Source organism: Paenibacillus plantiphilus, assembly GCF_927798095.1.
Classification (GTDB): domain Bacteria; phylum Bacillota; class Bacilli; order Paenibacillales; family Paenibacillaceae; genus Paenibacillus_Z; species Paenibacillus_Z plantiphilus.
In genome coordinates this window covers 173,014-262,499 of the sequence record NZ_CAKMMF010000007.1, presented here as the reverse complement: position 1 = coordinate 262,499, position 89,486 = coordinate 173,014, and the positions used below count along the sequence as shown (strand labels likewise).

At 49.9% G+C, this 89,486-nt stretch carries 75 protein-coding genes (1 of these 75 running past the window's edge); 26 read left to right on the top strand and 49 right to left on the bottom strand.

What is annotated here, in order from left to right; translation table 11 throughout:
* Positions 1–493 precede the first annotated feature (493 nt).
* The 6 genes from L6H65_RS08800 to L6H65_RS08775 form a co-directional block, all read right to left on the bottom strand.
* Positions 494–1,099, bottom strand: coding sequence for a class I SAM-dependent methyltransferase (locus L6H65_RS08800; protein WP_236340128.1), 606 nt, complete (start codon positions 1,097–1,099; stop codon positions 494–496).
* Between the two features lie 38 nt (positions 1,100–1,137).
* A complete protein-coding gene (locus L6H65_RS08795) occupies positions 1,138–2,916 on the bottom strand; it encodes an ABC transporter ATP-binding protein (RefSeq protein ID WP_236340127.1) in 1,779 nt (592 codons plus the stop codon).
* 116 nt (positions 2,917–3,032) lie between these two features.
* A complete protein-coding gene (locus L6H65_RS08790) occupies positions 3,033–4,775 on the bottom strand; it encodes an ABC transporter ATP-binding protein (RefSeq protein ID WP_236340126.1) in 1,743 nt (580 codons plus the stop codon).
* 176 nt (positions 4,776–4,951) lie between these two features.
* Positions 4,952–5,803, bottom strand: a complete 852-nt coding sequence (locus tag L6H65_RS08785) for a MetQ/NlpA family ABC transporter substrate-binding protein (protein WP_236340125.1) — start codon at positions 5,801–5,803, stop codon at positions 4,952–4,954.
* A gap of 33 nt (positions 5,804–5,836) precedes the next feature.
* Entirely contained in the window at positions 5,837–6,502 is a 666-nt protein-coding gene (locus tag L6H65_RS08780) for a methionine ABC transporter permease (RefSeq protein ID WP_236340124.1), read from the bottom strand.
* Positions 6,492–7,511, bottom strand: coding sequence for a methionine ABC transporter ATP-binding protein (locus tag L6H65_RS08775; protein WP_236340123.1), 1,020 nt, complete (start codon positions 7,509–7,511; stop codon positions 6,492–6,494). The genes L6H65_RS08780 and L6H65_RS08775 overlap by 11 nt, the downstream gene beginning before the upstream one ends.
* A 981-nt stretch (positions 7,512–8,492) precedes the next feature.
* Here L6H65_RS08775 and L6H65_RS08770 point away from each other — a divergent pair.
* Positions 8,493–8,633: a hypothetical protein gene (locus L6H65_RS08770; RefSeq protein WP_236340122.1), complete on the top strand. Its 141-nt coding sequence runs from the start codon at positions 8,493–8,495 to the stop codon at positions 8,631–8,633.
* Between the two features lies 1 nt (position 8,634).
* On the opposite strand, the gene sfnG is transcribed toward L6H65_RS08770, so the two are convergent.
* From sfnG to L6H65_RS08755, 3 genes are all read right to left on the bottom strand, one after another.
* Positions 8,635–9,711, bottom strand: coding sequence for a dimethylsulfone monooxygenase SfnG (gene sfnG, locus L6H65_RS08765; protein ID WP_236340121.1), 1,077 nt, complete (start codon positions 9,709–9,711; stop codon positions 8,635–8,637).
* 175 nt (positions 9,712–9,886) lie between these two features.
* Positions 9,887–11,122: an FMNH2-dependent alkanesulfonate monooxygenase gene (ssuD, locus tag L6H65_RS08760; protein WP_236340120.1), complete on the bottom strand. Its 1,236-nt coding sequence runs from the start codon at positions 11,120–11,122 to the stop codon at positions 9,887–9,889.
* A 34-nt stretch (positions 11,123–11,156) separates the two neighbouring features.
* Entirely contained in the window at positions 11,157–12,611 is a 1,455-nt protein-coding gene (locus L6H65_RS08755) for a 4-hydroxyphenylacetate 3-hydroxylase family protein (RefSeq protein ID WP_236340119.1), read from the bottom strand.
* Positions 12,612–12,935: 324 nt separating this feature from the next.
* Here L6H65_RS08755 and L6H65_RS08750 point away from each other — a divergent pair, with 324 nt between their 5' ends.
* Positions 12,936–13,541 (top strand): TetR/AcrR family transcriptional regulator, encoded by a 606-nt coding sequence (locus L6H65_RS08750; protein ID WP_236340118.1) that lies wholly within the window; start codon positions 12,936–12,938, stop codon positions 13,539–13,541.
* A gap of 611 nt (positions 13,542–14,152) precedes the next feature.
* Here L6H65_RS08750 and L6H65_RS08745 read toward each other — a convergent pair.
* The 3 genes from L6H65_RS08745 to L6H65_RS08735 all read right to left on the bottom strand — a co-directional run bounded on the left by L6H65_RS08745 (position 14,153) and on the right by L6H65_RS08735 (position 16,959).
* The gene (locus tag L6H65_RS08745; protein WP_236340117.1) at positions 14,153–15,280 is read right to left on the bottom strand and encodes a glycerate kinase; all 1,128 of its coding nucleotides are present in this window, start codon (positions 15,278–15,280) and stop codon (positions 14,153–14,155) included.
* 280 nt (positions 15,281–15,560) lie between these two features.
* Entirely contained in the window at positions 15,561–16,331 is a 771-nt protein-coding gene (locus L6H65_RS08740; protein ID WP_236340116.1) for a dioxygenase family protein, read from the bottom strand.
* Between the two features lie 232 nt (positions 16,332–16,563).
* Positions 16,564–16,959 (bottom strand): DoxX family protein, encoded by a 396-nt coding sequence (locus L6H65_RS08735; protein WP_236340115.1) that lies wholly within the window; start codon positions 16,957–16,959, stop codon positions 16,564–16,566.
* Between the two features lie 305 nt (positions 16,960–17,264).
* Between L6H65_RS08735 and L6H65_RS08730 the strand changes: the two genes are divergently transcribed.
* The gene (locus L6H65_RS08730; protein WP_236340114.1) at positions 17,265–17,810 is read left to right on the top strand and encodes a helix-turn-helix domain-containing protein; all 546 of its coding nucleotides are present in this window, start codon (positions 17,265–17,267) and stop codon (positions 17,808–17,810) included.
* A 91-nt stretch (positions 17,811–17,901) separates the two neighbouring features.
* On the opposite strand, the gene L6H65_RS08725 is transcribed toward L6H65_RS08730, so the two are convergent.
* On the bottom strand, positions 17,902–18,879 hold the full coding sequence (locus L6H65_RS08725; RefSeq protein WP_236340113.1) for an aldo/keto reductase: 978 nt from the start codon (positions 18,877–18,879) through the stop codon (positions 17,902–17,904).
* 563 nt (positions 18,880–19,442) lie between these two features.
* Between L6H65_RS08725 and L6H65_RS08720 the strand changes: the two genes are divergently transcribed.
* The 5 genes from L6H65_RS08720 (at position 19,443) to L6H65_RS08705 (ending at position 24,086) form a co-directional block, all read left to right on the top strand.
* Complete coding sequence (locus L6H65_RS08720) at positions 19,443–21,692, top strand: GDYXXLXY domain-containing protein (protein WP_236340112.1); 2,250 nt, start codon at positions 19,443–19,445, stop codon at positions 21,690–21,692.
* Between the two features lie 155 nt (positions 21,693–21,847).
* Complete coding sequence (locus L6H65_RS08715; RefSeq protein ID WP_236340111.1) at positions 21,848–22,441, top strand: thioredoxin family protein; 594 nt, start codon at positions 21,848–21,850, stop codon at positions 22,439–22,441.
* Positions 22,438–23,094 (top strand): cysteine hydrolase family protein, encoded by a 657-nt coding sequence (locus tag L6H65_RS08710; protein WP_236340110.1) that lies wholly within the window; start codon positions 22,438–22,440, stop codon positions 23,092–23,094. Before L6H65_RS08715 ends, L6H65_RS08710 begins: the two co-directional genes overlap by 4 nt.
* Before the next feature lie 35 nt (positions 23,095–23,129).
* Positions 23,130–23,264 carry a hypothetical protein gene (locus L6H65_RS26560; protein WP_290370339.1) on the top strand — a complete coding sequence of 45 codons (135 nt, stop codon included), beginning with the start codon at positions 23,130–23,132 and terminating at the stop codon, positions 23,262–23,264.
* 69 nt (positions 23,265–23,333) lie between these two features.
* Complete coding sequence (locus L6H65_RS08705) at positions 23,334–24,086, top strand: SDR family NAD(P)-dependent oxidoreductase (protein ID WP_236340109.1); 753 nt, start codon at positions 23,334–23,336, stop codon at positions 24,084–24,086.
* A 143-nt stretch (positions 24,087–24,229) separates the two neighbouring features.
* On the opposite strand, the gene L6H65_RS08700 is transcribed toward L6H65_RS08705, so the two are convergent.
* The 5 genes from L6H65_RS08700 to L6H65_RS08680 all read right to left on the bottom strand — a co-directional run bounded on the left by L6H65_RS08700 (position 24,230) and on the right by L6H65_RS08680 (position 29,204).
* Complete coding sequence (locus tag L6H65_RS08700; protein WP_236340108.1) at positions 24,230–24,853, bottom strand: response regulator transcription factor; 624 nt, start codon at positions 24,851–24,853, stop codon at positions 24,230–24,232.
* Entirely contained in the window at positions 24,831–25,931 is a 1,101-nt protein-coding gene (locus L6H65_RS08695; protein ID WP_236340107.1) for a sensor histidine kinase, read from the bottom strand. Before L6H65_RS08695 ends, L6H65_RS08700 begins: the two co-directional genes overlap by 23 nt.
* 93 nt (positions 25,932–26,024) lie before the next feature.
* Positions 26,025–27,119: an ABC transporter permease gene (locus L6H65_RS08690; protein ID WP_236340106.1), complete on the bottom strand. Its 1,095-nt coding sequence runs from the start codon at positions 27,117–27,119 to the stop codon at positions 26,025–26,027.
* Positions 27,116–28,246 carry an ABC transporter permease gene (locus L6H65_RS08685; RefSeq protein ID WP_236340105.1) on the bottom strand — a complete coding sequence of 377 codons (1,131 nt, stop codon included), beginning with the start codon at positions 28,244–28,246 and terminating at the stop codon, positions 27,116–27,118. Before L6H65_RS08685 ends, L6H65_RS08690 begins: the two co-directional genes overlap by 4 nt.
* Before the next feature lie 25 nt (positions 28,247–28,271).
* Entirely contained in the window at positions 28,272–29,204 is a 933-nt protein-coding gene (locus tag L6H65_RS08680) for an ABC transporter ATP-binding protein (RefSeq protein ID WP_236340104.1), read from the bottom strand.
* Between the two features lie 522 nt (positions 29,205–29,726).
* On the opposite strand from L6H65_RS08680, the gene L6H65_RS08675 reads away from it, so the two are divergent.
* Positions 29,727–30,500, top strand: coding sequence for an SDR family oxidoreductase (locus L6H65_RS08675; protein ID WP_236340103.1), 774 nt, complete (start codon positions 29,727–29,729; stop codon positions 30,498–30,500).
* A gap of 125 nt (positions 30,501–30,625) precedes the next feature.
* Positions 30,626–31,087 carry an NUDIX hydrolase gene (locus L6H65_RS08670; RefSeq protein WP_236340102.1) on the top strand — a complete coding sequence of 154 codons (462 nt, stop codon included), beginning with the start codon at positions 30,626–30,628 and terminating at the stop codon, positions 31,085–31,087.
* Between the two features lie 600 nt (positions 31,088–31,687).
* Here the strand turns inward: L6H65_RS08670 and L6H65_RS08665 are convergent.
* On the bottom strand, positions 31,688–32,764 hold the full coding sequence (locus L6H65_RS08665; protein WP_236340101.1) for a branched-chain amino acid aminotransferase: 1,077 nt from the start codon (positions 32,762–32,764) through the stop codon (positions 31,688–31,690).
* A gap of 124 nt (positions 32,765–32,888) precedes the next feature.
* Here L6H65_RS08665 and L6H65_RS08660 point away from each other — a divergent pair, with 124 nt between their 5' ends.
* Positions 32,889–33,773, top strand: coding sequence for a LysR family transcriptional regulator (locus L6H65_RS08660; protein ID WP_236340100.1), 885 nt, complete (start codon positions 32,889–32,891; stop codon positions 33,771–33,773).
* 15 nt (positions 33,774–33,788) lie between these two features.
* Here the strand turns inward: L6H65_RS08660 and L6H65_RS08655 are convergent, their stop codons facing one another.
* Entirely contained in the window at positions 33,789–34,409 is a 621-nt protein-coding gene (locus L6H65_RS08655; protein ID WP_236340099.1) for a CDP-alcohol phosphatidyltransferase family protein, read from the bottom strand.
* A gap of 114 nt (positions 34,410–34,523) precedes the next feature.
* On the opposite strand from L6H65_RS08655, the gene L6H65_RS08650 reads away from it, so the two are divergent.
* The 3 genes from L6H65_RS08650 to L6H65_RS08640 all read left to right on the top strand — a co-directional run bounded on the left by L6H65_RS08650 (position 34,524) and on the right by L6H65_RS08640 (position 38,611).
* Entirely contained in the window at positions 34,524–37,121 is a 2,598-nt protein-coding gene (locus L6H65_RS08650; protein ID WP_236340098.1) for a PEP/pyruvate-binding domain-containing protein, read from the top strand.
* Complete coding sequence (locus L6H65_RS08645) at positions 37,118–37,954, top strand: hypothetical protein (RefSeq protein WP_236340097.1); 837 nt, start codon at positions 37,118–37,120, stop codon at positions 37,952–37,954. Before L6H65_RS08650 ends, L6H65_RS08645 begins: the two co-directional genes overlap by 4 nt.
* Before the next feature lie 66 nt (positions 37,955–38,020).
* Positions 38,021–38,611, top strand: coding sequence for a CDP-archaeol synthase (locus tag L6H65_RS08640; protein WP_236340096.1), 591 nt, complete (start codon positions 38,021–38,023; stop codon positions 38,609–38,611).
* Positions 38,612–39,796: 1,185 nt separating this feature from the next.
* Here L6H65_RS08640 and L6H65_RS08635 read toward each other — a convergent pair.
* The 3 genes from L6H65_RS08635 to L6H65_RS08625 form a co-directional block, all read right to left on the bottom strand.
* A complete protein-coding gene (locus tag L6H65_RS08635) occupies positions 39,797–42,658 on the bottom strand; it encodes a hydroxymethylglutaryl-coenzyme A reductase family protein (protein ID WP_236340095.1) in 2,862 nt (953 codons plus the stop codon).
* A gap of 197 nt (positions 42,659–42,855) precedes the next feature.
* Entirely contained in the window at positions 42,856–44,127 is a 1,272-nt protein-coding gene (locus tag L6H65_RS08630) for a polysaccharide deacetylase family protein (protein ID WP_236340094.1), read from the bottom strand.
* A gap of 44 nt (positions 44,128–44,171) precedes the next feature.
* Positions 44,172–44,885 (bottom strand): hypothetical protein, encoded by a 714-nt coding sequence (locus L6H65_RS08625; RefSeq protein ID WP_236340093.1) that lies wholly within the window; start codon positions 44,883–44,885, stop codon positions 44,172–44,174.
* A 727-nt stretch (positions 44,886–45,612) separates the two neighbouring features.
* Here L6H65_RS08625 and L6H65_RS08620 point away from each other — a divergent pair.
* The 4 genes from L6H65_RS08620 to L6H65_RS08605 all read left to right on the top strand — a co-directional run bounded on the left by L6H65_RS08620 (position 45,613) and on the right by L6H65_RS08605 (position 53,195).
* Positions 45,613–48,087 (top strand): carbohydrate binding domain-containing protein, encoded by a 2,475-nt coding sequence (locus L6H65_RS08620; protein ID WP_236340092.1) that lies wholly within the window; start codon positions 45,613–45,615, stop codon positions 48,085–48,087.
* 239 nt (positions 48,088–48,326) lie between these two features.
* Positions 48,327–50,801 (top strand): RCC1 domain-containing protein, encoded by a 2,475-nt coding sequence (locus tag L6H65_RS08615; protein WP_236340091.1) that lies wholly within the window; start codon positions 48,327–48,329, stop codon positions 50,799–50,801.
* 449 nt (positions 50,802–51,250) lie between these two features.
* Complete coding sequence (locus L6H65_RS08610) at positions 51,251–51,844, top strand: response regulator transcription factor (protein WP_236340090.1); 594 nt, start codon at positions 51,251–51,253, stop codon at positions 51,842–51,844.
* A 16-nt stretch (positions 51,845–51,860) separates the two neighbouring features.
* Positions 51,861–53,195 carry a HAMP domain-containing sensor histidine kinase gene (locus L6H65_RS08605; RefSeq protein ID WP_236340089.1) on the top strand — a complete coding sequence of 445 codons (1,335 nt, stop codon included), beginning with the start codon at positions 51,861–51,863 and terminating at the stop codon, positions 53,193–53,195.
* Positions 53,196–53,316: 121 nt separating this feature from the next.
* Here L6H65_RS08605 and pgmB read toward each other — a convergent pair whose 3' ends face one another.
* The 4 genes from pgmB to L6H65_RS08585 form a co-directional block, all read right to left on the bottom strand.
* A complete protein-coding gene (gene pgmB / locus L6H65_RS08600) occupies positions 53,317–53,988 on the bottom strand; it encodes a beta-phosphoglucomutase (RefSeq protein ID WP_236340088.1) in 672 nt (223 codons plus the stop codon).
* On the bottom strand, positions 53,985–56,297 hold the full coding sequence (gene mdxK, locus L6H65_RS08595; protein ID WP_290370337.1) for a maltose phosphorylase MdxK: 2,313 nt from the start codon (positions 56,295–56,297) through the stop codon (positions 53,985–53,987). The genes pgmB and mdxK overlap by 4 nt, the downstream gene beginning before the upstream one ends.
* 216 nt (positions 56,298–56,513) lie before the next feature.
* On the bottom strand, positions 56,514–58,031 hold the full coding sequence (locus tag L6H65_RS08590) for a methyl-accepting chemotaxis protein (protein ID WP_236340086.1): 1,518 nt from the start codon (positions 58,029–58,031) through the stop codon (positions 56,514–56,516).
* Positions 58,032–58,124: 93 nt separating this feature from the next.
* The gene (locus L6H65_RS08585) at positions 58,125–59,045 is read right to left on the bottom strand and encodes a LysR family transcriptional regulator (RefSeq protein ID WP_236340138.1); all 921 of its coding nucleotides are present in this window, start codon (positions 59,043–59,045) and stop codon (positions 58,125–58,127) included.
* Between the two features lie 137 nt (positions 59,046–59,182).
* Between L6H65_RS08585 and L6H65_RS08580 the strand changes: the two genes are divergently transcribed.
* Together L6H65_RS08580 and L6H65_RS08575 are read left to right on the top strand one after the other, a co-directional pair.
* Positions 59,183–59,656: a GNAT family N-acetyltransferase gene (locus L6H65_RS08580; protein ID WP_307728317.1), complete on the top strand. Its 474-nt coding sequence runs from the start codon at positions 59,183–59,185 to the stop codon at positions 59,654–59,656.
* Positions 59,625–60,614: a metallophosphoesterase family protein gene (locus L6H65_RS08575; RefSeq protein WP_236340084.1), complete on the top strand. Its 990-nt coding sequence runs from the start codon at positions 59,625–59,627 to the stop codon at positions 60,612–60,614. The genes L6H65_RS08580 and L6H65_RS08575 overlap by 32 nt, the downstream gene beginning before the upstream one ends.
* On the opposite strand, the gene rlmN is transcribed toward L6H65_RS08575, so the two are convergent.
* The 12 genes from rlmN to L6H65_RS08515 form a co-directional block, all read right to left on the bottom strand.
* The gene (rlmN, locus tag L6H65_RS08570; RefSeq protein ID WP_236340083.1) at positions 60,611–61,669 is read right to left on the bottom strand and encodes a dual-specificity RNA methyltransferase RlmN; all 1,059 of its coding nucleotides are present in this window, start codon (positions 61,667–61,669) and stop codon (positions 60,611–60,613) included. The genes L6H65_RS08575 and rlmN overlap by 4 nt on opposite strands.
* 189 nt (positions 61,670–61,858) lie before the next feature.
* On the bottom strand, positions 61,859–62,215 hold the full coding sequence (locus tag L6H65_RS08565; RefSeq protein ID WP_236340082.1) for a nucleotide excision repair endonuclease: 357 nt from the start codon (positions 62,213–62,215) through the stop codon (positions 61,859–61,861).
* Positions 62,216–62,367: 152 nt separating this feature from the next.
* On the bottom strand, positions 62,368–63,543 hold the full coding sequence (locus L6H65_RS08560; RefSeq protein WP_290370345.1) for an MFS transporter: 1,176 nt from the start codon (positions 63,541–63,543) through the stop codon (positions 62,368–62,370).
* A gap of 107 nt (positions 63,544–63,650) precedes the next feature.
* Positions 63,651–64,667 carry an ABC transporter substrate-binding protein gene (locus L6H65_RS08555; protein WP_236340080.1) on the bottom strand — a complete coding sequence of 339 codons (1,017 nt, stop codon included), beginning with the start codon at positions 64,665–64,667 and terminating at the stop codon, positions 63,651–63,653.
* A gap of 41 nt (positions 64,668–64,708) precedes the next feature.
* Entirely contained in the window at positions 64,709–65,038 is a 330-nt protein-coding gene (locus tag L6H65_RS08550) for a 4Fe-4S dicluster domain-containing protein (protein WP_236340079.1), read from the bottom strand.
* A complete protein-coding gene (locus tag L6H65_RS08545; protein ID WP_236340078.1) occupies positions 65,035–66,633 on the bottom strand; it encodes an FAD-dependent oxidoreductase in 1,599 nt (532 codons plus the stop codon). Before L6H65_RS08545 ends, L6H65_RS08550 begins: the two co-directional genes overlap by 4 nt.
* A gap of 18 nt (positions 66,634–66,651) precedes the next feature.
* Positions 66,652–67,497: an ABC transporter permease gene (locus L6H65_RS08540; protein ID WP_371877677.1), complete on the bottom strand. Its 846-nt coding sequence runs from the start codon at positions 67,495–67,497 to the stop codon at positions 66,652–66,654.
* A 15-nt stretch (positions 67,498–67,512) separates the two neighbouring features.
* On the bottom strand, positions 67,513–68,313 hold the full coding sequence (locus L6H65_RS08535) for an ABC transporter permease (protein WP_236340077.1): 801 nt from the start codon (positions 68,311–68,313) through the stop codon (positions 67,513–67,515).
* A gap of 33 nt (positions 68,314–68,346) precedes the next feature.
* A complete protein-coding gene (locus L6H65_RS08530; RefSeq protein WP_236340076.1) occupies positions 68,347–69,126 on the bottom strand; it encodes an ABC transporter ATP-binding protein in 780 nt (259 codons plus the stop codon).
* Between the two features lie 253 nt (positions 69,127–69,379).
* Positions 69,380–70,195, bottom strand: a complete 816-nt coding sequence (locus L6H65_RS08525; protein ID WP_236340075.1) for a BclA C-terminal domain-containing protein — start codon at positions 70,193–70,195, stop codon at positions 69,380–69,382.
* 348 nt (positions 70,196–70,543) lie between these two features.
* On the bottom strand, positions 70,544–70,885 hold the full coding sequence (locus tag L6H65_RS08520) for a zinc ribbon domain-containing protein YjdM (RefSeq protein WP_236340074.1): 342 nt from the start codon (positions 70,883–70,885) through the stop codon (positions 70,544–70,546).
* Between the two features lie 17 nt (positions 70,886–70,902).
* Complete coding sequence (locus L6H65_RS08515) at positions 70,903–71,919, bottom strand: SDR family oxidoreductase (protein WP_236340073.1); 1,017 nt, start codon at positions 71,917–71,919, stop codon at positions 70,903–70,905.
* A 211-nt stretch (positions 71,920–72,130) separates the two neighbouring features.
* Here L6H65_RS08515 and L6H65_RS08510 point away from each other — a divergent pair, with 211 nt between their 5' ends.
* On the top strand, positions 72,131–72,817 hold the full coding sequence (locus L6H65_RS08510; protein ID WP_236340072.1) for a VOC family protein: 687 nt from the start codon (positions 72,131–72,133) through the stop codon (positions 72,815–72,817).
* A 183-nt stretch (positions 72,818–73,000) separates the two neighbouring features.
* On the opposite strand, the gene L6H65_RS08505 is transcribed toward L6H65_RS08510, so the two are convergent.
* Both L6H65_RS08505 and L6H65_RS08500 read right to left on the bottom strand, forming a co-directional pair.
* Positions 73,001–73,624 carry an FMN-dependent NADH-azoreductase gene (locus tag L6H65_RS08505; RefSeq protein ID WP_236340071.1) on the bottom strand — a complete coding sequence of 208 codons (624 nt, stop codon included), beginning with the start codon at positions 73,622–73,624 and terminating at the stop codon, positions 73,001–73,003.
* A gap of 441 nt (positions 73,625–74,065) precedes the next feature.
* The gene (locus L6H65_RS08500; protein ID WP_236340070.1) at positions 74,066–74,500 is read right to left on the bottom strand and encodes an RrF2 family transcriptional regulator; all 435 of its coding nucleotides are present in this window, start codon (positions 74,498–74,500) and stop codon (positions 74,066–74,068) included.
* 455 nt (positions 74,501–74,955) lie between these two features.
* Between L6H65_RS08500 and L6H65_RS08495 the strand changes: the two genes are divergently transcribed.
* A complete protein-coding gene (locus L6H65_RS08495) occupies positions 74,956–75,813 on the top strand; it encodes a class II fructose-bisphosphate aldolase (protein ID WP_236340069.1) in 858 nt (285 codons plus the stop codon).
* A gap of 86 nt (positions 75,814–75,899) precedes the next feature.
* Here the strand turns inward: L6H65_RS08495 and L6H65_RS08490 are convergent, their stop codons facing one another.
* The 3 genes from L6H65_RS08490 to L6H65_RS08480 all read right to left on the bottom strand — a co-directional run bounded on the left by L6H65_RS08490 (position 75,900) and on the right by L6H65_RS08480 (position 80,446).
* Positions 75,900–77,018, bottom strand: coding sequence for a hypothetical protein (locus tag L6H65_RS08490; protein ID WP_236340068.1), 1,119 nt, complete (start codon positions 77,016–77,018; stop codon positions 75,900–75,902).
* Positions 77,019–77,384: 366 nt separating this feature from the next.
* Complete coding sequence (locus tag L6H65_RS08485) at positions 77,385–79,403, bottom strand: iron ABC transporter permease (RefSeq protein WP_236340067.1); 2,019 nt, start codon at positions 79,401–79,403, stop codon at positions 77,385–77,387.
* A gap of 14 nt (positions 79,404–79,417) precedes the next feature.
* Positions 79,418–80,446 (bottom strand): ABC transporter substrate-binding protein, encoded by a 1,029-nt coding sequence (locus tag L6H65_RS08480; RefSeq protein WP_236340066.1) that lies wholly within the window; start codon positions 80,444–80,446, stop codon positions 79,418–79,420.
* Positions 80,447–80,870: 424 nt separating this feature from the next.
* Between L6H65_RS08480 and L6H65_RS08475 the strand changes: the two genes are divergently transcribed.
* A complete protein-coding gene (locus L6H65_RS08475) occupies positions 80,871–81,209 on the top strand; it encodes a DUF4234 domain-containing protein (protein ID WP_236340065.1) in 339 nt (112 codons plus the stop codon).
* Positions 81,190–81,600 (top strand): DUF2752 domain-containing protein, encoded by a 411-nt coding sequence (locus tag L6H65_RS08470; protein ID WP_236340064.1) that lies wholly within the window; start codon positions 81,190–81,192, stop codon positions 81,598–81,600. The genes L6H65_RS08475 and L6H65_RS08470 overlap by 20 nt, the downstream gene beginning before the upstream one ends.
* A gap of 49 nt (positions 81,601–81,649) precedes the next feature.
* Here the strand turns inward: L6H65_RS08470 and def are convergent, their stop codons facing one another.
* From def to L6H65_RS08455, 3 genes are all read right to left on the bottom strand, one after another.
* Positions 81,650–82,177, bottom strand: coding sequence for a peptide deformylase (def, locus tag L6H65_RS08465; RefSeq protein WP_236340063.1), 528 nt, complete (start codon positions 82,175–82,177; stop codon positions 81,650–81,652).
* Between the two features lie 2 nt (positions 82,178–82,179).
* Positions 82,180–82,422, bottom strand: coding sequence for a helix-turn-helix domain-containing protein (locus tag L6H65_RS08460; protein WP_236340062.1), 243 nt, complete (start codon positions 82,420–82,422; stop codon positions 82,180–82,182).
* Between the two features lie 252 nt (positions 82,423–82,674).
* On the bottom strand, positions 82,675–84,150 hold the full coding sequence (locus L6H65_RS08455; protein ID WP_236340061.1) for a protein adenylyltransferase SelO: 1,476 nt from the start codon (positions 84,148–84,150) through the stop codon (positions 82,675–82,677).
* A 1,001-nt stretch (positions 84,151–85,151) separates the two neighbouring features.
* Between L6H65_RS08455 and L6H65_RS08450 the strand changes: the two genes are divergently transcribed.
* Together L6H65_RS08450 and L6H65_RS08445 are read left to right on the top strand one after the other, a co-directional pair.
* Complete coding sequence (locus L6H65_RS08450; RefSeq protein WP_236340060.1) at positions 85,152–85,433, top strand: ArsR/SmtB family transcription factor; 282 nt, start codon at positions 85,152–85,154, stop codon at positions 85,431–85,433.
* 73 nt (positions 85,434–85,506) lie between these two features.
* The gene (locus L6H65_RS08445) at positions 85,507–86,712 is read left to right on the top strand and encodes an MFS transporter (RefSeq protein WP_236340059.1); all 1,206 of its coding nucleotides are present in this window, start codon (positions 85,507–85,509) and stop codon (positions 86,710–86,712) included.
* 98 nt (positions 86,713–86,810) lie between these two features.
* Here L6H65_RS08445 and L6H65_RS08440 read toward each other — a convergent pair whose 3' ends face one another.
* Together L6H65_RS08440 and L6H65_RS08435 are read right to left on the bottom strand one after the other, a co-directional pair.
* Positions 86,811–87,869, bottom strand: coding sequence for an NAD(P)-dependent alcohol dehydrogenase (locus L6H65_RS08440; protein ID WP_307728316.1), 1,059 nt, complete (start codon positions 87,867–87,869; stop codon positions 86,811–86,813).
* Between the two features lie 19 nt (positions 87,870–87,888).
* On the bottom strand, positions 87,889–89,486 hold the 3' portion of the coding sequence (locus L6H65_RS08435) for an FAD-dependent oxidoreductase (protein ID WP_236340058.1). Its footprint extends 643 nt past the window's final position; 1,598 of the gene's 2,241 nt are visible here — the last part of the coding sequence; the start codon falls outside the window, past its right edge — the gene reads right to left on this strand; the stop codon is at positions 87,889–87,891.

Here is an 89,486-nt window from a genome sequence, read left to right as displayed (position 1 = left end):
CCCCTAAACCAGGGGTTCTTCGACATGCTAAGCAACTCACGAAGCCAGCCACATAAGGTAAAAAAGCAGCAGTCAGCTCTCGAAAACACATCACCATGTGCTCCACCTCGCCAAATTACCCATATTTACCCATTTCTCAACGCCTCTTTCACAAAGGAAGTAGAATCTCCCTCATTTGTAAACAGTTAATCGACAGTCTCAAATCCCGCGTTACAGCAAGGAAAAGTGGAGCGAGGAGCGCTGTAAAGCTGAAAAACCTTCTTACAGATGACAAAACGTCGTAAAAACACTTCGACTATCGCTGTAAGGTGGAAAAATCGCGTTACAGCAAGGAAAAATAAAGCGAGTTGCGCTGTAAGGCTGAAAAACCTTCTTACAGATGACAAGTCGTCGTAGAATACCCTTTTGGCTGTCGCGACAAAGTGGGAATACCGTGTTGCTGCAAGAAATGCCCTTAGACTTTCTCAACAATCTGAAGCCTCCAAAAGGAGGCTCATCCGCATTCATTAACCGTTGTTTTCGTTGCCTGCATCCTTGTATAAACATATATCTTCGTCCGGTATAGATCATTGCAAGTAACGACACGCTCCGGCCGCCAGCCCGGCAGCGCGAAGCATACACTAACAATACTGGCTCCAGTCGCCAGCCTCGCGCTTAGAATGGGACTCAACCGTTCCATTGCGCCAGGGTACAGATAACCAACGACAAGGTCCGCTCTTTCGAACGGGTAGCTGTATAAATCCCCTCGCCTAAACGAAATCCTCTTCCTCAAAGGGGACTTCCGCGACAACAGTAGCCGTACACTGAGCCGGGAAATCCACAGTGGTATCGGTGAATTCTCGATCCCGACCAGCTCCTTGCAGGAACATTGCCGCAGCACATGCAGCGCTAGAGTTCCCCACCCTGAGCCAGCCTCCACAATGATGCGCCGCTCTGGCATCCGGTTGATCTCACTTGCCACCACACGACGGACGAGAGCCGAGGAGGGCATGGGGGAGATGCCGTTCCTCCAGCTCACATACACGATGGAGAGCACAGCGAGAAGTACGGCAATGACCAGTGAAAGAGACAGCATATCATAGAGAGTAATTGCCATCATTGAATTGCCGCCCTCTCTTCTCAATCGGTTATCAACAACTACCTGGTAGATGGGTTGACAGTCGAAGCAGCCATCGAGGAAGGAGCTCCTCCTTTTTGCAGCTGGTACATCTTATAATACCTGCCTTCCAGCGCCATAAGCGCATCATGATTGCCTCGCTCCACAATCTCGCCACGATGCAGCACAAGAATTTGATCGGCATCACGTATCGTAGACAGCCTGTGTGCAATCACTAATGTTGTCCGGCCTTCACTAACAACCTTTAGCGCCTCTTGAATCAGACCTTCCGTCTCACTGTCAATGCTCGCGGTCGCTTCGTCCAGAATCAGAATCGAAGGATCGAAGGCAAGCGCCCTGGCAAAAGAAATCAACTGCCGCTGCCCCGCAGACAGCGTGCTTCCCCGCTCCACCACCTGCTCATCATAGCCACCTGGCAGTTGCTCAATAAACGATGCCGCCCCTACATCCCGAAGCGCGCTTCGCACACGCTCTATGGAGATGTTCTCATTGTGCAGGCTGACATTGAATTTAATATCTCCAGCGAACAAATACGGGTCCTGCAGCACAATACCCATATGCTTGCGCAGCGCTTGCTTGGACATAGATGCGGTATCTATGCCGTCAATGGTGATCTTGCCCTGGTCAGGCTCGTAGAAACCGAGAAGCAGGTTCACGATCGAGCTTTTGCCAGAGCCTGTATGACCGACCAAAGCCACCGTTTCGCCCTTGCGGACCTCGAAGGAAATCCCGTTCAGCACATTCTCCCCTGCCTTATAGGCGAAGCTTACATTGTCGAATTTCACAATACCCTCTGGACGAGCTGTATCATTGGCCTTCTCGACCTCCACACCCTCCATATCCATAACTGCAAATACCTTGTCCGCAGAGACAAAAGCTCTCTGTGCATTCGTCAGCTGATCGAATATCCCGATAATGGGCTGAAACATTCGTCCCAAATAATCGATGAAGGCATAGAAAACACCAAAGGAAATAGCGGATTCCAGCGCCCCCCGACCAAAATACCATATGACCAGAGCCGTCACCAAGCTGCCGATTGTACCCACAATATTCCTTGAGGACAGAGCGAAAACTCTGAACTGCTTGATCTGATTGACATACCGCTCGTCATTCAGCACTTCAAACTCCTGCAGCGTCACTTTCTCCCGCCGGAAAGCTTGAATGATTGGCATCACGACAATGGATTCATTGATCATGGCGTTCATATCGCTGAGCCGCGCACGCATGATGCTGATGAATCCCTTCGAATATTTCAGATGAATGATCATGATGACGGCAAACAATGGCGGAAGCAGCAAACAATACAGAGCTAGCTTCACATCCAGAATAAACAATGCTGTAAAAATACCTAATAGCTGTACGAAGCTCACGACAAAAGTAGCCATGAAGCTCATGAACAAGTCGCGGATAGCCTCTGTATCATTGGCAATTCTTGAGACAACTCCACCAATCGGCGTATTGTCAAAGTATCGGAGTGGAATCCGCTGAATGTGCTGCATCAAGTCCATACGCATGTTTTTGATAATTCTGAGCGCGGTTGATTGCAGCAAGTAAGATTGCAGAAAATTGCTGATGCTGGCGAGCAGAAGCAGACCCATATAAAAGGCCAGCAGAACCAGCACGGATGACAGCTCGCCGGCTTCCTTGGACAGATGCTGATCGATGATCGTTTTGGTGATATATGGACCGCCAAGCTCAGCACCAACCGCGCAGCACAGAATAAGCAGCGCGCCGATAATTCTGAATTTATAAACGAGAGCATACGCAAGTAGTCTTCTCGCCGTGGATTGCTTGGGCATATTGGGGCCTCCTAAAAGTTTTACTGAGCGTTACTGCTTGACTATTCTTCACAGTAAAACTTGCTTCGTAAGCATATGCTTAGTTTTACGGAGCGTTACTGCTTGATTGTACTTCGTCACTCTTCCAGACTGGCTTCCATCTGCTGGCGCTCCCACTGCTGCTTGTACCAGCCGCCAAGCAGCATAAGCTGCTCGTGAGTGCCTTCTTCAACAACTCGACCTTCGTCCAGCACGAGTATCCAGTTCGCATGTGCTACCGCTGATAGGCGGTGGGTCGAAATAATCGTTGTCCGGCCTGCACGCTCCTTGCGAATATGTTGGAGTATCCGGCTTTCCGTCCGAGCATCGACTGCTGACAGCGCATCATCGAGCAGCAGAATCTCTGAATTGACGAGCAGAGCCCGGGCGATTGCTAGACGCTGCTTTTGCCCGCCCGACAGCATAACGCCGTTCTCTCCGACAATCGTCCCCAGACCTTCAGACATCCCGGCAATATCCGAGGTGAAGGAGGCCATCTTTATTGCATGCTCGATCTCCTCGCGCGATGCATCCGGTTTGCCGAGGGCGATATTGTCTCTAATGGATTTGGACAGAAGCTGATGCTCCTGCGGCACATAACCAATCCACCTCTTTACCTGATCCAAAGCCAGCTGCTCGACAGGAATATCAGCGATGAACAGCCGCTCCCGATCAACCGTGTACTGGCGCAGCAGCTGCTTCAGCAGGGTAGACTTTCCGCTGCCTGTTCTACCTACAACGCCCAGCGTCTCTCCCCTCTCCAGTCGGAACGAAACCTGCTGGAGGCTTGGATGATTGGCTGTGGGGTATGTGAAGGTGAGTCCTTTCATCTCAATGGAAGAAGGAACAGCGATTTGGACAGGCGCCTCGGGGTCCTGCAGATCCGGCTCCTGAGCCATAGTCGTTTCCAGACGATCAGCCGAAGCGCTTCCGCGCTGCAGCACATTAATAAACTCACCGAAGGAGATCATCGGCCAAATCAGCATGCCCAAATAAATATTAAAGGAAATCAATTGACCAAGCGTAATCTGATCGTCGAATACGAGATATGCGCCATAACCGATTCCGATGGAATAGCTTACACCGACAATTAGAGAAATGGTAGGCTGGAAAAGTGCGTTTAGAATGGATACACGCCTATTCTTGTTCATGACCTGCGAGGTCACTTTGTCGAATGCGGCAAGATCATGCTCCTCCTGCACATAGGATCGCATAACACGAATGCCGGATATGGACTCCAGGGCATGATCGTTCATTTGACCAAAGGAAGCTTGCGCTTCAAGAAAACGGATCCTGACCCCTTTGCCCAGCTTGTTAATGACTATAGCCAGGAAAGGCAGCGGTATGAGCGCCGCAAGCATTAATTTGAAGCTGATCAGCGAGATCATCGTAATGATAACAACCGATGCGCCCACAAGCGTATTCACCAGCGTCATAACGCCATACCCCGCCGTCTGCCCGATCGCCAGAATGTCATTGGTAGCCAGCGCCATCAACTGCCCTGTGCTGTTGCGCTGATAGAACGCCGGGGTCATTTTCGTCAAATTCGCAAGCAGACGTCCTCTAAGCAGCTTCTCAATGAGCGCCGAGTTGCCAAATAAGGTCGTAATCCAGAGATATACCATTACATATATAAGCAAGGAAAGACCTACAAGCAGAAGCACAGATTGATTCAAGCTGGCAGAGGTCAAATCATTATTGCGAATATGATCGACTATATTGCCAATCAATTTGGGAGGGATGATTGTAAGCAAGCTAACCCCGGCCATCATACTAATTGCCAGCGCATAGCTGCCCCATCTCTGCCGAAAAAACCATTGCAGCCGAGTTACAAAAGACAAGACCTTCACCTCTTCCTCACGAAATAAGACAACAATGTTATCTTACAGTTCCTTCCGATTGAAGTCTACGCGAACAAATTGTTAAGATTCAGCCTCCAATACGACCGCGCATGAAAAAACCTCCAGCACCGCGACATAGAGCGGTTTGGAGGTTCTTATTTCTTATCTGTGCCAAATTATTGCTTCGCGGCCATCCACTCCGGCTTGGAGAAGCCTTGGAAATACTCGTCGATTGCTCTTTCGAATTCATCGGATTCGACTGTTTCCTTTAGGTCCTTGACGAACTGACCGTCGCTATCCTTCGTATTAATTGCGATGACATTGCGGTAGTTCTCCGCCATATTTTCCAGCTTGATGGCACTGTTCAGATCCATCTTCGCTGCCAGGGCAAAATTGCCTGCCACTACTGCGAGGTCCGTGCCTTCGACTGTCCGCGGCAATTGCGCTGCCTCAAGCAGGCTGATTTTCAAGTTTTTCGGATTCTCTGCAATGTCCTTCTCGCTGATCTTGGTAGGATCGGCATCCGCTTTAACCTTGATTAATCCAAGGTCTTGAAGCAGCAGCAGTGAACGCGCAAGGTTCGCAGGATCATTGGCAATCGCCAGCTCCGCTCCGTCTGTTATCTCTTCGACGGTTTTGAACTTCTTGGAGTACAGACCCATCGGTGCTGTCGGCACGCTAATAACATCAACCAGATCCAGCTTATTGTCCTCCGCAAATTTCTTCAGATAAATAATATGCTGAAACAAGTTCGCATCCAGCGAGCCGCCTGCCAGCGCTTTGTTTGGCTGCACGTAATCGTTGAATTCTATTACTTCCAACGCGTAGCCCTTCGCTTCCATAATCGGCTTGATCGCTTTCGTAACCATATCACTATAAGGGCCTGCGGTTGCTCCGAATGTAATCTTCTTCTTTTCCTTCGATGTTTCATTCCCAGTTGTGTCGTTGCTTGTGTTGTTGGCGCCGCAGCCTGCTGCCAAAAGCAATACGATGGATAGCAATGCTGCAATGACTCCGTTCTTTCTCATGATGTCTGTCTCCTTCTTGATGCTAATTTTATATCAACGTTTATCCACCCTGCGCGCCGCCCAATCCCCGATAAGCTGAATGATCTGAACGAGCGCAATAAGCAGAATAACCGTTGTAAACAGAACCCCGTTGTCGTAGCGATAATAGCCGAAACGAATCGCCAAATCGCCAATCCCGCCACCGCCTACTGTACCCGCCATCGCGGAAAATCCGAGCAGACTGATCGCTGTAATTGTAAGTCCGGATATAATACCCGACTTGGCTTCGGGCAGCAGCACATCTTTAATAATGAGCCATGGCTTGGCGCCGACGGCAACAGCCGCCTCAATAACGCCCTTGTTCACTTCGCGCAGCGAGGACTCCACGAGCCGGGCATAGAATGGAATGGCCGCCACCGATAAAGGCACCGCAGCTGCCGCAGGACCAATGGTCGTGCCAAGAATCCAGTCCGTCACAGGCAAGAGCAGCACTAATAGAATCAGGAACGGGATCGAGCGGATCATATTCGCTACAAAGCCCAGCACCGTATTCAAGAGGCGGTTCTCGGAGAACAGCCCCTTGTCGCTGACGAAGAGGAGAATACCTATCGGAATCCCCACTGCAATAGCGATAAGCAATGATATCCCAACCATGAACAATGTTTCCTTGAAAGCCTTGATCATATCCGGCAGCAGCTCTACGAGCGTATCAATTGACATGGGTTACCACCTCCACGCCGCAGGATTGGCTCTCCAAATATTTCAGCGCCTTGTCGATCCCGGCAGCATCTCCCGTAACCTCCATAATGAACGTGCCCAGGGGCTTCTCTCCGATATACTCAATTTTTCCATGCAAAATATTCGCATGAATTCCGCTGGCTTTCAGCATATCCGCAATAATCGCCTTCTCTGCCGCTTCATCGCGGAACAGCACCTTAACGACCTTGCCAGCGGGATCAAGCTTATCCAGCAGCTTCTGAGGCAGCTTGAATTCAAGCGTGGTTTGAATAAACTCCTTCGTCAGAGGCTGAATCGGATTGGCAAAAATATCATAGACCGCGCCCTCTTCAATAATCCGGCCATCCTGCATAATAGCAACCCCGTGACACAGGTCCTTCACGACCTCCATCTCATGGGTGATGAGAACAATCGTCAAACCGAGCGACTGATTAATCTGACCAAGCAGAGCCAGAATCGACTGGGTCGTCTTAGGGTCCAGCGCAGATGTCGGCTCATCGCACAGCAGAACATGCGGATCATTGGCGAGCGCTCTCGCGATTCCAACCCGCTGCTTCTGGCCTCCGCTCAGCTGCGCAGGATATTGGTCAGCCTTGTCAGCCAGCCCTACCAGCTGCAATAGCTCCGTCACCCGCTCGGTAATGACCGAGCTGGATTTGCCCGCTGCTTTCAATGCAAACGCGATATTCTCTGACACGGTTTTACTGCTAATGAGATAAAAATGCTGAAAGATCATTCCAATATTTTGCCTCGCAAGGCGAAGCTCATTCTTGGACAAACTTATTAAATCCACACCATCGACCAGCACTTGGCCCGAGGTTGGCTTCTCAAGCAGGTTGATGCAGCGCAGCACCGAGCTTTTCCCCGCGCCGCTGTAACCGACAATGCCAAAAATTTGACCCTTGGGAATCGTTAGATTGACGTGATCAACACCAACAACCGTTCCCTTTTTCGTCTTGTATTCCTTATATAAGTCAATAAGCTGAATCATCAAGTACCCCCAAAGCTGCCGCATTTCAGTATGACTTTATCCTCTAATCATCATCTAATCATCATTTGATAGAATCGCGTATTTTATACAAGTGTCATATAAAGCATACGATCTTACTCGGATATTGTCAAAGCAGGCGGGGGCATTGATCTTTATGAAATCCTTAATTTCCCATCGGATTATAGAAAAATATCAATCCACCCTTACATATCACCTGTTATCATCAGCAAATTTCTACCATCGTCGCAGCAAAAAATGCAAACGGGCAGGCTGCTGTTTCAGTCCTGCTTGCGCATCGCGCGCAGCTCCCGGCACGCGGTGTATGCTGCGCCACGGTAATGCGCTTCGACTATCTCCGTAAGGCGGAGATACCGCTTTACAGCTCGAAAAAGTGGAGCGAGGAACGCTGGAACACTGAAAAACCTTCTTACAGATGGCAAGGCGCCGCAGAATCCTCTTCGACTATCTCCGTAAGGCGAAAATACCGCTTTACAGCTCGAAAAAGTGGAGCGAGGAACGCTGGAACACTGAAAAACCTTCTTACAGATGGCAAGGCACCGCAGAATACTCTTCGACTATCTCCGTAAGGCGGAAATACCGCTTTACAGCACGAAAAAGTGGTGCGAGGAACGCTGGAACACTGAAAAACCTTCTTACAGATGGCAAGGCGCCGCAGAATCCTCTTCGACTATCTCCGTAAGGCGGAAATACCGCTTTAGAGCTCGAAAAAGTGGAGCGAGACATGCTGGAACACTGAAAAACCTTCTTACAGATGGCAAGGCGCCGCAGAATCCCCTTCGACTATCTCTATAGGGTGGGAATATACCGCTTTACAGCTCGAAAAAGTGGAGCGAGGCACATTTTCAGCTTGAAAATACCCCCTTCAGATGAGACAAAACATCTTAAAGTCTGTGCAAACTTTCGCTCGGCTGACCGAGTCCTCAATCGCCGCCTTCGTATAAGATCTCCAGCGGTAGGCCGATGAGCACCATGCCGATCCACCGCAATCGCGGGGTTGTGCTATGGGTTGTGCTATCGGTTGTGCTATGGGTTGTGCTATCGGTTGTGCTATGGGTTGTGCTATGGGTTGTGTTATGGGTTGTGTTATCGGCTACGATTTAGGTTAGGAAACAGGCAGCTCTGCAAGCTCTGCTTCCTTCTGGCGAACAAGCGGAATAACCTTCTCTCCGAACGCTCTGATATCTTCATCATAATGAAGGAATCCCGTTAGAATGAGATCTACTCCGATTCGCTTGAGCTCGATAATACGGTCCGCAACTCCCTCCGGAGTGCCGATCAAGCCCGTCTTGAAACCATCATTATATTGAACCAGGTCCTGATAGTCAGAATTCGCCCACATCCCTTCCCGCTCCGGCGATGCTTTGCCGGCAAACTGCACCTGACTGCGGAAGCCTTCAACTGCTTCAGGGTCAGAGGATGCAATAATATCCCTCAATACTTGGCGCGCCTCCTCCTCCGTATCTCGAATGATCACGAACGCATTGGCGCCGAATTGAAGCGTGCGGTTATTGGCCGCTGCCAAACCTTTTACCTCGTCAATCTGTGTCTTGAAGCCATCTAACGTATTGCCGTTCATGAAATACCAGTCGGACACTCTGGACGCCATCTGCCGCGCAGCAGAGGAATTGCCCCCTTGGAAGACAGGCGGAACTGATATCGGCTTGGGCTTCAACGGCGCACCATTAATGCGGTAGAAGTTGCCACGGAAATTCGTCTCCTCCTGCTGCCAAAGCTCCCTCATAACAGTAATAAACTCCTCCGACCTTCGGTAGCGTTCATCATGATCGAGCCAAGGCTCGCCATAGCCATGAAATTCTCCCTTGAACCAGCCGCTCACAACATTAATTGCAGCCCGACCGTGGCTGATCTGGTCAATTGTAGAGAGCATCTTGGCGACTGTTCCCGGATGCCATAAACCCGGAAGCACCGCGGCAATCAGATTTATCTTCTTCGTAACCGTTGCCAGAGCAGAGGCAAGCGTAATGGCCTCCAGTTGATTCTCTGCACCGTAGCTTGCGATGAACCGAGTTTGCAGGAGCGCGAACTCGAAGCCGACCTCCTCGGCAATTTGCGCATATCTGGCATTATCATCGAATGACCAGCCAGTCTTCTGATGAATCTTGGAGATTACCAATCCTCCGCTGACATTAGGAACCCAATAAGCGAATTTAAGCGACATCTGTACCACTCCTAAAGGTTTTTGCGAGCTTTGTAATTCTGCTTAGTCTGAATAGAGCAGCATGCCAACAAGCACGCCTCAACCTGCAACCTGCTTTTGTGCACAAATAAAGACACTTCTCTTGATCATCTGCGATCAGGATGAAGTGCCTCTAGTGGACTAATCGGCATGCCGTTTATTGGGCTGAATAAGCAGTTTGTGTTTGTGCTTGTGCTTGTGTTTGTACTTGTGTTTGTGCTTGCGCCTTCGCTTGCGAAGAGCTGGAATCCTTCTTCACGCGATGCTCCGGGATATTATTATTCGCGATAATTTCGCCAAATGGACTGATAAACGCCCTCGCGTCCTCCGCCTCCTCCGTACGTTGAAGCGGCAGCTTAGGAAAGAGCAGCTCTGCAGTCCGGTACGCTTCCTCCAGATGTGGATAGCCAGAGAGGATAAACGTCTCAATGCCAAGCGCCGCATATTCTTTCATACGGGCAGCTACATTGTCCGCACTGCCAACAAGCGCCGTCCCCGCACCACCGCGAACGAGTCCAATACCTGCCCACAGGTTGGGGCTGATCTCCAGATTGGAGCGATCGCCCCTATGGAGCTGAGACATCCGCTTCTGGCCTTCCGAATCCATTCTGGCAAAAATACGCTGCGCCGAAGCGATTGTCTCTTCATCCAAATGTTCGATCAGCTCATTGGCCGCCTTCCACGCCTCTTCCTCCGTCTTGCGCACAATGACATGCAGCCGGATTCCGAATCGCAGCGTACGGCCCTTCGCAGCGGCCAGCTCGCGCATCCGATTAATCTTCTTCTCAACCTCTGCGGGCGGTTCGCCCCATGTCAGATACACATCAACATGATCAGCGGCAACGTCCATCGCCGCATCGGACGAGCCTCCGAAGTATAGCGGGGGATAAGGCTTTTGCACGGTCGGATACAGAACCTGCCCACCCTCAACCCGTATATGCTCCCCTTCAAAATCCACCGATTCCCCTTCCAGCTCACGCCGCCACACCGACAGAAATTCATCCGTCAGCTTATAGCGCTCATCGTGATCCAGGAACAATCCGTCTCCGGCCAGCTCCACAGGATCTCCCCCGGCTACGACATTAATGAGCAGCCTTCCCTTCGAGAAACGATCCAACGTAGCGGCCATCCTCGCGGCAAACGTCGGTGTCGTTAAGCCCGGACGCAGCGCAACGAGAAACTTCAGTTTCTCAGTTGCCGGCACGAGCGTAGAGGCTACCACCCATGCATCCTCGCAGGATCGGCCTGTAGGCAGCAGCACCCCGGTGTAGCCCAGCTCATCAACAGCTTGGGCGATTTGCCTGCAATAATTGTAGCTGACCGCTCTTGCACCTTCACTCGTACCCAAATATCGTCCATCACCATGCGTGGGAATAAACCAAAACAGCTCCACGCCCATCCCTCCTTCAGCTATCCCATATTATTGTTTAAACGGAGGTCACTCCGCCCTTGCTTATTTCCTTCAGCAGCTTCCACACCGGCTCAATCAGCCGGTCCTTATCGAATCCATTGTATTGATTGGCATAGCCCCGCACGGGATCGCCCGCATAGAACCGCTCATACAGCTCATGCCGCGCGCCTAGCGGACTGCCGATTAAGTCCCAGGCCAGCTTGAACAGCTGAACCTTCTTCTCTGCACTAACGGACGCCCCTTCGAAGTACAAATGCATCAGCTTGGAGATCGGCCCATAGAAGTCCTCCATCCCTGAAGGCGTCTGCACGAATCCGCCCGCGCCTACCTGCTGCAAAATCTCCATCGCCCGCGGATAGAACCTTGTGCCAATATTGCGCGCCGTATCGATGTACGACAATTCCGGCACCAGCACACCCGCCGCATCAGGCTTTGCCCCTGCTTCCGCCGCAATGATCAACGCTTTGATAACATCAATCTGCGTCAGCAGCTCGCCCAGCTTCTCTTGAATGTGGAGAAATCCCGTTACCCCTATCGACTCGGCCACCGCGAACGAAACGCCAGTGACGAACTCCAGCTTGGCCACATACCTCACGACATTCTGGTGAAAAGCGAGCGCATTGGCTGTCTTATTCGCCCTAAGGACTAGCACCTTCTCCGAATCGCCATACAACAGCACTCGTTCCCAAGGGATGAGCACATCATCGAAGAACAGGACAGCATCCATCTCATCATACTTCGAGCTGAGCGGATGATTCTGCTCACGGTGGTCGGCGAATGACTCTCGGCACACGATATGCAGCCCCTTGGAATTGGCTGGCACAATGAGCACATGCGCATGCTTGGCGTCCTTGGCTCCGAATTTCAAGAAGGAGAAGATGACGAAATCATGTGTATAAGGCGCGCCGGTAGCAATCATTTTGGCCCCTCTGACAACAATGCCATCCTCTGTCTCCCGCACCACATGGAGGAATCGCTCCGCAATCCGGCTGTCATCCAGTCCCTGCGACCGGTCAATCTGAGGATCGATAATGGCTGTCGTCAGAAACAAGTCATTGTCTCGGGCATGCTCATAATAAGCCGTAATCTTCTGCTCGAAGCCGGAATCAAGACGACTCAGCTCACCTCGCGCCGCATACCAGCCTGTTACAATAGAACGTGCATAATCAGACAATCGGCTCATCATGCCATGCGTTTCCGAGGACCAGCAGGAGAATGAGCCCCTGCGCTGTGCAAGCTGCTGTTCGGTATAAGGGACAAGGAACGAGCTGTGCGCATAGCGCTCGCGCCCCGGCACTTTGTAACCCACCTCATCTCGAAGAATCGGGTCGTCCAACGTCTGGAACAGCTCGCGGATTGTCGTCAGAGTCCCCTTGAACGCCGGATGGTCAGGGATGCTCTCCACTCTTTTCCCCTCCAGCCATACATTGCGTCCATCATTCAAGCTGCGGAGAAATTGATCGCCCCTCACTCGTCTATCCCTCCTCCAGCAATAAAACCAAATATTCCGATTGATTTTATCAGATTTATTTACTATGATAGCTAATAATTCCTGTTATACAACAATCAGTTTCCTTGTATGTGATGGTTATCCAACATAGATCGCCGTATTTATCGTTTAACTTCACAATAATCCTACGCTGCAGTTTTATATGTGGGGTGAGAATTAGGAGAGGAATTGCTGGGATGCCCCTTGGCACAGCAGATTGAAGGAGTTTTTCATCATTTTTCATTTATCGGATAATCAACATCGTTCGCGAATGTGTTGGTTTTATGAGGTAGGAGGTTATGGCTAATGATAGACGGTCAAGCGGTGGACCGCCGTGTTCGCCGCACGCAGGGGATGATAATCGATGCTTTTCTGTCATTGTGTCAGGAGAAGGAAGTCGGGGACATCATTATTAAGGACATTACCGATCGCGCCAACGTGAACCGTTCAACGTTCTATGCGCATTACGAGGACAAGGATGATCTGCTTAGCAAAATAACGAATGAAAAGCTGGCGGCACTGGCCCGGCTGGCCCGTGAGCAGACAATGCCTTACCAGCCCGACTTTGATACGCTCGATCCTTATTATGTCGCGCTGTTCGAGCATCTTGCAGACAACAAGCTGTTCTACAGTGTCATTCTGGGCAGGCTGGCAGACTCCCCTTTTGCCGACCAAATGGCAGGGACGATCCGCGAGAGCTTCTATACCCGCATCTCCAATATAAGCAAGGAGCAAAAGCTGCTCATTCCGCTCGATATTTTGCTGGATTATATCAGCTTCTCCATTCAAGGCATTATTACTAAATGGCTCGCCCAACAGATGATCTATTCTCCCCATCATATGGCACTCCAGCTCACCCGTCTGTCGCTGCTCGGCATCTACAACGCCATGGGAGCTGCGGAAAAGAGGTGACAAGCGCCCGCACATAGGTGCAGGAGGGAGAGCCGACTCACGACAAGCTTCCGGGAAAGCCGTCTAAGCTTCGCCCAGCCCCGCAATAAAAGGGGGAGGTCGGGGCTCTCCGCTTATCGCCTCCATAGGCCTTTACCCATTTTCAACGGCTCGTCGAGGTTGTAAGGCGATTTTTCAGGCTTACAGGCCTCTCCGGCTCCTTTCGCCGCGCTGTAAGGCGGTTTTGTCCGCTTTCAGACTCTTTCGTCGCTACTTTCATCCGCGCGTTGGAGCTGTAAAGCGATTTTTCAGGCTTACAGGCCGCTCGGGCTCCTTTCGCCGCGCTGTAAGACGGTTTTGTCCGCTTTCAGACTCTTTCGGTGCCACTTTCATCCGCCGGCTGGAGCTGTAAAGCGATTTTTCAGGCTTACAGGCCTCTCCGGCTCCTTTCGACTCGCTGTAAGACGGTTTTGTCCGCTTTCAGACTCTTTCGTCGCCACTTTCATCCGCGCGTTGGAGCTGTAAAGCGATTTTTCAGGCTTACAGGCCTCTCCGGCTCCTTTCGACTCGCTGTAAGACGGTTTTGTCCGCTTTCAGACTCTTTCGTCGCCGCTTTCATCCGCGCGTTAATCTTAGCGATTATAAATGCGAATGATCCCTTCGGCCGCCTCTTCCAGAAGCGACTCCGCTCCGCTCATAGCCTCTTCAAGTGTCATCGGCCGGTTCACAATGCTAACAACCGCCGTTACCCCGTGCTCGTACAAGCTATCTATGCCTGTGCCGACAGCGCCTGTCAAAATAACGACAGGGACACCATATTGGCGGGCAACATGCGCGACTCCGCAGGGGGTTTTGCCGCGTGCTGTTTGGAAGTCCGCTTGGCCCTCGCCTGTAATGACAAGGTCGGCATCTTGAACAGCGGCATCCAGCTCCATAACCCGCGCAATGATGGATACCCCGGATTCCAGCTTGCCATTCAGAAAGGCCAGAATAGCGCCGGATAACCCGCCTGCCGCACCTGTTCCCGGCATATCATGGATCGCAACCCCTTGTACACGTTGAATGGCATCGGCGAAATTATTCATGCTGCGATCGAGCAGTTTAACCACCGCAGGCGCCGCGCCTTTCTGCGGGCCGAATACAGCCGAAGCCCCGCTCGGGCCGACGAACGGATTGTCCACATCACAAGCAACCACAAATTCACTTTCCGCAATTCGCGGGTCCAACCCAGCCGTACGAATCGCCGCTATGGCATCCAATTCTCCGCCGCCAAAACCTACGGACTGCCCATCCTGATTCAGCAGCTCGACCCCTAACGCCTGCAGCATGCCAGCTCCACCATCGTTCGTGGCGCTCCCTCCGAGGCCAAGGATAAACTTGCGGCATCCATGATCCAGCGCCGCAATAATCAGCTGACCGAATCCGTATGTCGTTGTAACTAGCGGATTTCGCTCATGGGGAGCGATGAGATACAGGCCCGAGGACATAGCCATCTCAATGATACAGGTTGTTTGGTCCCCAAGTATGCCAAAGCCTGATTCAATATCCCTGCCTAACGGGTCTTTAACGGTCGCCTTTACAAACCGTCCCTCTGTTGCGTCTATGAGGCATTCCATCGTACCCTCTCCGCCATCAGCCATCGGAATAATCACGGTAGCGATTTCAGGAAAGGCCCGTTTAATCCCTTTATCAATCGCAACGCCGACTCTCTTCGCCGACATACTGCCCTTGAATGAATCTGGTGCAATGACAATTTTCATCCGCGCCATTCCTTCCTCGATTAGATCTTCCAAGCTGTCCGTACTGTCGGTTTACATAATCATATGCTTATTATAGTGACGGCTCTCGCAGACATCAATGCGCATCAACCGCTCTGCGACAAATATATCGCGTGCAAGGAAGAGCAGTTTAATAAAATAAAAAACCTCCAAAACCACATCAACTGTGTGGAATCGGAGGTTACGAGTTACGAGCTTCTATTTGAATGATCTCAATCAATTGTTCGATGATGGCGATAGCTTAGGCAGCCCACGCCCGAACTTAATCGAATCTCCAGCAGCTCAAGCTCAGGCTGCCGAATTGATAGCTGCGATGCAGCAGCGTTGCTTTCTTGCCCGTGTCGCCTGATCCCATGACCAGCAGAAGCGGGATAAAATGCTCCGTAGTCGGCACAGCCTCTCTCGCATAAGGCGCAAGCTGCTCATACTGGAACAGCGATTCCACATCCCATGCTCGCAGCTTCTCATCCAGCCAGCCGTCAAATTCCGCCGCCCATTCATTGACGCCGGAAGCGCCCCAATCCAGCCGCCGCAGATTATGAACGGTCCCCCCGCTCCCTATGATCAGAATATCCTGTTCACGAAGCGAGGATATTGCCATGCCGATTCGGTATTGCTCCTCATTCGACAGATAACGATTCACCGACAGAGCGATTACCGGAATGTCGGCCGTTGGATACATCAGATGCAGCACGACCCAAGCGCCATGATCCAGCCCTCGATCTGTATCGATCTTGGTTGGAATACTGTGCTCCTGGAATAACGATTGAATTTCCTTCGCCAAGTCTGGAGCGCCGGACGCAGGATATTCGACCTGATACAATTCAGGTTGAAATCCTGAAAAATCATAGATTGTTTCATACGATTCCGCGCCGGATACCTGCTGCTCCCTGCTCTCCCAGTGCGCTGAGAACAGGACGATAGCTTTAGGCTTAGGCAGTTCAGCTTCAAGCCCCTTCAGAAAGTCGGTATACGCATGATTCTCAATTGCCAGTGACGGAGCACCATGAGCGATAAATAAGGAAGGCAGCATATACAAGCTCCTCTCATTCGTTTTCATCCATATTCGTTTTCATCCATATTCGTTGTTCATCCATATTCGGTGTTCATCCTATGTTCACATTCATTTTTCATCCATATTCGTTAGTCATATTCATTTCCAGCCTTGAAGGCGAAGGCAACCGGAGATGTCGCTGCCGGATTTAAAATGCTGCGGCAGCTTATGCTATAGATGTTCTTCATCGGCCTCGCAGTTACCTTCAGCTTTATTTTCTGGTGGTGATGAGCTGATCTACTCCGACCCCGCGCTCATCCGCAATGGTGAAGTACGCCGCCAATGCAATCAGAGCAAGATCCAATTCGTACCCTGCCATTCCGTCAGTTCCAAGCAAGCCGCCATCCAGCTTCGCGGTGAAGATCGCCCCAATGAGCATGATGACGAAAGCCGCCGAGAAGTACCGCGTTGCAAAACCAACAACGAGAGCAATACCACCAATCAGTTCAAGAAAAGCAACGATATAAGCAACAAATTCCGGGATGCCAATGCTGCCGAACCAACCCGCTGTATTGCCCAGCCCCATCTGGAATTTCGAGATTCCATGAGCCATAAATAGTATCCCCACTATTACTCGCATCAACGTTACAACTGCTCTTGTCTTCATTTTCTACTAACACTCCTTCATTCATTTATCCAAATTTTGCGAACCCATACTCATGCACCCTGATCATGACCCTTCTATCGATATCAAGAAGTTATATATAAACATATTTTATTCATATAACAAAACCATCCACCAAAAAAGAAAGGCGTATCACCTCGTGCCACCTCCTTAAAATAGTATTCTTATATAGAACAATAGTTCATATTTGATAACAACAATTTATCACCTTCCTTGTGGAGTGTCAACCTTCTTTTTGGTATTATGAATATCATGTATCTATTGCCAAACCAAGGAGATGGTATTGAATGGATATCGGGGCTGCGATCCGCGCTATTCGCAAGCGCAAGGGACTGACGATTCCTCAGCTATGTGAAGGGACCGGGCTATCCAAAGGATTCATAAGCAATGTCGAAAATAACAAAACCTCTCCGTCTATCGCTACTCTGGAGAGCATAGCTACCTTCCTCAAGGTTCCTCTGCCGTATTTGCTGCTGCGCAAGGAGCAGCGTATGCATGTTGTGAGACAAGACGAGCGCAAGCATACAACAACCGGCAAGGAGAAGCTGAAGGTGGAGCATCTGTCTGCTCAGGGCGGCCTGCGCATGATGATTGTAGAGTCTCCCCCCGGCTCATCCACCGGCGACCCCCATGCTCATGAAGGAGAGGAATGCCATTTTGTTCTGAAGGGAAGAATATTAGCGGAGCAAGGCGAGGATTCTGCAATCCTTGAGGAAGGAGATGCCTTCAGCTGGAATGCCAGCGTCCCCCACAAGGTGACCAATATCGGCGAGCAGCCAGCGTTGGTGCTCATCTCCGTCTATCGGGAAGTTCATACTGAGGATGTTCTGTGATAATATTCTGTGATAATAAGTGGGTAGAAGAGGCCTCCCCCGTCATCGATGACTGAGAAGACCTCTTCGGAGTTTGACTATGCAGTTCTGCTTACGGCAAGCGGTAAATAGCGAAAGGCTCGACATAACGATAGTGGCTGCTGATCGCATCCAGCTCTTCCCCTAGCCCTTCCGAATCAAGCTCTATAGACAAGCTCTTCAGATTGTTCTCCAATTGATCCGTCGAAGTTGCACCTGCAATAACCGTCGCTACAGCGGGTCTGCCCATAAGCCATGCCAGCGACAGTGCGCTCGGTGTATGCCCGTGAATCTCTGCCAGCTTACTGGTCTGCTGCCCTAAAGCAATTGTGCGCTGATCAAGGAATTTATTGAAGTTATGATCCTTATCCGCCCTTGATCCGGCTGGCACAGCGTCAGTTGAGTTGTATTTGCCGCTTAGAATGCCGCCTGCCAGCGGGAAATAAGGAATGATGCCTACTCCCTGGTCCAGACACATCGGAACAAGCTCAAGCTCAGGCGTGCGATCCGCCAGAGAGTAGCTGGATTGCGTGGAGATAAACCTGTTGAGTCCCAGGCGATCACTAATCCCCAGCGCTTTCATCAGCTCCCATGCCGCATAATTTGAAGCGCCTATGTAACGAACCTTCCCAGAGCGAACCATATCCTCCAATGTCCGCAATGTCTCTTCAAGCGGCGTATTAGGGTCAAAGGTATGAATCTGGTACAGGTCAATATAATCCGTCTTGAGCCTCCTAAGACTATCCTCCAGCTCCCGCTGCAAATGATAACGGGATGATCCGCGCTCATTAGGACCGTCTCCCTTAACTAGGCCCGCCTTAGTTGCCAGTACAACCTCATGGCGTTTTCCCTCCAGAGCGCGGCCGATAATCCGCTCGGACTCCGTACCTGCATAAATATTCGCTGTATCGATGAAATTAATGCCGCTTTCTATAGCGTGGTGAATAATCTCGGTGGAAGCGATCTCGTCAGACCGTTTGCCAAAAGCATTTGTACCCAATCCCATCACCGATACAACAAGTCCACTATTGCCAAGACGACGATACTTCATATTGAATCTCCTCCTCATCTACGATCATCTACGATACAAACATCGTCCGTAATTGTAACTGCAATTTCAAGCTGCCCAGAAAGTACGATGGATTAATGAGCCGCACCCTCCAACTATACCGCTATCAATCCGCACATACCTGCAAAAGTTTTCGCAGTAACGGAGACGCACCGCGCGCAGCTCCCAGCATGCGGTATTTCGCTGCATGACGGCGATCGGTCGAAGCGACGAATGGTGCAACCCACGCGAAAAAAAGCCCTGGGTAATTTGCTGTTTCTGAAAAAATGGACATATTAAGCATGTCTCTGCTGCCGATTCTCCACGTCTAGCTCAATTGCCGCATGAATAATCATTGTGCATGACATGTTTTCGTTAGCGGGCAAAGCGTATAAGAATAGTATAAGTAAATCTGCATCAAATCAACAGACGTACAAGCTCCTGCCATGGACCAACCGCTGTCATGCAACGCGACACCGCGTGCTGGGAGCTGCGCACGATGTGATAATAACGGCGGTGGTACTACTCGAAGATAGTACTGTGAGGCAACTGAAGGGGGACTTATAATGACAGTAAGAAACATAAGGAAGGCAGTGACTGCAATGCTTCAACTAGGCGCGATACGAACCGGCTTTGTGCTTGGCATTTCGCTGGTGCTGGCAGCCATCATTTATTTTTTCGCAGCCAATTGGGGTGGATTAGAACGCATGGAGAAAATCATCGCCTCTGTCGGGCTGGTTGCTCTCTTCTACGGTGCTTCTTATATCCTGTCCAAATTCCGCTCCATGCTTGGCCATCATACCTTTCTATCCACACTGCTCCTTGTGGGAGGCTGCATTTCCTTTGGCGCGGCAGTCGCTCTGCTCGGACAAATCTATAATTCACATGCAGACAGCTACCGCATATTCCTTGTATGGTCCATCCCTACTCTATTATTCGCCTGGATTACACGTTACAACCCTTTTTACCTGCTCGCTTATGTGCTTCTTCATCTGGCCTTATGGTTCTACTTCTTTCCTTCCTCCTTGCCCGTGAACCATGATGAAACCACCCTTATCGCCATTGGCGGCTTGTTCGCCATCATCAATTTCATCCTGTTTGCTCTAACAGAACGGTATAAGGCAGCATTCTCGCCGCTGAAATTCATGAGCTTTGTCATTCTCCACACTTCCCTGCTGCTGATGACCAACTCGTTCGTGTACACTATCCTTGGACCGTGGATGAATCTTATTGACGCTGCAGTGATCGGTACAGGGTTCTATTACTTCTCTCGCGTCCGGCTGAGCAAAGGTTATCTTGCAATCAATGCCTTGGCGGCGTCCGCATTCGCAGTCTTCAAATTCATTGAGCTTGCTGTCAGGCATGCCTCTACCACCTTTTTCTTCTACGGGCTGGTCTTTGTTGCCCTGCTGCTTATGGGCAATGTACTCTTCTTCCGTTATTTGAATAGGCTGGGCAAGGACGAGCAGCCCGATTCTGCACAAGGTGACCAGCCAGCCAGGAAGCACTCGCCCCGTCAAGCTGGAAGCAACGTTGCAGCAGCCGTGTCCATCATCGTTACTGTGCTCGGTGTTACGATCGGCAGTGCCTGTTTAATCGGGCTCGTGCTGTTTACGATGGACAGCAGAGATCCGCAGCATATCTTCCTGTTCCTATCGTTGCTGTTCGCCGTTCCGATGACTCTCTTGACGACTATAAATGCTACCGTTCGCTATACCTTGCTCTATATCGGGTATTTGCTGGGGATTGTGTCCATCGTGTGGATCGATTCTATCCTAATTTCAGCATTATACACCCTTCTATTCGCAGCTGGCTGGATTCGCCTCGAAGAACGCTTGCAGCGCTTCATCACCTATGGACTGCTTAATTTCTCTGTCGCTATGGCGCTTCATTCCTTCGATTACCGGCTGGAGCTTACAATCCTTCTCTTGTCTATCGGCAATGCGGCTGCATACCTTCTCCATTCCCGGATGAAGGATAACGATAGCCGGCAGCAGGTTAAGGAAAGCAGTCTGTGTCTCACCCTGCTCTTCCTGTTCTGGCTCACGTTCTTTAAGGATATGTTCCCCTATTCTTATGCGTTATTGAATGCCATTTATTTGATCGTAGTCAGCTATCTGCTGTTCCAATCGATTCGCAGGAATCATGCCATCGAGACGGCTATCAGCTCCGTATTCTGGTTCGCGTTTCTAATCTATAAATACTACGATCTATTATGGTCGCTCTTGCACAAATCCGTTACCCTCGCCCTTCTGGGGCTACTGATACTGCTTGTTACCTACATCATCGCCCGGCGAAGCCATGCAGCGGATAGCAGCGGCAGTGAGACAGCCCGTAATTTCTGGCATCGAAGCTTCCTGCTGCTGCTTATTGTCATCGTTCTGCAATTCGGATTCCTCGCTTATGAGGCGGTGTCGAATGAACGACTGCTGCGCAACGGCGCATCAGTTAAGCTTGAGCTTCAGCCGATTGATCCCCGATCCTTGCTGCAAGGGGATTATGTGACTCTTAACTACAGCATTTCAACATTGCAGCTGGAAGGCCGTGGCAGCAGACAAAGGGTACGGGTCGTGCTGGCCCAAGATGCGAGAGGCGTTCATGTCTTCAATCGCCTGTACAGGGATGGCGAGACTCTTGCTCCCAATGAAATTGTGATGAACGGAGTGACCAGCGGCTGGGGACCGATCTATTATGGCATCGAAACCTATTTCGTACCCGAGGGGACCGGACTGGCAGTTGAACGCAGCGCCCGCTTTGCCTATATTCGAGTAAGCGCCAATGGAAATGCTCTGCTGGAGCGATTGGCTAAGGAATAGAGACCTGATGTCAGCACTGTCCTCGTCGTTTTATCCAAAACTGTCACTTTTTTAAGCAGCCCAGTTATTGTAAACTACGATAAGAACTTACTGCCGACAATGATAAAGAGGTGCAAATTCGCACCTCTATTTTTGCTTTGAAGGAGGAACAAGCAATGAACATTCATTTACAGTCAGTAATGGGGACAGGCATTCAGCCCCAGCAATTTATCGACGGGATGACGAGAAACAAAGAGAGCTTATTAGAGTGGTATAACCGATTTCGCTGGGAATCGCAGGAGGATGAGCATTTTTTTCGCTCACTGAGAGCTCGCGGGACATGGAGATGTCTTATTCTGTGCACAGAATGGTGTCCCGATGTCATTTGGAATTTGCCAGTGCTATTGCATGTGCTGAAGCATGGCGAGATTCCGGTAGAGATTCTTGTTATGGAGCAGCATCTGGACACGATGGATTTATTTCTGACCAACGGAGGGCGTGCCCAGCCGATAGCCCTGTTCGTTGATGCTGCCAGCGGAGCCGTAGTGGGACAATGGGGACCTCGTCCGCAATACATTCAAGCGGTCATGCAGCAATTTCGGCGGGACAATCCGGACCGTGAAGAGCCGGGCTATCAGGATATGGTCGCAGCCGCACGCAAGGAGATCGCGGCACTCTACCATGCAGGAACGGAATACCAGGCTGTAATTGTACAGGAGCTAAGACAGCTGCTGACAACCATTATCCAAACCGAGGAGCGCCCGATATGAGCATGTATACACTTCCTGACTGGTCCGCTTCGGCACTCCTAACCATTGATACGCAGAATGACTTCACCTTGCCGGGAGCGCCAGCGGAGATTAAAGGAACGTTCGAGATTCTGCCGAATATGAAGCAGCTTCTCGATTTATATCGGGTCTCCAACCTGCCCATTATTCATGTGATACGTCTATATAAAGAAGACGGGTCCAACGTTGATATTTGCAGGAGGGAGGCTGTCGAGAGAGGCGCGCGGATTGTAGCGCCAGCTTCCCCTGGCTCAGAAATTGTTCTGGAGATTAGACCTCTTGAGCGGATCAGATTGGAGCCAGACCTGCTATTGAACGGAGAGCTGCAGCAGATTGGCTCCAAAGAATGGATCATGTACAAGCCGCGCTGGGGCGCATTCTATGGAACCAAGTGCGAGCAGTTTCTGCGTGACAGAGGGGTGAATACGCTCGTCTTCAGCGGCTGCAATTTCCCTAATTGTCCGCGAACCTCAATCTATGAGGCAAGCGAGCGTGATTTCCGAATCGTGCTTGCAGAGGATGCCGTATCCGGCCTGTATGATCAGGGCGTGCGAGAGATGGAGAATATCGGCGTGAACGTGATCCCGACTTCAGATATCGCGGGTTCTATTCCTAACAGCAAGTTTCTGGTGTAACTGCATTCTATTCTGCATATGGAGGGTGTTCCGCGATGAAGATGGCGTTTGTATTGTTTGATGGAATGACCACACTGGATCTTACCGGCTTCTTCGAAGCTGTCACATGGATTGGTATCCCAATGGATTATCCATACTATGTAGTGAATGCGCAGCCCCCGATTCGGTGATCCTACAACAGTTGATGGACCTATGAACAGCAATGATGTGAGGCACGCACTTGAAGGAGGTCTTGATTAATGGCTATGTTGGTGGACAAGGTAGCGATTGTGACTGGCGCCGGCAGCGGGATGGGACGTGAGGAAGCGCTTCTGCTTGCCCGTGAAGGTGCCAAGGTTGTTGCAACGGATATCAACGAGGCTGCCGTGCAAGCGGTCGTTAAGGAGATTGAAGAGGCTGGAGGAGAAGCCGCGGCTTTCCCCCACAATGTCGCTTCTGAGGATGAATGGGTGAAAGCAGTTGATGGCGCTATCCAGAAATACGGCAAGGTGGATGTCCTGGTTAATAACGCGGGAATCTCGCATGCTGCCGGTCTGCTTGAAACGACCATGGAGCAGTGGAATAAGGTCATTCACATTAATCTAACGAGCGTCTTTCTTGGAATGAAGCATGTCATACCACATATGCAGACGGGCAAGGGCGGCTCGATCATTAACATCTCGTCGATCGCCGGACTGACCGGCAGCAGTGGAGCAGGCGCTTATACAGCATCCAAAGGCGGTGTCCGAATGCTCTCCAAGGCGGCTGCGGTTGATTTCGGGAAGGACAATATCCGTGTAAACTCGGTTCACCCCGGCTTTATCGAAACCCCGATGAGCGCTGGTTTTGTTAACGATGACCGCATGCTTAAGTGGTTTCTGTCTCAAACGGCTCTCCCGCGCGTAGGACAAGCCTTCGAGGTTGCTGCTGCCGTGCTATTCCTTGCATCTGATGCATCCGCTTATATTACAGGTGTTGAACTGCCTGTAGATGGCGGCGTCACAGCCAAATAGCAGCAGGGTCCCCGCTAGCCGCGCGCAGCTCCAATGCGGTGGGGTGACACGTGATGGCCGACCCACACGACAAGACAGACGCACACTAGCGCGGAGCGGGGGCGGTCTGTCTTGTCGCATATCCCCCTTGCCCGCCGCCCATCCTAATAGTGCTTCAAATAATAAATCGCAAGCTGGGTACGGTCCCTCAATTGCAGCTTGTCCAGCAGACCTGTCACATAATTCCTTGTCGTACCCTCGCTCAGATAAAGCTTCTCGGCGATCTCCTTATTGGACATTCCTTCACCGACCAGCTGCAGAATCGCCAGCTCCTTGGCCGTTAATTCAGTATGTCCGGGCGACTTCTTCTTGTCTTCCCCGATCATCGCGGACAAGGCTCCCGCCACTTCCTTCTGGAATACGCTATTCCCTTTGCCTACAGTTCGCAGACTTTCGATGATGCTGTCTGCGGTTTGATTCTTGAGTATGTATCCCTCTGCACCGCTTCTGACCGCTTCCTTGATATATTCGTCATCCTTGAAGGTTGTCAGGATTACCACTTTGATGTCCGGCCAGTGGTCCTTGATCAGCTTTGTGCCAAGCACTCCGTCCATGATCGGCATTCGGATATCCATCAGTACCAGATCCGGACGCCCGTTTCGGCATTGATCGAACGCCTCCTGTCCATTCTGCGCTGTTCCCATGACCTCGATGTCATCCTCCAGCTCCAGCAACACCTTCAATCCGTCTCTGATCAGAGCATCATCATCCACGATAAGAACCTTCAATTCCAATACCTCCTTCTTGCCTGGGCAGCAGGCTGACGATCAGAAAACCATCCATGCCGCTAATCGAAATACTGCCTCCTACATTGCGTATCCGCTCCTTCATACCGCTCAGGCCGAGCCCTTCCTTAATTCGATGGCAGCCGATGCCGTTATCCTTGATGTATACTCTTGTAAATTGCTCATTGGCATCAATGGCAATGGCAATCTCCGTTGCAGCGGAATAGCGGTATGCATTCGTAAGAGCTTCCTTCACATTTGTCGTAATAATCTCCAGATGATGAGCTGGAAGTGAATTGAAATCCCCTGTCAGCTTCAGCTCCACCGGACAAAATTTGAAATTATCGATAACGTTGTGAATGTATTCGACTCCCAGTGTCTCCTTGGGCTTAATGTTATGCACCGTATCCCGAATAATATCGATTGTGCCGGATAGACTCGCAATGGATTTCGCAAGCATATCGAGCGACTTGTCCTCATCCTTGCCGCGCAGCTTGAAGGAAGCCTGCAGATGAACCAGCACCCCTGCCATACGGTGGCCGATTGTGTCATGAATTTCCCGGGCAATCCGATTCCGCTCCTTAATCTCGGCAATGTTGGCGATATCCAGCGAGGAACGAAGCAGCTTGTCCTTTGTCTGCTCCAGCTCATACCGCAGCCGCCGTTCATCATCCAACGTCCGCCTGTACTCGCTCTCCTTCCCCTCCCTCCCCCGCAGCGCGAAAGCGAGCAGCCCGCTAATCCCTAGCAGCAGCGTCAGCATGAGCGCTTCCTCATTGCTGTGCAGCAGATATACGCCCGCAACGGCAACCAGGAGCAAGCCCCAATAGGCTCGCTTGAAGGTATAGTCGAATACAGGCATGCATAGCAGAACTGCTAGTCGAGCATCCGTATAGACATCCGCACAAATAAGGAGGAACAGGACCGTTCCCATGACCAATGAATCCGCATATCTCTCCTTGAACACGATGACGCCTGCCGTAACAAGAAAAAGCAGCAGCACCTCGTAGGCGACCTGACCTTCCAGGGACAACGTAATTATGCTGTAGAGAAGCACTGCGCTTGCCAAAACATATCTCATGACGTTTCCCACCGGTTTTTTCCCTCTATTATAGCTTGCAGCAGCAAAAAGCGCCCTCATAATCTCTTTCAATCAGGCGCCTTGCTCGCTCTATTATTTTGCAATATCCGTTTTGCGGAGCGTTCCGAGCAGGAAGAAGATCGTGGCAAAAACAATGAGAACCGCCAAATCCTCGGCAATAGCAGCGAAGGACTGTTCGCGCAGCAGCTTGTCAACAGCCTGCATCACCCAAGTGACAGGCACGAATTGAGCGAGCGCCTTGACGGCGTCGGGAACGTCATCCATCGGAAAATATGCTCCGCCCAGCATCGCCATCGGCGGTATCGTGCAGATGCCTAGAATACAGGCTTGTACGATGCTTTTGGCATGGGCGCTTATCGTAATTCCCAGAGCTACGCTTACGAGGGCGAATACAACGAATAACAGAACCATTTGAAGCACGGACGGCCCCATATACAGCCCAAAGCCGAATTTAAGAACAGCGAACAGTACGGCGATTTGAATAATCGCAATAACAATAAAGCTGGCTGCATTTTGCAGCATGTAGCTGCGAATGCGGATCGGCGCTGCAAGGGTGCGATAGAACGTTCGGTTGCTCTTGTTCATTAAGATCAGCATCGCGGTTACCATCGAGGCATAGAGCATCGATACTGCCATGAAGCCGAATGCCGCCCGCGAATTCTGATATTGCGGGTCAACAGCCTCCTTGTACTGCATCGCCATGCCCCCCGCTTGATAGGCATCCAGCGCTCCATAGAAGGCGGTCTCGTCCTTCCCCGCAGCATGAGCCATTAGCCTGCCGTTGTGGAGGAAGCTCTCCACATAGCTCTTGATTGGCAGCGACAGGTTTGATTCCTCCACGTAATAGCCCTGGACCTTGGACGAATCTCCCCGAATAAAGCTCTGGGTAAAGCCTTTGTCGATCACCAGCACATAATCTGCGGTTAGACCCATCAGCTCCTTCTGCAGGTTCTCCTCCTGAATCGTTACCAGAGTCGCAACGGTCGCCATTTCCTTCGCCAGAAGCGCCGTCAGCTTCGTCCCATCCTTATCAAGGATTGCCGCTTTAAGCGTCGGCTTGACCTCAAGGACCGACATCGACATCATCATCAGCGGGAAAAGAATGAGGAAGAACAACTGGACCTTGCTCTTCAAAATCCGTTTGATATTCACTGAAAAAATACTCATCCGGCTCTCCTCCGATCCGTTATCCTTATAAGAGAAAGCACAACAGCTGTATAGATAATCAAGTACAGAATCGGAGAGCCCGACGATCTGACAATAGAAGAGGCTCCGCCGTAAATGCTCTGGAATATCGTTTGCTGGGCATGGAAGCTCGGCGTGAACCACCCGATTGCCTCCAGCAGCGGACTTACCTGATGGCTGAATCCCCCTGATGCCAATGTGAAAATCAACATGAGACCCGTCATTAGCAATACGGTGATCACCAAACTGTTCGTGAGCTGGAAGAGCAGGATGCCCAGACTTACAGAAATGACAGAGAAGAGGAAGAGGGCGACCAGAATTAAAGCTGTATTGCCGTTCCAGTTCACTTGAAAAGCAAATTTCGAGATAAGAAACACTGCAACTGCGGCGCTGAACAGAGTCAATGCGTTGCCCGCTATCCTCCCGATCAGCAGCTCGTATCGCTTCACAGGAGCGATGACCGTCCGTTGGCTGGTGTAGCTTGCAGTGTCCCGTGTCATGGAAAGCACGCCAAGCACGCCGCCGATCAACAGACTCTGAAATAAGGTCGCCACCGCATAATAGTCGATTCCCCGCGGGATGAGACCCGCTGTAGTGATCGGCATATCCTGTATGCTGCTCTTGTTCTCCACAAGTTGAATTTGCGTCCCCAGACTGACAATGGCCTGCGACGTATTGGTCATGCGTACGAAGGCCTCAACCACAGGCTTAACAGCGGAATAGCCTCCACCCCCATACACATTGATCAGCGAGGCATCCCCAGCAGCGATACCCTTGGAGGCATCAGCCGGGATATGGATCAAGGAGTCAATCTCCTTCGATTGAACCATGCGCAGCCCATCCTCCAGCTTGCTGATCTCCTGTACCTGAAGAACACCCCGGATTTCATCGGATTGCAAATAAGCTGCGAATTGCTCCGATACCGCTCCTTTGTCCTCGGACAGATAGCCTGCCTTCGCTGCCTCTACCCTCTTGGGTGAGAACTCGCCATCCAGCGCACTCCCTATAATAAGCATGAGCATGATCGGGGAGACCGTTAATGCTGCCATCACTTTATAATCCCGCAAATTTCTAAGCACCGTATAATAGATAATTGTCCACGTATTCATCGATATGCCCCCTTGCTGATCATACTTAGTCTCTTAATGACCTGCCCGTCAGTGTAAGGAACACACCTTCCAGTGTCGGCTTCTCCATATTTAACGAAATAATCTCCGAATCGTTCGCGAAGACACATTCGATGATTTTGCTTAAATTCTTGCTGTTCTTATTGGAGATGACCTGCAATTGCTTGCCTTGCAGCAGACACTCCTTCACACCGGCAATCTGCTTGATCTCATCAACGATCGTATAATTCACTGCGGACAGCTCGATGCTCGCCTTCTCCTCTGTTGCTGCGAGCGCCTTCAGCTCGTCCTTCGTACCTGCCGCGATTATGCGACCATGGTCCATAATGGCGATGTTCGTACAAATCTCTTCGACCTCTTCCATGTAGTGGGAGGTGTAAATAATCGTCGAGCCCATACGATTCAGCTCTTTAATCGATTGCAGGATATGGTTCCTGGATTGCGGATCGATGCCCACAGTTGGCTCATCCATAATGATTAGCTTGGGATGATGCAGAATCGCGCAGGCGATGTTCAATCTCCGCTTCATGCCTCCCGAGAATTTCTTCGGCGATTCCTTGCTCCTCTCCAGCAGACCGGTGAAGGTCAGCGCCTCTTCAATCCGTTCCTTCAGCAGCGGTCCTCTCAGGCCATACAGCCTGCCAAAATAATGCAGGTTCTCATAAGCGCTCAGGTCCTCGAATACCGCTATCTCTTGAGGAACAACTCCGATCTCGCGTTTGATCGCCAATTCGTGTGTACGGATGCTTTTGCCAAAAATTTCGATATCCCCGCCGTCCAGCTTGGTCAAACCGGATAACGTGCTAATCGTTGTCGTCTTCCCCGCCCCGTTCGGTCCAAGAAATCCGAAAATCTCACCTTCCGTAATAGACAGATTCAAATGGTCAACCGCCAGAAAGTCCTTGTATCGTTTAATCAAATTCTCCACTTTTACAATCATATGCCATCCCCCGTTCTCCTTTATATACGTCTATACTACGGCATATCGGAAGCCGCTGGCAGTGACGTGAAGAATCATTGCGCATGACATTTGTCATCATTTTGCTGTGCATCATTGTGCTGCTTTTGCTTCATTATTGATCTCCATTAACCATTGCCTGAGCGTCCTTCATAATACTAAACGATTGAGAAAGTCTGCGAGAGTGCATCCGCCTTCGCTTACATCCGCTTTACCAGGTTGATGCAAAAATACAGGTAATTGGACCGGAAGGCCCCGTTTCAAGCTATTCACCTGCAAAAAATACATCAATAAAGTAGAAAAATACCATGTACGCTGGATTCTGACGATATTTTGAAGTATTATTGCAGTTACTCCGGCTGATAGAAGCTGTATTTGATGCAGGAGATGTACTTTTGCAGGTAAGCGCGGATTGAAAGTCAGTGTAATTAGCGGCAAACACGAACATGCAGCCCACTACCCATCGAGCTTTCTTAACAGATTGAATAATAAGGAGGCAACAAAATGACGAATACTCAGAGAAAAATTGCGATCGTAACCGGGGCGAGCCGATCGAATGGAATCGGAACTGCCATATGCAAAGCGCTCGCACTTGACGGGGTGGACATCTTCTTTACCCACTGGAGCCGCTACGATGAGACGGATGGCAGCGGCGGAGACCGCAGCTGGCCTGATGCCTTATCTCATGAGCTTCGAAGCCTTGGGGTACGAGCAGAGCATATGGAGGCCGATCTTTCAGATACAGAAACACCTCGGCTGCTGTTGGATAGAGCTGAAGAGGCGCTCGGAGCATCATCTATTCTGGTCAATAATGCAACGCACTGCGCGCCAACCGATTTCCGCAGCCTAACGGCCACTTCTCTAGATCAACACTATACGGTGAACAATCGGGGAACGGTCCTGTTAAGCACAGCATTCGCACAGCGGTTCGAGCTCGCAGGGCTTGCACATGGACGAATTATTAATCTCGTATCCAAGGGACCCGATCCCAATAATCTCGCTTATATCGCAACAAAAGGGCTGCTCATCGCCCTCACCGAGCCACTGTCCGTTGGGCTTGCACCGCTTGGCATAACTGTAAATTGCGTTGACCCCGGCCCCACAGATTCTGGCTGGATGAGCGAGGAGCTCAAGGAATTTCTCCTCCCTTCGTTCCCAATGGGACGAATCGGATTGCCCGAGGATGCCGCACGTCTGGTTGCCTTTCTCGCTAGCGAGCAAGCACAGTGGGTTACAGGCCAGCTGATCAAGTCGGAGGGCGGCTTCACAAGCAGATAGCGTTGCAGGCATCGCTATAAACAGTGCTATAGACAAGTGGTCAGGCTGGCAGCTGACAGCTATATGACTGGCACATCTAAGTAACATGTAAAAAGTTCTAATTCTTCCAGGGGGGTCATCCAATCATGGGCTATATTGAAGACTTGCGGAAAGCTGTAGGAAGCCAACCGCTCATACTTGTTGGGGTTGCCGTAGCTGTAATTAATGAGCAGGGGCAGTTTCTTTTACAGAAGAGACTAGATGGCGTCTGGGGGGTTCCCGGCGGCTTTGTTGAACTAGGAGAATCTACGGAGGAAGCGGGCCGAAGAGAAGTATGGGAAGAAACAGGCATTGAGGTTGGAAGGCTTGATTTGGTCGGTGTGTTCTCGGGCAAAGAGCATTTTGTTAAATTGGCGAACGGGGATGAATTTTATCCAGTAACGATTGCCTATGTAAGCCGCGATATTACGGGAGGCGCTCTGACAGCCGACGGCCGTGAAACTCTTGAAGCCAAGTTCTTTGCCGTTCATGATCTGCCAGCAGGATTGAGTCCGCTCCTGTCGGGACTTATTAAGCAATATGCGCAGCAGCAGACTCGCACGCAATAGCCTGCCCTGGCAAGCACATTGCTAGCACTGAACTGCAACGACATAACCGACAGCTCCCGTTCTTTCGCTGGTCTGTAAGAAACTTCAGTCTTACTGCTAATGTGATTTTAGTTTAGTGCGCTGTAAGCGGGTTTTTCCGCTTTACTAGCCATATTCATGCGACGAGCTAGACTTTTTTGGAGCTGTAGCGGGGTTTTTCAGTCTTACAGCTAATGTGATTTTAGTTTAGTGCGCTGTAAGCGGGTTTTTCCGCTTTATTAGCCGTATTCATACGACTAGTTAGACTTTTTTGGAGCTGTAGCGGGGTTTTTCAGTCTTACAGCTAATGTGATTTTAGTTTAGTGCGCTGTAAGCGGGTTTTTCCGCTTTACAGCCGTATTGATCCGACAAGTTGCAACTAAACTAAAAAGTAGACACGCCATAGTAGCGACCTGTTGGGGTTTTTCGAATCTTAAGAACATTTCCCCCTAGATAATCAGCACTCGAAAATGTTTGCATTCGAAATAATTGACGCATACATAATTGGCGCGCCAAAAGACCTTGCGGATTCCCGCAAGGTCTTTTGGCCACCAGCTATGCAAATCGAGCAGATAGTAGCTGCTACCCGCCCAGCTTAACAGCCCAGCCGAACGGATCTTCTACGTTCCCGTTCTGAATACCCGTCAACGTGTCATAGATCCTGCTCGTTAGCTGACCTGTACGGCCTCCGCCAATAACAAGCTTCTCATTATTCCAATTCAGCTCCCCGATAGGGGAAATAACAGCCGCTGTTCCAGTGCCGAACGCCTCTTGAAGCGTCCCGTTGCGATTCGCCTCATACAGCTCATCAATCGATATCGTCCGTTCTTCCACCGGCACATTCCAATGGCGCAGCAGCTGCATGACGGAATCTCTTGTAATTCCCTCCAGGATACTGCCATTCAGTGCCGGAGTCACGACCTTGCCGTCGATCATGAAGAACACATTCATGCTTCCAACCTCTTCAATGTACTTCCTGTGAACGCCGTCCAGCCACAGCACCTGTGTAAAGCCTTTGCCAGCTGCCAATTCCTGCGCTTTCATCGCTGCGGCATAATTGCCCGCAGTCTTCGCATTACCTACACCGCCTGCAACAGCACGGACAAATTCAGATTCCACATGAATAGTAACTGGATTGATGCCCTCTGCGTAATAAGCACCTACTGGCGAGAGAATAATGATAAACAGATATTCTTTGGAGGATGCTACGCCGAGCAGCGGCTCGGTCGCGAACACGAACGGACGGACATAAAGAGACGTGCCTTGCTCTTCCGGAATCCAGTCCTGATCGACGAGAATCAATCGCTCCAATGCTTCCATCGCCAAATCCTCATCGACAGGCGGCATACATAAACGGGCATGCGATTTATTCAGCCGCTCCCAGTTTTTCTGCGGACGGAACAGCTGAATCTGCCCATCCAAGGTGCGGTAAGCCTTCATTCCCTCGAATACGCTTTGACCATAATGAAGGATCTTCGCTGCCGGGTCCAACGAAATCGGCTGATAAGGAACAACACGCGGAGAATGCCATCCGCCCTTCGCCTCTTCATAATTCATGATGAACATATGGTCCGTATAATATTTGCCGAAGCCAAGCTTGTCTGCTGCCGGTTTCGATTTCTTCTCTTTCGTAAGCTCTACAGTTATCAAATGTGCCATCTGCGACATCATTCTCCTAATGGTCAATTTACTAATTGAATCGTAACAAATGATTTTGTATATTTAAAGTATCTGATTTATATGATTAATATACCTGTTGGGTATGATTCGGGAGAGGGTTTTATTGGATATTCGACAGCTGCGGTACTTTCTTGCGGTGGCTAATGAAGGACAGGTTACAAGCGCGGCCCGAACGTTGAATATGGAGCAGCCTCCGCTAAGCCGTCAGCTTAAGCTGCTGGAGCAAGAGCTTGGCGTAACGCTGTTCGATCGGAGCGGCAAACGTCTCAAGCTGACTCCGACAGGAGAGCTTCTGCGCATACGTGCCGCAGCGCTTCTGCAGCAGTTCAATGAAACCATTGCAGAGGTGAAGGAGCAGGATGAGGGTGTTCAGGGGGTATTGTCCATCGGCGCGGTAGTGTCCTGCATTTCCCTGCTCCCGCAAAGAATCAACTCATTCAGGGAACAATACCCGCGTGTCACCTATAAAGTCCAGGAGGGCGATCACTTCCTTCTGGGGGAGCAGCTGGAGCAGCGAATGATTGAGCTCATCGTTACGCGCCTGCCCTTCGAGGCTTCGTCCGATTCACAGCGGTATGCCATTCTGCAGCTGCCGTCCGATCCGTTCGTAGCCATTCTTCCCAGCCAATGGAGTCCGCCGCTGTCGCAGCAGACATTAACGATGCGCGAGCTGGCCCAGTATCCTTTTCTGACATTGAAGACAGACCAAACGACGGGCATGCATGAGCAGGTGGTCAATGAGTTCCGGCAAAATGGTCTGGAGCCTCAAATTCTATGCGAGTGCTCCAGCGTAGCGATCACACTTGCATTCGTCGCCGCAGGTATTGGCGCCACAATTTTACCCAAATCGGTTATGTCTTCTTTTCCATTGACCAATATGAGAATGTACGATATTACCAATGCCGAATTCCAGTCTGATGTCGGTATTGTATGGCTGCAGGACCGCTACCTATCCAAGACCGCCAAACGTTTCATTGATACTTTCTAACGGCCCGACTTTGCCCTAAAGCCACATCAGGATGACCGAACCTGGAATGAGAAGATACAGCAGCTTCGTCGCTATGCCGTTCTTGGCATAGGGAATCGAGGATAGCATAAGCAGCGCTGCCAGAAGAAAGTACAGGCTCAGCACGATAGCTTTAATAGTGGAATCAACCGCAGCAATGTGCAGCAGCGAATAGAGGATCACGAACCAGCTGGCGCAGACCGTAGTCGGCACACCGATAAAATAACCCCCCCGCTCCGACTCCTCCTGCATGCCGGCAATGTTGAAGTATGCAAGCCGCCAGATGCCGGCAGCCACATAAATCAGCAAAATGGGCAGCGTCCAATACATTTGCCCTGTCAGCAGCCAAACATACAGTGGGGGATACAAGCAGAAGTTAACGGCATCCGCCAAGCTGTCCAGCTGTCCGCCAATCGGTGAGGCCTGTCCTAAGCGCCGCGCTGCAACCCCATCCAAGCGGTCCAATAGAATCGCAACGGCATAACAGGTGAACGCCCAAGCCAGCTCATGCTCCAAAAGCAGAATGAAGCTGCCAAATCCCGTTATGAGCGATATCGTTGTCAAGCCGTTCGGAACATTCAAGTATTGTAAAACGGGGAAAATCCGATTGTCGCGCATGCAAGATATGCCCCTTTTCCTCTAAGATTTCAATTGGTATTGGCCTGGCAAACCATTATAATTATACCATTGGAACAGCTATACGGAATCCCTGATAGAAAAGGAGTTGAATTCATGTCCACGCCAAAGGATGCGCTTCGTACAGAGCCGCATCTGCTGCACTTGTCCACGGATGAGGCAGATGCCATAACTGTCGGGGGCAAAGCAGCCCGATTGATGGAGCTTCACAAGCTTCGTTATCCTGTCCCCCACGGATTTGTTCTTACCGTGCAAGCATTTCTACTCTACTGTAATTTCAATACTATTGATGTGCACAACCCCCATTCCGAGAGGAGCATGCTGGCGGATCAGATCAAGTCAGGTGCATTTCCGCAGACCATTAAGCAAGCCGTAGATTCGGCATTGGAGCAGTATGCGTTCGAGTCGTACGCGGTGCGCTCCTCCTCCGCTGCCGAGGATGGCGCGGAGCACTCTATGGCCGGTCAATTCGAGACCTATCTTAATGTCAGCCCTGCTGATGTCTATGATCGCATTAGAGCTTGCTGGGCCAGTATTTTCAGCGCGGCCGTTGCTGCCTATAACGAGCGCAGCGACATCGCCCATACCCACACATTGCAGATGGGCGTCATTGTCCAAGAGCAGAAGCACCCGCAATATGCGGGCGTCTTGTTCACTATGAATCCCATCAGCATGGATACCGATTATCTCATTATTGAATGGGTTGACGGCTTGGGAGACAAGCTTGTATCCGGTGATGTAACCCCTGACCGCTCGATTGTCTCCCGCATGACAGGGCAGATTCCCCGGCAGACCGATAATCCGCTGCTGGAGGAGGCGCTCGCACGTCTCGTGCAGCTCGCGCTGAAGATCGAGCATGATTATCAATTTCCGGTTGATTTGGAATGGTGCATCGATGGGCAGAAGGTCATCATTCTGCAAGTGCGTCCCATCACCGGTCTAATGGGAAAGCAGCTGGTGCTGTGGACCAATGTCAACATGGTGGAGAATTTCCCCTCTGTAGTGACGCCATTCACATGGTCGATCGTGGATCAGTTCTATCAGCACTACACGAGAAGAATGCTGGGACTGTTCGGCTGGAGCAACGATCAATTAGCTCGGATTCGTTCTATCGTTGACCATACGACGGGCATTCATGCCGGACGCATATACTACAATCTGAGCAATTGGTACGAAGGCGCTTACTTGCTGCCTATCGGCCCTCTGCTCAAAAAGCTGCTGGATAATTTTATCGGCCAATACGTGCCCTTTCAATTCGAGCCCCGCACCGATCCTCCTGTGAAATCACAGCACGGCAGCTTCAAAGCGCTTCGCTACGGGGCCTTTGCCTATCAATTCATCAAGCTGTGGGCAACCGCAGGGAGAAAGGTTCAGCAATATGAGACAGGCTTCTATGCACATAGAGAGCAGTGGCGGTCGAGCGGCTATGAGGGACAATCTCTCGATCAGTTGCTTCAAGTGCTGGATACGTTGATGAATCGGTTCGTGAGCCGTTATTATGATCGTCCTGCGATCGTCGATCTGCTCGCGGCAATCTTCCCCGGAGGATTGAAGCTGCTCATCAAGCGCTGGATCAAGGATGAGAGCATCAATAACGACCTTGCCGCTGTTCATGTCATGCAGACCGATGATCTTCGCAGCTTGGAGCCGACACGGCTTATTGAAGAGCAAGCTACACTTATCGGGATGCAGGCGCAATGGCAGCAGCTGCTGGAGGATGGCAAATATGATGAGCTGGAGCAGCAGATCAATGGAGAAGCGCTGCGTGTATTCAAGCTGTTCATGCATCAATTCGGGGGCAGGTGCTACCATGATTGCACGATCGTCTCCCCTACTTTTGAGGAGAGGCATGATCTTTATTGGCAGCTCGTGAATAAATATCAGCATGTCTCCGTGCATCGGAATACATCAGGGGAATCATCTTCACCCGCAGCCGCAATCGACTGGTTGGGTTTAATCAATCAATCATTGCCATTCTGGAAACGAATGGCCTTTCGCTTCATGCTGCGTCACACGCATAAAGCAATTCGCCTGCGGGAGAAGAGCCGGATTATCCGCAGTCTCCTATTCGGAGAGATCCGCCAGATTGTATTGGCAATCGGGAGTCGTCTTGTGGACAAGGGGCATCTGGAGCAGAACGAGCACGTCTTTTATTTGCGATGGAATGAGATAGAAGAGCTGTCTTATGGAAAATTCCAGTTTCCTGAGACGATTCCCCAGCTCATCGCCATGCGCCAGGAAGCACACAGGAACAATGAGAAGGTTGATCCTCCGGGCTTATTCATGCGGGAACAGGGCCGCTACTATCAGGTGAAGGATTGGAAGGAGCATTCTCAGACTCAGGAGGAATCCCGATTAATCGGTATTGCTGTATCTGGCGGAAGAGTAGTTGGCCGTGCGCGCATTATTCTCGATCCTGTTCAGGATCAGCGTCTGCAGCCTGGCGATATACTGGTCACACGAAGCACTGACCCCGGCTGGACTCCGCTGTTCAAGATCGCGGGAGGCTTGATTCTGGAGAAGGGCGGCATGCTGTCCCATGGAGCCATTGTCGCTCGGGAATTCGGTATACCCGCCATTACCGCTGTGGAGAAAGCCACTGCATCGATAGCCGACGGCGACCTGCTCATTGTGAATGGAGATACAGGCGAGATCGAATGGCTCGAACGTGTATCCGAGCGTGCAGCCGGATGATTCATGTTTGGCGCTACATAGCCGAGAGATTTCCGCTTCAGGTCACACTCCCGATAGCAGCCATCATCGCCTTCGGCGTCATGCCCGCGCTTCATGGCAGTTGGCAGGTGTATGCGGCAGCACTGAGTACGGTTTGGCTCGGCCTATTCCTGCTGCGGGCAACGGACGACCTTCACTCCATCGATACGGATCGCATCAAAAGCCCGGGTCGCGGTCTGGTCACAGGCTTCATACGCGCAGCCTCCCTGCGATACGCATGCCTTGTCGCTCTTCTGCTCATTATGACGCTTTACATCCGGCAGCCGGAAGCATTAGCATTCATCGGCATATTGCTCCTGTACTACTGGATATGGCACAGGAGCAGTCGGCATCTGCCGATTCTATGCCATCCTTTTGGCTCCAACTTGATCTTCGCCGCGCTCCCGATCTTCCTGGGATTGGTGCAGACAGGAAAAGTCGGCATGGCATCGCTGGGCTCCGCCGGATTCATGTACTTCGCTGCTATCGCTCATGAATATGCGCATAATGCCGGCGAGAGGAAGCCGGCGCCGCTGCGGACCTATGATAGCGCCATCGGGGCCAGAGGAACCGCAGCAGCCGCGGGAATCTTGTTTCTTTTCTCATTCCTCTGTGGACTATGGATGAGCTTCTATATACAGGAGGCTGCCGGGTTTAGAGGAATGCTGCTAGCTCATCTGATTGCAAATATGTATTTTATCATTCGATTGATACGTCGACCTGTGGCGGCGGATGCACGCAAATTTTATATACTCGGATTTACATTCTTCCTCCTCCCTTTGGCCGCACGTATTGTGGAACGGCTTATAAGCTAGAGAACCGTATCTGGATAATGAGTGAGAGTAAGATGAGTCGGTAAACATTAGAAGGAGACCTTGGACATGATGCTCGCCTTGCAGGTACTGCTTTTTATGATGCCTATTATTCTGGCTGGTGTTACGAATATGATCTTTGTAAAACTGCCCCTGATTCGCAAGCATGGAAAGCCCATGGACGGCGGAGGCTATTGGAGGGATGGCAAGCGTATTCTCGGGGACAACAAAACCTGGCAGGGTTTTCTCGGCATGATTGTATTCACTTCATTCTGGTTTGGCGCTATGGGTTGGTTGACTGGTCATTGGACTTGGCTGAAGGAGAACTCCTTGCTGCCGTGGGATACATATCATACGCCCTATACAGAATGGGGCTATGGACTAGTGTGGGGACTGGCTTATGTCCTGTTCGAGCTGCCCAACAGTTTTATCAAGCGCCGTCTTAACATTCCGCCGGGTCGCAACATCAAGGGCTGGGTCGGCATCAGCTTCACGCTCATTGACCAAGCGGATTCGGTTATCGGCTGTGTGCTGGCTGCATATATTTTCTATCATCCGACAGGCCTGGAAGTGGCACTATTCCTGCTCATCGGCACAGCGGTGCATTATGTGGTCAACCTGCTGCTGTTCGTGCTGGGCTTGAAGAAGCAAGCAGGTTAAGGATAGAGTTAGTTTAGTGACAGGGGCATCCCCAAAGCGGATTGATACAACTGTGGAATAGCACAGTAAGCCGGAAAATCTGGATAAGATTCCGCTATAAGACGGAAAACATGCTAACAGTCGAGATAGACGCACAGAATGCTACGCAAGGCTCCGCCGTAAGCGGGAATTTCCGTGTTACAACACAAATTTGTGATGTGCGATGCGCTGTAAGACGGAAAAACATGCTAACAGCGGAGAAAAGCGCTCAGAATCTACATAAGGCTCATCCGTAAGCAGGAATTTCCGTGTTACAACACAGAATCGGGACGGCCGATGCTCTGTAAGACGGAAAAACATGCTAACAGCGGAGAAAGGTGCTCAGAATCTACGTAAGGCTCCGCCGTAAGCAGGAATTTCCGTGTTACAACACAGAATCGGGACGGCCGATGCGCTGTAAGACGGAAAACATGCTAACAGCGATGAAAGGCGCTCAGAATCTACGCAAGGCTCATCCGTAAGCAGGAATTTCCGTGTTACAACACACAATCGGGACGGCCGATGCGCTGTAAGACGGAAAAACACGCTAACAGCGATGAAAAGCGCTCGGAATCTACGTAAGGCTCATCCGTAAGCAGGAATTTCCGTGTTACAACACAGAATCGGGACGGCCGATGCGCTGTAAGACGGAAAAACATGCTAACAGCGGAGAAAGACGCGCAGATTCTACGCAAGGCTCATCCGTAAGCAGGAATTTCCGTGTTACAACACACAATCGGGACGGCCGATGCGCTGTAAGACGGAAAAACATGCTAACAGCGATGAAAGGCGCTCAGAATCTACGCAAGGCTCATCCGTAAGCAGGAATTTCCGTGTTACAACACACAATCGGGACGGCCGATGCGCTGTAAGACGGAAAAACATGCTAACAGCGGAGAAAGACGCGCAGATTCGATTGTTGTAAGTGTGTCCCAGCTTGTGTAGTTATAGTGTGGTAAGGCGTAATAGCTATAGAGCCAAACAATGAACGACATCAACGAACCTGTATACGGTCCGCTCGAAGGATGCGGAAAGCGTGCAGCTAGATCGGCTCAAGCGAAGAAGCTGCCCACTTGGGCACTTTTGGGACAGCCTCTTCGGCCTCTTCGCCAAACTTCGGCATTATGGAGAATCCCTCCATCCACGCTGCCAATCCCCGCACACCGCTTAATCTGCAAGCTTCTCCGTAATAAAACGGGCTAGATTCAAATAGACGCGCTCCATATAGGGGAGATGAAGCAGGTTGTTTGCCAGCAAGTAGAGATTGAAGCGAACGGCAGCCATCTCCAGTGCATTCAAGATTGCGATATGCTCGAAGGACTGTTTATCCAACGTGTGTCCGCTGCTGGCCTTCTCCAAGCTTTGGCGGTATCCATCCAGATAACGGTCCCATTGCGTCATCGGTACATCTGATGACAGCGTATAAATCAGGAATTCGAGGCAATCATGCTGAGGATTGCCATAGCTCGCCAGCTCCCAATCATACACCACCAACTGCTTCTTGTCCTCAAGCACCCGCTCCCCATCCTGCAGCGCCTGCTTCTTGTCCTCTAGCACCTGCTCCATATCCTCCGGTACACGCAGACCCAGATTTCGCGGATTGAAATCATTATGCGTCAAGGTTCTGTGATAGGTCCGCATCTCTTCAATATGCGAAGAAATATTCCGTATAAATCGATGCAGCAGCCCGTGCAGCTGTTTGGACATCAGCGCGGGGAAGCGCTCGTGATTATAATCGGTCAAGGCAAGCAGCAGCTCGGTCGCATCCACATAGCTCGCTACATCCAGCCCTTCCACTCCCATTGCAGCGGGAAGCCTCTCTTCCTGATCCAGATATACCGCATGGATAGCTGCCAAATCTCCAAGCACCAGCCCGATATGCTCGTCATCCCACTCCTCTGTAGATTGTATGGCATTCATATGGCTGTATGACGACAGATCCTCCATCAATATGGCGTAGGCCTCTTTGTCTTCATTGTGAACGACCCCATAAATATCCGGACAATATTGAAGCAATGCTGCTGAAGCATGCTTATATAATGCAATTTCCCGTAAATGCGCCCCCTCGAAACCAAATATGTGCAGCTGTGATTCGAATAATCCTGATAATCGATCCTCCCCCGATAATTTTGCGATTCCGATTCCCAAATCCATCATTTCCCGATCATCTGATTTTACCTTGAGGACAACCGGAAGCTCCCTCTGCACGCCGTCCTGCTGCAGGTGAAGCGCATAGCGGTGCAGCCCTTGGAAGCGGCTTGTCTGCTTCTTCATCATATTCGTCACCACGCTTGACTCTGTGTTCAAGGATATGGATTCGAAGGATTTGACTTTCCCCCGTTGCTCTCCAAGAAGGGATTGGAAGAAGCGCGTCGTAATATCTCCCCTGCTGATTCCAGTCTGGGATGACTTCCTGCCGAGCTTCTCATGCGCCTTCACAAATTCATTCGATCCGATTGCCGCGCTCGTCGAGACATCCAATGCCAGACAAGCCGCCGCCATGATCTCTGCCAGCTTGAACGCTTTGCCAGGGCCGCCGCAGCCCAGCATCTCCAGACATTCGCGCTGTGTCGGCAAACCCGTCCCACCGCCCACTGTTCCTATAACAAGCGAGGGCAATTCAAGATGAATCGAGATACCGTCCGACTCCTGACGCGGCTTGAATATCCCGCAGCCGGATTCGTGCACACAGGCGATATCCTGCCCCGTAGCTGTAAATATCCCGGCAAGCACATTCGCAAAATTCACGTTATGTCCGACCATCCCTGTTCGCAGTCCACCGACCTCGGCTGCATACCAGCGACGCATGTACTGGTCCGTTGAGAGCCGCATCGTCTGACGGAATACAGCCTCCGGTATATGGACCGATGCAAGGACGCCAATGCCTCTTCCTTCAATAAAGCTCCGCATGCTGACCTTCTTATCCCCTGCCATATTGCCCTCGATCATATAGGAGAGAACCTTCATCTCCGGCATATCCTTCACTTGATCGATCATCCACTCACAGGCGACAAAGGTACAGGAGGTGGTCATATTCTGCCCGGCAGCATCTCCCGTCTCGTAACAGAACTGAACATGCAGCTGATCTCCAAAAGGGTGCGTCTGTATGCTGACCAGCTTAGCAACCGAAGAAGCGCTTTCCGCCTTCGCTTTGATTCCGGCGCTATGCTCTTCCATCCACGCCGCCAGAAGCAGCGCTCCCCTCATATCGCCGCAAAAAAACACAGGCGCCCGCACCATTGTCTGACGTACGACTTGAACCTCGATTCCCCCTGCAGCATTGCAGGCTTTGGCGCCGCGCGAGATGGAGCTGATGAGCGCCCCTTCTGTAGTCGCAATCGGAATAGGCGAGTATCCATTGGCATACGTTCCCCTGATCCATAGCGGCCCTGCTATTCCTAGCGGAATCTGCACCGAACCAATGTAATTCTCAATGTTGCCGGCAAGCAGCGAGGGATTGTCATGGAATATCGACTGCGATACATGGCTGATCCTGCTGCCTGTAGCTTGCTCCAGCCATTGCTGGCGAGCCTCTGTTGCTTCCTGGGTGTAATGCTTGCGTCCGATGAATGAGGGCATGGATAATGAATGGGCATGGCCGGAGTTTTGAAGCGGGGAATGTCCGAGAAAAGCGATGTGAAACTGCTCGTGGAACTGCTCCACAGCCGCCGGATTGCGCTGATCGGCATCAATAAGGAGTGTCCCCTCATTGCCGGCAAGCGCCGTGATGGTTAATTCATGCAGGAAATGGTCACGGTCACTGCTAAGCAGCTTAATACGAGGAAGGACTCCGCCGATTTGGAGCGAAAGCTGATGGGTAGTAACGATACGGAAACCACTATTCCAGTAATGGGAGATTGATCCCTCGTAATAATGGCCTCCGTATTCGAAATACAGCCCCGGCCTGCGGCTGCGATGAAATTGATGCTCGTTCTGATGCGGTTGATACTGATAAGCGTCCAGACCTTTACACCTCCTGCAAATTGGAAAATAAATTAATTTTAATAAATAACCTCTTATCCTGCGCACTTAATTACTGGATGCCTCCAGCTATAATTCCTTATCTTGCACTTTTGTATAATTGTATACAATTAACACCCCCTTAACAATATCGCAGCCTATTATTTATGGCCTCCTCCTGTCATCGGCAAGGAGGACCCCGCACCTGCTGCAATTGTTAATAAAGCCAACAAAAAGAAGGAACCCTCACAAACCGAGTGCTCCCCCTAGTTAAAAATAATGAATGTCAATTGCTGATCCTTCAAGTACTGGATAATGTCAGGCAGCGCCTCTACCGTTGCTGCTTTCTCATGCAATACATAGATACCGCCTGATGGATCTACTTTGTGAAAATAACGCAGAATATCCTCCGGCTTGTCCGCCTTCCAATCCTCGGGATCGCGATTCCACATCAGTACCTTCATATCCTCATCCAGCACATTCGCAGCCAACGCAGCGTTTATCGCGCCATAGGGAGGGCGGAATATCGTAACAGGCTCTTTCGTCGTAGCTTCCAACGTTTTATTGGCCTTATGAATATTCGTTTTGTAGGATTTCTGATTGTGAGCGGTCAGCTTCGTATGATCCCACGAGTGATTGCCAATTGACATCCCCTGCTCATCCGCATAAGCAACCGCATCGGGATACTGCTGCGCCTTCTTCCCGACGAAAAGAAAGGAAGCCGCCACCTTCTCCTCGGTCAATATGTCCACAATCTGTTTCGTATACACCGACGGACCATCATCGAAGGTGAGCGCCACATATCCTTTGGGTAATCCATATGTAAACTTGTCAGCGTCTATACGCAAGCGTTCATACAATTGACGCTCCTCTGACTCTGGCGAGGCATTGAGAACGGTTTGAGAGACTTGCAGCGGTTCCTTCTTGTTGGCTGCTGCAACAGGCGCCGCTTGCTCTTGCGAGGAATCGACGTTGTCCTGACGAACTGCCAATTCAGCCGCATTCACCGGCGGATTCATCGCATGCTGCGTATCGCTGAGCAGCTTCCCCTCCATCCCCATCATTACAGCAGCTGCCAGAAGCGTGAAGATAGCAAGCTTCAACGCAAATGGACCCCTTCTCCATACGCGAGCCGCCTGCTTCTTGGCCTTGGGTGCAGCGCTAGTCTCCACAGCCGGCTGCCTCGCTGCCTCCATCGGGTGATAGACGGTGTCATCATCCTCTTTCAATCGTTTCAACTGATCCATATAAAATTCCGAGCATGTAAAATACAAGGTTTCATTAAAGTCGCCATTCACTTTAATGACCATGCTGTAGTAGATTTGGCGATAAGGGTCCCACTTGGGATGAAGCGATAGCCGGATTCGCTCTCCATCAGAGGGATTCACAGCGACCAGTTGGATATAGGTAGGCTCATCTATTTCCAAGACGCATTCTGTGCGCCCTTCATTACGGGTTGCCCCAATTGTCATGTAAAAGCTGGCAGACCGTGCTTCCAGCGACAATAGCTCGATGATCTGGACTGTATTGGTTTCCATCGTCGTCTTCGACTTCCTTTACCGTTCATGGTGCGGCAAGCATGCTAGTCCTTGCGTTCGCTCTGACTTTGCCCGTGAGGGATAGACATCCGGTTAGTGAAGTCGCTGATCATGTTCGCGAGATACGTCTTTTCCTGGCGCATGGCCTCGTATTTCCCTCTCAGATGCGTAATCTCCGCTTCTACTCTTCCGATCTTCTCTTCTTGCTCATTGATCTTCTTCTGCTTGTCCGCATGCGTCTCATTATGCTTCTGGAGCAGGTTCACATATTTCTGCTGCTCAAGATCGATGACATTCTTCAGCTCTTCCGTTTCATTCGCATGCAGGATCTGCTGCTCGCGATAGTCCTCCATCACCTGATCAACCTTGAGATTCTTCTCGATCAATTTATGTTCAAGCTCAAGGATGCTTCGTTCTCTCTCTTCGATCACCTTGTTTAGGTTCTTGATATCCCGGGTCAGGCGCTCTACATGACCACCGGAATGGGTCAAACGATCCTGCAGCTCATTGATATTCAGTTCCATATGCTGTCTGGCTTGAATCATTTGCTCTACTGCAAATACCAAATCCAGCGATTTCTTATCCATATTCGCTCTGTTAGCTGTATTCATAATAACTGCATTTTCCTCCGCCGCGTGTCCAGCCGACTCTTCATTCAACTCTTCATTAGATTGTGCAGGATGATTCTCTTGTGATTTCGGGCTCTGATCCAGCTGCTTGCCTGACGAATCTTTCTTCTTAAAAAAGGGAGGAATCATATGTATTAACACCCCATCTAATAAATGTCAAATAATGTCGAACAATATTTAGTTTTATTATAGAGTAATTATCCCGCATGCAAGTGAGTCTTTGTATCTATATTTTTTCAAATACGCCTAAAGGCCTATGCGAACCATTCCAAGAACCGCAGGCTATAAGAAAAAAACGTCAGGGAAGCTTCACCCTGACGGTCCTTTTCGGTTTGAAAGATAGCTGCAGCTTTAACTCCGCTCCAGTCAGAAATAGCCTTCTTGGGCCTTCTTGAGCCTTCTTGGGCCTTCGTGGGCCTTTTTCAGCCCTCTTCAATAGCCCTTATCATCAGCTCAACGCGTCAGCTACTATACGACGCGACTATGCGCTGCCCTGCTGTTAGAGCCAACGACTGCAAATATGCAGTCGTTTGAGCGCGCTGCACCACAATGAGGCTGATATCCCATGCAACGACTGCACTGTGTGCTGTCGCATCCATTGCCCCGCTAACCAGCGAGTTTTTGGATATCGACTGCTAGTATGCAGTCGTTGCTCCACTTTCGTGGCTACAGAGTAACGGTACAAATAAAAGCGGGATGAAAAATATGACGCTTCAGCAGTCTGAGGGGGTCTAATATATTAGACCTCCTGTTCGTTTTTGTATCAACGTATAATGAGTTTCATCAAAATATAGGGAGGCTTGATCAGATTATGAGAGCGAAAGACCAATCATTCAGACTGAGGGAGGCGAGTTTTATGACAAAACGATTGAAAGCACTTACATTTATGCTCGTATTTGCAGTTGCGTTTACTTCAATGGGATTTCTGGCATCACCGGCAGAGGCGGCGGTGAATAATGTCAAATTGTACAGCGCTCTGTTAAGTTATCGGGACGCGAATTCCAAAAACATCACGATCAATGTGGAAGTAGACAATATAGGCGCGAGCAAGGCGGTAGCGATCGCGGCCTCCGGAAATGGCGGCCAGACCTGGTCGGAAATTCCGGCTGCCTATGACTCGGCTGCGTCGGCAACGACGGAATTGTGGAAGATGACCTCTTTTATTATGAACAACGAGAGCGTCATGTTTAAAATTAAATATACGGTAAATGGCCAGACGTACTGGGATACCAATAACGGAAAAAATTATATCATCGGGTCAGGTTCCGGCGATGCCGTGAAGCCGAGATCAGTTAAATTGTCCGGCGCCAAATTGACCTACCGGGATGCGAGTACGAAGCATGTCGATGTCAATGTGAAAGTGGACAATCTGGCGGGAACGAACAAGCAGGTTTTCGTTGTCAGTACGACTAACGGAGGCCAGACCTGGTCGGAGATTCCGGCTGCCTATGACAAGGCAGGTTCAACAACGACAGATATCTGGACGCTGAGATCCTTTATAGGAAACAACGAGAATGCCGAATTCAAGCTGAAATATGTAGTAGACGGCCAAACCTACTGGGATGCGAACTACAGCCAGAACTACTACATTGGCAAAGACTACGGCGACGAAGTGAGCGGCAACACGGTGCAGGCGGACGAGTTCTCCTATACTCCGCTGAGGGGAGCCGTTCAAGTTACGGCAAACTGGGAAACCTCCTATGCGCTGAAATCCGATGGCACAGTAGTCGTCTGGGGGAGCAGCGAAAATAACACCATATGGAACTTCCTGACTGAATTTCCTGATGTAGTTGCTTACAGACCTATAAAGATGTCGGGCCTATATGGCGTCAGCAAGATCAACGTCGGTTATAATGCACTAGTTGCAGTGAAAACGGACGGGACGGTATGGGGCAGAAATATAAGCTACGGCGCCGGAGATACGAATCATTACTCGCTTCGCCAACTGCCGAACATTTCGGGTGTGAAAGACGCTGACACGTCCAGCTACAGTACTTCCGGACATACACTGTTCGTAAAAACAGACGGCACAGTCTGGGGCGTGGGCAATAATTACAGTGGTCAATTGGGAGTCGGAAACAGCGCCCCTTACTCGACCCCCGTGCAGGTGCAAGGTTTGACGAATGTTAAAAGTGTCATTGCCAAGAAAGACAGTTCACTAGCGTTGAAAAATGACGGGACGGTATGGGCATGGGGGGATAACGCGCACGGGCAGCTTGGCACAGGAAATACGCAAGGCACATATTCTCCCACACAGTCGGTCGGACTATCCAATATTGTGGAGTTGAATTCCAGCACGGTTCAGTATGGTTCGCTGCGCATTGCTCGCAAAGCGGACGGAACGGTGTGGACATGGGGCGGAGGAGTGACGACGCCGACGCAAGTCTCTGGATTGACAGGCGTTACATCGGTTGCGGCAGGATCATATCATTATATCGCGGTGAAATCCGACGGTACCGTATGGACATGGGGAGAAAATTCGCGTGGCCAGTTGGGCAATGGTACGACGGTTGACAGCTCTGTTCCGCAGCAGGTGAAAGGAATTTCCAAGGTGAAGACGGTAGGAGCGGGGGAATATCATTCGTTGGCGATGCGTGAAGACGGCACAGTGATGGCATGGGGATTCGGCCAAACGGGTCAGTTGGGCAATGGCTCCAAGCTTTCGAGATTAACGCCGGTTGTCGTGGGCACTGATGCGAAGCTGCCGTACGATACGGTCGAGTGGAATAACCAGACACCGAGCACGCCGCTGCATTTGTCCGTCAGAAGCAAAACAAACACGTCAGTGAATCTGACCTGGCATACATCGCTGGATGATACCGGCATTCAACGGTATGAGGTGTACCAGAATGGCGCGCTCTACAACTCGACTACGGAGCGGGCCATCTACTCAAGCTTTGCCGTTACAGACCTCACGCCGAACCAAACCTATACCTTTGCGGTAGTGGCGGTAGATACTGCGGGCAACCGTTCGTCGGTCAGCAATCCGGTAACGGTAACGACCAATGCGTCAACCACAGTAAATCCGGCGGCAACGGTTTACTACAAACTGCCGGCAGGCTGGACGCAAGCCTACATGCACTATCGTCTGAGCAGCGGAGCAACATGGACGAACACGCCCGGCATCAAGATGAGACCATCCGAGATTCCCGGCTACTGGAAGCTGGATGCAGATCTGGGGGCGGCTGCAGGCACGTATATCTTCGAAGCGATCTTCAACAATGGAGCCGGCACATGGGACATCAACAGCGGCCAATATTACAAATCGTTCTATGTCGGCTACTCCACCGTTGCAAACGGAACGGTATCCGGCGGAACTCCGCTGCGTTAGAGATCAAGACGGAATAAATTGTATGAGGAACTTAGCAACAAGAGCCACCGCACCGGACTTTTTAATTCGAGAAGATGTGCTCTTCTGAACAAGCGTACACGCCGGGGGTCTAAGATTTTAGACCTCCTGCTTATTTTCATATCGACGTATAATCATTTCAGATTCCATCACAATCAAGGAGGCTTGATCAGATTATGAGAGTGAAAGACCAATCATTCAGACTGAGGGAGGCGAGTTTAATGACAAAACGATTGAAAGCACTTACATTCATGCTCGTATTTGCAGTTGCGTTTACTTCAATGGGATTTCTGGCATCACCGGCAGAGGCGGCGGTGAATAATGTCAAATTGTACAGCGCTCTATTAACTTATCGGGACGCGAATTCCAAAAACATCACGATCAATGTGGAAGTAGACAATATAGGCGCAAGCAAGGCGGTAGCGATCGCGGCCTCCGGAAATGGCGGCCAGACCTGGTCGGAAATTCCGGCTGCCTATGACTCGGCTGCGTCGGCAACGACGGAATTGTGGAAGATGACCTCTTTTATTATGAACAACGAGAGCGTCATGTTTAAAATTAAATATACGGTAAATGGCCAGACGTACTGGGATACCAATAACGGAAAAAATTATATCATCGGGTCAGGTTCCGGCGATGCCGTGAAGCCGAGATCAGTTAAATTGTCCGGCGCCAAATTGACCTACCGGGATGCGAGTACGAAGCATGTCGATGTGAATGTGGAAGTGGACAATCTGGCGGGAACGAACAAGCAGGTCTTCGTTGTCAGTACGACCAACGGAGGCCAGACTTGGTCGGAGATTCCGGCAGCCTATGACAAAGCCGGTTCAACGACGACGGACATCTGGACGTTGCGATCCTTTATAGGAAACAACGAGAATGCCGAATTCAAGCTGAAATATGTAGTAGACGGCCAAACCTACTGGGATGCGAACTACAGCCAGAACTACTACATTGGCAAAGACTACGGCGACGAAGTGAGCGGCAGCACGGTGCAGGCGGACGAGTTCTCCTACGCTCCACTGAGGGGCATCACTCAAGTTACGGGAAGTTGGGAAACCTCCTATGCGCTGAAATCCGATGGCACAGTAGTCGCCTGGGGGAATAATGAAAACAACGATGTATGGAATTTCCAAAGTGAATTTCCTGATGCGCGTATTTACAGACCTGTAAAAATGTCGGGCCTATATGGCGTAAGCAAGATCAGCGTCGGTTTTCATGCACTAGTTGCAGTGAAAACGGATGGGACGGTATGGGGCAGAAATATAAGCTACGGTGCCGGGGATACGAACTATTATTCGCTTCGCCAACTTCCGAACATTTCGGGTGTGAAAGATGCTGACACATCCACCATAGATACTTTCGGACACACGCTGTTCGTGAAAACAGACGGCACAGTCTGGAGCGTGGGCTATAATTACAGCGGTCAATTGGGAGTCGGAAACAGCGCTCCTTACTCGACCCCCGTGCAGGTCCCAGGTTTGACGAATGTTAAAACAGTCATTGCCACTGGGAGCAGTTCCCTTGCATTGAAAAACGATGGTACCGTTTGGGCCTGGGGAGATAACGCACAAGGACAGCTCGGCATAGGCAATACGCTAGGCAAATTATCTCCCGTACAATCGGTCGGACTATCCAATATTGCGGAGCTGAAATCCAGCACCTTTCTTTATGGCACTTTGCTCATTGCTCGTAAAACGGATGGAACGGTGTGGACATGGGGCGGAGGAACGACGACGCCGACGCAAGTCTCTGGATTGACAGGTATTACATCGGTTGCGGCAGGATCATATCATTATATCGCAGCAAAATCCGACGGTACGGTATGGACATGGGGCGGCAACGGAAACGGCCAGTTGGGTAATGGCACGACGGTTAACAGCTCTGTTCCGCAGCAGGTGAATGGCATTTCCAAAGTGAAGACGGTAGGAGCAGGAGACTCCCACTCGTTGGCGATTCGTGAAGACGGAACAGTAATGTCATGGGGAGCCAATGGTTACGGCCGGCTAGGCAATGGCTCCGATCTTTCGAAGTCAACACCGATTGTTGTCGGCATCGACGCGAAGCTTCCGTACGATACGGTCGAGTGGAATAACCAAACACCGAGCACACCGCTGCATTTGACCGTCAAGAGCAAAACAAATACATCCGTGAATCTGACCTGGCATACATCGCTGGATGATACAGGCATTCAACGTTATGAGGTGTACCAGAATGGCGCGCTATACAACTCGACTACGCAGCGGGTCAACAACTCAAGCTTTGCCGTTACAAGCCTGACGCCGAACCAAACCTATACCTTTACGGTAGTGGCGGTAGATACGGCGGGCAACCGCTCACCGGTCAGCAATCCGGTAACGGTAACGACCAATACGTCAACGACAGTGAATCCGGCGGCAACGGTTTACTACAAGCTGCCGGCAGGCTGGACGCAAGCTTACATGCACTATCGTCTGAGCAGCGGAGCAACATGGACAAGCACGCCCGGCATCAAGATGAAACCATCCGAAATCCCCGGCTACTGGAAGCTGGATGTAGATCTGGGGGCTGCTGCAGGCACTTTCATCGCCGAAGCGGCATTCAACAATGGCAGCGGCACATGGGACAATAACGGCGGACAAAATTACAAGTTTATGTATGTCGGCTACTCCAACGTTGCAAACGGAACGATATCCGGCGGCACTCCGCTGCGGTAGTCTCGTTTCCAAAGGTCCCAGTCTGATAATCTAGCCTATACTGCAACGAAGGGGCTCCAACTATCCAGCTTAGTATTGAGACCATTCTATACTTTCTGATAGATTTAAAAATAGCGATGCGGGAACCACTTCCCGCATCGCTATTTGCGTTGAACACTACTTATTATCTACCTTGCATACGCTTTAAAGATTCGTATAATAACCATCCAGGGTCCTCCACGACCCCATTCTGAATACCTGCCAATGTCTCGTACAGCTTGCTCGTCAATTGACCTGTGCTTCCAGCACTGCGGTGTCCAGCGACTATAAATTATCCCCTCGTCAAGTCAATATTTCTATGTAGATAAAACTAAAGCAGGTAACAAATAGAAGGACATTGTGCTATGATTATTTCATATAATCCCAAGTCTAAACAAATATAGACGCCATTCCTAAGGAGGGTTAGGATATTGCACACAATCCGTGTCATGATTGTAGAAGATGACCCCTTCTGGCTGGAACGGCTCACGGTTGATATTGGAGCGGAGCGAGATATTGAAGTCGTCGCCACCGCTAGCAATAAAGCAGACACGCTCGAACAAATTCAAAGATGCTATCCGGATATCCTGCTGCTTGATATACATCTCACCGGCAATCGCTTGGACGGCATTGAATTGTTGCGCGATAACCCTGAAGTGATTCATTGCCCCGTCATCATGCTCACATCGATGGTTGAACAAGAGATAATTTTGGAAGCGTTTGCATACGGAGCAGTTAACTTCCTTCACAAATCAAGCGTGTCTGATATCATCCAAACGATACGTGATTGTTACCAGGGCCGAATGGCCATTCATCCCGATGCGGCAACGGTGCTGCGCAAAGGGTTTGTCATGAGTACTCAGTTGGATGGGTTGACCCCTGTCGAAAAGGAAGTTTTCAAGCTGGACCAGCTTGGCTACAATAAGCCGCAAATTGCGGCAAAGCTAAATAAGTCGTTCGCAACAATCAAAAATCAATTACGCACCATTCGCCGTAAGCTTGGCCGAATTATTGAACGCGAATAGAACAATGGAGGCTTCTATGTACTGGGCAATGTTTTTCATTGAGCTGTTCTGCTCCATTATTGTTTTCAGCATGAATCCGCAGAGGGAAGAAGTGCGCTGGACCGCGCTGTTCCTTCTATTCGTAGGCCTTGGCGCGCTTCCTTATATAATTGCCCCTGATCAGTCCGAAATATGGCAATGGATCAGTCTTATTCTCAACTGGACATACTTGTTCCTCGTCCCATGCATTGTCCTGCTAGCTAGCATAACCTACTCCAATGTAAGCACAATACTGCCGCTGCGCCACATAAGATGGCTGGTTTTCATACCGCCGCTGCTGACTTATTGGCTGAATATGCTGCTATACGAGGACCCTTATGACGTTCGACTTCCGACTATATGGATTACCCTTTATTATTCCGCCGCTGTCTTCTTACTCGTATACTCCTACTGGAGAGAAAAGGACTTGATGCAGCGCAGAAACCGACAGTACGCCATGCTCATCATCTGCCCTTGCATCGTTGGAACATTAAGTCTAAATTACTACGCCGAGATTTGGTTTCCTGCGTACGAGTTGCATCTTTTGTTCCCTTTAGTTATCGCGAAATCATTCCTTACCTTTCTCATCGGCGCATTATATCACGGTGTCTTCGGTGTTCGAATTCGATTAGAACGACAAGTAATGGGTTCCAAAGTCCGCTCTTTCGCATACGGCACCTCGTTATTAAATCATACGATGAAAAATGAACTGGATAAAATGAAATACTGGACGCTCAAGTCCAAGCTTTCCATCGATCAGAAGCAATACGAGCCCATCCAAAGCTACATGGAATCGATTGAGCATTCTCAAGGACATCTTGAAGATATGATTCTCCGTATTCACAACCAGTCCCAAGAAATTATATTGAAAGAAACGGTATGCGACATTGTCGATTTGCTGGAACAAGCACGGCTTTCTTCACTTCCGTATTTGAATGAGCGGCGTCTGACCATTACGATCGATAATAAAATGACCTCCCTGCTGCTCCAGTGCGACCCCGTTCATATGTACGAAGTGTTCATGAATCTGATCAAGAATGCACTAGATGCAAGCAAAGATCAGTCATGCGACATCCATTTGCGCTGGTACCGCTGGGGCAATGAATGGATCATCGAATTTCAAGATAACGGAACTGGTATCGCCAAAACCGATTTGGCGCATATTGCAGAACCATTCTATACGACGAAAAGATCAATCGACAACTTCGGGCTCGGCTTATATTATGTCAAAGCTGTCATGCAGCAGCATAACGGATTGCTCGAAGTTCATAGCGAGTATGGGCGTGGAACCGTCGTACGGCTACGATTTCCAAAACGCAGACAACCATCCTGACGTATACATGAATGATCCGGGTATCATTCTCAAAAAGAGGGAGCCTTGCGCAATCATGCAAGGCTCCCTCTTCTATAACGCTATCAAAGTGTATACAGAGACCGTGTACACTCTTTATTCATTATGCTTGTTGATATTTCGCAACAATCTCTGCATAGGACAGCAGCGATGTATTCGGGTAGAGCAGATCTGCCTTAGCCAATGATTCCGGCGATCCCACTCCAACTGCGAACATGCCTGCGCCTTTAATGGAATCTACGCCTGCCGCAGCATCCTCAACTCCGATACAAGCTGTTGCTTCAACCCCCAGCAGGCGAGCTGCCGTCAGGAAGATTTCCGGATCTGGCTTGCCCTTGCTGATCGTAGCCGCATCCACGATGACATCGAACTCGTCCTTCAGGCCGAGTGAGGTCATAACGGTGAATGCATTCTTGCTGACAGAAGCCAGTCCCAGCTTCAAGCCATTGGCGCGGATCTCGGCCAGAAGCGGCTCAATGCCCGGCAAAATATCCGCTGGCGTAATGTTCTGGATCAGCGTGCAGTAATGATCGTTCTTCTTCTCTGCCAGACTGTTCTTCTGCTCTGGCGTGAAATCATTCTGTCTACCGCCAAGGACCAGAATTTTCTCCAGTGAATCCATTCGCGAGACACCCTTCAGCTCTTCATTGAACTCCCGTGTGAACGGAATATTCAAGTCCTCGCCAAGCGCTTTCCACGCCAGATAGTGATATTCTGCGGATTCTGTGATGACCCCATCCAGGTCAAAGATAAACGCCTGAAGTGGTTTGCTCATTGTGCCACCTCTTCAGTCTGCTTCACATCTACCGACACTTCGCCGTTCTCCGGCAGCGTGTAGCTCTCGTTATACAAACCAATGACCAGCTCAGGTCCCTCTTGGGAAATCGTAACCTTCGCCTTGTCTACCTCAATCTTCAGGTAGTGCTCGCGGTAAACGATCTTGAAGCTGTAGCGCTCCCAAGCCTGCGGGATAAACGGTGCAAAGGAGAGCGACTCGTCAGGTGTTCTCATACCCGCGAAGCCTTGTACGATCGACAGCCATGAGCCTGTCATGGACGTGATGTGCAGACCGTCCTCGGTGTCATTGTTATAGTTGTCGAGATCAAGACGCGCAGTACGGTGATACATCTCGAATGCCTTCTCTTCCATGCCAAGCTCCGCCGCGAGGATGGAGTGGATACATGGGGAGAGCGAGGACTCGTGAACCGTCATCGGCTCGTAGAAGTCGAAGTTGCGGCGCTTCTCCTCAATTGTAAATTCATCGTTGAAGAAATAGATGCCTTGAAGCACATCCGCCTGCTTGATGAAGCAGCTGCGCAGAATTTTATCCCATGACCACTTCTGATTAAGCGGACGCTCTTCCGGCTTAAGCTTGTCTACCGTCTTCAGATCCTTGTCGAGGAACGTGTCATGCTGTACGAATACGTTCAGCTCCTCGCTGAATGGATAGTACATTTTGTCTATAATTTGCTGCCACTTGGCTGTTTCTTCATCGGTAATATGCAGTCCTGCTACACGTCCGCCATGACCGCTTGCTTTCAGTTGCTCGATAACCTTCAGCGTGTACTTCAGCGTCCAGGCAGCCATCTTATTGGTGTACCAGTTGTTGTTCACATTGTTCTCGTATTCGTTCGGTCCGGTAACGCCGTGCATCATGTATTGGTCCTTCTTCTCATGATAATGCACGCGGTCCGCCCAGAAGCGGGAGATTCCAGTCAACACGTCAATTCCGTACTGGTGGAGATAATCCTGATCGCCTGTATAGTTCACATAGTTGTAGACGGCATAGGCAATTGCGCCATTCCGGTGGATTTCCTCAAAGGTGATCTCCCACTCGTTGTGGCATTCCACACCGGTAAAGGTAACCATCGGATAGAGCGCGCCCTGCAGACCTTGCTGGCCAGCATTATGGTAAGCGCCTTCCAATTGCGTATGACGATAGACAGCCAGATTGCGAGCCACCTCAGGCTTAGCTGTAGACAGGTAGAGCGGAATGGCATACGCCTCGGTATCCCAGTAGGTTGCTCCGCCGTATTTCTCGCCTGTAAAGCCTTTAGGACCGATGTTCAGACGAGCATCTTCGCCATAGTACGTACAGAAAAGCTGGAACAGATTGAAGCGGATTCCCTGCTGCGCCTCATCGTCCCCTTGAATCTCGACATCTGCAATTTCCCAGCGCTGCAGCCAGCCTGCCTTGTGCTCGTCAAGCAATGCGCCATAGCCTTTGGCTGCCGCTCTTGCCAGTACTTCCTTGCCCTTGGCAACGAGCAGACTTGCATCATGATCGCGGTCCGTCGTGACAGCAACATATTTGTTCAATGTAACAGTCTGTCCCTGCTCAGCTTTCAGCTGGATCGTATTCGCTACATATTCTTCCTCTTGTGCGAAGGATATGCTCGCTACGGAGCCTTCTACCTCTGCCTTCATCGCAGTCGAAACCTGGAAGGTCGGCGTGCCGAATGGATTGTCCTTCGTTTTCATTACGAGACTGGCTTCATATTCCGAAGCTTCATGGCTGATTGGAACCCAGAAATCCTCGTCATAGTTGGAATCCTCATTGCGGATATCCCCATCCAGATAAGGCACGAAGGTAACTACGCCGCTGTAGTTCTTAGGCGTAACTGCATAACGAATAACAGCCAGCTCTTTCTCTGCAATAGACAGGAAGCGCACCGCTGTTATTTCGGTTTCTTTCTCCCCTTGGAGAACAGTGAATTTACGTGTCAGAACACCGTGCTGCATATCGAGCTCACGATAGAATTCCTTCACAGTTGCGTTATATAGATCCACTTCTTCCCCATCGATCAGCACGCGGACACCGATGTAATTGGTGGAGTTAATCACTTTGCCAAAATAATTAGGATATCCGTTCTTCCACCAGCCGACACGCGTCTTGTCCGGGAACCAGACACCCGCCACATACGATCCGCGGTGGAAATCGCCGGAATAGTTCTCTTCAAAGTTGCCTCGCATGCCCATATGACCGTTACCAAGGCTCATCATACTTTCGGCCAGTCGGAATTCTTCCTTGTGGAGTTCGGTTTCAACGATTTTCCAACTGTCCACCTCAAATAACCTTTTCATGAGTTCACCCTTTTTCATAATTTTCGCGCAAACGTTTGCGCACTTGTGTGCCTGTTCCTATTATAATGTTTCGTGAAGATATAGGGAATGACTATTTTGAAGCATTCCGTTACAGACTTAGGAACCATATCGACGATGAGAAAAACGGGCTGCTCCGGAAGCGTTTATCGCTTCATATGGAGCAGCCCTGTCCGTGCAGCTAACTATCATTATTGATTATCCGGCAACCTTTTGCAAATTCGACTCCGCTTCCTTGATCCGATCCAGACTAACACGGTTGTTCTGCAATAACGATGCCAATGTGGCGGACAACTGCTCCAACGTAGCTGACACCTCTTCGCTGATGGAGGAAAGATTCGAAGTAGAATCCGCAATAATCAGAGAGGAGCCGCTAATTTTGTTCATCAAGCCCCCGCTGTCTCTGGACAGATCGTTGAGCTGGGAAACAGCATCGGTAATGGAATCGAAGGACTGCTTCGTTTGCTCGGTGATCCCATTGCTCTCGTTCATGCGCAGCGCCGCTTGATTCATCTTCTGACGGGTTGATTCAGACTGACTCGTGAATTCACCAAGCTGCTCTGAGATTCGTGCGGCTGCCTCGGAGCTCATCTCTGCAAGCTTGCGTATCTCCATGGCGACAACCGCAAACCCCTTGCCATGCTCTCCCGCCCTCGCTGCTTCAATGCTTGCATTGAGGGAAAGGAGATTCGTTTGGGTCGCGATATCCCTAATTGTTGAGCTGAATTGACTCGTCTCTGCCAAGCGGTCTATGAGCAGCGATGTTTCTTTGGTAACAGATTCAATATCATTGGTGAACTGGCCGTTCGTCTCGGACAGCTTGTTCATATTGCTCTTGCCCTGATCGGACAATAACGCCGCTTCGCTGGTCTTGTTCAACAGCACCTCAAAGGAATGAGACAGGTCGCTCACAAGCGTGTTCATCTCTTGAATGGAGTCGCTGATGGATAGTGTGGAATCCACCTGATCCGCTGCGCCGCGAGAAATTTCCTGAAAGGCAATGTTCATCTCTTCAAAGGAGCTGTTGTTCTCCTCGCTTGCTTTGGTCACGGTGTTCAGATGCAGGGTGACGGACGTGACATTATCAAGAAGCGACTGCTTCTGACTGCTCTGCAGCTGAGATAGCTCCTCCGCCCGTTCTCTTGCAGTCTCCACGCTGTTGATCATCTGTCTGGAGACGACGACCAGACTGTATAATACGGCTGAGATCAATATGTAAATAATGAAATAAGTCATCATGGATTCTGAGGCTATCTGTGTCGCCTCACCCTTCCACGCCACGTATGACAGCTGACATAAACCGGCAATAATTCCGAACAGAAGCGGACCCATCTTCATGAAAAGCACAGAGACGACAGCCAGATAAACGATAGAGAATGCCGTACTGCTATCCGGCGATTGCAGCAGGGAAGCCGTTGTATTGAATATGATGCCCGTTACTGCGATGTAGCCGATATGATGGATATATCTTCGTTTATAATGAAAAAACGCATATATGCTTGTGGTAATAACTTGCATGACCATGCTCAGAAGAACGTTTGTACTTGTAGTCTCTTGTGCCAAGGAGCTCAGCAAACCTAAAAGAGTCATCCCGAACGCAATGTACATCGCCACCAAGGCAATGAAATTCCTCCGAACCATATCACGATCCTTCTCAGACAATTGTGAATCCGAATTCTTCACAGACATACGAAGCTTCCTAAATACATTAACCATGCTTGTCTCCCACCTTAATCAAGAAATTATACCGTTGTCCTGTGAAGTAATAAAATCATCTGTAATGTATCTATCGGTGAAATAGCGTCTCTCTTAAAGAGCAATCTCTAAATCATTTTTGCCCCATTCCGGCAGCAGCTGCTCCCTTATAAGCTCAATGAATGCAGCAGTGATTGCCGTCACTGGGTTATGCTGCGCAGTACAGAGAGCAATTGGCCGCCTGAGATCAACATTCGGGACGAATACTCTGGCAACCTCTCCCCGCTCAAGAAACTCTTTGACCGCCATCGCAGAGATGAGATTAGCCCCGTATCCGGCGCCAACAGCTTTGATCGATTCAGAAAGTCCATTGAACTGCATCCCGATCTTCGGCTGCCGGACATTGTAGGTGCGGCACATCGAATAGAACCTCTCCCGGGTAGAACTGCCCTCTTCTCTGATGACGAACGTCTCCTGCATCATGTCCTGCAAGGAAACCTCCTGATTGGCATAGGGGTGCTTCGGCGGAACGATAAACCACAGCTCGTCATCGAATAAGTGCTCCCAGTGGATCTGCGGCAGCTCCCACCCGCCCCCAATAATGGCCAGATCAGCGGTGTGATTGTTCAGGAGCTCGAATGATTCCTGGCTATTCCCGGTAATCACCTTAATCGCGACATCCTCATTGCTGGACTTGAATCGCGCAATCCACTTGGGAAGCAGCACTGTCGCAGGCAAATATGTGGAAGCAATTGTAAGATTCCCTCTTCTTCCTGTCCGGATATCCTTCATTCTACTCTCCATTTCATGCTCCATTGCAAATAACTGGCCTGACATCCTGTATAGTTCATTTCCCGCAAATGTGAGAGCGATCCCTCTGCCCTCCGGCTTAATCAAACTTATACCCAGCTCCCTCTCCAAATTTCTTATTTGCTGCGTTACTGCTGGCTGGCTAATGTGAAGTTCCTTGGCTGCTTTCGTTACCGCTCCGCGCAGGGCCACATGATGAAACACTTTTAATGCATGCAAATTCATCACATTCCAACCTTCCTATTCATACATAATTTCAACTTATCATTTGAGCAATATTATATATTAGATCATTGTAAAATGCTGGTTTATTATTGGGAATGAAAAAAAATCACAAATTGCTGGTGAGAGGTGGAAGGACCTTGATTAGAGAGGCTGCAGACTGTGATATCTCCTCGCTATGTGAGCTGATGTCTGAATTGAGTGGTGGAGGGCATATTTCGGGACCTGATATGCAGAACCGAATGCGGATGCTAGAAGAAAGCATGACTGACAGGGTGTATGTCTATGAGCAGGACGCCAAAGTGCAGGGGGTTCTTGTGCTGCGAATCAGAGAGAATATTCGGGAAGTGAGCAGGTATGGCGAAATATGCGTGATCGTTGTGCATGCTGAGGCGAAGCGCAGAGGGATCGGCAGAGAGCTGATGGTCTTCGCCGAACAGAGGGCCATAGAGCTTGGCTGTAAAGCCGCCTATTTAATCAGCGGGTTTGGACGCAAGAACGAAGCCCATCCGTTCTATCTAGAGCTAGGATATGAGATTACCGGTTATCGTTTCATCAAGCCATTAGAAAGGAGCAGTACAGATGAATCCGCTGCGCCCGCTGCATTTTCGTAAGAACGGAACCTTCAGAATCGTCCAATTCACGGATATCCACTGGCAGAATGACGATCCTGCTGATTGGTTAAGCAGGGACTTGATGCAGGAGATCCTTAATGCGGAAGCACCTGATCTTGTTGTGTTCACCGGAGATATCATTCATAGCGAGCTCTGTGACAATCCGGCGGCCGCATTTGCTCATGCTGTATCAGCCGTCAGTGAGTCGGGAACACCTTGGGCCTTCGTATTCGGCAACCATGATGCGGAGGAAGGCATAACACGGGAGGCGTTGATGACGCTATCAGGGAGGCTGCCCGGATGTATCGCACAACGCGGTCCATCAGAATGCAGCGGTGTCGGCAATTATTCCATTATCATTGGAGGTTCGGAGGATTGTGCCAGAACTGCCGCAGTACTCTATCTCTTCGATTCAGGCAGCAAGGCCCCTCAAGATATTGGCGGCGCTGCCTGGATCGAGCAGGATCAAATCCAATGGTACCGCCAACAATCACTGCGTTATAGGACAAGCAAGAATGGCGGCGCGGTTCCTTCCTTGGCCTTCTTCCACATTCCGCTGCCAGAGTATAACGATCTGTGGGATTTCCACACTTGCTATGGCACTAATCTTGAAGGGGTGGGATCTCCGAGAATCAATTCCGGTTTGTTCCATGCGTTCTGGGAAAGCGGCGATGTGAAGGGTGTATTCGCAGGGCATGACCATCTGAATGACTATTGGGGTTATCTGCATGGCATTTCATTATGCTATGGACGAACAACTGGCTTCAATGCGTATGGGAGAGATGGGCTTGCGCGCGGCGCGCGTGTGATAGAACTGCGGGAGGGCGATGGAGAATTTGCAACTTGGCTGCGCCTTGAGGGAGGCGTCCTTGTTAAAGAACAGCCCCTGCATTCCCCTCTCTACAGCGATCTAGCCCTTCAATTGAAGAAACGCCTTCCCTCTTCTATAACGCGTTAAGCTTCTCGTATTTGCTTGCTTCGCAGCTGTCCGCATGCAGCATCGATATCGGTCCCGTGCTCAAGGCGGACGCTGCAATTGATACCTTGCTTCTTCAGCACGTCATAGAATGCGCTCACCGATTGCTGCTCGCTTCTCTGATACTGGCTATGCTCGTCCACTGGGTTGTATGGGATTAAATTAACCGTCGCAAGCTGGCGCCGGTCGCCAATGAGCTCGGCAAGCTCAAGGGCATGCTCCTTGCGGTCATTCACATCCTTCAGCAGAATATATTCCAGCGTTATTCTGCGATTCGCCTTCTCCAAATAATAGTCGATGGACTTCATCAGCCTGTCGATGGGAATGGCTCGGTTGATCTTCATAATCCGCGTCCGAAGCTCGTCATTCGGCGCATGCAGGGAGACTGCCAGGTTAACCTGCAGATTGGCGTCAGTGAAAGCAACGATCTTGTCAGCAAGACCGCTGGTCGATACAGTAATATGCCTCGCGCCAATGGCGAGCCCCTTGTGATCCTTGATTACTTCCAGGAAATCAACCATGTTGTCGAAGTTATCGAATGGCTCGCCGATTCCCATCACAACGACATGGCTAACCCTCTCATCCTGCCCCGCGTTATCCAGGTGCTGCTGGGCCTTCATAATTTGTCCGACGATCTCGCCGCTGGTCAGATCGCGGCTCTTCGCCAATAATCCGCTCGCACAGAAGCTGCAGCCAATGTTGCAGCCGACTTGCGTCGTAACACATACGGACAAGCCGTATTTATGCCTCATCAGAACCGTTTCGATCAGATTGCCATCCTGCAGCTTGAACAGAAACTTAATCGTTCCATCCGCTGACTCTTGCTTCAAATGCTCGTTCAACGTTTGGATGGCATAATGCTCCTCCAGCAGCTGCAGACATTCTTTATGAACATCCGTCATTGCTGCGAAGTCTGTAACCCGCTTCCGATAGAGCCAATCCCAAACCTGGGTTGCCCGGAACCTCTTATGCCCATGCGCCAACAGCCAGGCCGCCAGCTGCTCTAATGTTAATCCATAGATGGATGTCTTGTTCATTCGTTGTCCTCTTTTCATCTTCCGTTCTGATCTGCTCATAACGCAGCAGCCAGGCTAATATGCTCACTCTGTATTGTCCCAGAATTATTTGGCTAAAACAAGGGAGTAACGCATGCCAGCTGGACGCAATAAAAGCAATAAGCGCGGTCCTGACTGACTGCGTCTATTGCTTTTCATCGATCCGCATATTTACCTGAACAGCACTTTGTCTACATTATATTTGGACTTGAGCTCATTAATAATGTAAGTTTCATAGATCTCTCTATGCACGGGGTCCTCGACGAGACAGACATCGATTCTGGTCACTTCGTCTCTGAACATTTTGATCGGGGATACTGTATCCTCAAAATGCTTCTTAATTCTTGGTCTTAGCTTTCTCGCTTTACCAACGAACAATAATTCCCCCTTGCCGTTGTAAAACATGAAGATGCCGCCCTTATCTCTGGAAATCAGGTGGAAATCAGTAAACCCGTAAATATTGCTAAGCTGCGGAGCAACCTGCTTGTCAATGGTCACATCCGGTGTTGGAATGGTTATGTTAATCACTCATGTCACTTCCTTATTCTATATAGATGTAAATACTATCACAAATCTGATACTGTTGCCATTGTCTTAGCCTCTGCAAATAGAAACAACCCCGCAGCAGCTGCGGGGTTGTTGACGATATGCCAGAAACCATCCTTGCCCTCAATTGCTGCCTACGTGACCGGCAGCGCTTGATGGGTCTCTTTCACTAATCGGCCCATCCACAGCGCCTGCAGGAAGCTGAAGCAGAAGACCAGCGCCAGCGCCCAGAACCAGCCCCGAATACCCAAATAAGAGGTCAGCACTCCTCCTAATGCAGGACCAGACAAGCTCCCCATGAACTGCCAGGAATTCGTAAATCCGAAGGTTCTTGATTCCATTCCTGGGCGAACATATTGCCGGATTTGAGCTTGAACGTTGGGCAGCAGTGCCGCTACGCACACACCCATCAGAAACCGGCAGATAATAATCATCGTATAGGAATGTGCCATCGCCTGTACAACGCTTAACGTCGAAGCAAGAAGCGCCGCTGCTGTAAGCATGGGCAGCGCCCCGATTCGATCCGACAGCTTACCCAGCAGCGGAGAGGACAGGATGACTGCGAAGGAGGTTATCGAAAGCGCGAATCCAATATTGAAGCCCCCGGTCCACCAATGCCCATCAGCCGCCTCAATGAAGAATCCAAGCAACGGCACTGTGCCGATCAGACAAAAGTTTATGCAGAAGGCGCTTATCATAAGCTGCGGAAACGGCTTCGTACGCCAAATCTCGCGAAAATCCTGCCACAGGTTCGTCTTTACTTCTGCAAGGAGCTTCTGTTCCTTTGGGTCCTGAACAAATCGCCACACGAAGATTGTAGCCGTCAGAATGAAGGCGCTCATAACAGGAAAGCCAAATCTGGGCTGAAGGAAGGCGAGAAGCAACGCGCCGATTAGCGGGCCTATTACGGCTCCACTTTCAGCCATCATCTGCATTTTGCCTACGGATACCCCTACCCGATCCTTAGGCGCTCCAGTGACGACAAGAATCATCGAGAATGGCAGAATGCCGGTAAAGCAGCCCTGCAGGAAGCGTAGAACGGCCATCTCGATCTGGCTCCCCGCAGCTGACATAAGCAGTGTCATCAATGCCATCCCCAGCCCCGACCACAGCATGATCGGCTTCCGGCCGATTCGGTCACCCATCCGTCCAAGCAAAGGCATGATCAGCATCATCGCTGCGAAATTGCCGGCAAATATAATGCCCGTCCATGTCGTCAGCTCTTCTGCGCTCAACCCCAAATCACTTAGTTGTCTGGGCAGCAGAGTAATATACATGCTATGGGCTATGCTCATAAACAATTGAACCATCATTAATGAAGCATGTTGTCTACGCCAGTGCACGATGATCCGCCGGATTGATGGCTGCTTCGATCAGCTGAACTGAATTTGTCATGATGCTTCTCCCGCTCTCTCCCTTATTTCAAGATCCACGCATTGATGTCAAAATCATTCTCGGCCAGCTTCTCCTCGACGAGGAAGTTCTTCGTCCCCTCCAGCAGCTCTACCCCGCTATCTGTGAAGGGCTGATCCTTAATCGCCTCGATTGGCGCTGTTTTCTTAGCCAGCTCCGGCGTCGTTTTCTGAATATCAGCAATGAACTGATAATACTCCTCCGGATGCTTCTTCAAATCCTCCAGCGCTTTAAGCCGCGCTTCATTCCACACCTTAGGGAAATCAGGGAATTTCTTCAGATACTCCTCAGAGACGACAGTTGCGTTCGAGCCGTACAGCTCCGGGTGCTTTGTCGCATCATCCAAATGGGAGAAGCCTTCCTCGATGAGCTTGAGGGCATAAACTCCATTGTTCGTCATGGCGTCCACCTCGCCGCGAGCTAGCGCTGCCTCTCCATCAGGACGAAGCATATGAATGAGCTTATATTCCGTTATTCCTTCTTTTTTGAACAAACCGACAACGTATCGATGCATGAATGAACCCTTCTGAATCGCGATGGTTTTTCCTTCCAATTCCTTCAAGCTCTTCAGATCCTTCTTGCCGATCAAATAACCAATATTGTCTGTAGAGGCTTGTGTGATCAATCTTGTCTTCGCTCCAGAGGAACGCGCAAGAATTGCCGGCGTATCCCCCAGACTGCCGATATCAAGCCTTCCGCTAATGAGAGATTCGTTCAAATCGGGGCCGTTAGGAAATCCGCTTAGCTTGATTTCGGTGATCCCGTGTTTCTTCAGCTCCGCTTGAATAATCCCTTTATGCAATCCCCAGCCCTCTGCAGCTCTGGGCAGATTCAATTCGTTAACTCCGATATAGCCATAGTTGAGAACGGTCGGAACTCCGCCTCCCTGCTCCTTATCGTCCGCTGCGTTGCCCCCTTGGCTGCCGCATGCCTGCAGCAATATCAATGCGCCTAGCAGCAGCACCGATATTCCGAAACTGAACTTGTTCCCTCTGCGTCTATCTCTCTGTTGCTGTACCATCTGTATGTTCCTCCCCATTCTCTGTTTCATTCGACCACAGCCTATCTTGTTTTTGCTGAAAGCTGGTACATGTAGTCATGCTTGGCTACCGGTGTCCGGCCTTTTCCCCAGCCAACCTTCTCGCGATAACCGCCGAACAAGCCGAGATTCTCCACATCCTCTTCGCTTTTCAGTGTGATCTGCTCGGGGTTCGGGTCCACATACAGTGCGTCTACCGGGCAATACAGCTCGCACATGAAGCAGGTCTGACAATCACTTTGACGGGCGATAACTGGAATGCCGCCTTCGACTTTGTCGAACACATTGGTCGGACAAACGGACACGCACAAATTGCACGAAATACATTTGGACTCGCTCACTATCTCTATCAATGCAATACGGCCTCCTTCGCAACTTCCTCCTTCTTAACCCAGACCTTGTCAAGGCCGCCGCTAATAAGACGATACTGCTGCGAAGCATCCTGCTGCGGGAAATCCTCGCGCTTGTGCATGCCGCGTGTTTCCGTGCGTTCAAGGGCCGTATTGTACATCCATCGTGCCGTCGCGGTCATTGCCGCAGCTTCTCTCTTCTTCACCGAATGCGCATCCAGCGAGATCGTCTCATTGCGGATATCCTGCCAAATATGATCCAGGGTCGATAACGACTCGTTCAGCCCTTTGGATGTTCGGAACAGATTGCGATCATACGGCGCCACCTCGTCTTGTACCGCGCGGACTCTCTCCTCCGTCTTGTTCGGCTTGGCATCGGACGCGCCTCTCGTTAATGTGGACGACGACAAGCCCTTCAGTGATCGGGTTGACGACGAATCACCCAGAGTCGCTGCGTAGACTGCCGCACCCTCACCGGCAAATGAGCCCGAAGACATCGCCCATGCCGCATTATGGCTGCCGCCTCCGGTGAAACCGCCGCATATCAGCTCGCGAGTAGCCGCATCCCCCGCCGCATACAGCCCCGGAACCTTGGTCGCACAGGTTTCATCCACGATATGGATGCCGCCCGTGCCTCTAACCGTGCCCTCAAGACGGAGCGTTACGGGGAATTTATCCTTGAACGGATCAATGCCCAGACGATCGAACGGCAGGAAGAAATTCGTCTGATTCACGCGCAGAAGCGGATGAATATCTTCCGGCGCCTGATCAAGTGAAGCGTAAACCTGACGCCCCTGAAGCAGATTGCGTGCGATAATGGACCGCCCCCGCTGTGATCCCGCTCCTTCCACGGCCGTCCCGTCTTCATAATAGAAGCTGGCATAACGATAGTAGGCCGTCTTGGTCACAGATGAGAACGTTGGCGAAATGGCATATGCGTTCGAGAATTCCATTCCCGACAGCTCTGCGCCAGCTTCCGCTGCCAATAAATAACCGTCTCCTGTCAGCACATTGCATCCAAGCGCCTTGCTTAGGAAGGCGCAGCCGCCTGTTGCAATAATGACCGCTCCAGCCTGAACGCTCCACGTCTCTCCCGTGTGCAAATTGTAGCCATGCGCGCCGCCGACGCCATGGTCATCCGCAAGCAGCTCCAATGCGGGGCTATGGTCCAGAATGCGGACCCCCGCTTTCAGAACGAGCCTGCGCATCAGCTTCATATACTCCGGCCCTTGAAGCCCTCTCTTGTATGGATTGCCTAGCTCATCAAGCGGGAACGGATATCCGAACTCTCCCAGCTTGTTCATATTCTCATACGTTCGATCAAGAACACGATCCATCCAGCGGTTATCAGCAAGCTGTCCGCCGAGCCCGTATCGGCTTTGCTTCGCTTCCTCCCGCTGCTGCTTATCCGGATTAATGTACCAGACTCCCGTTCCCGAAGGCGCTGTCGCTCCGCTTGTGCCGCAATACCCTTTATCGACCAGCACAACCTTTGATCCTTTGGATACCGCTGTAATTGCGGCCCATGTCCCCGCTGGTCCTCCACCGATTACCAATACATCGGCTGTTAATTGCAGATCCGGTTTTCTCTCGCTCATCTCATATTACCTCCCATATTATCCTTTATAGCTATCCTGCCATTGCAGAAACCTGCGCTCCAGCAGCCGAACGAACGAATCGATCAGCTTGCCGACGACTGCGAACAAGATGACACCGACAAAGATGATTTCCATAATCGAATTTTGCTTGGCAATCGTCATTAAGAATCCAATGCCTGCTTGAGAGCCAATCAGCTCTGCAACGACAAGACCTAGCCAAGAGAGCGCCAGCGACAGCCGCAAGCCCAGGAACATTTGGGGCAGAGATGCTGGAATAACAAGCAGAAATATTTGTTTCCATCGGCTGAACGACATCACACGGGCTACGTCGAACAGCTTGTTGTCTACATTGCGAATGCCTAGAAAGGTGTTGATATACAAGGGAAAGAACGCGCCCTTGGCAATGATCAATATTTTGGAAACCTCACCGAACCCGAACCACAGGATGATGAGCGGCGCGATAGCCAGATGCGGAACCATCCGAAACAGCTGTACGCTAGGGTCCAGCACATACTCCCCATATCGGGAGAATCCGACAACAAGCCCCAGCAGCAAGCCAATGCTTCCGCCAATGGCAAATCCCACCGCCGCACGACCAAGACTAACGCCCAAATGATAGGTGAGATCACCGCTTGCGAACAAATCTCCGAAGGCCGCAAAAATCATCGAGGGCGTCGGCAGGAAAAAGGTATCGATCAGCCCTAAATCGCCTGCCAGCTGCCAGATTGCCAATAAACTGACCGGCAGGATTGCGCCGATGGCGAAGCTGCTCAATCGCGCCCTCCATTTTGCCGAAATTGCCCATCTCTTCTCATTCTGCGCTTTGCGGTCCGGCTGTCCCAGCAGCTCTAACGGCTTGCTCAATTCAGTCACTCCTTCCTATCCCTTATAGCTGTCGCGCCACTTGATAAGCCGATGCTCCAGCAGTTTAACGAACGAATCGATCAGCTTCCCGACTGCGGCGAATACGATGATGCCTACGAATACGACAGCCGTCTTGTTGAACTGTCTGGCATCGGACATTAAATAACCTATACCGGATGTGGAAGCCATCAATTCCGCAACGACAAGTCCCAGCCAAGAAACAGCAAGCGACAGGCGCAAGCCAAGCAGAATATTCGGCATTGAAGCAGGCAGGGCCAAGCGGATCACCTGCTTGAATCGGCTGAATTGCAGCACCCTCGCTACCTCGAACAATTTGTTGTCCACATTGCGTATGCCTAGAAACGTATTGATATAGAGCGGAAAAAAAGCGCCTTTGGCAATAAGCAGCACCTTGGATTCCTCCCCGATACCAAACCAAAGTATGAATAGAGGGGCAACAGCCAAGTGCGGGATCATCCGCAGCATCTGTACGGAAGGATCAAGCGCCCTCTCGGTTTGGCGGAACAGGCCGACAAGCACGCCGAGCTGCAGGCCCAAACCACCGCCTAATAGAAAACCTAGCCCAGCCCGAGTGACGCTTATTTGCAAATGCTCCATAAGCTCGCCGGATTCAATAAGCTTGCCGAAGGCCTCCGCGATTGTGAGCGGTGTAGGAAACAATAAGGTAGAGATGTATCCCAAGTCGCCGAGAACCTGCCAGCCGACAAGCAATGAGACCGGAATCAACGAGCCAAGCAGTACAATCGTCGTCTTCCGCGTCCCTCGATTGGTTAATGCAGTCGTTGGAGCACTCATCGCATCATCTCCTCTCCGAGCTGTCGAGGACGCTTAAATACCTGCACCGCCTACCAGCTCCAGTTCCTCAATTTTGTCGAACTCTCCAAGCACCTTGTAACGAAGCTGCTGAAAGGCTGTACTGGATTTCTTCCGGGGAAACGTCAGATCCACCCGAATGACATTCTGAATCGCGCCTGGTCTGGGCTTCAACACGATGATCCGGTTGGCCAGGAACACCGCCTCGTCAATATCATGGGTAACGAATATCATCGTTGTCCGATTCCGCTCCCATATGTCCAGCAGCACCTCCTGCATATGCGCCCTTGTGAATGCATCCAGCGCACCGAACGGCTCATCCAGCAGCAGCACCTTGGGATTTCTGAGCAGCGCCCTCGCAATAGCTACCCGCTGCGCCATTCCTCCGGACAATTCACGCGGGTATGATTTCTCAAAGCCCTTCAATCGAACCAGCTCTATCAATTCGTCAACCTTCTTACGCACCTCGGGCTTGCGAAGAGACAGATCAGCTGCAATATTCCGTTCAACCGTGAGCCATGGGAACAGCCTCGGCTCCTGGAATATGAATCCTTTATCGATGCCGGGTCCCTCTACCGTGCGGCCTCCGAGACTGACCGTGCCGTTATAATCAACATCCAGTCCCGCTATAATCTTCAACAGCGTGCTTTTGCCGCAGCCGCTTGGACCGATAACCGTGACGAACTCGCCCTCCCGAATGTCTAGCTGGATATTATGCAGCGCTTTAACATCCCCTTTAGCTGAGTGAAAAATCTTACTAAGATGCTGAATGTGTAGCAGGTTCGTTGCGCTCATTAGACGGTCTCCTCCTAAAAAAGGTAATAAAAAAAAGAGACATTCTCATGGTGCTTGAAAGAATGTCTCCGTTTGAACGGTCGTTTATTATTATCATTTCCTTATTCCCTTATTCCCTTATTCCACTATGAATAGTATGAATTAAAGAACACTATATCGTGCTGCTTCCCCTTTGTCAACTGCTAATGTCATTACACTGTGATAACTACTGATATAAAGGAAAAAGGGCCGTTGCGGCCCAAGGTTCGTAAAACTAATCCAATTTTTTTATAGCAACCGAAGCGTTTACACTTGCTTGTGTTCCTCCGATTGGAGTCGCAAGGCCAACCGCTGCGCTAGAAGAATGATTGCGAAGAGTAAGAACATTACCGGCCCCTATAGCGAATATTGCTTGACCGTTGTTTTGCTGCGTTCCGGCACCAGAAGCATAAATAGTTCCAGGAACCAGCGTACCATTTAAGAATAGTGCAAATTGACTCGGTTCTGAACCTGACACGGAGAAAGTAACCTCGTATACACCCGCATTGGCGAATAAAATTTGAGTGCTTCCAGGTGCGTGAGTAATTCCAGGTGTAAGAATACCATTGGTATCAAAAACAACATCTGCCTCTATCGCAACCACTTGAGCCAATAAGTTATAAATGTACGCGAATTGGGACAATCCGCCTGCGGCTCCTGCAGCTCCGGTGGCTCCTGCGGGTCCTACAGCACCGACACTGCCTGCTGTTCCTACAGCGCCTGCAGCACCCACATTGCCCGCTGTTCCTGCTGTACCCACACTGCCTGCTGTTCCTGCAGCGCCCACGCTGCCTGCTGTTCCTACAGAACCCACACTGCCTGCTGTTCCTACAGAACCGACGCTGCCTACTGTACCTGCTGCACCCACACTGCCTGCAGCACCCACACTGCCTGCAGCACCCACACTGCCTGCTGCTCCTACAGCACCTGCTGTACCTAAAGCCCCTTCAGGAATAGTTACATTTACAATTTGCTCTCTGACGACAATTTTCTTACAACAACAGGTTCTCTTCGACAGACGTTTTTTGTTCAAGAGGCATTTTTTCTTCAATCGTCTTTTTCTCTTCGATGGGCATAAAATAACTGTTTTCTTTTTACAACCCTTTTTTCGATTGAGTTGGGAGCACCCCATTCCAACACCTCCATTTAGATTTGCTGTATACTACTCCATTTTTCTAGTGAAGGCATGGACATTTATCCTGTAACTAATAGACGACTATCTATTTTTTAAAAAATAGGTTCCGTGAGAATATATCCATATACTTGTCTCATCGCTTGGTGTAACAAATGATCGATCATAGAGTCCTGCTGGCTTGTATCGATGGTTTTACACTCTTCCCTTCTTCCTAAATAATAAAAAAAAGGCCTGTAGAGGCCTCTCCGCTAATTCAAATCGATTTTATACCTTTCGAACAAACTCAGATTTCAATTTCATCGCGCCGAAGCCGTCGATTTTGCAATCAATATCATGATCGCCGTCAACTAAACGTATATTTTTCACCTTGGTGCCTATCTTCAGAACGGATGAGCTGCCCTTCACTTTCAGGTCCTTGATCACGGTTACAGTATCGCCATCGTTTAGAACATTTCCATTGGCATCTTTGATCACCTTGGCATCTTCACTATTCTCGGCAGCCGCCCCCAGCGTCCACTCATGAGCGCATTCCGGGCAAACTAAAGAGCTTCCATCCTCGTACGTGTATTGTGAATTGCATGCAGGACAATTTGGCAGATCAGACATGATTTATTTCCTCCCATTTATTCTGTTATGGTCTTTAAAGCAGTATTCAAAGCATGGATGACCTTATCACACCAAAGATCGAATTCCTCATCCTCTGTTTGAAGCTCGGGATGGTTTAATAGGTATTCCACCGTTTGCTTAATCCCTTGGTCGAATCTGGTAGTCGCAACAAATTCGGGGACAAGCCTCTTCAGCTTCGCATTATCAAAAACAACAGAATTGGCCTTATCCCCCAGCAAGCCGCCCCTGTAATCCTCTTTGCTGCATGCAGCCAGAAATTCTGATGACACATGAACGGCATGGAGCTTCACACCTAAAGCACTGGCGATTGCCTCGTAAATCTGGTTCCAGGCAACCGTCTCATCCGATGTGATATGAATGGACTCGCCAATCGCATGGAGATTGCCCATTAAACCAATGAAGCCCTTGGCAAAATCACTATTGTGCGTCATTGTCCACAGCGATGTGCCGTCTCCATGAATGATTACGGGCTTGTTCTCCAGCATACGCTTGGCAACCTGCCAGGAGCCCTTGCTTCCATGCACGCCAAGCGGAATGGAACGTTCGCCATACGTGTGGCTTGGCCGTACAATTGTAATCGGAAAGCCATTGTCACGATACTGCTTTATCAAATAATCTTCACATGCAATCTTGTTTCTGGAGTACGCCCAGTATGGATTGGATAGCGGAGTGCCCTCCGTAATTCTGTAGTCGGACAACGGCGTCTGGTAAGCAGAAGCCGAGCTGATGAACATGAACTGCTTCGTTTTCCCCTGAAATAAACGATAATCCCTTTCCAATTGGGCGGGCTCAAAGGCTATGAAATCAGCAACGACATCAAACTCAAGGTTGGCGATAAGCTTGGCTACGCGGTCTTCATCATTAATATCGGCTTGAATGATAGTTACGTTAGCCGGCAAGGACTCATTTCTAGTACCTCTGTTTAGCAGATAAAGCTCCCAGCCTGTTTCCGACAGCTGCTTCGTGATGGCAGAACTAATTGTCCCCGTTCCTCCGATAAACAATGCTTTCATGAAATCCACCTCCATAAATTAACACGCAGATGCAAACAAAGCCTTATAGCCCGTCCCAGGAGAAGCAAAATACGGATCCATCCCTAAGCTTACGATAGCATGCGTTCATTACCAAGACAAATCGTGCAGCAAATGCCAGTATTTATTCATCCTTTCTCCTTAACATGGTATTATTTAGGAAGAATCAAGTCACTAGAAGTGAGGTGTGTAATTGTTGAAGTTACAATGTGTAACGCTGCTTACTCCGATGCTGGAACAGCAGAAAATATTTTATACGCAAGTTATTGGCCTGCCTATATTGAACGATTGTACCGATGCTTTCACCGTCAAGATTGGACATTCTCATTTGAAATTTGAAAGGTCAACCATCGCGGGTGCAAGTCCATTTTATCACTTTGCTTTTGACATTCTGGGGAACAAATTAGACGAAGCAACAGTCTGGTTAAATGCGAGAGGAATAGCATTAAATGGATTGCCGCAGCATACGGATCAGTTCTATTCAGCGACGTGGAATTCCACTTCCATCTATTTCTATGATCCTGCAGGCAATATAGTTGAGTTTATAGCCAGACATAACTTCAATCATTCATCAATGGACCCATTTACGACCGACAGCCTTCTAAATATTAGTGAAATCGGTTTGGTTGTTCATCATGTGCCTGCAGCAAGTGAACTGCTGCGATCCTACTTTTCAATTGATGGATACAAAGATAGTAACGACTCCTTCGCTGCAGTTGGGGATGAGGATGGCTTGTTTATTTTATCTGCAGATCAAAGAGTGTGGCTGGGCTCTAATAAAAAGGCGGGCGTATACAAAACCGAAGTGGTTATTGAAGGAGCAGGTAACAAAGGGGAACTGCTTATTGAGGGTTATCCTTATAAAATTACAGCTTGCTAAATGCAAGTCTCATGGAAATTTCCGGCTTGCAGTGCTAGTCGAAGTGGATTTACAGGCGATTCGATTCGTCGCGGTATACGGATTTGGCTCCTCAACAGACTGAAACCACTCCGAATAATGGAGTGGTTTCTTAGATTTCTTGGGCTAGTCATGGTGCTGTTATTAAAAAATGATCGTTGCTTCTTAGAAATTAGCAGCTACTGATGCTGTTTCTTTCAAGCCTTCAGAGATAATTTCTTCCGTACGGTCCTGAAATTGATTATGGCCTTCAATAATGACTTCAATTGGCTGAATGCCGAACAAGCCAAGCGTCGCCTTCAACGGTCTAACCGCTGATTCCATTGCTGCCATAGGCTCTACGGAATATACGCCTCCACGGGCGTTCAACAGAATGACTTTCTTATCGCCAACAAGACCCACTGGACCTTCTGCTGTATATTTAAACGTTTTGCCTGCTTGTGAAATGTAAGCGATGTAGTTGATCAATGGTGCGGGAGGCGTGAAATTCCAGAGCGGGAACGCAAGAACGATTTTATCGGCAGCAAGAAACTGCTCCAAGTAACGATCGACGATCGCTGCTGCATTCTTCTCTTCCGCTGTGAGGTCATAACCTTGGCTCCGCTTATACGTTCCTGTAATGGCTTCGTTCCCGTAGAAAGGAAGCTCTTCTTTATAAAGATCGAGCTCGGTAATGACATCGGATGGATGCGCTGCTTTATAGGATTCAAGAAAGGCTTCGTACATCTTAACGCTCACCGCTTGTTCTACAGGACGATCATTTGCTTTCACGAATAATATAGTTGCCATTGTATGTTTCTCCCCTATCTGTTGATAATAAAATGTTGTTAGGCTGCCAAGCCCGTCTTATGTGCCAGTTAAGCGGCAATCTTCTATCCGCTGCTTTGCGCTTATGGTCTGCCCGTCAGGGCTTGGGATTCGTTCTCGTTCTCGTTCTCGTTCTCCCAAGGAGTATATGCCGAATTCAAATGCCGCATTACGTGTTGATTGGCATGCACGTCGTTAAATCCTTCACCTCCCCTCCATTCATCGTTACAATCTCCATTTCTATTGCTGCCTGTTGCAAAATATGCAATCAAAACAAGCACATATTAAAATGCAATAACTTTAAATGTGCTTAATACAGGCACATTTAAAGTCAAAATAAAACGCAGCATTAAATGCAACTGACATAAGCACATAATAATCGCTTTGCACTCGTTTGTCTAGTGGACTGCTTATCCAAAAATGTCAGACAAAGAAATCGATGCGTTTCATAACATCCGCAATTGTATATTCCCGTAAATAATCAATCGTACGCTGTTCGGCTTCACGAAGAATTTTTTCCAATTCAACATCCAACTGTTCGCCAGCTTCACCGCAATCTACGTTAAATTCGGGCTCAGAGCAGACGTTGCTCACCGCAGAGTAAATGTCGCCTAAAGTAAGCTGATCTGCAGGAATCCGCAAGAAATATCCCCCGTCTCGACCGCCCTTTGATTCGACGATACCAGCGGCAGCCAACTGCTGCATAACTCTGCGCATAAAGGTCGCGTGTGAATCCACCTGATCTGCAATCATGGCGCTTGACAGCATATTACCGCATTGCGCTAACCATACAATCGAATGAACGGCAATCTTAAATCGAGGAGGCCCAATGTTAATCCCGCGATTTGCTGTACTCAATTCAATCCCTCCTATTGAAGCGGCTCCCATTCTAAATATTACCTTACCATTCAATTGCAACTATATGGAGCACATTATAGATCAAACTTATTTTATTTACAATAGAACAAGCTTCCCTCATCTATATGAAGATCCTTCTGTCCCCGCAGTGGCTTCTGTTTCTATGATTGACGGCATCAGGCTGTATTGCTTTCGAAAAAATGATTGCTCAGGAGTAGTTTACTCGTTCCTTCTATGGTAACATTATTGCTAGTCCTATCTTGGGCGGGAATCATAATGCGTTTGGAATTCATCAACGATTATCGGCATGCTGTCTTCCGTTTATTTTCTACCGTTTATGATTAAACAAATAGAAAGCATACGCTAGCTGATAAATTTCATCGTAAGTGATATACTAATTTTCTATAGTGGTTTATTACTTTTCTTCAAAATACAAAATCTAGGAGGATTTGAAAATGGCATTGGTTTCAATGAAAGACATGCTAAACAAAGCACTGCAAGAAGGTTATGCTGTTGGTCAATTCAACATCAATAACCTGGAGTGGACGCAAGCAATTCTGGGTGCTGCACAAGAAGAGCAATCCCCGGTAATTCTTGGTGTATCTGAAGGCGCGGCTCGTTACATGGGCGGATTCAAGGTTGTAACTTCCATCGTTTCGTCTCTTATCGAAGAGATGAAAATTACCGTTCCAGTCGCTATTCATTTGGACCATGGTTCCAGCTTCGAGAAGTGTAAAGCAGCAATTGAAGCAGGTTTCACATCCGTTATGATCGATGCTTCCCATCATCCTTTTGAAGAAAACGTTGCAACCACTAAACAGGTTGTTGAATATGCACATAGCAAAGGTGTTTCTGTAGAAGCTGAGCTTGGTACAGTTGGCGGACAAGAAGACGATGTTATCGCTGAAGGCGTTATCTATGCAGATCCTAAAGAGTGCTTCGAGCTTGTACAACGTACAGGCATTGATTGTCTGGCTCCTGCTCTTGGTTCTGTTCATGGCCCTTACAAAGGCGAACCAAACCTTGGCTTCAAAGAGATGGAAGAGATCTGCAACGTCATCAAGCTTCCTTTGGTGCTTCATGGCGGTACTGGTATCCCGACAGATCACATTAAAAGATCCATTTCCTTGGGTACTGCAAAAATTAACGTAAATACCGAAAACCAAATTTCTTTCACGAAAGTAGCTCGTGAGATTCTTACTTCCGATCTGGAAGTATACGATCCGCGTAAATTCCTGGCTCCAGGACGCGATGCCATTAAAGCAACGGTTATCGGCAAAATGCGTGAATTTGGTTCTGCTAACAAAGCGTAATCGGTAATAAAAAACCTTCAGCCTCACTTTTATAGTGGTGCTGAAGGTTTTTTTGCATTTTATGCGATTGATATTGCCGGCTCGTTTTACTTCCCTTTTTTCACAGGGGCCTTGGGATTCGACAGATCGTAGGTGACTGGCCTTGCGAACACGTATTGCCTGGTCTTGGGATCGTACGCATAAACCTTGAACGTAAGCTCCGTCTCCGGCAGTCCCCCAGGTACAACGATGGCTAGCTTGCCTGTCGTCATTGCTGTGAAATCGAATATCTCGCCCTCTTCTTCATCCATCCAGTAAACGATATACTGCAGCCTCTGAGCAACAGCCGGCGTTCCCGAACCAACATCGTAAATCAGCTTATGGTCGATTCCGCCGTCTTTGGTCTTGATAGCCTGCACCTTCGTCAGCTTTGGCTCCTTGAAGGTCAGTGGCAGCGGGTCCTTTATACCGCTGAGTTTCAACCAGTAGCTTCGAACCGCCGGAAGGGTCATGGCCGAAGGAATGGTCTCGTTCTCAATCTCGCCGTAGAAGCCCGTTCCGTCCTCCGTCCGCAGCGAGTTAGCCATGCTCAGCTTGGCAGTGGGAGAGCCGAATAAGGCCATATAGTCATCTGCCATAATCTCTCCCGCATCCCAGTAGTGCGTATAATCAGGATCGGATGAGTCGTCCGTGAACAAGACCGGATATCCTTTGATTCCCCTTATTCCCGCCCACTTCGTAGTGGGGTTGCTAGGCAGCTTATGCTCCCTCTTCAGCATCCAATAGTATGTAAAATGATGGCCGTATTCATGGCTTAAAGTCGATGACATACTCTCGACGGTCTTATTATAGTTGGCATTATAAAGAATGATCTCTGTGGGCTCGTCCATTTCAATGTCGGACAGATCATCCTCCGTCCAGGAATAGCTCATATTCGCGACGCCTGCCTCTCCTTCCTTCTCCTCGGCAGACAGGATAACCTTCCCAAGATATTTGAGCTCTTGACCGTGCAGATTCTTCATCAATTCTGCATACAACGCCTTCAGCTTGGACTGATTCCAGCTCTTGCTGTAGCTGATAAATTGGATTTTCTCAGGAGATACATACGTAGCAATCGGCTTACTTGAAGCCGCAAACGCCGATGTGCCCGATGAGCCGCCGACTAATCCGACAGCAATCATGATCAACGCCAGCAGCATGACATTACGATAAATGATCCGCCTCAATCAATCCGCCTCCCTTTCTGTATTCTTGTTTGTTTATACCTATATCGGTAATAACGGTTGGCTTGATGAGCGCAGAGAATATCATCGGATTAACCACAGAGGTTTTCCAATGCTCATTCACGGGGTGCATCGTATAATTGCGGAGCAGGTATGGATTCTAATTGCTTTATGGCATTACAAGCTCATGGTGCCTAATGTGTCAAAGCCATAATAAAATCCTGGCTTACCTAAATAATCAGATAACCATTTTCCATTGCTCCAGAACGTGGAATTCCGCTTGTCTTGAAGGTCACGGCAACTCTCGCTGGAGGCTGAGGAGCTGAGAGCTTCTCCTTTACGGTTAAGCCCCTACTTTGAATGAGGCTTCTAAAGGGTTGGACTTTTGCGTTTGAACGTTCGAAGCATCAGGAATAAAAAGTATGGTGCGCCGATCAACGTAATCAACATACCCGAAGGAATTTCTTTCGGAGCCATGATGGTACGACCAATCGCATCTGTCAGAACTAGAAGCAGAGCGCCCAGCAATCCGGATAGAACGATGGACTGCCTCGTATGATGGCCGATTAACAGGCGTACGGCATGCGGCACGATCAACCCAAGGAAGCCGATTGTACCGACTGCCGCTACAGCCCCTGCGGCAAGCAGAACACCGACAGCCATGGCGGCCAACCTTGTTTTGCGAACGGCCAGACCGATCCCTGAAGCGGTGTCGTCACCAAAGGCCAGCAAATCGAACCTGCGACCGAGGTACAGAGCAATGGGGAGCAGGACGGCCAGGAAGATGGCGATCAGCACAACCTGCTGCCATGTCCGGCCATACGTAGAGCCTGTCAACCAGACATAACCCGTGCTGCCCCAAAGCGAGCCGCGCACAATTAAAGCCGAAATGCCGGCAGATCCGAAAGCCGACACCGCGATTCCGAGCAGAATTACAACAAAGGGATGCAGCCCTTTGCGCCATGCAAGCACGAATACGACTGCTGCTGCAGTCAGACCTCCAATGACGGCAGCCAGAGGCATGAGACCAATCGGAACCTGAGGCCAAGCGATCAGAATGAACATTGCCCCGAAGCCTGCCCCTGATGTGACGCCTATTATAGAAGCATCCGCAAGCGGATTGCGAACCGCCGCTTGAATCAGCACGCCGCTAACCGCAAGTGCAATTCCTGCTCCCGCCGCAACGAGCGTCCGCGGAAGCCGCAAATTCAACAGCGTGGAATACGAGGAGGCTTCATTTGTTCCGAACAGACTGCTGAACAATTGCCCCAGCGGTATTCTGGTCCCACCCATCGTCATGCTGAACAGAATGAGAGCGACGACGAGAATAAGCATAATGACAGCTATACGTTTAAAACGCATATGCAGCAATCTTCCGCCTGCCTGCATGGACATTTGTCCGACTGAACCGCTTGTTCCCTTCATTTTACTTAAGACAATCCAGACCAGGCATGGCGCCCCGATAATCGCCATCACTGCGCCGATTGGCATTTCTCCCATATTGCTTCTGACCACTCTGGATAATACATCGGCAGCGGTTATCAATACGGCGCCCCAAAGCGCTGCGCCTGGGATCAGCCAAACATGCTTGCGTAATCCCATCAGACGAATGAAATGCGGGGCGACGAGTCCAACGAAGCCGATCGGACCAACTACGCTTACAACGACAGCAGCAACTAGTACAGCCAAGGCAAGCCCTGCTAATCTCGTTCGATCCACCTTCTGTCCGAGTGAACGCGCCGTCGATTCATCCAGATTGAACACATCCAATTGCTTGGACAACAAGATTGCCAGCACTAAAATGCCAAGCACCCAAGGCCAGGCAAAGATAACTCCATCCCAATCCACCTGGACCAGACTTCCAGCGCCCCATAAGAATAAGTTCTGCGTTTCCGTGGCCTTAAAAATGTGGATCGCTCTTGTAAAGGATTCGATGACTAACGAGACGATCATACCGGCCAGTACGAGACGGATGGGACTTGCCGATTTGCCGCCTCCAAGGAAGTAAGCAATGGTCGCAGCCATTGCTCCGCCGACAGCTGCCCATGCAAGCGGAGATAAGGCGAGCAGGCTAGGGAAGAAAGCAGTCCCGAGCACAACCATAAAGTAAGCTCCCGAATTAATACCCATCGTGTCCGTGGAAGCTAGCGGATTTTTTGTAATGGTTTGCAGCAGCGTGCCTGCCAGCGCAAGTCCAGCTCCCGCTATCAGCCCCAGAACGGTTCTCGGCATTCTTAAATCCCGCACAATATTATGATCAGGCAAGCCTTGATTGCGAAACAACGCATCAATGACTGTATGGACTGAAATTTGCGCTTCGCCGAAACACAGGCTCACAAAAAAAAGTATACCAAGGGCGACAATGCCGCCCCCGAATATACAGATCATTCTCCATGCGCTTATCATTGCGTCAGCGAGGCAACAACACGATCAACCAGCGATTTGGAGGAAACCGGACCGCCGAAAGTCCAAGTGTCTCCAGCAATCGGATAGGTTCGCTTTTCTTTGACGAAATTCAGACCGTTCCAGACAGAGTTGTTTTTAAGCGGCTCACCGAAGACATCGTCATTAGGCTGAACGATATAGATAAAATTCGAATCCGTTACAGCAGGAAGTGCTTCGATGGTCGAATTCGTAAATCCGTATTTCTCGAATTTCTCGGATTTCCATTCGTTTTTGAGTCCGATGCGGTCAAGCGTCTGGGAAACGGTGGAGGTATCCGTAAACATCCGAACGGTAACGACATTCTGATGAGTGAAAGCTTGCGCAATGACATAATTTAAATCTGCCTTGCCTGCTGCGGCAAGCTTCGCCTTCGCATCCGCATAATGCTGATCCAGATCGGAGAGCACCTTGTCGGCTTCCGCCGTCTTGCCGGTCGCTGCGGCTACCGCATTAAAAATCTCAACCATTCTCGTATAAGAATCGCCTTCATCCGCATAGGGATCATACTCGATCGTCGGTGCAATAGCTTTCAACTGATCATAGTGGGCGGCATTATTATCTGTATTCGAAATAATAAGATCAGGCTTCAAGGCTGCAATAATCTCCAAGTCAGGCTCCCAGCGCAAGCCGACATCTGTGACGTCTGCACCTAGCGCAGCTTCTTCTCCAACCCATAGCTTGTACTCGGCATTATCGGCGTTGCCGACTGGCTGAACGCCCAAAGCAATTAGGCTCTCCGAGAAAATCCATTCCAGTGATACAACGCGAATCGCCGGTTTATCCAGCACGGTCTCGCCCTTCGCGTGAGAAATCTTTAGGGGGAACGCGCTCTCCGCAGCATTAGCGCTTGAAGCTGTTTCGGGCGCCTTATTATCGGAAGAGTTTGCCGACGGTTGAACGGAGCTTGAATTGTTGCTGCCGCAAGCGGCAAGGACAAGAACAACTGATAAAACAATAAATAGAGCTGATGATTTAACTAGACGCAATTTCTTTATCCTCCTTGGAATTAAACACATTCATTTTTTAATGGCTTTCTATTTCTGACCAACCACCATTGCAGTGATAATGATAATTGTTATCAATTATGTCGTCAACCCGAAAAATTTGTAAAATATACCGATGCCTCTTAGATCTTGTAAATGATAAGTGCTGCATTGGCAGACGTCCTTCCTGTTAATAAGCAAAAGGTTATTGTGATATGGGGCTCCTATTAAAATAATTATCTTGTATATGTATTGCTATTTTAATATGATAATATTGTCGATTTTACTCATATCCTGTAAGATGCTCATCTGGAAGTAGTATAGATACGTGAATCTGTTTGGCTGTCTGTAATTATATTCCTTTTAAGTGCTTGATTTCAGGACTGCTGTATGCTTTAGAATTACATAATTAATGGGATGGTGTGCAATGATTACTCAGAGGAATATCGTGTTAGCAATCGTACTTACCTTTATTACATGCGGCATTTATGGGATTTTCTGGTTTATTTCTATGACCGATGATGTCGGTAAGCTGAACGGGGACTATACTTTTACTGGAGTAAAGAACTTCCTTCTCATCCTGGTTACTTGTGGCATATGGGGCTTCATATGGGCCTATCAAGTTGGCAAGCAACTCGCAGAAGCGCAAAGAAAGCGCGGTCTGACCGTAACCGATAATTCTACTCTCTACGTTGTCCTCACCATCTTCGGTCTAGGCATCGTAACCTACGCATTGGTCCAATCGGATGTCAACAGGCTCGCATAAGTGGAAGCTTGATCCAAGAAAACACCCCAAATTATTTTGGGGTGTTTCACTTGGTGTCGGAGGGTTACTCTATTTAAAAGTATGGCTGCCTGTTACAAATATCGGGGTTCCTTGCCCGTTTCATGCGTTAACCGGGTTTTATTGTCCGGGATGCGGAATAACGAGGGCCGCTCTTTCTTTATTGGAACTGGATTATAGTCAAGCCTTTCGATATAACTCCTTGTTGTTTGTCCTGATTCCCTTGTATGCGATGTATGTCATTGCGAGTAGGAAGAAAATACGGCGTGCCAGCAATTGGATTATGACCGCAATGCTGATCATGACGCTGGCATTTGGACTGCTGAGAAATATTCCAATCTTTGATTTTTTGGCCCCTGCGGTGATTCGTTAGCAACGCCTAACAACGGATGTTGCCTGCCTGCTCCAATACGTATTGGAGCTTAACCCGAAGGGCGGCCTTGATTTGTTATTCGAATAACTTCCATAACATCAATCCGTTGCTTTGTGTTTTCATGATACAGCCATCTTCCTTGAACATGATCGACAAACAGCACCCCGTTAAGATGGTCGATTTCATGCTGAATACAACGGGCAAGGTATCCCTCGCTCTCGATTATGATTTGCTCCCCTTGCCTGTTCAAGCTTGTTACTTTAATCTGATTCGCTCTCTTGACATCTCCATAATATCCAGGGAAAGACAAGCATGCCTCCGCACCCACCTGTTCCCCGCTCATGTCCAACACTTCAGGATTGATAAGCTCTACGAGCCCTTCTCCGCAATCCATAACAATCACTCGTCTAAGAATACCAATCTGCGGTGCAGCAAGCCCTGCACGCCCTTCAGCCGCATATAAGGTTTCCGTCATGTCATCCAGCAGCTTTAAAGTTTTGGCATGAAGTGTTTCCACTGGCTTGGCGACTTTTCGCAAGATGGGGTCTCCAAAAGGCACAATACTTTTTACAGTCATCGTTATGCTCCTTTTATTTTGTGAGGTGGCGTATGCATCCATAAATCATTAGGCGAGCATTCCAAAGCTGTACATAAGGCGTCCAGCGTCTCCGCTTTCATCTGCCTGGGCTGGTTCGTCAGCAATGCACTGATGGAAGCAGGGGATAAACTGTAATTTGCCCGCTCCTTCAATATCCGCGCTAATGCGGCCCCCGTCCAAATCCCTCTGTCAGCCATAACATTCCGCAACATCCATACAAGCATTGCATCGCCTCCGGTAAATTTAGGTGTTAGCTTATTATATTAGGCAGCACCTAATATTTCAACCGATACTCCTACGCAATATAGGGGAAAATAAACGAGGCTGAAAACTGGAATAAAAAAGAAAAACACAGACATCTAAATGTCTGTGCAGCGCAAAATGTATGGCCTACATGTTGTACATAAAATGTACGCACTAGTCGGATTCACGATATTGGGTCGAGAACAGTGGGCAAGAGGGAGCTCTCTCTACTATTATGTACCGCAAAAGGTCCGGTAAGGACGGATTGATTCCGCTGGCAATGTGGAATACTCGGCCTGCTCAGGAGTGTGCGCATAAGGACTTGAAAGAGCAGCGAGAAGCCGCTCCATCACGCTATAGTCTCCCTGTTCTACCGCAGCTTCCAAAGCCGCTTCTACCCTATGGTTCCGAGGGATTAGCGCAGGATTGCTGCTGCGCATCAACTGATGCGAGTCGGCTGTTGATTGCTGCTGCCTGCCTAGTCTCGCTTGCCACAGCTCATGCCACTGAACAAATTCGGCGGTCTCAAACAGGTCCGTCTCCTCCGCCGTATCCAAGGTTAGCGCGCGAAAGGTATTGGTATAGTCCGCACGATGCTTCTGCATCATACTAAGAAGCTCTTCAATCAAAGGCTTATCCTGCGGCTCCTCGTTAAAAATCCCCAGCTTGGCCCTCATTCCCGCAAGCCAATTGCGGTGAAACAAGTCGGCAAAGTTTGCAATTGCATCCTCGGCCAGCTTGATAGCCTGCGCCTCGTCATCATGCAGCAATGGCAACAGCGTTTCAGCAAATCTCGCGAGATTCCACGCGGCAATTTGCGGTTGATTGCCATAGGCATAGCGACCATGACTATCAATGGAGCTGAATACCGTTGCCAGATTATAGGCATCCATGAAAGCGCAAGGACCGTAATCAATGGTCTCCCCACTAATTGCCATGTTGTCGGTGTTCATTACCCCGTGAATAAAGCCAACCAGCTGCCACTGGGCAATGAGCACGGCTTGACGCTTGATCACCTCTTGAAGCAAGGAAAGATAGCGGTTCTCAGCAGTTTCAACGTCTGGATAATGTCGCTGCAAGGTATAGTCTGCCAAGACTCGGAGATCCTGGGCAGTGCCCCATTGTGACACGAATTGGAAGGTGCCGACGCGCAGATGGCTGGCAGCCACACGGGTCAGAATTGCGCCAGGCTGGTCGGTTTCACGGATTATGCTCTCCCCCGTTGTTACCACCGCCAGACTGCGAGTCGTCGCAATACCAAGACCATGCATAGCTTCGCTAATGATGTATTCGCGCAGCATCGGTCCTAGTCCCGCTCGGCCATCGCCTCGGCGGGAGTACGGCGTTTGCCCTGAACCCTTGAGCTGAATATCAACCCGCTCGCCTTGAGGGGTGATCTGCTCGCCAAGCAGCAGAGCCCGGCCGTCGCCTAGTAAGTTGAAATGCCCGAATTGATGCCCTGCATAAGCCTGAGCAAGAGGCAGAGCGCCTTCGGGAATCTGGTTGCCGGCAAACACCGCTGCGCTATCCCCGCTTTGCAGTGCGTGGACGTTCAATCCCAAGGATGCCGCCAACGGTTCATTGAGAACGATCAGCTTCGGCGAGCCCACAGAGGTTGGATTCATCCTGGTATAAAATAATTCCGGCAGACGGGCATAGCTGTTGTCCAAGTTCCAACCTGTTTCTAGTATTTCTTTGCTTTGTGTCATCTGGTCTCCTTTTCTTCTTCTATTTTTTTCGTTATCTATTTGCCTATATAAGGCGGCCTCTTTTTAGCGTTTACTGCTTCGAGCTTATTATACCCTTTCCATACCAAGTTGACGTTCTTTCCATCAACAAATTTTGCGAATGACAAAGGACAAACCTCGCAATCATCGGGACTTGCTTATACGACCATTACGTTCCTCCCGCAGATTGCAAAGAGCTGTCCTAAGGACAGCTCAGATTTTTGAGAAAGTATAGGGGTGTTTTCGATGGGGTTAGGCTGCATCAGCCGCCGCTTGAATTTCGAATATCAAATGCAGCTTACGGCTCCAGCCCTTCAGTAACACGGTATTTCCCGCTTTGTCGCGACCGCCGAAGGGAATTCTACGACACCTTGTCATCTGTAAGAAGGTTTTTCAGCCTTACAGCGCGCTTGGTTCCACTTTTCTGAGCTGTAACACGATTTTTCCGCCTTACAGCGATAGTCGAAGCGTTTTTGCGACAATTTGTCATCTGTAAGAAGGTTTTTCAGCCTTACAGCGCGCTTGGTTCCACTTTTCTGAGCTGTAACACGATTTTTCCACCTTACAGCGATAGTCGAAGCGTTTTTGCGACAATTTGTCATCTGTAAGAAGGTTTTTCAGCCTTACAGCGCGCTTGGCTCCACATTTCCGAGCTGTAACGCGGGATTTCGGCCTTACAGGGAATGCGCGCTTCCTGCTTTGAACGCCACATCTCCATCCGCTTTGCAATCAACGGTTACCTTGGCGCGAATTGCCTGTGGACCGTTGCGCCTGCGACACTGCCGTCCTCTACTAGTATATCCATGAAGAACGAGTGCAGGAACATATGAACACCGCATTCAACCATCATCTCGGCTGCAACCAGCTTCGCAGCCTCAGGCTCGAATGAGTAACAGGGTCATGAAGGCTTTACTTTCATGGAATCATATGATAGTTTTATTTCAATACATTTAGAAATAGCGAAACTGGCAGGTGAGCTCACAATGGTCGAGGATAACGCGAAGCTACGGCAGGCCGTCAAAGTATATAAGGCGCTCGGGGAGCCGACCCGTCTCAAAATTGCTATGCTGCTTACTGAAGAGAGAAATCTGTGCTGCTCCGACATTATGAGCAAGCTGGAATCGGTCGCGGGTTCGACGCTTTCCCATCACTTGAAGCAATTGACGGATTCCGGCCTGCTGGATCTCCGTAAGGATGGAACGTATATTTACTATAGCGTTAACCATGAAATGGCGCAGAAATATGCACCTTATTTGCTGGAGTAGTTTTTTCTTTGTTCTAATTTCTATATTTTTAGAAATATAAAAGTAATGGAGTGGAGAAGGGAGCTATACTATCATGTCCAACCATTGGAAAATCTACATGCTGGCTATCGTCAGCTTTCTGGTCGGCACGTCGGAGTTTATAATCGCAGGAATTTTGGATAAAGTAGCAGAGGATATCGGCGTCTCGGTGTCTGCGGCGGGCCAGCTCATTACTGTATTCTCGCTCGCATATGCGTTCGGAACCCCCTTACTTATGGCCGCTACAGCTCGCCTTGAGCGACGAAAGCTGCTGCTCTATGCACTTCTCATATTCATCATCGGCAACGCGATGACCATAGCTTTCCCTGGATTTGAGTTTCTGATCGGATCACGGATCATTCTGGCGCTCAGCACTGGGGTATTCGTCGTCACGGCATTGACCGTAGCATCCAGGCTGGCCCCGCCCGATAAGCAGGGAAGTGCAATCGCAACGCTCGTCATGGGCTTCAGCACAGCGCTGATCATCGGCGTACCTATCGGCAGGGTTGTCGCCGCCGCCTATAATTGGAAGGTGATCTTCGGAGGAATTGGCTTGTTGGGGGTGCTCGCTATGCTCGTAATTTGGCTCACCATCCCGCGTACGGACGGCGAGGAGCCGGTTCCGGTCCGCAAACAGCTTGCTCTGCTGAAGGAGCCAAGAATTCTTATCGCCTTGTCGATAACTTTCTTCTGGATCGCAGGGTATTCCATCGTCTATACGTACATTTCACCGTTTCTTCTTACCGTTACGGGGATGAGTGAAAAAGTAGTAAGTGCAGGGCTGTTCGCCTTCGGCATCGCCAGCTTGATCGGCTCCAAGCTAGGGGGCTTCAGCACCGACAAATGGGGCGTTCCCCGCACATTAATCGGGGGCATGCTGCTTCATGCAGTCGTTCTGATCCTGCTGTCGCTGACGGCTCAATCTCCGGTCATCGTATTCCCGCTGCTTATGTTATGGGCTTTCTCTGCCTGGTCGTCGGGCCCTACTCAGCAGTATCATTTAATCACGCTAGCTCCTGAGGCTTCCGGCATTATGCTTAGCCTGAACAGTTCTGTGCTGCAGCTTGCAATGGCTGCGGGTGCGGGAATCGGGGGCATCATCGTGGTGCAAGCGCCGCTGGCATCCATCAGTTGGGTCGGGGCGGCATCCGTCGCAGTAGCGGCAGCGACAGCCGCTGCCTCCCTTGGTCTATTCCGCTCTCGTTCCAACCGCCGGAATGAGAAAGATCAGTGCTTGCAGAAAGCAGCGGCAAAGGCCTGAGATGATCTGCAAGTGAACAGCTGCTCATTGTCCAAGCTGATGACCGAACCGACAAAAAACGCTGCTGACAACGATTGGTTGTCAGCAGCGTTTTTGCCTTACTCTGATTTCGGATAGATCATCACTTTGATCGCTTTGTCCTTTTGCGTTCTGGAAAGCTGCAACGCCTCACTTATATCCTGCAAATCAAACTGATGCGTAATAATCTCGCTCATATTGAGATCGCTCTTAGCGTAGGCCTGTATCGCTGCCGCATAGGTGTTGGCATATCGAAAAACACCGTAGATGTTCAATTCAGAATCAATGATCTTATCTACATCGAGCAATACTTTATTCTCAGGAGGCAGGCCGACGAATACGATTCTCCCGCCTCGTTTAACCACATTCACCGTACTTGAGATGGAGCTGTGATTCCCTGATGATTCAATGATGACATCAATCCCAGTGTTGTCCGTTAATCTTGCCAGCGCCTCCGGAATTTGATCCTCAAGTGGATTAAAAACTGCTGTCGCTCCCATTTGCAGCGCAACCTCCCGGCGGTACGCAACAACATCGCTCGCATAAATCTCCTGCACGCCAAACAGCTTTGCAGCTTGAATAGCCAACAAGCCGATCGGACCGAGTCCTGTTATAAACAGTTTATCACTAGGTCTAACGTTAGCGCGGTTCATAGCATGATAGCCTACCGATAGCGGCTCCAATAAGGCGCCTTCCTCGAAGCTCATCGTATCCGGCAGCTTAAACAGCGCATCACTGCGCATAACAATGTAGTCGGCCCATGCCCCATTATCGGGCGGAGTCGCCAGAAAGAACACGTCCGGGCATAGATTGTATTTGCCACCCTTGCAATAGTCGCACCGTCCGCATGGCACTCCGGGCTCAATGGCAACCCGGTCTCCGACCGCTACATTGCTGACTTTGGCTCCTACTTCGACAATTGTACCCGCTACCTCATGGCCTAATATGAGCGGTTCCTCAACGACATATCTTCCAATTCTGCCGTGTTCATAGTAATGAATATCCGAGCCGCATATGCCGATACATGCCACCTTTATCAATGCTTCATCAGGACCCGGCACAGGCCGTTCAACCTGCTCCACATCGATATGCAATGTATCCTTCATAATCGCTGCGTTCATCATCGCGTTTCCCATCATTCCCCGCCTGCCTCCTCAGCTATCGAATTTGTACACCCACGATTTCGAATTGCGAATGGCCGTTTGTTTCCAGGCATCGAATTCGCATTTCCTGCATCGCAATGGATTCCTCAAAATAATGAACCTGCTTGCGCTGTCGATTATTCTCCACTTCTGCGACCGCAATCCACTCTTGATCTCGAAGAACTTCAATCGTATAGCTCTTTACTAATTCAGGTATGGCCTGGAACGGTGTGCGATGATGATGCAAATTGATCAAATCTTCATTGACGTCATCATTAAACGTAATATGCACCTCGTTCGCATTAACAGGCTCATCCCATTTGAACTGGAGCCATTCCGCCCCATTAGCCATTGTAGCAGACCACATATGGGGACCGCCATATGGCCTCATATAGCCGTCGATAACCTTGGACGGATGGTAAACTTCCATCGGCTCCTGCACCCTCACACAGAAGGGCTTCCGCACGGTCCGTCTCATATTCCATTGCACGACCAGCTGATTCGGGTCCAGACCTTCCAATCCTCTGGCAACGTTTAATTTCTGCTCTCTAAGGAAGGACAGAACACCGCTCCAAGGCTTGTGGGACAAATGCAAATGAATGCTATTGTTTTCTCGAACAATAATAAATGCATTCTCAGCTGCAGTTGGACACCATGGCAAATGGAATGATACCCACTGCAATTCACCCGCTTGAACCGATACAGCATCCTTAACCTGCAGCTGTACAGGGATATAATTCTCTGGTCTGCCCGTACTCCACAGCTCAACCTCCACAGTAGCCGCTTCCGCCACATCCATTAGAATTTCAATCGTAGTGATTGCAGGATCCACCGGCACTAAAATGGCTGCGTCTGCTTCCAGATGATGCTTCTCATCCGGAGAATCGATGTTAATTGCTGATATATAGCTGGATGCGGATACTGTCGCTGCTCTCGCCAAATCCCTTGTGTCCTCATGCTTCAGGCCAATGATGGAAGCATCCTGCCATAGCAAGGCCTGCTGCAGCTCCTTCATGTGATGCTGATACAGCCCGCGCGGCGTTACGCCATGCTCCACACATAATGCCGCTGCCGTTCCGGCGGCCTCGCCAATGGTGGCACAGGTTCCCATTACCCGGGTTGCGCCGAACGCGACGTGAGTAGCACTAATATTGCGGCCCGCGAACAGCAGATTGCTCACATTGGTTGAATACAAGGAGCGATAAGGAATCTGGAATATGCCGTCACTATGGTAATGCATCGATTTGTGATTGTCAGCATACATGCCTTCCTTCTGATGCAAATCGATCGACCAGCCTCCGAAGGTAATGCAATCGTCGAACAGCGTTTGAGCTTCAATATCATTTTGATTAAAGACGTAATCGCCTATAAAACGCCGATACTCCCTTTTCCCAGGCACACTGCCGACCCATTCGAGCGTCATGCGCTCGGCATCAAACTTGCCTGAGTTCTTAATGTAGTCCCATATTCCGTAAATGACCGACCACAGCTCATCCCGAATACGTTCGTTATCGTAGAGCGTATCGATCTCTCCGCCCCACTCTATCCACCAATAGTGACAGCCTGAATCCCCGCTTTTCAGCACTCGTTTGACCGGAATTGGCGTTTGCGTAA

Excerpts from the sequence above, each read along its gene's own strand:
- L6H65_RS08470 (WP_236340064.1), top strand. The coding sequence starts at position 81,190 with ATGTCAACAGGCTCGCATAAGTGGAAGCTTGATCCAAGAAAACACCCC.
- L6H65_RS08725 (WP_236340113.1), bottom strand. The coding sequence starts at position 18,879 with ATGAAGTATCGTCGTCTTGGCAATAGTGGACTTGTTGTATCGGTGATG.
- L6H65_RS08505 (WP_236340071.1), bottom strand. The coding sequence starts at position 73,624 with ATGGCAACTATATTATTCGTGAAAGCAAATGATCGTCCTGTAGAACAA.
- L6H65_RS08590 (WP_236340086.1), bottom strand. The coding sequence starts at position 58,031 with ATGGTTAATGTATTTAGGAAGCTTCGTATGTCTGTGAAGAATTCGGAT.
- L6H65_RS08740 (WP_236340116.1), bottom strand. The coding sequence starts at position 16,331 with ATGCTGCCTTCCTTATTTATCGCTCATGGTGCTCCGTCACTGGCAATT.
- def (WP_236340063.1), bottom strand. The coding sequence starts at position 82,177 with ATGACTGTAAAAAGTATTGTGCCTTTTGGAGACCCCATCTTGCGAAAA.
- L6H65_RS08685 (WP_236340105.1), bottom strand. The coding sequence starts at position 28,246 with ATGAATACGTGGACAATTATCTATTATACGGTGCTTAGAAATTTGCGG.
- L6H65_RS08615 (WP_236340091.1), top strand. The coding sequence starts at position 48,327 with ATGACAAAACGATTGAAAGCACTTACATTCATGCTCGTATTTGCAGTT.
- L6H65_RS08795 (WP_236340127.1), bottom strand. The coding sequence starts at position 2,916 with ATGCCCAAGCAATCCACGGCGAGAAGACTACTTGCGTATGCTCTCGTT.
- L6H65_RS08585 (WP_236340138.1), bottom strand. The coding sequence starts at position 59,045 with ATGAATTTGCATGCATTAAAAGTGTTTCATCATGTGGCCCTGCGCGGA.
- L6H65_RS08535 (WP_236340077.1), bottom strand. The coding sequence starts at position 68,313 with ATGAGTGCTCCAACGACTGCATTAACCAATCGAGGGACGCGGAAGACG.
- L6H65_RS08695 (WP_236340107.1), bottom strand. The coding sequence starts at position 25,931 with ATGAGATATGTTTTGGCAAGCGCAGTGCTTCTCTACAGCATAATTACG.
- L6H65_RS08650 (WP_236340098.1), top strand. The coding sequence starts at position 34,524 with ATGTCCACGCCAAAGGATGCGCTTCGTACAGAGCCGCATCTGCTGCAC.
- L6H65_RS08745 (WP_236340117.1), bottom strand. The coding sequence starts at position 15,280 with ATGAAAATTGTCATTGCACCAGATTCATTCAAGGGCAGTATGTCGGCG.
- L6H65_RS08735 (WP_236340115.1), bottom strand. The coding sequence starts at position 16,959 with ATGAAGACAAGAGCAGTTGTAACGTTGATGCGAGTAATAGTGGGGATA.
- L6H65_RS08785 (WP_236340125.1), bottom strand. The coding sequence starts at position 5,803 with ATGAGAAAGAACGGAGTCATTGCAGCATTGCTATCCATCGTATTGCTT.
- L6H65_RS08775 (WP_236340123.1), bottom strand. The coding sequence starts at position 7,511 with ATGATTCAGCTTATTGACTTATATAAGGAATACAAGACGAAAAAGGGA.
- L6H65_RS08625 (WP_236340093.1), bottom strand. The coding sequence starts at position 44,885 with ATGATTCCTCCCTTTTTTAAGAAGAAAGATTCGTCAGGCAAGCAGCTG.
- L6H65_RS08620 (WP_236340092.1), top strand. The coding sequence starts at position 45,613 with ATGACAAAACGATTGAAAGCACTTACATTTATGCTCGTATTTGCAGTT.
- L6H65_RS08475 (WP_236340065.1), top strand. The coding sequence starts at position 80,871 with ATGATTACTCAGAGGAATATCGTGTTAGCAATCGTACTTACCTTTATT.
- L6H65_RS08670 (WP_236340102.1), top strand. The coding sequence starts at position 30,626 with ATGGGCTATATTGAAGACTTGCGGAAAGCTGTAGGAAGCCAACCGCTC.
- L6H65_RS08520 (WP_236340074.1), bottom strand. The coding sequence starts at position 70,885 with ATGTCTGATCTGCCAAATTGTCCTGCATGCAATTCACAATACACGTAC.
- L6H65_RS08445 (WP_236340059.1), top strand. The coding sequence starts at position 85,507 with ATGTCCAACCATTGGAAAATCTACATGCTGGCTATCGTCAGCTTTCTG.
- L6H65_RS08450 (WP_236340060.1), top strand. The coding sequence starts at position 85,152 with ATGGTCGAGGATAACGCGAAGCTACGGCAGGCCGTCAAAGTATATAAG.
- L6H65_RS08780 (WP_236340124.1), bottom strand. The coding sequence starts at position 6,502 with ATGTCAATTGATACGCTCGTAGAGCTGCTGCCGGATATGATCAAGGCT.
- L6H65_RS08800 (WP_236340128.1), bottom strand. The coding sequence starts at position 1,099 with ATGATGGCAATTACTCTCTATGATATGCTGTCTCTTTCACTGGTCATT.
- mdxK (WP_290370337.1), bottom strand. The coding sequence starts at position 56,297 with ATGAAAAGGTTATTTGAGGTGGACAGTTGGAAAATCGTTGAAACCGAA.
- L6H65_RS08560 (WP_290370345.1), bottom strand. The coding sequence starts at position 63,543 with ATGGTTCAATTGTTTATGAGCATAGCCCATAGCATGTATATTACTCTG.
- pgmB (WP_236340088.1), bottom strand. The coding sequence starts at position 53,988 with ATGAGCAAACCACTTCAGGCGTTTATCTTTGACCTGGATGGGGTCATC.
- L6H65_RS26560 (WP_290370339.1), top strand. The coding sequence starts at position 23,130 with ATGAAGATGGCGTTTGTATTGTTTGATGGAATGACCACACTGGATCTT.
- L6H65_RS08750 (WP_236340118.1), top strand. The coding sequence starts at position 12,936 with ATGATAGACGGTCAAGCGGTGGACCGCCGTGTTCGCCGCACGCAGGGG.
- L6H65_RS08555 (WP_236340080.1), bottom strand. The coding sequence starts at position 64,667 with ATGGTACAGCAACAGAGAGATAGACGCAGAGGGAACAAGTTCAGTTTC.
- L6H65_RS08460 (WP_236340062.1), bottom strand. The coding sequence starts at position 82,422 with ATGCTTGTATGGATGTTGCGGAATGTTATGGCTGACAGAGGGATTTGG.
- L6H65_RS08675 (WP_236340103.1), top strand. The coding sequence starts at position 29,727 with ATGACGAATACTCAGAGAAAAATTGCGATCGTAACCGGGGCGAGCCGA.
- L6H65_RS08530 (WP_236340076.1), bottom strand. The coding sequence starts at position 69,126 with ATGAGCGCAACGAACCTGCTACACATTCAGCATCTTAGTAAGATTTTT.
- L6H65_RS08710 (WP_236340110.1), top strand. The coding sequence starts at position 22,438 with ATGAGCATGTATACACTTCCTGACTGGTCCGCTTCGGCACTCCTAACC.
- L6H65_RS08455 (WP_236340061.1), bottom strand. The coding sequence starts at position 84,150 with ATGACACAAAGCAAAGAAATACTAGAAACAGGTTGGAACTTGGACAAC.
- L6H65_RS08545 (WP_236340078.1), bottom strand. The coding sequence starts at position 66,633 with ATGAGCGAGAGAAAACCGGATCTGCAATTAACAGCCGATGTATTGGTA.
- L6H65_RS08645 (WP_236340097.1), top strand. The coding sequence starts at position 37,118 with ATGATTCATGTTTGGCGCTACATAGCCGAGAGATTTCCGCTTCAGGTC.
- L6H65_RS08770 (WP_236340122.1), top strand. The coding sequence starts at position 8,493 with ATGAGCACCATGCCGATCCACCGCAATCGCGGGGTTGTGCTATGGGTT.
- L6H65_RS08605 (WP_236340089.1), top strand. The coding sequence starts at position 51,861 with ATGTACTGGGCAATGTTTTTCATTGAGCTGTTCTGCTCCATTATTGTT.
- rlmN (WP_236340083.1), bottom strand. The coding sequence starts at position 61,669 with ATGAACAAGACATCCATCTATGGATTAACATTAGAGCAGCTGGCGGCC.
- L6H65_RS08485 (WP_236340067.1), bottom strand. The coding sequence starts at position 79,403 with ATGATCTGTATATTCGGGGGCGGCATTGTCGCCCTTGGTATACTTTTT.
- L6H65_RS08515 (WP_236340073.1), bottom strand. The coding sequence starts at position 71,919 with ATGAAAGCATTGTTTATCGGAGGAACGGGGACAATTAGTTCTGCCATC.
- L6H65_RS08440 (WP_307728316.1), bottom strand. The coding sequence starts at position 87,869 with ATGATGGGAAACGCGATGATGAACGCAGCGATTATGAAGGATACATTG.
- L6H65_RS08705 (WP_236340109.1), top strand. The coding sequence starts at position 23,334 with ATGGCTATGTTGGTGGACAAGGTAGCGATTGTGACTGGCGCCGGCAGC.
- L6H65_RS08655 (WP_236340099.1), bottom strand. The coding sequence starts at position 34,409 with ATGCGCGACAATCGGATTTTCCCCGTTTTACAATACTTGAATGTTCCG.
- L6H65_RS08715 (WP_236340111.1), top strand. The coding sequence starts at position 21,848 with ATGAACATTCATTTACAGTCAGTAATGGGGACAGGCATTCAGCCCCAG.
- L6H65_RS08730 (WP_236340114.1), top strand. The coding sequence starts at position 17,265 with ATGGATATCGGGGCTGCGATCCGCGCTATTCGCAAGCGCAAGGGACTG.
- L6H65_RS08690 (WP_236340106.1), bottom strand. The coding sequence starts at position 27,119 with ATGAGTATTTTTTCAGTGAATATCAAACGGATTTTGAAGAGCAAGGTC.
- L6H65_RS08680 (WP_236340104.1), bottom strand. The coding sequence starts at position 29,204 with ATGATTGTAAAAGTGGAGAATTTGATTAAACGATACAAGGACTTTCTG.
- L6H65_RS08630 (WP_236340094.1), bottom strand. The coding sequence starts at position 44,127 with ATGGAAACCAATACAGTCCAGATCATCGAGCTATTGTCGCTGGAAGCA.
- L6H65_RS08720 (WP_236340112.1), top strand. The coding sequence starts at position 19,443 with ATGACAGTAAGAAACATAAGGAAGGCAGTGACTGCAATGCTTCAACTA.
- L6H65_RS08575 (WP_236340084.1), top strand. The coding sequence starts at position 59,625 with ATGAATCCGCTGCGCCCGCTGCATTTTCGTAAGAACGGAACCTTCAGA.
- sfnG (WP_236340121.1), bottom strand. The coding sequence starts at position 9,711 with ATGTCGCTTAAATTCGCTTATTGGGTTCCTAATGTCAGCGGAGGATTG.
- L6H65_RS08495 (WP_236340069.1), top strand. The coding sequence starts at position 74,956 with ATGGCATTGGTTTCAATGAAAGACATGCTAAACAAAGCACTGCAAGAA.
- L6H65_RS08640 (WP_236340096.1), top strand. The coding sequence starts at position 38,021 with ATGATGCTCGCCTTGCAGGTACTGCTTTTTATGATGCCTATTATTCTG.
- L6H65_RS08665 (WP_236340101.1), bottom strand. The coding sequence starts at position 32,764 with ATGGCACATTTGATAACTGTAGAGCTTACGAAAGAGAAGAAATCGAAA.